This window comes from Noviherbaspirillum pedocola (assembly GCF_016632335.1).
GTDB lineage: Bacteria > Pseudomonadota > Gammaproteobacteria > Burkholderiales > Burkholderiaceae_D > Noviherbaspirillum_A > Noviherbaspirillum_A pedocola.
Map to the genome: position 1 here is coordinate 171,271 of NZ_JAEPBG010000002.1, position 113,695 is coordinate 284,965.

Consider the following 113,695-nt stretch of genomic DNA (forward strand, 5'->3'; position numbering starts at 1 on the left):
CGCCTTACCTATCTGATCGCCTATGACAAGGGCGAATACTTTATCGAACGCGACGGTTTGCTCAAGAAGGCCGTGCCGGATGCGATGGCAACCGGCATATCGCCCTCGGAAGCAACGCCGAAAATGATGCTCAGACTGGCCATCGGCGACATCGAATCGCTCAACGGGATGGACGAGTAAGCGTAGGTATCGGTATCGTGCGCGCGAAGCATAGGCGGGCGGCGCAACGCGCCATGACAGCATCCCGATACATCTGATACACGGCGATACAAAGCCGCAGCTTGCTGACATCTTTCCGATACATGGTTTGGGCATCATGTGCAGCATGTGCAGAGCCGGTCTGCACATCTCTCAACCACCGCAAGGAAGGAATCACAATGAACAAGCTCTATCAATCGCTGCTGACCACGCTGCTCGCCGCCGGCATCTCGGGCGCCGCCTTTGCCGCACCGCCGGCCGCCGGCGGTCCCGGGCCTGGTTCCGACCCGATGATGGCTGGCGAACATCATCAGGGAGGAGGGGACCGGCTCCAGCATTTCCAGCGTCGCCAGACCGAGCTGCACGACAAGCTCAAGCTCGACGCAAAGCAGGAAGCCGCATGGAAAACCTACATCGCCGCGATTCAGCCGAGCGCAACGCAGCAGCCGCCGCAACGTGAGGATATGCGCAAGCTGCCAGCGCCGGAGCGGGTGGAAAAGATGCTCACGGCGATGCGCGAACGCGAAGCCATGATGAGCAAGCATCTCGAGGCGATGAAAGTCTTCTACGCCACGCTGTCACCGCTGCAGAAGCAGATTTTTGATGACAATGTCGGCGGCGGCGCGATGATGCAGCATCACCGCCATCGCTGAAGCCATCTTCAGAAGTTCACACCGCCGCTACTGGCGCGGCGGTGTCACGCCAAGCTAAATCTCTCTTTCTAACGCAGCCACCATGCAATGCCGGCCGCCGCTGCCAGAAATGGCAGCGACCACGCATGGAAGCGCAACCAGATCCCCCGTTCCGGCGCCATGCGCAGCGCGATGATGTTGGCCAGCGAACCAATGATCAGGCCGAAGCCTCCGGCATCCACCGCAAAGGCAATCGTCTTCCAATCCTTGCTGTATTCAGCCAGAAGAATCGCAGCCGGCACGTTGCTGATCAGCTGCGAAGCGCCGACGCCGAGCAGGAAGAGCTGCGGGGTGTGTTCGGGATGCCAATGTGCGATCCATTCGCGCAGCGCTGGCAAATTGGCGACCTGCCGCAAGTCGATGAACATCAGGATGAATATCAGGATGAGCGCCCAATCCACCTGAGCAAGAACCCGGCGCCAGAGGATGAGAAAAGGCAGCGCCACCAGCAGCAAGGCTGCCAGCGGATGATGCAGGTCCGTCAGGATCAGAAACGGCGGGTACAGCAGCAAGGCCACCGTGAGCAGACGGCGGTCAGTGTCATGTGCCGTGCCATCGGCATCGAATTTCAACGGCTTTGAAGAAAATGCGAGCAACGTCAGGCAGGCCAGCGCCAGCATCAGCGCGGCAGCCAGCGGCAGCATGGCCAGCAGAAATTCGGAAAAGGGAGTGCCGGACAATTGCCAGAGAAACAGGTTTTGCGGATTGCCGATCGGCGTTGCCGTCGATCCGGCATTGGCGGCCATGGCTTCGAAGATGACCAGGCGACCGAGCGGCACCCCCGCGCGTGCCAGCGTCAGCGTCAGCGGCACCATCACGAACAGCGCGACATCGTTGGTCAGTACCGTGGACAGCAGTCCGGTCGTGGCGACCAGAAATAGCGCAAGCGCTCGCTCGTTCGGCATCATCCCGACCAGCTTGCGCGCTACGCGCGGCAGATAACCCGAAGTTTCAACGCCTTTCGTCAGCGTAAGCAATCCGCCCAGCGTGGCGATAGTCGGCCAGTCCACCATGCGTGGATAGTGAACGATCGCGGATGGCGTGACAAAAGCCAGCAGCACCAGGCCCAGCAAGAGAATCTGAAAGAGGCGATCACGGCGCAACGCCAGAAATAGCCCGTGTAACAGGCCGGCCTGCGGGGCCGCGTTTGCCTCAGCCATGAGCGAGTCGCCCAAAAGCCAGCCGCGAACGGGAAGCCTCTGCAGGCCCCACGAGATCAGAACAAGATGACGACATGACAGCTTTCGGCGGTGGAAGTCGGCGCATTATAGCCAAGCGGATTGGCGCCCACGCCGCAAAGCTGCATGGAATTGCGACAGTGCAAGTTATTCGATAAGAATCAAACGACTAGCGTCGTTGGAGAGGACTTGTCCACAGCATTGTCCACGAAAGCTGTGGGTAAATCGGGATTGCCGCTTCAGCGTATGCGCCGCGCTTCCAGCACCGCCTGTATCGCATAGTCGCGCGCTTTCTGCCGGGTTTCTGTCAGCACGTCATTGGCCCATTGGGTGTAGCCGAATAATTCATAGGTAGGGAGCAACATGCGCTGATAGTGGTCATCGCAGGCTGACAGCGCGGCCGAAGCGATGTCGGAAGGGAGGGCGTTCTGGCCGGCGGAAGATTCTGCGTATTTCTTTACACAGGCGAGGTACTGCTTGTACGCATCATCCTGACGGCTGCGGCTATCGCCAAAGAATTGGGCATGGGCACTGCAGGCAGTCAGAACGAGAAGAGCCATGGCAAGCTGCTTTTTCATACATTCTCCGGAAGGGATGAGAAATCTTGCCGGCTTAGTAACGAAAAACCGGGAATGTGCCAGTAACCCAATCTTTTCCCCCTTTTTTCGCCTCAACGGTAACAGAGAAATCTGCGAAAATGCCGTATGGAAACTTTTCTGAGTAAGGCTGTGCGTGGCCGGCGAGATATCCACAGCGGGACATTCAAGCGTCTGTCACAGCCCGCGGTCAGCGCAAGCGTATTCCTCGCTCTGTTATGCGCCGTGCTGCTCGCTGTGGGTGTTTGGGCGAGCTGGGAGTCGCGCGCAAGACAATTGCATGAAGGTGAAGTCGCGGCGACGAACCTGGCGCACGCCGTTGAGCAGCAGGTTGATGATGCTGTCACCTCGGCCGACATGATCCTCGTGGGCATCGTCCACCGCGCGCGTCACGACGCCGGAAAGGCTGATGCTCTCGAGGATTTGAACAGCATCCTGGCGACTCAGGCCGCAGCGCTGCCGCAACTGGCTGGTCTGTTCGTTTATGACGAGAACGGGCGGTGGATCGCCAATTCGCTACGCACGCTGCCAAGGAATGCAAACAATGCCGACCGCGAGTACTTCCAATATCACCGCGACCATGCGACACCCGGCCCGTTCATCGGCCCGCCAGTGCGCAGCCGGCTCACCGGCGACTGGATCCTGACCGTTTCGCGCCGCATCGACCATCCTGACGGCAGCTTCGCCGGCGTCGCGCTGGCCACCATTCCGCTGTCTTACTTTCAGAAGTACTACGCCCGTTTCAATCTTGGTGAGCGCGGCCTGATTGCGTTGCTACGCGACGATGGCACGCTGCTAGCCCGGTTGCCATTCGTCGAATCGGGCATCGGTAAGAATCTGTCCTCGATGGCGATTTTCCAGGATTACCTGAATCATCCCGGCAGCGGCTCGACGCATCGGCGATCGGAGTTGGACGGCGTTGCCCGGATCTATGCCTACCAGCATTCCGAGCGCTATCCGATTCTGGTCACTGCAGCACTGGCGCACGATGATGTGCTGCTGAACTGGAAGCGCGATGCCGCCAGCAATGCTGCCGCGCTGTTGTTGCTGACCACGGTAGTGGCACTCACCGGATGGCGCTTCATCCGGCAATTGCGGCTGCGTCAGCGTAGCGAGCGTGCGCTGGCCGAAAGCGAGCAAAAGATACGTTCGATCACGGACAATCTGCCGGTGCTGATTTCCTATGTCGATCGCAACCGTCGCTTCGGCTTCGTCAATGCGACGATGCAGCAGATTTTGCGCAAGCCGATGTCGGCCATTCTCGGGCAACCGATGGCCGATGTAATCGGCGAAGAACGCTATCGCGACCGCATCGACAACATTGATGCCGCGCTGGCCGGAAACCGGGTCGAATTCGAGCTTGAAGCCGCCACGCCTGATGGCACCCGCCATGTGCATACCGTGTATCTGCCCGACGTCGGCCAGGATGGTGAAGTCCATGGATTTCATGCGCTCAGCGCCGATATCACTGAACTGCGCGCCGCCGAAGCACGGATACGGGCGATTGCCGATAATCTGCCGGCGCTGATCGCCTACGTCGACAGTGATCAGTGTTTCCGCTTCAGCAACAACTACGCGCGCGAACTGCCCTTGGCGCGCTCCGGCAGCCTGACCGGCATGACCGTTGCCGAGGCTTTCGGCGAGGCGGCCTATCCGGCGCTGCTGCCGCATCTGCAGGCCGCGCTCGAGGGGGATCGCATGTCCTTCGAGCATGCCCTGGGCGTCGACGATGCGGCTCGCGTGCTGCATTGTGAATTCGTGCCCGATCGTGACAGGCATGGCAGGGTGCTCGGCTTCCATTGGCTGGCCACGGATATCAGTGCGCAGAAGCGGGTGGAGCGCCAGCTGCAGCGGCTGGCGCGCTTCGATGCCCTGACCGGCTTGCCCAACCGTTCGCTGCTTCAGGATCGGCTGGCCGAAGCGATTCTTCGCGCGCGGCGCGGCAATACCCGGCTGGCGCTGCTGTTTCTGGATGTCGACCGGTTCAAAACCATCAACGACAGCCTCGGTCATCACGGCGGCGACGAAGTGCTGGTGCAATTCGCGCAGCGTCTGAAAGCCAGCGTGCGCATCAGCGATACCGTCGCGCGGCTGGCCGGCGATGAATTCGTGATTCTTCTGGAAGGTTTGCCCAGCGCCGACGAAGCCACGCTGGTGGCGGACAAGATCCTGGGCGCGATGCAATCGCCGTTCTCGATTGCCGGCGCGCTGCGCGCGGTGTCGACCAGCATCGGCATTGCTGTCAGCGGCCCGGGCGAGCCGGGCACGCCGGAAAGCCTGTTGAAGACGGCGGATGAAGCGCTGTACGCGGCCAAACGCGCCGGCCGCAATGCCTGGGAAATGCTGGCCGCCTGAAGCAGAACTTACGCGCCTCGACCATGGCGCAAGCGCGCCTTCAGTAACGCCGTTTGCGGAAATCGTGCTTCGTCACGATGCGGCTGGTATCGATCAGCAGTGACAGGCCAAGGATCAATTGCGTCAGCAGATTGCCGGGCAATGCCCAAATCTGCCTGCCGGGCGCTTCCACCCCGGTGGCGGCGGTAATGACAGGCGTTGCCCATTCCGCTTCCGGCGTCACATCGAGCAGCACATCGCCTTCGCCGGTGGTGTGCATGTAGATGTCGCCGCCCGCGCTCAGGGTGAAGCAGATGCCCTGGCCGACCGGCTGCGAAAACGGTTTCGCAGTGCGCTCCAGTGTGCGCTGCAGGTCGCGGTTGTAGCTTTCGATCCAGCCTTCCACATCGCCGCTGGTGGCCAGGTGGATCCAGGGGCGCACCGGCGCCGGAGGCGGTTCATCGTCGTAGTCGTGCATGCTTGGCGTGTCGTGGGATGGGGGCGCCATGGTAAGTGCGGCAAACGAACTAGGGAAGGGGAGTCAGCTTTTCCTCGGTGACGCTGGTCCCATCCCGCAGTGTTAGCTCAGGCGATTGGCGCTGTCGCTTCGCGCTGACCGTACAACGCCGAGCTCGGCTGCGCCGCCTGCGCACGCAGGGCCGAGGCAATCGCATCGAAAATCCGGTCGACCTGCGCCGGTTCGATGATCAGCGGCGGCGACAGCGCAATGATGTCGCCGGTCGTACGCACCAGCACACCCTCGTCCCAGAAGCAACGCAGGAACACATCGATGGCGCGCGCCGTCGGCTTGCCGGGCAGCGACTCGAGTTCGATGCCGCACACCAGGCCGAGATTGCGGATGTCCTTGACGAAGGGCAGGCCGCGCAGACTGTGCGCCGCATCCTCGAAATACGGTGCGGTGGCCGCCGCGCGGGCGAACAAATCTTCCTCGCGGTAGACCTCCATGGTTGCCAGCATCGCCGCCGCGGCCAGCGGATGGCCGCTGTAGGTATAGCCGTGCGCCAGTTCGATCGCGCCCTGCGGTGCGGTCTCCATGAAGATGTCATGGATGTCACGTCGCACCATCACCGCGCCCATCGGCACGGCGGCATTCGTCAATCCCTTTGCGCAAGTGATCATGTCCGGCACCACGCCGAAATAATCGGCGGCGAAGGGTGCGCCCAGGCGGCCGAAACCGGTAATGACTTCGTCGAAGATCAGCAGGATGCCGTGCCGGTCGCAGATGTCGCGCAGGCGCTGCAGATAGCCCTTCGGCGGCAGGATCACGCCGGTCGATCCCTGCACTGGTTCGACGATCAGCGCCGCAACCGTGCTCGGGTCGTGCAACGCAAGCAGACGCGCTTCAAGTTCGTCGGCAAGTGCGGCGCCGTATTCAGGCAGGCCGCGGGAAAAGGCGTTGCGTTCGATATCCAGCGGGTGGCGCAGGTGGTCGGCATTGGCCAGCGTCGCGCCGAACTGTTTGCGATTACCGGCGATACCGCCGACGGCAATGCCGCCGAAGTTGACGCCGTGGTAGGCGCGCTCACGCCCGATGAGCCGTACCCGCTGCGCATCGCCGCGGGCACGGTGCCAGGCGAGGGCGATCTTCAACGCGGTGTCCACCGATTCGGATCCGTCATTGCAGAAAAACACCCGATCCAGGCCTTCCGGCGCGATCGCCGCCAATGCACTGGCCGATTGGAATGCCTTTGGATGTCCCATCTGGAACAGCGGCGCGAAATCCATTTCGCCGGCCTGGCGCCGTATCGCTTCGGTGATCTTCGGGTGGCAGTGGCCGGCGTTCACGCACCACAGGCCGGCGGTGCCGTCGAGAATCTGGCGGCCATCGTCGCTGGTGTAATACATGCCGGAGGCGGAAACCAGCATCCGCGGTCGCTCCTTGAATTCCCGATTGGCGGTGAAAGGCATCCACAAGTGTTCGGTATTGACGGCTTGTTCCATGGTGAGGTGTCGAAGGACGAGGGAGCGCACATGGTAGTCCTTTCGGCAACGGCATGGGCGGACAACGTCTCCAGGCTTTGCGCACTTCCCTGAAGCGGTTTCCATGTTCGATTGACGGAATTTCATCCGTGTAGCGAACGCACGACAGAAAGACATAAGAAAAATGCAAAAAAATCGCTATCGGCCCCTAAATTTTTCGTTAGCGCTGCCGATACACCTCCTGCAAGGCGCAGAAAATCGAGTCGAAAAAATTTTTCTTCCGACCCTAAATTTCTCGCCGAGCTTGCCGTAAATGCCATTGTAGGTCTTGCGCAAGCCAGAAAATCCGTCCGTTGCCGCCGATAATGCTACGTGTTTTCAATGACTTGCCGAATACTCCGCAGTTTTTCTCGCTCCGCTCCGTTGCCGATGTTCGGCCACGGAGAAGCAGGTATTTCCCTCTTGTAAGACAAAAGCCTACAAGTCCATAGGAAAATTTCTCACTAGAAATACAGAGAACGGCTTATTTCCGCACGGCATCATAAGCGGCACACTCTCTCCATCGGCAAAGCAACCGGGCAAACCGGCGACCAACGGACAGGAGAGAGAGCATGAACATGAACGACATGATGGCGGAGATCCGCGACGCGAATCTGAACTACCTGATGCTGGCTCAGCAGATGATCCGCGCCGACAAGACATGCGCCATCTATCGCCTTGGTATCAGCGCGGAAGTCGCCTCGCTCATCGAAGGTCTGTCGAATGCGCAGCTGCTCAAGCTGGCCAGCGCCAATCTGATGCTGGCGCGTTTCCGCTTCGATGACAGTGCCGTGCTCGGCATGCTCACGAGCCACACCAAGGAGCGCTCGCTCTCCCAGACCCATGCCGCCATCCTGATGGCTGGCCAGCCGGTCGAAGAAATCCACTGATACGCACGCTGCCTCAACCAAGTACCAGACACCAGAGACGAGAGACGAGAACATGGCCACCAAAAGCCTGGTATCCGAAGCGCGCGACATTCAACTGGCGATCGACCTGATCAAGCTCGGCGCCCGCCTGCAATTGCTTGAGATGGAAACCTCGCTGTCGCGCGAGCGGCTGCTGAAGCTGTACAAGGAATTGAAGGGCGTGTCGCCGCCGAAGGGCATGCTGCCGTTCTCGACCGACTGGTTCATCACCTGGCAGCCGAACATCCATTCGTCCCTGTTCATCAATATCTACCGTTACCTGGTCGACCATGCCGGCGCGACCGGCATCGAAGCGGTGATGAAGGCTTATCAGCTCTACCTGGAACAGATGCAGCCCGCGCCTGGCGAAGAGCCGGTGCTGTCCCTGACCCGCGCCTGGACCCTGGTGCGCTTCTTCGACAGCAAGATGCTGACGACGGCAAAATGCCGCGAATGCGGCGGCGACTTCGTCACCCACAGCTTCGAGCTCAGCCACGACTATGCCTGCGGCCTGTGCCACATGCCTTCGCGCGCCGGCAAGACCAAGAAAGCCCGCGGCGACAGCCTCGCTGCCTGACTCTCATGTCCGCTTCCCGTCCGGCGGCGCCGCAGGTTCGCGGCGCCCAGCGCGCTGTCCTGCGCATTCCGCCCGCAGTGGAAGCCTTGCTGATTCAATGCCTCGCCTGCCTGCTGCTGTTCGGCGGGCTGCATCTGCTGCGGCTGTTGCTGCCGTCGGCGCGGCTGCCGCTGTTCGCCGCAGCCTGCGTGCAGGGCATGCTGGCGGCCTGGATTTCGAGTCGTCGCCGCCAGGCGGCCTGGTGGCCGTGGATCCATCTCGTTTTCCTGCCGCTGCTGCTGGCCTCGCTCGAACTGCATCTGCCGCCGGCGCTTGCCCTGGCCGGCTTCGCACTGCTGGTGTCGCTGTACTGGTCCACCTTCCGCACCCAGGTGCCGCTGTACCTGTCAGGCGCGGCGGCACGCAAGGCCGTGGCGGCGGCGCTGCCGCAGGGGAGCCTGCGCTTCATCGATATCGGCAGCGGCCTGGGCGGCATGGTGCTCGACCTGGCTGCGCGCCGTCCCGAATCCCGCTTCGAAGGCATCGAACTGGCGCCGCTGCCCTGGCTCGCCAGCCGTCTGCGCCAGGCAATGACTGGCCGCGGCCACTTTCTGCGCGGCGATTATCACCGGCTCGACCTGGCGCAGTACGACGTGGTGTTCGCCTATCTGTCGCCGGCAGCGATGCCGCGGCTATGGGAAAAAGCCGCGGCCGAAATGCGTGCCGGTTCGCTGCTGCTGTCACATGAATTCACGATCCCGGGCGTCGCGCCCAGCTTCGCCGAACCCACTCATCCCGACGGAAAAATGCTGTACGGGTGGAAGTTGCCAGGCGCAGGAACCACCGCTGCAGCCGTCGCCGTGAAAAAACCCAGGAAATAATGTTGCCTCATCTCAAGTTTTCAATACCGCTGCCGTAATCCAGAAAGAGCGCCGTCGGGTGACGTGCGCCGGGAAATGAGCGAAGTGCGTATGTCAGTCAGCCAGAGCGGCGGACACAGCGGAGTGGGGCGAACGTGTTAGTCATAATCGGATATGTGGTAGTGCTGGGCGCCGTCTTCGGCGGCTTTGCGATGTCGGGCGGACATCTCGCGGCGCTGTGGCAGCCGCTGGAAGTGCTGATGATCGGCGGCGCAGCCATCGGCGCCTTTTTCGTCGGCAATGACATGAAATCGGTGAAGGCGACCTTCAAGGCGCTGCCTTCGGTGCTGAAGGGTTCGCGCTACACCAAGGACCTGTACCTGGAACTGATGTCGCTGCTTTCCGAGATCCTGAACAAGGTTCGGAAGGAAGGCCTGATGTCGATCGAAGGCGATGTCGACGATCCCGAGCAAAGCCCGCTTTTCTCCAAGTACCCCGGCATCATGGCCGACCATCACATCGTCGAATTCATGACCGACTATCTGCGTCTGATGGTGTCCGGGAACATGGATGCCTTCCAGATCGAAAACCTGATGGACAACGAAATCGAGACGCATCACCACGAAGGCGAAGTGCCGGCGCACTGCATCGCCAAGCTCGGCGACGGCTTGCCGGCCTTCGGCATCGTGGCCGCGGTGATGGGCGTGGTGCATACGATGGAATCGGTGGGCCTGCCGCCGGCCGAACTCGGCATCCTGATCGCGCATGCGCTGGTGGGCACCTTCCTCGGCATTCTGCTGGCCTACGGCTTCATCGGCCCGCTGTCCGGCCTGCTCGAGCAGAAGCTGCACGAGTCTTCCAAGATGTTCCAGTGCGTGAAGGTCACGCTGCTGGCAAGCCTGAACGGCTATGCGCCGGCGGTGGCGACCGAGTTCGGCCGCAAGGTGCTGTTCTCCACCGAGCGTCCGTCGTTCAAGGAACTCGAAGAACACATCAAGCAGGCCAAGGCCAAATAAAGACGAAGCGGAACCATCATGGCCGACGACAATCTGCGTCCCATCATCGTCAAGCGCATCAAGAAGGGTGGCGGTGGCCACCACGGCGGCGCGTGGAAGATCGCCTATGCCGACTTCGTGACCGCGATGATGGCCTTCTTCCTGCTGATGTGGCTTCTGGGCTCGACCGCCAAGGGCGATCTGCAGGGCATCGCCGAATACTTTTCCACGCCGCTGAAGGTGGCCATGTCGGGCGGCTCGGGCAGCGGCGACAGCTCCAGCGTGATCCAGGGCGGCGGCCGCGACCTGACCCGGCGCGAAGGCCAGGTCAAGAAGGGCACGCAGGAAGCGCCGAAGAAGACCTATGACCTCAAGGCAGCACAGGCCGATATCGAGCGCATGGAGGGCGAGCGGCTCAAGGCGCTGAAGAACCGCATCGAAGCGGTGATGGACGCCAACCCGAACCTGAAGCAGTTCAAGAAGCAGCTGCTGATCGATATCACAACCGAAGGCTTGCGCATCCAGATCGTCGACGAGCAGAACCGCCCGATGTTTGCCAGCGCCAAGGCCGAGGTGCAACCGTACACCCGCGACATCCTGCGAGAGATCGGCAAGGTCCTGAACGAAGTGCCGAACAAGGTCAGCCTGTCCGGCCACACCGATGCGCATGCGTATTCCACCGGCGACAAGGGTTACAGCAACTGGGAGTTGTCGGCCGACCGGGCCAACGCCTCACGGCGCGAACTGATCGCCGGCGGCCTGGGCGAAGGCAAGATCGTGCGCGTGGTCGGCCTTGCATCGGCGGTGCTGATGAACAAGGACGATCCGTATGACCCGACCAACCGCCGCATCAGCATCATCGTGATGAACAAGAAGGCCGAGGAGAACGCGACCCGCGATGGCGGCGCGGTCAATGTTTCCAGCGGCGCCGAGGCGGGGGCGCAGATCAATGGTCAGCCGGGGGCAACTGCGCCGGGACAGCCTGAGGCCGCGGCAAACCCCGCAGCTCCCACAGTTCCCGCTGTTCCCACCGCGCCGGCCGCATCCGCGCAACAGGGCGCAGCAGCACGCTCGAATGAAGCCGCCGCGGTGCAGCAGATTCTTGCGCCGCGCAACGCCGAATCGGTGGCTGCCGCCGCCGGCGAAGCGGCGCAGTCCGCGATCGGCAAGCCGAGATGAGCATGGACCATTCCCATGGAGACCAGAGTCAGATGAGCGCACATTCCGGTTCGGCGACCACCGAGCTCCAGCGCCTGCTTGATGGCGTGACCCAACATGGCGGCGCGCATCTGGATGAAATCGGCGCCGATCTGGCGCAGACCCGGCTGCTGCTTGCGGTGGCCATCGAGCGGCTTGGCGGCTGTTTCCAGGCCATCTGCGCGGACACGGCGCGTCAGCGTGAAGTGTTGATGGCGGCCGGCACGCAAGCACCCACGATGTCCGATGACGCGCGCGCAACGCTGCTCGATTGCCTGTCAGGCATCGAAAATCAGACGAAGGCCATGGTGACCGCGCTGCAGTTCGAAGACATGACAGGCCAGTTGCTTGCCCATGCCGAGCGTCGCCTTGCCGGCTTGCGCGACATGCTGGCCGGCCTCGGCGCCGGCGCCCAGACGCTGACCGACGGCGGCGAAGGAGAGATCGAGGCAATGCACGAGCTTCTGGCCGCGCGCAGCCGCGAGCTCTCGGGAGCGCTGTCCAAAAGCGTCGGACAGCGGCATCTCGACAGCGGCGACATGGAATTGTTCTGACTGAATTTTGAAGGCCCGGCAAGGGCGGTAACTACACAACAAGGGCACGACTGCACACTATGGCAAAGACAATACTGGCGGTGGACGATTCCGGATCCCTGCGACAAATGCTGGTATTTACCCTGAAGGCCGCGGGCTACCAGGTCACCGAAGCGACCGATGGCCGCGACGGTCTGGAAAAGGCGAAGCAGAAGGACTTCGATCTGGTGCTGACCGACCAGAACATGCCCGGCATGGATGGCTTGACGCTAATCCGCTCGCTGCGCGCGCTGCCTTCGTATGCCCGCACTCCCATCCTGATGCTGACCACCGAGTCCAGCGATGAAATGAAGAACAAGGGCCGCGCCGCGGGTGCCACCGGCTGGTTGGTCAAGCCTTTCGATCCGAACCGCCTGGCCGAGGTGGTACACAAGGTCATCGGCTGAGCGGCAGAGGGAATAGTCGGATGAGCGTCGATATCAGCCAGTTCTATCAGGTCTTCTTCGAGGAGGCCGAGGAGTTGCTCGCCGAGATGGAGCGGCTGCTGCTCGCGCTCGACCCCGATGCGACGGACATGGAGGAACTCGCGGCGATCTTCCGCACCGCGCATTCGCTCAAGGGCGGCGCCTCCACCTTCGGCATGGCCGACATGGCGGAATTCACCCATGGGCTGGAGTCGCTGCTGGACCGCATGCGCCGCGGCGAAATGGCGATTACTCCGACGCATGTTGAAGCCTTCCTCGGCGCCAAGGATGTGCTGCAGATGCAGCTCGATGGCCACAGGCATGACGAGGCGGTGGACGGGGCGCAGGTCGAGCGCATGCGCGCGCGTCTTGAAGCGCTGCTGGCGCAAAGCGATGCCGAGGCGTCGCATGGCGCGACAACGGCAAGAAGCGCGCAAGCCCATGTCCGCCGCTATGCGATTACGCTGCCCGGCATGGATGCGGATGCGCTGACAAGCCTGAAGGAAGAACTCGGCACGATGGGCAGCCTGGTCGATGCGCCGCGTGAAGATGGCCGTATCGGCCTGCAGGTTGAGACGACGCAGGACCGCAGCGCGATACTCGATCTCTGCGCCTTCATGTTCGATCCGGCTGAAGTCAGCGTGGAAGAAGAGGCTGTCGGCGGCGCCTATACCGCACCGGATGGCAGCTATGGTTTCTTCGAGCCCTTGCCCGAGACCAGCCCGGCGCAGTCCGACACAACGCAGATCAGCACACATGCCGAGCCGCTGGCCACGCGCGCGGCCGCTGCGGATAAGGCGGCCCATCTCGAATCGACATCGATACGCGTGAGCGTGGAAAAGGTCGATCAACTGGTCAACCTGATCGGCGAACTCGTCATCACCCAGGCTATGATCGCGCAGCGCAGCAGCGCGCTCGATGCGGTATTGCACGAGCGCCTGCTCTCCAGCGTGGCGCAGCTCTCGCGCAATACCCGTGATCTGCAGGAAGCGGTGATGTCGATCCGCATGATGCCGATGGACTATGTGTTCTCGCGCTTTCCGCGCATGGTGCGCGACCTCGCCACCAAGCTCGGCAAGCGCGTGGATTTCGTCACCCACGGCGCCGCCACCGAGCTGGACAAGGGCATGATCGAGCGCATCATCGATCCGCTCACGCACCTGGTGCGCAACAGCGTCGACCATGGCATAGAAACGCCCGAGGCGCGCATCGCTGCCGGCAAGCCCGAGACCGGGCGCTTGTCGTTGTCGGCCGCGCACCAGGGCGGGCATATCGTCATCGAAGTCAGCGACGATGGCGCCGGTTTGAACCGTGAACGCATCCTGCAAAAGGCACGCGACAACGGCTTGCCGGTATCCGACGACATGCCCGACGACGAAGTCTGGCAACTGATCTTCGCGCCAGGCTTTTCCACCGCCGAAGAAGTCACCGATGTCTCCGGCCGCGGCGTCGGCATGGACGTGGTCCAGCGCAACATCGGCGCCATGGGCGGCAACATCGACATCCGCTGCGCGCGCGGCTTCGGCACTACGATCTCGATCTCGGTGCCGCTCACGCTGGCCATCCTCGACGGCATGCTGGTGAAGGTTGGCGACGAGGTCTACATCCTGCCGCTGTCCTTCGTGGCCGAATCGCTGCAGCCCCTGCCTGACGATGTGAAGGAAGTCGCCGGCCGGGGCAGGGTGGTGAAGGTGCGCGGCGAGTATCTGCCCATCATTGCGCTGCACCGGGTCTTTGGTATCGAGACGCGCTGCACCGAGCCTTCGGACGGCATCCTGGTCATTCTCGAATCCGAGGGCATGAAGGCTGCGATGCTGCTCGATGAATTGCTGGGTCAGCAGCAGGTCGTGGTGAAGAACCTCGAATCGAACTACCGCAGGGTGCCGGGCATTTCCGGCGCCACCATCCTCGGCGACGGCGGCGTGTCGCTGATCCTCGATGTGGCCATGCTGGTGCGCTGCACGGCGGGCCGGGGCGCGATGTCGCTGGCTTGAACGCAGCGGCCTGCTGATCAGGTTGATGGGCGCACCAGCGATACGTGCGCAAATGCCTGCGAAAGCCATCAGGGAGCATGACTGTCATCGTGGAACGATGACGGCCTTCTTAATCGATAGGCGCTCAAAGACATTCAAAGGCGCTCAAAACGAGAAGCGTCTCCAAGCTTGGACAAAGCGCTCCCTCGTGTGGGGCGCGGTCTTCCCGCATGGCGGTTGCAGCCGGCTCGCAGCGCGGGACTCTGATGTCGCTGTCCTCCCGGTGTAATGGACAGCCTTGCCACGGCAGTTCAGGGCAGGAACTTCTCCCGGCGGTGTGATACCAAGGTGGCTTCCCATTCACTGATTGCGACAAGCGAGTCACCATGAGACCAACTTCGTCCCCTACCTCGTCCCCTCGTCCATCCAGCCCGGCTACCCTGAGTAACGCACCGGATGCTCTAGCAGCCAAGGCATCCACGCCCGAGTGGCAGCAGTTTTCCCAGGCTGTTGTCAACGATGGCTTGCGGCTTCGATCACCGCTCAGCGATGCGTCGCTGCAGCATCTTGCAGACTGGCTCGCAAGCTCGTCTGCCGAATTGAAAGCACTGTACGTGGACCAGGAAGCCCAGGTATCCGTCGGCGGCATGCAGGTCCTGTTCAAGGCATTGAAGGCCAATACGACATTGCAAACCCTTGAGGTCCTCTCTAACCCCATGGATCAGGCCAGCGCCGAAGCCCTGGCAGAGACGCTGAAAGGAAATGGAACACTCGATGAGCTGACGTTGCGCAGCTGCGGCATCGACGAGCCCATGTTGGCGCCGCTGTGCGAGGCGCTGAAAAGTAATTCCAGGCTGACCAGGCTAAACCTGCGCGAGAACGCTTTCGGCGATAAAGGACTCAGCGCATTGTCCGAAGCGCTGCTCGTCAACAAGATGCTCCTCAGCCTCGACGTCAACAAGTCCTTTCCCGGTGAGTGCGATCCCTGTTTTTTTGATGCCGGCATGGTTGCAGTGGTCAAGGCGCTCAGGAGCAACACAACACTTACTGAAATCAGGCTCGGCAGTGTCGAGATGGAAGTCGCTACCCGCTCCGGGTTGCTCTCTGCCGTGCGGGACAACAAGGTCGTGCAGGTGATCGGTTTTCACGACATGCATTTCCCGCAGCAGGATCTGCAGCTGTTGAAAAGCCTTCTGGCTGACAACGCAGCTTGCGCAGAGCTGGAAAAACGCAGGCCGGCGGCAATGAAAGGCTTGCGGGCAATGGCGCCCCAAGGCTACCCGGACGAACTGATGACTCGTATGCTCGATGCCCTCATCAGGATGCCTTCCATTCCCGAAGTCGACCGAATGACAGCGCTGCGCAGCCTGGACGATATCAATCAATCGCAAGCGGCGGTTGTGACGCACGACCATACGCGAGGTGTCGCGCCCGGCAGCTGATGCGATGGAGCGCGATGTCGATTCGGACGATATCGCGAACAAAGGCGCTCAGCCCCTGGGCAAAGGCGGCCCGTTTGCCTGCGCTTGGAACTCCGAGTGATTGTTTCCCACAAAAGCGGGTTCCTTTAACCTTGTCCACAGCCTATAGGGAGGCAAGCATGTTGCGCGATTCCAAGCATTCTTCGTACTCATCGTTCTCTACAACGTATCGCCCAAGGGAAACGCCATCCTCAACTGACAATCTTCACGATGGGCAGCACAAGCCCGAATGGCAAAACTTTGCCGGCTGGGTCAACAACAACGCAATCACGCTCGACACCTATCTGAAGCCAGAGGTATTCCTCGAGTTTTGTAAGTGGCTGGAGACTGCTCCGGCAGAGGTGCATGAACTGAACCTGTTGTCCGTTGCGCTCAATGATGACGCCGCCGCCGCGTTGGCGGCGATGCTGACACAGAATGCACGTCTCACGAGACTGCATTTGACGAATACCACCCTGAGTCAACGCGGCGTCGAGCTTCTAGCAGATGCCCTGGAGAAGAACACCGGACTGCGTGCACTCAATCTTTCGTGTAACGAGATCGGTGATGTCGGGGTGACCAAGCTGGTGCATGCCCTCGTATCGAACACCACGCTCGTCTCACTGACTCTCAACAAATGCTCCATCTCCAGTGCTGGCGCGAAGGACTTGGCCTTCCGGCTGATCGGGCACCCGACTCTGCGCATACTGGAGCTGTTCGGCAACAACATCGGGGACAGCGGCGCCCGCGCGATGGCCGATGCATTGAAGCGCAACGCGTCGTTTCGCGTTCTGGGTATGGGGAACAACGGCATCAGCGCGGAAGGAGCGGCTTTCCTTGCCGAGTCACTCGTTGCGGCTGCGAACTCCAACACGACGTTGCGTGTGCTCGATCTGGAAGCCAACCCCATCGGCGATGATGGTGCGGAATCTCTGTCCGTTGCGCTGAGAAACAACGCGACCCTCCTCGCGCTCAATATTTCTGGTATTGGGATGGGCGACAAAGGCATGGCCGCCATCTTCGCGGCACTTGGCAACAACGCTGCCCTGGTCGCGCTGCTGATCCGTGACAATCAGGTAGGCGCCGCTGGCGCTCGCGCGCTGGGCAGCATGCTGGCAAAGAACCAGCACCTCGCTGCGCTCGAGCTCCCGGCATGCAACATCAACGCGGAAGGGGTCGCCTTGCTGTGCGAAGGGATGGCAGCCAATACGCAGCTACGCTCGCTGAACCTCTGCGGGAACCGTTTTGGCGATGCCGGCATGGCGTCGCTATCGAAGGTCCTGATGCGCAAAGTCGGTCTTGGCGCTCTTGCTATCCAGGGCTGTGATATCGGCAGCGACGGCGCGCGAGCCCTTTCGCAGGTTCTGATGTCCAGCACGAGTCTGCGCAGCCTGGCGCTTTCCGGCAACCGGATTGGCGAAAGCGAGGCGAACGCCCTTGCCGTGGCACTGGGTGCGAGCTCGTGCGTCGCGGAAGACTATTTCTACTTGGGTGGGTTGGGGCGGGCCGCGGCGCAAGGCCTTGATATGGCAATGCAGCGCAAGTCCAATGCTGTGCATGCCTACGCCACCGGCGAAAACGCGCCGCCGCTATCCGTGCCGCTGCACGCGCACAAATGGATAGATTCCCTTACCAAACAATATCTGGCCGATCCAATGGCAGATACCTGCGCCGGCGATCTGCATGAACAGCGAAACATGCCGATTAGCAGTTCCACCGCGGCAAAGGACCTATAAGCCCGCGCTATCCCGCCTGAAGGTTGATGCGCACCTGCCCTGGCATCAGCCTTCATCCGCAAGGCCTCGTCAGGCCATGACAAGTTTCGCGCGCTGCATGCAAGGAGCGTCCATGCATGGGCATTGCGCATCCCAACGAGGATTTTTGATCGTTGATCGCTCGTACGACAGGCTTTACGCACTTGCACCGCGCTGCTACCATAGCAAAAACGAAACGAAGTTCTGCATTGCAGAACGTCAATGTATCCTCGAATAGCCAGCCGCTCTGCCTGATACCTCAGCCGCATCAAGGGTAAGCGCAACGAGGCCGGCGGCATGCGACAGGACGACAAGGAGACATGGCATGGGCGTCAAACAACTGTTCCAGCTCGACGGCAAGATCGCGCTGGTTACCGGAGGCTCGCGCGGCCTCGGCCTGCAGATGGCCGAAGCGCTGGGCGAGATGGGCTGCAAGCTGGCCATCACGGCGCGCAAGGCCGATGAATTGCAGGAAGCGAAGGCGCATCTCGAAGGCATGGGCTTTGAAGTGCTGACCGTCGTCAACGATCTGTCCAGGCCCGAAGGCATACCGGGCATGGTCGACGCCGTCGTGCAGCGCTTCGGCACCATCGATATCCTGGTCAACAATGCCGGCGCGACCTGGAATGCACCGGCCGAGGAATATCCGGACGAAGCTTGGCACAAGGTGCTGAATCTCAACGTCGACTCGGTGTTCTTCGTCGCGCGGGAAGTCGCCAAGCGCTGCATGATTCCGCAGCGCTCGGGCAAGATCATCAACATCGCCTCAGTCGCCGGCCTGCGCGGTAGCGCAACCAATGTCACGACCATCGCCTATCACACCTCCAAGGGCGCGGCGGTCAACTTCACCCGCGCGCTGGCCTCGGAATGGGGCAAGTACAACATCAACGTGAACGCGATCTGCCCGGGCTTCTTTCCATCGAAGATGTCGGCCGGCCTGCTCGAGAAGGTCGCCGACGCGGTGATTGCGCGTGCGCCGCTGCATCGCATCGGCGGCGAGGAAGACCTGAAGGGCGCCGTAGTTTTCCTGGCCAGCGAAGCTTCGCGCCATATCACTGGCCAGGCGCTGGCGGTTGATGGCGGCGTGTCGGCGGTGTAAGCCGCATTCCCAATTTTCCTTGCAAACGATATGAGTGCAGATCCGCAAGAACGCTTCAGCGGCACCCGGCCGGTCGCGCCGCAGCATGCCTTCGATGTCGAACGCCTGGCCGCCTGGATGCGCCAGCATGTCGATGATTTCCGTGGCGAGCTGACGGTCGAACAATTCAAGGGCGGCCAGTCCAATCCCACTTTCCTGCTCGAAGCCGGCGGCAAGCGCTACGTGATGCGGCGCAAGCCGCCCGGCAAGTTGCTGCCGTCGGCGCACGCGGTGGACCGCGAGTACCGCATCATCCGCGCGCTGGCAGACACCGATGTGCCGGTAGCGAAAGCCCATGCGCTGTGCGAAGACCTCGACGTGATCGGCACGGCTTTCTATGTAATGGACCATGTCGATGGCCGCATCCTGTGGAATTCGGCCTTGCCCGATTACGCGCCGCATGAGCGCACCGCGATGTTCGACGAGATGAACCGCGTCATCGCCGCGCTGCACAGTGTGGATTACGCAACGATCGGCCTGGCCGATTACGGCAAGCCGGGCAATTACTTCGAGCGCCAGGTCGGGCGCTGGACCAAGCAGTATCGGGCTTCGGAAACCGAGCGCATCGAAGCGATGGACAGTCTCATCGACTGGCTGCCGCAGCATATCCCGAGTGGCGATGAAACCAGCATCGTTCATGGCGACTACCGCATCGACAACGTCATCTTCCATCCGACCGAGCCGCGCATCCTGGCCGTGCTGGATTGGGAGCTATCGACGCTCGGCCATCCGCTGGCCGACTTCGCGTATCACTGCATGACCTGGCGCATGGCTCCCGGCGCTTCGCGCGGCCTGGCCGGCCTGGACCTGAAGGCGCTCGGCATACCGAGCGAAGAGGAGTACGTGGCCGCCTATTGCCGCCGCACCGGCCGAAGCAGGATACCGCGCGAGCAGTGGGAATACGCGATCGTATTCAACATGTTCCGCCTGGCCGGCATCCTGCAGGGCGTGATGGCGCGCGCGCTGCAGGGCAATGCCTCCAGCGCCGAGGCGCTCGCCGCGGGCAAGCGCACGCGGCCGCTGGCCGAGCTGGCCTGGCAACTGGTGGAGCGCCTGGACTGAGGCGCTCCCGTAACGTCAACGAAAATTCAACGACATCGATGTCCGACCTGCACCTTGCCTTCTGGCCCAAGAATCAGCCGCGCCATCTGACGCTGCCGCGCACCCACCTGTTCTTCAATGCGCAGGTGTCTGCCACGCGCTATCCTGACAAGCCATACATCCTGTTCTACGACACGCCGATCAGCTTCGCGCGCTTTCATGACGAAGCCGAGCGCATCGCCGGCTTCCTGCAGCGCGAATGCGGCGTGGCGCGCGGCGACCGGGTGCTGCTCTACATGCAGAACAGCCCGCAGTTCGTGCTTGCGTATTACGGCATCCTGCGCGCGGACGCGGTGGTGGTGCCGGTCAATCCGATGAACATGACCGACGAGCTGCGCCATTACGTGAAGGACACCGGCGCGAAGGTCGCCTTCGCCGCGCAGGACCTGCATGCGCAGATCGCGCCGCTGATGGGCGCGGGCAGCGAAGAGGGCGGGGGACTGGAGCACCTGATCGTCGCGACCTATTCCGACTACCTCGAGCGCGAGCATGACTATGCCGCGCCGCCATTCGTGACCGCGCCGCGCATGGCCATCGAAGGACCGGGCGTCACGCCCTGGCACGGGATGCTCGCGCGTGCGCTGCGCCCGGGGACTATGGAAAATGGCCCCGACGATCTCGCGGTCATGCCCTATACCTCGGGCACCACCGGCTTTCCGAAAGGCTGCATGCATACGCATCGCAGCGTGATGTACAACGCTGTTGCCGGCGTCAACTGGGTCGGCACCCAGGCCGACACGGTGCTGCTGTCGGTGCTGCCCTTCTTCCACGTGACCGGCATGCAGGGCAGCATGAACAGCCCGCTGCTTGCCGGCGCGACCATGGTGCTGCTGCCGCGCTGGGACCGCGACGTGGCCGCGCGCATGATCGAGCGCCATCGCGTCAACGGCGTGCAACTGATCTCGACCATGGTGGTCGATCTGCTGTCGAATCCGCGGATCGCCGATTACGACCTTTCCAGCCTGAGCCGCATCAGCGGCGGCGGCGCAGCCATGCCCGAGGCGATCGCGCAGAAGATGAAGGACATGCTCGGCATCCCGTACCTCGAAGGCTATGGCATGTCCGAGACCATGGCCGCCACGCACATCAATCCCGCCGACCGGCCGAAGAAGCAATGCCTGGGCATGCCGCTGTACGACGTCGATTCGCGCATCCTCGACACCGAAACGATGAGCCTGCTGCCGCAGGGCGGCGTGGGCGAGATTATCGTGTCGGCGCCGCAGGTGATGCAGGGCTACTGGAACAATCCGGCTGCGAGCGCGGATGCCTTCATCGAGTTCGACGGCAAGCGTTTCCTGCGCACCGGCGACATTGCGATGGTGGACGAGGATGGCTACTTCTTCATGGTCGATCGCTTGAAGCGCATGATCAATGCCTCCGGCTTCAAGGTCTGGCCGGCCGAGGTCGAGGCGCTGCTCTACCATCATCCGGCGATACAGGAAGCCTGCATCATCGCCGCGCCCGACGCCAAGCGCGGCGAAACGGTGAAGGCGGTGGTGGTATTGAAGGAAGCCTTCCGGGACAAGGTCAGCGCGGAAGACATCATCGCCTGGTCGCATGAGCACATGGCGGCATACAAGATTCCGCGCATCGTCGAGTTCCGCGAAACGCTGCCGAAATCGGCCTCTGGCAAGCTGCTGTGGCGCGAGATGCAGCAGCAGGCGATGGCACAGAAGGCTTGAGCAGGAATCGATAACGATCGATAACGATCGATAACGCAAGGAGGAGACGAAATGCGATTTGCGGACAAGGTGGCCATCGTCACCGGCGCGGCCAGCGGCATCGGCCGCGCGACAGCACAGCGGCTGTACCAGGAGGGCGCCGCGCTGGCGCTGGTCGACAGCAACGAAGCGGCATTGCGGGAAATGGCTGAAGCGCTGGGCGACGCGTCGCGGGTGATGTTCCGCGCGCTCGACATCAGCGTCGAAGACGAGGTGGCGGGTTTCGTCGCCGATGTGGCGGGCCGCTACGGCCGCGTCGATGCGCTGTGCAACAACGCCGGCATTTCCGGCGGCGATTATTCCGCCATCAGCGAAACCGACACCGCCATCTGGCAGCGCGTCATTGCGGTGAACCTGATGGGCGCGGTGCACTTCACCAAATATGTGTCGCGCATCATGCGCGAGCAGCGTTACGGCGCCATCGTCAACACCGCGTCGGTGGCGGGCATACGCTCCGGCGCCGGTGGTAATGCGTACAGCGCGTCGAAGGCGGCGGTGATCAACCTGACGATGACCTCATGCTGCGATCTCGGCGAATTCGGTGTGCGTGTCAACGCGGTATGCCCGGGCCTGATCGAGACCGGCATGACCGCGCCCGTGTTCGAGCGCGCCCGCGCCGCGGACAAGGAGCACAAGCTCGGCTCGCGCTGCGAACTGCGCCGCTATGGCCGGCCGCAGGAAGTCGCGGCCGCGATCGCCTTTCTCGCCAGCGATGACGCCAGCTATGTGACCGGACAGGCGCTGCCCGTGGATGGCGGCAATACCGCTTCGCTGAATCTGCCGGGGATGAAGGTGTAGCAATGGCCGGTGTCCTATTTCAAGCGCATCGACAGCGTTGCAGGTCATGATCCCGGGCAAACGCCAAGCGGCAGGAATTTTCATCTAGAGGTTGATGTGGGCAAGGGCATAAAGCATCGGCTCTGCCGAAACCTTGAGCAGGCCGTCAAACGGCTCATTCAGCTCCAGTACGAGAAACAAGGCGCTGCTGATAGAGAGCGCGCAAACGAATTGGACCGCGACGACCGTCGTGTTTTTCGGGGCAAACAATCCAATGCTCGTGAACGTGATCGTAAGCCAGAACAGGAGAATCACGAGAAACGGCAGCGGTATCGATTGATTCGCTTGCGCCACAACCATCCACCTAACCTTCAGCAGCGTTTCGCAGAGTTCCAGCGCACGCGACTGAATCGCCTGTTGGGAAGCGTTATACGGCGTCAGAGCGCGGATCTGCTCCAGCAGCGCCTCAGGGGCAGACAATGACGCGCTTGGGTCCACTTGGGCGCGAGGGGAGGACGCTTGTGGCCAGATCGCGTCGACCCGCTGCTCGATGGAGCGTTTCAGGGTCACGCGAATTGCGCCGGTTTCAGGCCCATATCGGGCAAGCAGGCGGTCGAGAGTGAGAATTTCGGTGGCCGTGGTGCGCACCTCCGTTTCTACCGTATCGTAAGAACTCTTGGCAGAGGCGGTGATGAGCCCGAGAACGAGTGCTGTCATCGTGGCGATCAGACCAATGCCAACCCTGATCGAGTCTTTCGACTGATCGTCGAGATGGTGTTTCGGCAGAGCGGCGCTCAGCCACATTCCGAACTGCGCACCAAGGAACGTGCAGACGAATACGATCGCTCCAACGAAAAGAGGCTTCATGGCGCTGTCTCAGGCTCTTCCCCGGCGCGCAACCAAGCGGTGGTGCGGCCAGGCCGCAATGACGCCATCATGGTTTGGGGACGACCTTGTAGTAGACGCCGTTCGCGCCATAGGCAGGCTGGAACCAGACGTTGTTGCTGGCATAGTAGGTCATGCCATTCTTGGTGACCGCAGTCACGCCGCTTGGCAGCGCGGCATAGCTCATGCCGATGACATACGATCCCGACGCCGGTGCCTTGGCCATCGCGGCTCCGGTCGCAACTCCGGCGCTGTAGGCCGACGACGTCGCTGCTGCGGTGTTGGCCGACGCCACGGCCGCACCAGCTGCCACGCCGACGACCGCGCCGGCTGCGGCGGCGCAACCGGAACAGCTTGAGGACGTGGACGATACGACCACCGGCGGATGGTAAGCCGTGTAGGTTGGATATGCCGGGGAGCCGGCGGGGTGATACGCGGTGGCGCCCGACGGATACGTGTGATACGCGCCCTCGCCGTAGCGGCCATAGGTGCTGCCACCGTAGGCGTTGGTATGCTCCGTGCCGCCACCATAGGCGTGCGCGGTCTGGCCGCCGTAAACGTTGGTGTGGCTCGCCCCCTGGCCCGCCACATAGGTCGAACTGCCGCCCCACCTGTTCTCGTGAGCGGTCGCGCCGGCGGTGTGGGCTGTTTCTCCGCCGACGCGATTCGCGCTTGCCCATGCGAGCGCATCCCCGGCCCACATGCCCGCAGTGAGCAGCGTGAGGAATCTCGGCACAATCGGTTTCATCGCATCTCCTTTGCTTCATCCGGCTATTGACCGGATTTCGGCTGCGGCAGGTTTGGCGCCATGCCACTGACGATAGGTTTGACGCCATGCGGCGGCGGCGCCGGCGAGACGAACGGCATTCGGCCAGCCGCCTGTGCCTTCTGCGAGACGAAGATGCCGGGCGGTACCGAGGGATCGAGCTTCCAATCCGAAAGCTGCATGTCGTGCCGCAGCCGCAGTGGATCCGCCTGGAACACTGCCCGTATCCGGCGCGGCAGCCTGTCTTCAGTACCGATCCACGCCTGCAGGAACACATCGTTGTTGGCCCATGCCACCATGTCCGTCTTTGTTCCGCCGACTTCGGCGGAAGAGCCGATGCGGAAAGCGAGAATGGCACCGCCAGATAGCGCGGCATAGGGATCGGCGACAAGCAGATCGGTGAACGGGTAGTAGATCGCGGCATCCCGGTACGCAGCCTTCAACGCTGCTTCAATCGTTGGCGGCGCATCGGAGACCGCAGCCAGATTCTCGGCTGGCGCGTATGCGGTCATCGCCTTGCCATCGTAGTAGAACTCCGAGGCCGGGCCATCTCCGGGAACGACGATCCGCAACTTGTCTGGCCGCTGCATGGTCACGTCATATCGCATCGTATAAACAATCGGCGGACCGAGCTTGCTCGGATATTCATAGCTGACGGTGGCGGTGAACGACATCGTCTTCGCACTCGCAAGTTTGTCGCTGGCCGCTTTCAGCAAGTCCATTGCCTGTGGTTCGACGACAAATTTGAAATCCGGCTCAGGCGACTTCCTTGTCGACTTGCCGCCATTTGCCGGAGGTTTTTTCTGCGTGATTGGAGCGTCTGGCGCCGGTTGGGCATCGACCGATGCGGTGATCGCAGATGCCGTGAACAGCGCCAGAACTCGTGCCAGTCGGATCAACAGCGCCATTGCATTTTCTCCTGTGAGTAAATGATCAAGAGTCATCAGCATTGCAGCCAGGCTTGTCGGTGCCTGATTCGGTTTTTCATCTCGCTTGTCAGGGCAAACCCCGCAGGAGAAACCGCCCTCGTGGCACAAGGAGGATTCTCCAAAATTGGCGCAGCTTCACAATTAGGCCAAGGCCCAACTCATCTCCATGGCGGGGCCAAGGCCGAATCCTGCCGGATAGCATGCAGACGCCGAGATTTCCACATTCCGTGCTGGTCTTTGGTCCAATCGACTGGCTGCGGACGACACCAGAAGATGCCAGCGGACCTGCGGTCTTCAAAACATCCCTGATGACGTGGAGAACAACATGGATGATTCCCGGCGCATGGCGCTCAAGTCGGGCTTCGGATCGGCCCTTTATCTGCTCGGCCGCTTCGCGTTCGCGGAGGAGGGTTATCTCTCGAAGCAGGTCGAAGGCTTCGAGGACTTCCGGGTGGCGTCCGATGCCTACATCTATGGCTACCCGCTCGTCACCAGTGAGATGACCCGCCGCGTGATGACTAATGTGGATGCGCCGCAGGGTAGCCATGCACCGATGGGGCAGATCATCAGGTTGCGCCAGTATCCCGATGCTTCCTTCACCGATGTGACGGCGCCCAACGCGGATACGCTCTACACGACGGCATGGTTCGACGTCGGCGATGAGCCCTGGGTGTTAAGCCTGCCTGATCTCGACGGCCGCTATGCGCTCTTTCCCTTGCTCGACGGATGGACGAATGTTTTCGAGGTCCCAGGCAAGCGGACCACCGGAACCGGCGCCCAGGCTTATGTGATCACCGGCCCCGGATGGCGCGGTACGCTGCCGCCGGGCGTAAAGGAGTACAAGTCGCCGACGAGCATTGTCTGGCTGCTCGGCAGGATCTATTGCACCGGAACGCCGGAAGACTATGCCGCCGTCCACGCGCTACAGGATCAATGCAAGCTCGTTCCGCTGAGTGCGTATGGCAAGCCCTATACTCCTCCTCGCGTGAGGCCCGAACCCGGCGTCGATATGAAAACGGCGGTGCGCGATCAGGTGATCCGGATGGACGCCGTAAGCTACTTCACGCTTCTCGCCGAACTGATGAAGCGCAATCCTCCCGCTGCAGAGGACGCCGCCGCAGTTGCCCATTTCGCCAGAATCGGCCTGGTCCCGGGCAGGAGCTTCGACGAGAGCAAATTCCATCCGGAACTCGCCAGACGTGTCCCGCAGCTCAGCTTCGACCGCATCCTGTTCCAGATCAGGGAAAACAGCGCCGTCAGGAACGTGAATGGCTGGATGTTCGACACGCAGACCGGCATATACGGCACCAATTATTTGAACCGGGCACTGGTGACCGCCATCGGACTCGGCGCGAATCGAATCGAGGATGCGGTCTATCCTACCTCGCTGAAGGACGCGCATGGAGACGCGTACAGTGGGAGGCACCGGTATGTCATGCGCTTCCCCGAGGGACAGCTGCCGCCGGCAAACGGGTTCTGGTCGGTCACGATGTACAGCGCAGACTATTTCTTCGTCCGCAACCCGATCAATCGCTACTCGATCAGCGCTCGACAGAACCTCAAAGCCAATGCAGATGGATCGGTGGATCTGTACATCCAGCACGACAGCCCGGGCAAGGACAAGGAATCGAACTGGCTGCCTGCCCCCGAAGGGAAGTTCGTGCTCATGATGCGGATGTATTGGCCGAGCGAGCGCACGCCATCGATCATCAACGGCACCTGGGCGCCGCCGGCCGTGGCACGAGTGGGCTGACGCTGTTGCGTCTCCGATAGCCTGGGTGGACAAATTTTGCAGGCTATCCAACGACTGCCCATGGCCGATTGTGTTGAAAAAGTCGGCTTGAAATGCCGTTTGACTGGTTGCAGGGTGCGCAGAACGAGAGTCCGGGCCAGGCGCCGATCATGAGGGGACGTCAGGTTGCAGAGCGAGACCGGTATGGGCTGATTCATTTGGAAGAGTCCGTGCCGCAGGACCAGCAGTTGCGCGCCTTGGCCCGCGGTCGCCCAGAAACACAGCTGCGACTTCCGGCGCCGCGCGCCAGAACGCCCGGTGCGTATAGGCGCATAACAGCACTACGGCTGGCGGGATCACCGCCCAGAACATTTCATAGGGCAGCGATGCGCCATAGCGCTGAAAGGTAATCCATGCCGCCAGCAGCAACGGGCCGTGCGCGAGAAAGGTGAAGAAGCTTGCGCTGGAATGACGATGCAGCAGTTCACCGAGACGCGTCGGAGCAATGAGCGACATGCACGGCCACACCACGAAGGGCGATACCAGCGCAAACCATTCGCGGTTCTGGATATGGAACAGCACGATGGCGACCGCCATGGCCAGCAGCGCCGCGAGCAATAGCGGCGCATACCGATCCAGCGCACGCAAGTCCCATTTGCGTACCGCGGCCAGGCCGCCGACATAGAAACTGAGCAGCATGGAGTTGCGCAGCAGCAGATCACCGTCGAGGTCATACCAGTACACGACGAAGACGATGACCAGGCCGATATATGGCGCGCGCCGCAGCAGCATGCCCAGCAGCGGCGCGATCAGGGCCAGTGCAAAGAGATTGCGCAGGAAGTGCGTCGGATAATTCAGCGGCGTATGAAACAGCCCGGTCGCCGCATCCATCCAGTTCTGCCAGTGCGCCGGATACAGATCCACTTCGAACTGATGCGCGATAAGACCATTCTTCTGTATCCAGTAAAGCAGGGGCAGCATCGGCAGATTCCACAACACCAGCGGCACCAGCAGCGTGCGGGTCTTCTTTTGCATCAGCCTGAGATATTGCCGATCGAGATCGGCGGAAAACAGCAGGAATGCGGAGACGGCGGTCAGCAAGGGCACCGTGGCACGGAATACACCGAAGGTCAGCATGCCGCGAAACAAATCGAAAGGATCGAGATGGTAGGCAGATAGCGGCTTGAAGGGCGGCATGTGCAGCACGACGATGCCCAGGATCATGAAGTACCTGGTGATGGCAATGCGTCTTGCGATGTCTCCGGCGATTTTCATGATCTCAGCTTCTTCGTATGTGAGCGGTCAGCAAGGTCAACCTCGATGGCGCGCGGCCACATGGTTGGATGCGCGCCAACTTTGTTCTGTTTTCTGTATCAATCTCGACGCACTCCGAGCTCAGTGCCAAGGGCAGGTGCGCAAACAATGCATCAGTTGGTTCAATTGCAAGAGTTATGCCTATTGCAAAACCTCAATAAAAACAGTGCTATGCAGAAATTTCGATTTCCATTTGTAAAGATTTCCGACATGCATGGAACGGGAACGCGATGTTGAGCGCGCCGCGTGCGATGCCTGGGCAGAGAAACAAGAGGGCAAAAAGGTGGCTTGTGCCGGGCGAAGACGATGCGGTATCGTCGTGACCCGCTTTCGTCGTGAAGACAACCATGCCCGCTCACATTCGTCCTTACCGCGATGCCGACCGCGATGCCGTGATCGCTGCGTTCCGCTCCAACGTACCCGAGCACTTCCCGGCTTCCGAGGAACCCTGGCTGGTCTCGGCGCTGGAAGAGCCTGATGGTCCTTTTTTCGTGATCGAAGATGAGGGCGAGATCGTTGGCTGCGGCGGCTATGAGCTGTCCGACTTTTACAACCTCGGCACCCTGGTGTTCGGCCTGCTGCGCGCCGACCGGCACCGCACCGGACTCGGACGCATGCTGCTGCTGCACCGGCTGTTGGCGATGGCGGAAGACCCGATGCGTCCGCGTTATGTGACCATCGACACCCATCCGCATGTGGCCGGCTTCTATCTGCGCCACGGCTTTCATGAAATGGCGCGCTGGAGCGGCGGCTATCGTTCCGGGCGTGACCGCGTCGATTTGCGCATAGAGCTCACCGATGCTGAAGTAGAGCGCTTGAAGGCCATGCGTGATGCCGGATAATCGGCATGCCTGCGCAAGCGCGCAGTCATTTTCGGGGAGACAAGAATGAACTGGATCAGCCTGGTGAGCCTGCTCGCCATTGCGCAATACCTCTGCTTTGCCTTCTGCGTTGCCATGGCCCGTGGGCGCTATGGCGTGAAGGCGCCGGCCACCGTTGGCGATGAGCGCTTCGAGCGCTATTACCGGGTGCAGATGAATACGCTGGAATTGCTGGCTGCCTTCTTGCCCACGCTGTGGATCGCAGCGCAGTACTGGAACGCCGTCGCGATCGCCGCCATCGGCGCGGTCTATCTGGTCGGCCGGCTGCTGTACTTCCGCGCTTATGTGCGCGACCCCGGCAGCCGTGAGATCGGGTTCGTGCTGAGCCTGACGCCGATCGCGCTGCTGCTGGTGGCAGGCCTTATCGGTATCGCGATGGTATGGATGCGGTAGCGCAATGGTTAGGGCCTGCACCGCGATGCGGGTTGGTGCAGGCCCTGCGGGACCATGCGCTTACACCGTCGCCACTGGCGTCACCGGCGATCCAACCGCTCCGGGCAGGCGCAGCGGCGGCGCAGTGAGCATGAAGCGGTTGCGGCCATGTTCATGCAGCCAGGCGGCAAGATCCTTCAGATACCAGAGTTCGCCCAGCGGTATGCCGAGCTTGAACAGGCAGTGATGATGCAAGGGCAGCACCGATTTGCGCCCGGCCACATCCGGCGCCGGATAGGCTTCGACAGCATAGTTGTCGGCGCACAGCGCGGCGATGCCGCTGTCGGTGATCCATTGCAGCAGCCGCTGGTCTCGACCGTTGAGCACCGAGCAGCTGTGGTGCAGCACCTGCGGATCCGGCTTGCCGCCCATTTCCACCACGGCTTCGGCGAAACCGGTGCGCAGCACCAGGAAGTCGCCGCGCTCCACCGTGACGCCGTCGCTTTCCATGATGCGAGCGAGATCGTCATAACCAATCAGCCGACGCTCGCGGCCGAAATGGCGGCACAGGTCAACGAGCACGCCGCGACCCTGCATGCCGTGTTCGGCCATGTGCTCGATGCCCAGCGCATCCGCATGCGACAGGTGGCCGCCATCGCAGCCGCAGCCGCTTTCGGCCATTTCCTGCGGTCCGCGCACATGCTCGGCGGCGCGGAAGCCGTTGTAATACACCATTTCCTCGGCGCCATCGCCATCGGCATCGAAGCGGGCGCCGACGTGCGCCAAGGAATCCCACTGTGTCGAATACTGCAGGCAGATCAGCACCTGGTCGTCTGACACGACGTCGATGCTGTCCGGCACCAGGCCATCCATGCCGTAATTCAGCACCGGCGTGTCGCCGCGCCACGTCGGCTGCAACCGTGGTGGATTGCGACGCGCATTGAGCGCATTGCCACCCGGCAGGTCGAGCGGCAGGGCCAGGCAGAAGCTGCGTCCGGCATGAACTTCGGCAGCGCCTTTTCTGACCTGCTCGGGGCCGATCAGGTTGACTCTGCCAAGCTGATCGTCGCTGCCGAATTCTCCCCAGTTTGACCCCTCGGGTCGCTGCTTCCAGCGTTGCTGTTCCATGCTGTCTCCATGTTTTCTGCGCGAGGACATTAAGCTTGCCGATTATCGGTTCACTTTGCCCGGCGCTTGTGATTTTGCTAGCATCCAGCACAACCTATCACTGGGTGCTGTTGTAGTCAATTTTGCGGAACGATGGACCGCTATGCAAAACACCCTCGTCTTATTTCCTTTCTTCGCCCGCTCCGAATTCCGCCTGCTTCCTCCCTCTTGTCAGACGTCTGAGAATCGTTTTCCGAGAAAGCAGATGTTGGAGCCATCACGGTCACACGGTCTCGCATCATGGCGAAAAGCAATAGCAAGGGATTTTTTTGTTCTGCACTGCAAAATATTGGCTCATTTTTATTGACCCCTGTTTGCGGGTGATGATACGGTTCCACTGCGCCTGAAAAAAATCGGACGTTCGTATTTTTTTAATACGTAAACGGACCAAGGGAAGCCCGAAGCGGGCGGGCGCAGGTGGATATCAAGGAGACGACATTGGAGTTGATACTGCAGCAAGTCCTCAATGGACTGACGCTGGGAGGGGTGTACAGCCTCGTGGCCCTGGGCCTAACCCTGGTGTACGGCATCATGCATGTGCCGAATTTCGCGCACGGCGCGTTCTACATGGCGGGCGCCTATGCCGCCTTCTTCCTGATGAGCAGCCTCGGGCTGAATTACTGGATCGCGATGATCGGCGCTGGCGCCGCGGTGGCAATCCTGGCCGTGATCGCCGAGCGCCTCGTGTTCCATCCGCTGCGCAAGTCCGAGGGCCTGCACCAGATGATCGCCGCCATCGGCATCCTGTTGTTCCTCGAAGCCGGTGCGCAGGCTATTTGGGGCGCTGATTTCCGTCGCATGGCAACGCCGTATAACGGCATGGTGGCGCTGGGCTCGATTGCCATGCCGTCGCAGCGCCTGTTGATCATCGTCGGCGCCTTCGCCCTGATGATGGCGCTGCATCTGTTCCTGAGAAAGACCGTCACTGGCGCGACCATCATCGCGATGGCGCAGAACCGCGATGGCGCGGCGCTGGTGGGCATCGATGCCAATCGCGTGGCGATGATGACCTTCGCGATCTCCGGCGTGCTGGCCGCAGTGGCCGCCGCGTTGTATGCGCCGATCAACCTGGTGTATCCGTCGATGGGCAACCTGGTCATCACCAAGGCTTTCGTGATCATCGTGCTGGGCGGCATGGGCAGCGTGCCCGGCGCCATCCTCGGCGGCCTGATCATCGGCTTCGCCGAAGCGCTCGGCGGCTTCTATATATCGACCGACTACAAGGACATCATCGCCTTCGTGCTCCTGGTCGTGATCCTGTCCATCCGCCCTCAGGGCCTGTTCGCCACCGGAGCGCGCTGACATGACATCCACATCCAACAAGGCGAGCACGATCGGCTGGCTGCTGCTGCTGGTTGCGGCGATTGCCTTCCCATTCGTCTCCGACAACGATTACTACCTCACCGTGATGGCAACCGCCTATGTGTTCGCCATCGCCACGCTGGGCCTGAACCTGATCACCGGCTACACCGGGCAGTTCAACCTGGCGCACAGCGGCTTCATGGCCGTGGGCGCCTATACCGTCGGCATACTCACGGTGGACCATGCGGTGCCGTTCTGGATTGCCTTCGTGCTGTCCGGCTGCATCGCCGCGCTGCTCGGCTTCTTCGTCGGCATCCTGTCGCTGCGCCTGAAGGGCCATTTCTTCTCGATCTTCACGCTGTGCGTGGGCTACATCATGTACCTGATCATCGAGAAGTGGGACGACCTGACCCACGGCACGGTCGGCATCATGGGCATCCCGGCGCCGACGCCGATCGCCGGCGTCGAATTCGAGACGCCGCGCGCGCAGTATTTCCTGGTGCTGTTCTTCCTGGTGCTGGCGGTCTTCGTGATGCGCCGGATCGCGCATTCGCTGCTGGGCCGCACTTTCATGGCGATCCGCAATGGCGACGACCTGGCCGAAGCGCTGGGCATCAACCTGATGAGGAACAAGGTGCTGGCCTTCATGCTGTCGGTGTTCTACGCCGGTCTTGCGGGCGGCCTGTATGCGGGCTTCGTGCGCTTCCTCGGCCCCGGCATCGCCAGCGTCGAACATACCTTCGACATGACGATGTACATGCTCATCGGCGGCCTCGGCACCCTGTTCGGTCCGCTGCTCGGCGCCATCGCCGTGCCCTGGCTCACGCAGTCGCTGCAATTCCTGCAGGACTATCGTTTCATCGTCTTCGGCCCATTGCTGATCGCGCTGGTGATCTTCCTGCCCAATGGCGTGGTCGGCACCTGGCTGGGATGGCGCGCGCGCAGTGCTTCGCGGCTGGCCGAAAAACAAGCCAAGGATGGCGTATCGGTGGCGGGTCGCCGCGAGGAGAAGTCTCATGCTTGAAATCCAATCCCTGACCAAGCGCTTCGGCGGCCTGACGGCGGTGCATGACGTCAGCATCTCCTTCGAGAAGGGCAAGATCAACGCCATCATCGGTCCCAACGGCGCCGGCAAGACCACGTTCTTCAACCTGATCTCGGGCGCGATCCGTCCGACCTCGGGCAAGATCCTGTTCGACGGCAATGACGTGACCGGCCTGCGCGCCGACCAGGTCGCGCAGCTCGGCGTATCGCGCACCTTTCAGACCACGACGCTGTTCGACCGCGCCACGGTGCTGGACAACCTGATCGTCGGCCATCGACTGCGCACCCGCTCGGGCCTGATGGATGTGATCCTCGGCAGCCGGCGCCTGAAGGAAGAAGAAAGACTGTGCCGCGAAAAGGCGGCCGAGGCATTGGACTTCGTGGGCCTGTCTCATGTCACCGATCGCATCGCTGCCGACATCTCGCAGGAGGAGCGCAAGCGCGTCGCCTTCGCGATGGCCTTGTGCACCGAGCCCAAGCTGCTGCTGCTGGACGAGCCGGCCGGCGGCGTCAACCCGGAAGAGACCGTGGGTCTGGCGCAGCTGATCCAGAAGATCGTGGCCACCGGCCTGACGGTCTGCCTGATCGAACACAAGATGGACATGATCATGAGCCTGGCCGACAAGATCATGGTGCTGAACTACGGCGAAAAGATCGCAGAGGGAACGCCGGCGCAGATCCGCGCCAACCCGGTCGTCATCGAAGCTTATCTCGGGAGTGAGAGCGAACATGCTGAAGCTTGAAAACATATCGCTGAACTATGGCAGCTTCCGCGCGCTCAATGGCATCAACATCCATGCCGAAGAGGGCGAACTCGTGGTGCTGCTCGGCGCCAACGGCGCCGGCAAGAGCTCGATCTTTCTGACCACCAGCGGCCTGCATCGCGCCGCTACGGGCAGCATCCGCTTCGGCAGCCGCGAGCTGGTCGGCATGAAGCCTTCGCATATCGTGGAGCAGGGCGTGGTGCAATGTCCGGAAGGGCGCAAGCTGTTTCCGGCAATGTCGGTGGCCAAGAACCTGATGCTGGGCGGCTATGTGCACCGGCGCGACCGCAAGGGCGTGAACAAGACGCTGGATGAAGTCTACGAGATGTTCCCGATCCTGCACGAAAAGCGCGAAGCGATGGCGGGCTCGCTGTCGGGCGGCCAGCAGCAGATGGTGGCGATCGGCCGCGCGTTGATGTCGCGCCCGAAGGCGCTGCTGCTGGATGAGCCTTCGCTGGGCCTGGCGCCGCTGGTGGTCAAGCAGATGTTCGAGACCATCGCCAAGATCAACAAGGCCGGCACCACGGTGCTGCTGGCCGAGCAGAATGCCTATGCGGCCCTGCGCATTGCGAACCGCGCTTACGTGATCGAAGGCGGGCGCATCGTGATGGAAGGCAGCCGCGATGAACTGCTCAACAACGAAGCGGTGCGCAAGGCTTATATCGGCGCATAGCTTCATGAGAGCAACACGCAGTCAACGCCATTAGCAACACCCATTAACCAGAGGAGACGAGAAATGCGTATCAAAATGAAGCCGGCAGGCTTGTCGATGGCAGTCGCACTGGCCCTGGCTTTCGGCGGCAGCGCCTATGCCCAGGAAGTGGTGAAGATTGGTTATTCCGGACCGCTGTCCGGCGGCGCAGCGCTGTACGGCAAGAACTGCCTGATGGGCATGGAGATGGCCGTCAATGAAATCAACGCCAAGGGCCTGGAAGTCGGCGGCAAGAAGTACAAGCTGGAAATCGTGTCGCTGGACGACAAGTACAACCCGAGCGAAACCGCGATCAACACCCAGCGCCTGATCCAGCAGTACAAGACGCCGGCAGTGCTGGTGCCGCATTCGGGCGGCATCTCGGCGGTGCAGGCCTTCAACGAGCGCACCAACACGCTGCTGCTTGGTTACACCAGCCTGCCGCAGATTACCGAGCGCGGCAACAAGATGACGATCCGCATTCCGCCGGACTTCAGCATCTACGTGAAGCCGTTCACCAAGATCGAGATGGACAAGTTCGGCAAGAACGGCGCGGTTGCCGGCGGCGATCACGACTATGCCAAGGCATGGACCGCGCTGTTCAAGCAGACCTGGGAAGCCTCGGGCGGCAAGGTGGTCGCGGACAATCCGATGTCCTATAACAAGTCCACCGACTTCTACAGCGGCGTGTCCAAGGTGCTGCAGGCCAAGCCGGACGTGATGTTCATCGGCGGCGCTTCCGAGCCGACCGCGCTCGTTGCCAAGCAGGCGCGCGATCTCGGCTTCAAGGGCGGCTTCATGATCATGGACCAGGCCAAGATGGATGAGATGGCCAAGGTGCTCGGCGGCCTGGCGCCGCTGGAAGGCTCGGTCGGCGTGCTGCCGCTGGTGGCCGATCCGCGTCCGAATGCGAAGCTGTTCGTCACCAACTTCCACAAGGCCAACCCGGACCGCGATCCGAGCTCGGAAATCGCGCTGAACTACACCGCGGTGCATGCGACCGCGATCGCGATGAAGCTGGCCGGCAGCGTCACTGACGGCAAGGCGATCCGCGCGCAGATGGACAAGGCCTTCAAGACCCTGCCGCCGGAAAACAATCCGCAGGAAATCGAGGGCCTCGATGCCAAGGGCGGCACCGAAGCCAACGTGCTCATGGGCGTGGTCGAGAACGGCAAGATCAAGGACGTCAGCCTGCGCGACACCAACGCCGGCAAGTAATCCTCCGGTTTTGTTCGTTGCTGAGAAGCCGCCGCGCGCAAGCAGGCGGCTTTTTTCTTGCTGTCCAGCGCGCACACGCGGGGGTGGCCAATCAGCCGGTTGCAATTGCACCGCTGCAGCTCAGGCTTCATGTTCGCGTTTCATGATTGCCTTCGCAGCGCATGCCGTTTTCCATGCCCGGAATGGAAAACAGGGCAGGCGGCGTTGTGCGTTGAGCGGTCGAAAAACAAGTGATGCGGTTGGCGTGTCACGCTAGAATCCCGGCAGCCGATCATGGAAGCGGAGGCTCGCGCAGTCGTCCGCATCCGGCGTCGGCACGGCCGGCACCGGAAGGTTGCCGTTTTCCTCTTTCCGGACAGCGGCCCGGAGCAGGACCACATCGCAAGCGATCCGCACACCATGCGTAAACTGATTTCCTCCCGGTTCGCTCCCTATCTGATCGCGCTCGCCGCGGTCCTGCTGGCCACATCCTTGCGCGCGTTGCTGGATCCGATTCTCGGCAATCGTCTTCCGTATATTCCGTACACCATTCTTTCCATCGCGGTCTGCTGGCGCTTCGGGCTGGGGCCGGGCGCGCTGACCCTGGCGCTGGGCAGCGTGCTGGGACGGTATCTGTTCGTGCCACCGCGCTTGACCCTGATGGTCTCCTCGGGGGCGGAACTCGCGGCGCTCGGGGTGTACCTGCTTGTCGGCGCGCTGGTGCTGGGCATTATCGAAGCGATGCGCCGCGGCCAGCAAAGCATCGCCTTGCGCGAGAACCTGTTGCAAACCACGCTGGCCAGTATCGGCGATGCGGTGATCAGCACCGATCTGCGCGGGAATGTGGCCTTTTTCAACCGCTCAGCCGAGGCGCTTACTGGCTGGCGCGCCGCCGAAGCATTGGGACGTCCGCTTGCCGAAGTGTTCCAGATCCAGTCTGAGGATGTCGCATTCCCATCCGGTGAGGCGGCGCCCGGTCTGGCCAGGCAACCGCATGCGGCCGTGCTGATTTCGCGCGATGGCATCCGGCGCGACATCGACGAAAGTGCCGCCAGCATCACCGATGCGCTTGGCAAGGTATCCGGCATGGTGATCGTGTTTCGCGACATATCCGGCCCGCGTCTGGCCGAGCGCGAGCGACGCGAAGCGCAGGAGCAGGTCATCGCCATACTCGAAAGTATCCCGGATGCATTCATGCGCATCGATGCTGCGGGTCGCATCGCTCAGGTCAACAGCATGTTCGAGCAATGCTTCGGCCTGCCGCAGGCGACGCTGCTGGGCAGGCATTTCCGCGAATTCAATGCCGACCTGTGTCGTGGCGGACTGGAAGCGCGCATTCTGGAAGCGCTTGCCAGGCGCGAGGCCGGCGAACTGGAATGCCATGACGCCGTGCGCGGCCGCTGGCTTGCCTTCAAGCTCTGCCCGACCCGCACCTCGCAACTCAGCGTCTTCATCCAGGACATTACCGCCCGCAAGCATGCCGAAAGCGAACTGCTCGACAGCCAGCGCCGGGAGAGGGAAAGGGCGGGCGAGCTGGAAGCGGTGCTGCGTGCCACGCCTGCCGCGATATTCATTGCGGACGATCCGTATTGCCACAGCATCACCGGCAACCCGGCTTCCTACCGCATACTCGGCATGCCGGAAAAGGCGAACGTGTCGGCAAGCGCTCCCGAGCGCCTGCCGGAAGCGCGCGGTTTTCGCGAGTTCCGCGACGGCGTGCCGTTGCAGCCCGAGGAGCTGCCCTTGCAGGTGGCCGCGGCTACCGGCCGCGACGTCGAAAGTGCCGAGCTGACGATGGCTTTCACGGATGGCAGGGTTTGCACAATCTATGGCAATGCCGCGCCATTATTCGGTCCGGAAGGCGAAAGACGCGGCGCGATTGCCGCCTTCGTCGATATCACCGCCCTCAAGCAGGCGCAGCAGCAATTGCAGGAAGCGGACCGTCGCAAGGATGAATTCCTGGCCACGCTGGCGCATGAGTTGCGCAATCCGCTCGCGCCGATCAGCAATGCCGCGCAGTTCCTGAAGCTGCGCGGGCCTGCCGATGCTTCGCTGGGCTGGGGCATCGATGTCATCAGCCGCCAAGTGCAGACCATGGCCAGGCTGCTCGACGACTTGCTCGATGTGTCACGCATCTCGCGCAACAAGCTGATCCTGCAGCGCCAGCGTATCGACCTGGCCTCGGTCGTGGCCAGGTCGGTGGAAACCAGCCGTCCCCTTATCGATGCCGCGGGACATGAATTCACCGTGAGCCTGCCCGCCGAGCCGGTGCTGCTCGACGCCGATCCGATGCGTCTTGCCCAGGTGCTGTCGAACCTGCTCAACAATGCGGCGAAATACACCGATAGCAGCGGCCACATCCGGCTCATGGCAGGAAGAGAAGGCGAGGAAGTCGAGATCTCGGTGGAAGACGATGGCGTAGGCATCGCGCCGGACATGCTGCCGCGGCTGTTTCAGATCTTCTCCCAGGCGGAACCGGCGCTGGAGCGTGCGCGCGGCGGACTGGGCATCGGCCTGTCGCTGGTTCGCGGGCTGGTGGAAATGCATGGCGGGACGATCACGGCCCACAGCGCCGGCCTGGGCCGTGGCAGTCGTTTCACGCTGCGCCTGCCGGTGCAAAAGCCACAGGCCGAACGTCTGCCGACCGCGCCAGTGCGCGATGCGGTGCCGACGCCAGCCTACATCGGCGTTCTGGTCGCAGACGACAACCACGATAGCGCCGACACCATGGCGCTGATGCTGGAGGCAGTCGGCTACCAGGTTTTTGTCGCCTACGACGGGGCGCAGGCGATCAGGCTGGCGGAGGAACATCGGCCTGCGGCAGCGGTGCTGGACATCGGCATGCCACGCCGCAATGGCTATGAAGTCTGCCAGCATCTGCGCGCCCAGTCCTGGGGAGCGGACATGTACCTGATTGCGCAGACCGGCTGGGGCCAGGAAGTCGACCGCCGCCGCGCCACCGCCGCAGGCTTTGACCAGCATCTGGTCAAGCCGGTGGAGCCGGGCGCCATCCTCAGTTTGCTGGCGAGCCTGCATGGCGGTGACAGGGGCGCTGGCGGCGAGGAGGGCACGCTGCAGGAGACGGGTCTGGAATAAGCCTGGTCCGACTGCTACCTCAGGCAGTTGACCGCATCTCCCTGCTCCAGCTGCGACAGAATCCGAGCAGGCTTTCCAGCGCCGGCGACAGGGTTTTCTTGCGGCTGGTGATCAGATACATGTCGCGCGACAGCGGCGGTAGCGTCGTGGCGACTTCAACCAATTTACCCAGGGCGATCAGGTCAGCCACCACGGCACGCGACAGACAGGCCAGGCCAAGCCCTGCGGCGCAGGCATGCTTGATCGCTTCCGAGCTGCTGAACTGGCCGCCTTCCTCGAGGTAATGCAGGTACGGAATCAGCGCGCTTTCCGCGGCTTCGCGCGTGCCCGATCCGGGTTCGCGCAGCAGCCAGCGCGCCTCGGCCAGTTGCTCGGGCGTTGCCGGAGCGGCGCGCGAGCGCAGCGCCTCTTCATTGCCGGGCGCGGCCACGATCACCAGTTCATCGCGGATCCAGGGCTCCACCCGCAGGCCGGGCACATGGCAGGGGCCTTCGATGAAGCCGATCTCGACGTCGAAGTTCGCCACCGCGGCGGCGACATCGGCGGTATTGGCAATCGACACGCGGGCGATGCGGTCGCCATGCAGCGCGTTGTAGGCTGCCAGCAATTCGGGCAGCAGGTAAGCGCCGATCGTGGTGGAGGCGCCGATGCGGAACTGCCTTTGTCCGTCGCGCTTGCCGCTGAAGGCGTTTTCGATGTCTTCAACGATATCGAGCGCCTGGCGCGCATGTTCCAGCAGCATGCGGCCGCTGTCATTGAGCAGCAACGCCTTGCCGACCCGGTCGAACAGTTGCGCGGCAAGCAAGTCTTCCAGTTCGTTGAGCGCGGAACTGGTAGCCGACTGCGACAGCGCCAGGCTTTCGGCTGCGGCCGTGGTGCTGCCGTGCTCGGCGACGGCGGAGAAGATCTGCAGTTGTCTTAAAGTAATTCGCAAGGTCTTTATTCATTTTTCCGTTAGGTTTTATAAGAATAACCTGTTTGTTCGATATAAGCGGTACCGGTATACTCAGCCCTTTTTGGACAACGCCCGCCCACCGCCGTGGTTTGCAGCGGGTCATCGTAAAAGGGTAAAGATGAGCAACATCATGGAAGCCAAGGTCCTGTCGGTGCACCACTGGACGGACAAACTGTTTTCCTTCACCACCACCAGGGATCCTTCCTTCCGTTATCAAAGCGGTCAATTTGCGATGATCGGCCTGATGGTCGACGGCAAACCGCTGATGCGTGCGTACAGTATGGTCAGCCCGCACTACGAGGAATTCCTCGAATTTCTCAGCATTAAGGTGCAGGAAGGTCCTCTTACCTCGCGCCTTCAGCACATCCAGGTTGGCGACACCATCCTGGTCGGCCGCAAGGCTTCCGGCACGCTGCTCACGCAGAACCTGCTGCCCGGCCGGCGCCTGTACCTGATGGGCACCGGCACCGGTCTCGCGCCGTTCATGAGCATCGTCCAGGATCCCGAAGTCTATGAGCAGTATGAAAAGATCATCCTGGTGCACGGCTGCCGCGAAGTGAAGGAACTGGCTTACCAGCAGCGCATCGGCGTGGAGCTGCCGGCCAATGAATTCTTCGGCGACGTCGTCACCGACAAGCTGGTGTACTACCCGACCGTCACTCGCGAGGATTTCCGCAACCAGGGCCGAATTACCGACCTGATCCGTTCCAATGAATTGTTCGAGCGGCTGCACCTGCCGCCGCTGAACATGGAGGAAGACCGGGTGATGCTGTGCGGCAGCCCGGCGATGCTGAAGGAAACCCAGGGCTTGCTGGAAGAGCGTGGCCTGACTGAAGGCAACATGAGCCGTCCGGGTCATTATGTGATCGAGCGCGCCTTCGTCGAAAAATAGGACGGCGCCACGCCATGCGCCGGCGCTCCTGTCGCCGGCGTTTGTTTTTCCGCCTTTCTGCCGGCGGCGCAGTCCTTGCGCCATCCCAAGTCGGTCCGAACGCGTCAACGCTTCTGCAGAAAACGCCGTGCATTCGCGCGGGCACAGTTTGTGGATGGAAACCAAGCGCGCCTGTCCACATCGAACTGCCATTGGTTCCAATCATCCACTGGCATGCACACCGATTCCCGATTTACTCAGCCCAGCCATCAAGAAGCCGGCCTGCTGCAACCCGGCCGCAATTGCTGGCGGATCGAACGCGCGCGCCGCTTCAGTCTGCTCATCGATGCCGATGCCTATTTCCGCGCGTTGCGCGCGGCGATCCGCGCAGCCAGGCGCAGCGTCTACATCCTGGGCTGGGATATCGACAGCCGCATCCGCCTGGTGCCGGGCGGCGCGCAGGACGGCTATCCGGAACCGCTGGCGGATTTTCTGCACGCTGTCGTGCGCGACCGGCCGGAGCTGCGCATCCATGTGCTGAACTGGGACTTTGCGATGCTCTATGCGCTCGAACGCGAGTTGCTGCCGTCCTACCAGCCGGGCTGGCGCCGGCATCGTCGGCTGGCCTTCTGCATGGACGGGCGGCATCCGGTCGGCGCATCGCATCACCAGAAAATCGTGGTCGTCGACGACAGGCTCGCGTTCGTCGGCGGGCTCGATCTGACCCGCTCGCGCTGGGACACGCCCGAACATGCGCCGCAGCAGCCGTTGCGGCGCGACCCGGACGGCAAACCGTATGCGCCGTTTCATGACGTGCAGGCAATGGTCGACGGCGACGTCGCTGCGACGCTGGGCGCGCTGGCCCGGGAACGGTGGCGCCGTGCCACCGGTAAACCCGCCCGGGAGCCGCGCGCTGACAGGCAAGCCAGACGGCAGAAAGCCGCCTCCGCGCAGCCCGTGGATCCATGGCCAGCGCACATCGAGCCGGACCTGACCGATGTCGATGTCGCGATTTCCCGCACCGCGCCGGCGTACGATGGCGAGAGCGGCATTTACGAAGTGCGCCAGCTTTATCTCGACGCCATCGATGCTGCGCGCGAGACCCTGTTTTTCGAGAACCAGTACTTCACCTCGGACGCGCTGTGCAATGCGCTGTCGGCGCGCCTGGCCCGGCCGGACGCGCCGGAAACCCTGGTGGTGTCGCCGCACAGCCAGAGCGGCTGGCTCGAACAGGAAACCATGGGGGCGCTGCGTGCGCGCATCCATCAGCGGCTGCGCAATGCCGACCATGGCGCCCGCTACCGCATGGTGTGCCCACATCTGCCCGGCTTGTCGGAGGGCTGCCTGAATGTGCACAGCAAGGTGTTCAGCGTGGACGATCGCCTGTTCAGCGTCGGCTCGGCCAACATGAGCAACCGTTCAATGGCCTATGACACCGAGTGCAATCTCAGCATCGAAGCCCGTGGCGAGCGCTCGGAAGACTTGCGCGGCGCGATTGCGCGCATGCGTAACCGCCTGCTGGCCGAGCATCTCGATGTCACGCCCGAGCAGGTGGCCGCCTCGATGACCGCATGCGGCAGCCTGCACCGTACGCTCGATGCGCTGCGCCGTGAGCGCACGCTGGCGCCGCTGGAGCCGGCATTCACGCCGGAAATGGAAAGCATGATGCTCGACAGCGCGGTGTTCGACCCCGAGCAACCGATCAAGCCGGATGAGCTGATCGCGCAGATGGTGCCCGAGGATGCGCACAAGCCGGTGCCGCGACGTCTGGTCGGACTTGGCGGCCTGGCGATTGCGCTGGCGCTTCTGGCAGTGGTCTGGCGTTTCACGCCGCTGCGGGAATGGGTGAATCTCGCGTCGCTGATCACCTTCGCGCGCAGCCTGCAGGACATGCCGTTCACGCCGCTGGCCGCCATCGGATGCTATGCACTGGCCGGAGTGCTGATGGTGCCTGTGACGCTGCTCATCGCGGTGACCGGCATCGTTTTCGGGCCCTTCGAGGGCGCGGCCTACGCAGTGTGCGGTTCGATGCTCAGCGCGTTCCTGACCTACTGGATCGGGCGCTGGTGCGGCAGGGATGCCCTGCGCGGGCTGCTCGGTGCGCGCATCAACCGGCTGTCGCATCGCCTGGCGCAGCGCGGCATCCTGGCCATGGTGGTCATCCGCATCCTGCCGGTGGCGCCATTCAGCGTGATCAATGTCGTCGCCGGCGCATTTCATATCCGACTGCGCGATTACCTGGTGGGCACGCTCTTGGGCATGACGCCCGGCATCGTGCTGACCGTGACCTTCGTGCACAACCTGGCCGAAGCCATCCGCCATCCCAGCTTCGGCACGGTGCTGATGCTGAGCCTGGTAGCGGTGCTGCTGATCGCCTCGGCGGTCGGGTTGCAGCGGCTCTTTGGCATGAGGGAGCGCGCATGGAAGAGCTGAGCCTGGCGGGCGCCGACAACGGCGTGGCGGTAGGCGAAGCTGGCGCCTGCCCGTGGCCGTTGACCGCCGTCACCTACAACATCCATGACGCCATCGGCACCGACGGCCGCTATGCGCCGGAGCGCATCGCCGGAGTGCTGGCCGAGATCGGCGCCGATGTGATCGCGCTGCAGGAAGTGCCGCTGGGCGGCGGCGGCAGAGCCAGCGTGCTCGACCTGCTGCGCGAGGCGACCGGCTTTCATGCCGCCGAAGGCCCGACCCTGGATACGCCGACACGGCGCTTCGGCAATGCGGTGCTGTCGCGTTATCCGGTGGTGGGCATACGCAGCATCGATCTTTCCTTCGGCTCGCGCGAGCCGCGCGGCGCGCTGGATGCGGATATCAGCTGCCATGGTCATCCGCTGCGGGTGATCGCCACGCATCTCGGTCTGCGGCCGGCCGAGCGCCGGCATCAGATCCGACTGCTGCTGCAGGAATTCGATACCGATCGCATGCCGGTGATCCTGATGGGCGATCTGAATGAATGGTTCGTCTGGGGGCGGCCGCTGCGCTGGCTGCGCGCGCATTTCGACGCCGTGCCGGCGCCGCGGACCTTTCCTTCACGCCTGCCGGTGTTTGCCCTGGATCGGCTCTGGATCAGTCCACGCCATCATCTGGTGCAGGTGCGCGTGCATGCGACGCCGCTGGCGCGGATCGCTTCGGACCATCTGCCGCTGGTTGCGCATATCTCCCGCTGAGACCACGATCGGGGAGTCGTGTCAGTGGTCGATCTGGGCAAAGGCTTGCGCGATTGCTTCGGCACTCGTCGGCCGCACCAGTCGTGCTACCTCCTTGCCGTTGTCCAGGAAGATCAGGCTGGGCCAGAGCTTGATGCCGAAACTGCGGCCGAGTCGCCGTCCGCGGCCATCTTCGACCTTGATATGGCGTACGCCTTCATGGCTGGCAAAGGCGGAAGACAGTAGGGGCTGCGCAGCCATGCAGTAGCCGCACCACGGCGCGCCGAACTCCAGCAGTGTTGGGCCGGACAGGTCATCGATTTCCTCGCGCGCGGGTTCGGTGCTGGCATAGTCGGAAGTCATGGTCATGATGTCGAGTTCCTTGTCATGGTGCGCACGGTCCATCGCCGGCGCCTTCAGCATAGACAGGCGCCGGCGGGCGAGGTTGCCCGCGGTTTCCCGACTGATACTGCTGCGGGTGAAACTGCGTGCTGCAACCAACGCGGGAACGCAGCGTTCGACTATGCGGGAACCTCAGCAGTAGACCGGGCGGCGATCGCCCATCATTGCGCGCAAGTCGCGGATACTGAGATTGGTGATTTCATGCATGCGGATCAGCAAAGCTGGTCCGACGACCATTTTTCGATGGCGTATCTTGCTGATGATCGGCGGGGCGACCGCAAGCGCACGCGACAATGCCGCATCATTCTTGACATTCAGGTACTCGATCATTCCATCGAGCAATTGATTGGGGTCGTAAGTCGACAGTGAAGCCAATTCCGGTTGTTTCATGGTTTTACGTAAGTTGACGAAGCGGGCATGGTGAAGCGCGCCGCGAATTGCACCATACGTTATTTATAAACAAAATGTTCCCGTGCAGCAACTATTTCCGAAAATAAATTGTTTCGAAAAGAACAAATCTAGGTCGAGTTTGTGTCAAATCAATGCTTGGTCGGGGAGGGACAGCGGCGGACATCGCCTGCAGGCGAAGAAAACATGGTCAGACGGCGTCGTCACGCAGCCTTGTATCGGGCCAGGAACCGTTCGCCACCAGATCGCGGACTTCCTGCCGCACGGCATTGACGACCGGCCAGAGGTCGGCATTGAAGGTGCGATTTCTTGGCGTGGCGAGCGCAACGTCACGCCATACCTCGGGTCCGACGAGCGCGGCGGTACCCAATCTTCCCAGCGCGGCTTCCTCCGCCACGGCGGCGAGCGGCAGCAGGCTATAGCCGCAGCCGGTTTCCACGAGCCGCTTGATGACGCTGATCGACGCATCGCATTCCATGACGACGTGGAGCGCGATACCAGCGCGACTGGCCAGAGATTCGGCGAGCAGGCGCATGCCATGCGGAGCGCTGGGAAGAATGAGCGGAATATTGCCGAGCTCGCGTACGGCGAATTCCGGCCCAATGCCGGTTTCTCCCGCGGGAGTGATCAGGCGTACGCGCTCCTGAAGCAGAATGTCAGCCTTCAGACCACCGGCATGCGCCGGCAGATACAGCAGGGCGAGGTCGACCGTTCCAGATGTCAGCCAAGGCAAGACTTGGCCGGCGAGACCCTCGACGAAACGCAAGCGGGTATGTGGAAAACGTTCATGCAGGACTGTGGCGAGCGGGCCGAATAGCGTGCGTGCGATGGTTGGCTGGGCGCCGATCGACAATTCCGCTGGCCCGGCCTCGGAAAGTGCATGGATCGCATGGCGCGCTTCTTCAATCGTGCGGGTAACGCGCTTGGCATGCTCCAGCAGCGTTCTTCCTGCATCGGTCAGAACCACGCCGCGGCCATTGCGGTGGAAGAGGCGGGATTTCACCGTGGCTTCCAGCCGCAAAAGTTGACGGCTGACCTTCGACTGATCGCTACCGAGTTCCATCGCCGCACGGGAAATGCTGCCGCAGTGGGCAACACGCGCAAAGCATTCCAAGTCGTCAGAGTTCATGGTTTGTCATTCCCGCCAGGCTCGTGGTCTTCGAAACGAGCGGGCCGGGCTCGTCAGTGCATGCAGCAAATCTATGGACTTCCTCGGACACGACCTTGATATCGCATTAGTTCAGTGCCGATAGCGCTTTGATATTTCTTAGTGCGCTACTAAAATTTTCGTTCGCTAGTTGCTCACAGGATGCTGCGTATTGATGGTTTTCGGTGTTTGTGCGTCTGCACATCGATTTGGCGGCTCCGTTGCATTATTATCATTTTTGCTTTTGTGGCAAGGCCAAAAACTCTTGTTTAGGGAAGAACAAGCATGATGTCTACCAAGCAAAATGAAGAAGCGTGGGATTTTCCTGCAGCCAGCCCGACGCGTCCGGACTGGCATACCGCGCGATTCGTCAGGCAAGGCATCAGAATGCAGCAGACACACGGCACTGGTTATGCCGCTGCGTTCCTGAAAAACCGACGCATCGATATTGATATCGCGTTACGCGTTCTGCTCCAACCATCCCGCCGACGCAACTACGACTCACGCTGAGCCTTGCGGTTCAGATGACATCGGGTTCCAGCGCAAATTTCTTCAGTGTGTCGAGATCAAGTATCGTCAGTGCATGCAGACTGGTGCTTTCGAGCACAACCCGCGGCGCGCAGCCTGCCAACATGGCTTCCTGCCAGCGCATTGCGCACAGACACCATTGGTCTTTGGGCATCAGGCCTGGAAATCCCCATTCCGGTCGCGGCGTGGAAAGATCGTTGCCGCGACTCCTGCTGAACTCCAGGAATTCCGCGCTCATTACTGCGCATACCAGATGGCGCCCCGGATCCTCATCGCTGGACCGGCAGCAACCGTCGCGAAAAAACCCGGTGCGTGGCTGAAACGAGCAGGGGACAAGCGGCTCGTTGAAAACATTCCTTTCCATGAGGTCTCCTTTGGTAATGATGGCGTGAACGCATGCGCGTACGGGTATGCGTTTATCGCCGTGCGTCGCCGGGCTAGTTGCCCAATTTTTATCAGTGAGTTAAGTTAGCAGCGCATGTCGGTGAATGACATTTGTTTCATGGACCGCACTGTACCCGAGGGGGAAGCGCATGTATCGAAAAATCCTTGTTGCCTACAATGGATCGCCTGAAAGCCGGTACGCCTTGCATGAATGCATCCGTCTTGCTCCCGGGGGCTCCGCCGAAGTCCATCTCGTCGTCGTTGTGACTCCACCCCCTTATCTGCTGGTAGGCGAATATGCCGCAGCCGCAGTGTTGAGCGTCGAAGAAGGCCTGGTGGCGGAAAAGGAAAAGATGCAAGCCGAAATCGCTGCCGGTCACGCACTGCTGGCCGAAGCGGGTTTAACGGTAATCGACCATCTGGAAGTCGGCGAACCGGCGGACATCATCGAAGAATTGTCAGATCGACTGGGCGTGGAACTGGTCATCGTCGGCCATGCGCGGCAAAAGCCCTTTGCATTGCGCTGGTGGCGTGGATCGATGGATGCGGTGCTGCTCGAGCGCATTCGTTGCAGCCTGCTTGTCGCCGCTGGACCGCGCGCGGGAGCGGTATCCGCTGCCCCTTAGGACCGCGATAGTAGACGCATGAATTGCCAGTGAGCGAGGTCATGACATGCCCATCAGGCTCAAGCGCATAGACGCTAATAAACATTCTCATTAATCCAATGCAGTGGCTGGAGCACGAATCGAGCCATCATTAATTCCGCAAGCGTACCGGCATCCTTGCCGCTTCCAACACTTAGCCTCGTAGATCAGAGAAATCTCAAGCCATTTGACTGCGCGCATGACAAACGTTATCAAACAGGTAAGACATGAACTCATGCGCGATACTTCACGCATCCAACTGCAGAACCAGGAGGAAGACATGATCGAAGGACGTTCTACAAGTGATCTCCAAGCGCCGCCCAGCGCGGCAAAAGCCGTCGGTTGCCAAATGGAGCGCTTGAATCGGCTGCAGCCCAAGGGAAGCTGCTGGTATTGCGATCAACCTGTAGACAGCGTACGGCGCTTTTGCAGTAGCGCATGTCGTGCCGATTATCTCGAAGAAGAAGAAGAGTTCGGTGGAGATGCTTGATTTTCGTGCGTATAAGTGACGTCGGTGATTGCTGATCAGATGCTTGTGATACATCAATATCGCATGCGGTAACGTAGACAAAATGCAATCACCTACAACTCTACTAGCGAGACGGAAATGAGCACGCAACACGAAGCTGCAACAGTCGCCTACAACCCTGACAATTTGCTGGCCTCGATTATCGGCAAGCTCAACCTGAAGAATGATGCTGCGTTATCGCGCGCTCTTGAGGTGGCTCCTCCGGTAATCAGCAAAATCAGACATCGTCGTTTGCCGGTAGGCGCTTCTCTGCTGATCCGCATGCATGAGGTGACCGACCTGAGCATTGCCGAGCTGCGCAGTCTGATGGGCGACCGGCGCAACAAATTCCGCATCAGCGACAAGCAATTCAAACCGCGCTGATGCGATTTGCATCGCAGTTCAACGAGGCTTGCTCGGATGGAGAAACACCGAGCAGCCTGTTCTGATCTCCTCCCCTGTTCCAGGCTATCCATCTCCTGTTCAGCCATGCTGGCAACTTTGCATTGGCGTGACGACACACTGTAATCGCTCAACTCAGCAAGCCACCCCACTGCATGTGAAAACCGCTGTAATGGCATCTTCCTTTCTCCGCAGGCGGGTCAAAAATGCGATGGATTTCATCTGAATTCGTCAGCGATTGTCGCCGCGCAAAGCAGCAGTACGACGACAGCGTAACCTGAACACGTGATCTTCCTGTGATGTTTTGCAGGCAGCGATTTGCCCGCGGCTCTTCCAGTCGCGGGCTTTTTTATTGTGCGTTGGTTGGATACATAAAGCGATTTGTTGCAACAAAGGCATATTTCCCAGGAGATTGCCATGTCGCAAAGAATCGCAGCAATGGTGTTCGCGCTTGCCTGTGGCGCGTGTTCAACCATGAGTCCAGAGCAATGCCGCAATGCCGATTGGCGCCAAGTCGGCTATGCGGACGGTGTCGAAGGCTATCCAGGAAGCCGCATTCAGGACCATGCAAGCGCATGCGCGGCCAGTAATGTAACGCCGGACCTGACTGCTTACCTCGCCGGGCGCGCGGATGGATTGCGCATCTACTGCCAGCCTGAAAAGGGTTTCGATGTCGGGCGAAAAGGGCGCCCGGACAATGCCGGCGACTGTCCGGAACCGATGCGCTCTGCCTTTCTTGAGCAATATCAGCGCGGCAGACAGATCAACGCTATCGAATCCGAGATCAGCAGTTTGAGCAGCAGCCTCGAAAACGAGCGACGCATGCAAAGACGCAACGATGATCGCATCGATGAGATTCGCAAAGAACTTGGCAGGCAAAACCTGGATCCGGCCCGGCGTAATACCTTGCTCGAGGAAATGAATCGCATCGTGGAACGCAAGGAAGACAACGGGCGCCGCAGGCTGCGCCTGCAACGCGACATCGATGATGCGCAGCGACGTCTCGATGATCGCTTGCGCGGGTTTGGACGATGAAGCGAGATCGATCAGCGAACCGTCATTAGACTTCACTCGGAAGAGCCGGTAGACTCACCGGTTTTTCGCAATTCCGAGATCATGTCCTCCATACCCGATGATCTGCCCGCCGGTGAAGCCGGCGCGGCGCCGCGCGCGGCGAATGCCGAACTGATCGCCAGTGAAGTCGCCCGGCGCCGGACTTTCGGCATCATTTCCCACCCCGACGCCGGTAAAACTACGCTGACCGAAAAGCTGCTGCTATTCTCCGGCGCGATCCAGCTTGCCGGCACCGTGAAGGCGCGCAAGAGCGGCCGCCATGCGACTTCCGACTGGATGGAAATCGAGAAGCAGCGTGGCATTTCGGTAGCCAGCTCGGTCATGCAGTTCGAATACCGTGATCATGTGATCAACCTGCTCGATACACCGGGTCACCAGGACTTTTCCGAAGATACCTACCGGGTATTGACGGCAGTCGACTCGGCGCTGATGGTCATCGATGCCGCCAAGGGCGTGGAAGCGCAGACGATCAAGCTGCTCAATGTCTGCCGCATGCGCAACACGCCCATCGTCACCTTCATGAACAAGATGGATCGCGAAACCCGCGATCCGCTGGAATTGCTCGACGAAGTCGAGTCGGTGCTCGACATCCAGTGTGCGCCTATCACCTGGCCGATCGGCATGGGCAAGAGCTTCCGCGGCGTGTACCACCTGCTGCGCGATGAAATCATGCTGTTCACCCCGGGCAGTGAGCGCGCGGACCAGACCTTTGAAGTCATCCAGGGGCTGGACAATCCCCGGCTGGTAGAAATGTTCCCGCAGGAAATCGACCAATTGAAAATGGAAGTCGAGCTGGTACACGGCGCTTCCCATCCTTTCGATCTGGATGCCTTCCTCGCTGGCAGGCAGACTCCGGTGTTTTTTGGCTCGGCCATTAATAACTTCGGTGTGCGAGAAATCCTGAACGCCTTGCTCGACTGGGCGCAGCCGCCGCGCGAACGCGATGCGACCGTACGCTCGGTGCAGCCCACCGAACTGCCGTTCTCCGGCTTCGTGTTCAAGATCCAGGCAAACATGGACCCGGCGCACCGGGACCGTATCGCGTTTCTGCGCGTGTGCTCGGGTCGTTTTGAGCGCGGCATGAAAATCAAGCACTTGCGCCTGAACCGCGATATCAAGGTATCGAGCGTGGTGACCTTCATGGCCTCGTCGCGCGAGCAGGTCGAACAAGCGTACGCCGGGGACATCATCGGCTTGCCCAACCACGGCAACATGCAGATCGGCGACAGCTTTTCCGAGGGCGAAATGCTGCAGTTCACCGGCATCCCGTACTTCGCGCCGGATTTCTTCCGCTCGGTGCGTATCAAGAACCCGCTGAAGATCAAGCAATTGCACAAGGGCTTGCAGCAGTTGGGCGAAGAGGGCGCGGTGCAGGTGTTCAAGCCGGTCAACAGCAGTGACCTGATCCTGGGGGCGGTTGGCGTGCTGCAGTTTGAAGTCGTGGCGAGCCGCCTGATGAATGAATACGGCGTGGATGCCGTCTTCGAAGGCACCAGCATTTCCAGCGCGCGCTGGGTGTCATGCGAGGACAAGAAGATGCTGGCGGATTTCGAAAAGTCCTCGGCCGGGCATCATCTGGCGCACGATGCGGCCGGCAACCTGGCCTATCTGGCGACTTCAGGTGTGAACTTGAAGCTGACGCAGGAAAGGTGGCCGAAGATTACCTTCCATGCGACGCGCGAACATTCAGTCAAGGTTGGCTGACATCGCCATCGCCGCCCACGGGGCGGCGATTTTTCTTCAGGCGCCCTGCCACGGCAGGCCGGCCTTGCACCAGCCGCCGACATTCTTGCGATGACCTTCGGCATCCTTGTCGCCCTCGAAACCTTCCAGGATGTCAAAGGCATGGCCATAGCCATGCTCGGTCGCCATTTTCGCCGCGTGGCGCGAACGCACGCCGGATCGGCACAGGAATAGCACTACATCGTTCTTCTGTGCCTGTTGCGCCAGTTCGTCGAGAAAATGCGGATTCGGCGTGCCGCCGGGGTAAACATTCCATTGCACCGCACCGTGCTGCGGTTCGGGAATCGCTACACGACCAACCCAGTCTCTTTCAGCGTTCGTCCGAACATCAATCAGCTTTACCGAGGGGTCGGATTGCAACAGCGCATAAGCCTCTTGTGGAGTGACCGCGCCGGCATAAGGAAACTGGGCTTCGACAGCGCGCTGGCGAGCAGTAGCCAGGATTTCGTTGGCAGGCTTCATGATGTCCTCAGAATGTTCGAACGCTGGATTATAGTGCCGCTAAACGTCCAAGCGTTCAGCTCAAAAATGGTGCATTGGTTGGGATCGTGTAGATGAATGTGTTTTATTTTGGTGCATACAACCGCGGAATTTCGCACCAACATAGTGCGTTATGTTTGCGTGCCAAAATCCACGACATGTTGATTCGAAGTTCTTTCTTGGAAACGCGGGCAGAATGAGTAACCAAAATGCCGGCCTCAGTTCGTCAAGTTGGTGGCATGGAATCTGCTATCATTCCGGCCTAGTTTGGCGGCGAGAGTACGATCGTCGATGCGACGGATGCGTTTCATTGCTTTGCCAGGCATCAACCCTTTTTCAAATCTAGGAGATTCGCATGGCAATGACGGCCGCAGACGTCTTGAAGATGGTGAAAGAAAACGAAGTTAAATTCGTCGACTTCCGCTTCGCCGACACCCGGGGCAAGGAGCAGCACGTTACCGTTCCCGTTTCGCATTTCGACATGGACAAGTTCGAATCTGGCCATGCATTCGACGGTTCCTCCATCGCCGGCTGGAAAGGCATCGAAGCTTCGGACATGATCCTGATGCCGGACCCGTCCACCGCCAACATCGACCCGTTCATGGAAGAGACGACGCTGTTCATGCAGTGCGACGTCATCGAACCGTCCGACGGCAAGGGCTACGAGCGCGATCCGCGTTCCATCGCCAAGCGCGCTGAAGCCTACCTGAAGTCCTCCGGCCTGGGCGACACCGCTTACTTCGGTCCGGAACCCGAATTCTTCATCTTCGACAGCGTGCGCTGGAAAGTCGACATGTCCGGCTGCTTCGTGAAGGTCGATTCCGAAGAAGCGTCCTGGTCCACCGACGAGAAGTACGAAGGCGGCAACACCGGCCATCGTCCGGCAGTCAAGGGCGGCTACTTCCCGGTTCCTCCGGTTGACAGCTTCCAGGACATGCGCTCGGAAATGTGCCAGATCCTCGAAGCGATGGGCATTCCCGTTGAAGTGCATCACCACGAAGTCGCCGGCGCCGGCCAGAACGAAATCGGCACCCGCTTCTCGACCCTGGTCGAGCGCGCCGACTGGACCCAGAACCTGAAATATGTGGTCTGGAACGTCGCCCACACCTACGGCAAGACCGCGACCTTCATGCCCAAGCCCATCGTTGGCGACAACGGTTCCGGCATGCACGTGCACCAGTCGGTCTGGAAAGATGGCAAGAACCTGTTTGCAGGCGACGGCTATGCCGGCCTGTCCGAGTTCGCGCTGTACTACATCGGCGGCATCATCAAGCATGCCAAGGCGCTGAATGCGATCACCAACCCGGGCACCAACTCGTACAAGCGCCTGGTGCCGGGCTTCGAAGCACCGGTGAAACTGGCTTACTCGGCCCGCAACCGTTCCGCGTCGATCCGCATTCCGCACGTGTCGAACCCGAAAGCGCGCCGCATCGAGACCCGCTTCCCGGATCCTTCGGCCAATCCGTACCTGTGCTTCGCCGCGCTGCTGATGGCCGGCCTGGACGGCGTGCAGAACAAGATCCACCCGGGCGAAGCCGCGACCAAGGACCTGTACCACCTGCCGCCGGAAGAAGATCGCGAGATCCCGACCGTGTGCTCCTCGCTCGACCAGGCGCTGGAAGCTCTCGACAAGGATCGCGAATTCCTGACCCGCGGCGGCGTGTTCAGCGACACCATGATCGATGCCTACATCGAACTGAAGATGCAGGAAGTCCAGCGCTTCCGCATGACCACGCATCCGGTCGAGTTCGACATGTACTACTCGCTGTAATCGGGAAGTAAACTCCTGAGCAGTCATCACGGGGAAGGCCGCAAGGCTTTCCCCGTATTCAATTAAAGGATCGACAAGCTGTTGTTCGAACGTCGGCGCTGACCTAACAAAGTTTGTCTCGCGAAGTCGTCCTGTTTTACACTAGCTTCTTTTCTTTATTTCCTGGAAGAAAGTTATGAAAAAGCAACTTTCCTCGCTGGTCCCGCTGCTTCTTTTCGCGGCTGTCTGCGGGTATGCGCATGCGGAGGGCGATGTGTGGGTATGCACCAATGCTGACGGCACCAGGGAGTACAAGAACACGGGCGAGACCAAGGGCTGCAAGCGCGTCGATCTGCAAGGTATCTCCATGATTCCTTCGCCTTACAAGAAGGCCACGGCTTCAGGCAGCGCGAGCAAGCCGGCGACCACCGCGGCGAATACCGTGTCTGCAGGTCCGGCGGATTTCCCAAAGGTGGACGGCACCACGCAAAAGGCGCGCGACAATGACCGCATGCAAATCCTCAGCGAAGAGCTGAAGACGGAAGAAAAGAAGCTGGCATCGCTGAAGACGGACTACAACAATGGCGAGCCCGAGCGTCGTGGCGACGAACGCAACTACGCGAAATACCAGGAGCGTGTCGCGGCAATGAAGGATGACATCAGCCGCACCGAGAAAAACATCGAAGCATTGAAGCGCGAAATCGGCAACCTCAAATAAGACGTGGCCGTTCGCATGAACACCGGGCCGCATATGCGGCCCTTTTTATTGGAGTTGAATCGAGCATGACTCCCGCCTCATCAATGACTCCTGCCTCATTGGCCGGCCTTGACCTGCTGGCCTCGGCTGTTCTGGTGCTGGATGCGGACGGCTGCATCATTTACGCCAATCCGGCCGCAGAGAACCTGCTGGAAAGTTCGGCGAAGCTGTTGCAGCACCAGCGCCTGACCTCGCTGTTTCTGAATGGCGAAAAGCTGCAGCAGATGTTCGACCAGGCCGCCGCCCATCTCTTCGACGACAAGCGCCAGGACCTGGCGCTGGAGCGTATGGGGCGCGAGCCGCTGCAGGTGAATGTGATCGTCACCGCTTTGGATCAACCGGAAACGCCGGTGCTGATCGAGCTGCGGGAAAACGTCCAGCTGCTCAAGCTGCATCGCGAAGAACGCCTGCTCGACCAGAGCGAAGCGAACAAGGAATTGATCCGCAACCTCGCGCATGAAATCAAGAATCCGCTCGGCGGCATCCGCGGTGCGGCGCAACTGCTGGAAATGGAGTTGCCGGAACGGGCGCTGGCGCCGCTGCGCGAGTACACCCAGGTCATCATCAAGGAAGCCGATCGGTTGCAGACTCTGGTCGATCGCCTGCTCGCGCCGCACCGCCGGCCGCATATCGTTGGTGATGTGAACATCCATGAAGTGTTCGAACGGGTGCGCAGCCTGATCCTGGCGGAATTCCCGAATGGCCTGACGATCAAGCGCGACTACGATTTGTCGGTTCCTGAATTCCGCGGCGACAAGGAGCAGCTGATCCAGGCTGTGCTGAATATCGCCCACAACGCCGCGCAAGCGCTGGCCGAACGCATTGCGAATGGCGATGCCATGATCACTTTCCAGACCCGGGTTGCGCGCCAGGTGACTCTGGCCAAGGTACGTTATCGCCTGGCATTGGACTTGCATATCGTCGACAACGGGCCAGGTATCCCACCTGACATCCAGCACCGGATTTTTTATCCGCTGGTCTCGGGCCGCGAGGGAGGAAGCGGTTTGGGACTGACGCTGACGCAGACTTTCATCCAGCAGCACATGGGCGTGATCGAATGCGAAAGCCGGCCGGGATGCACGGATTTCAGAATACTGATACCTCTGCCCTGATGCGGGACGTCGCCAACGCCGGGACGGACCTGATGAACATGCAACGCGGGATGGCAAAACTATGAAACCGATCTGGATTGTTGACGACGACGAATCGATACGCTGGGTGCTGGAAAAGGCACTGGCGCGCGAGAACCTTCCCACCCGCAGTTTTTCGAATGCCCGCGAGGCGATGGATGCCTTGCAAACCACGGCGCCCCAGGTGCTGGTTTCCGATATCCGCATGCCGGGCGAGTCCGGCCTGGCCTTGCTGCAGGCGGCAAAGGAGCGCTATCCGGGCATGCCGGTCATCATCATGACCGCGTTCTCCGATCTCGATTCCGCCGTCGCCGCTTTCCAGGGCGGCGCTTTCGAATATCTGGCCAAGCCCTTCGACCTGGACAAGGCAGTCGAACTGATCCGTCGCGCGCTGGAAGAAAGCCTGCGCGAAACCAACCAGGAGCAGGTGTCCTCGGAAACGCCGGAAATACTCGGCCAGGCGCCGGCGATGCAGGATGTATTCCGCGCGATCGGGCGGCTGTCGCAATCGAACGTGACGGTGCTGATCACCGGCGAATCCGGCACCGGCAAGGAACTGGTCGCGCGCGCCTTGCACAAGCACAGTCCGCGCTCGTCGCAGCCGTTCATCGCGCTCAACACCGCGGCGATACCGAAAGACCTGCTGGAATCCGAGCTGTTTGGCCACGAGCGCGGCGCCTTCACCGGCGCGCAGGCGATGCGACGCGGTCGCTTCGAGCAAGCCGAAGGCGGCACGCTGTTCCTGGATGAAATCGGCGACATGCCATTCGATCTGCAGACGCGCCTGTTGCGGGTGCTGTCGGACGGCCATTTCTACCGCGTCGGCGGCCATCAGCCGCTGAAGGCGAATGTGCGTGTAATCGCCGCGACTCATCAGAACCTGGAAGCTCGGGTCAAGGAAGGCCTGTTCCGCGAAGACTTGTATCACCGCCTGAACGTGATCCGACTGCGCCTGCCGAGCCTGCGTGAGCGGCGCGAAGACATTCCAATCCTGACGCGCCACTTCCTGGCGCAGAGCGCGCGCGAACTCGGCGTGGAAGCCAAGCGCATGTCCGACGGCGCGATGCGATTCCTCGCCAGCCTGGAATTGCCCGGCAATGTGCGCCAACTGGAAAACCTGTGCAACTGGATCACGGTGATGGCGCCGGGTCAGACGGTGGAGATCAAGGACCTGCCGCCGGAAATGATCGAAAGCCGGCCATCCGGCGTGGCGCCGATCACGATGCCGTCCGTGGCGCCGGCCTTTATGTCCTCCGGTGCGCCAGCGCCGTCCAATGGTGTGGAGGCCGCGCCGGCATCGTATGGCGACGATGGCTACGCCGGCGGCAGCGCGGCGACGGGCACCGCCACAGGCGCAAACGGTATGTCGACCGCTGGCGCGACTCCCGTCTTTGGTGCGAATGGCGCAAGCGGCCCGCTCGGCGCTTACGGCGCGGGCAGCGACATGGCGACACGCGCGCCGGTTGCACCGAAGCCGAGCTGGATTGCGCTGCTGGAAAGCGAAGCGGCGCAGATGCTCGCGTCCGGTCGTCCCGAAGTGATGGACGCGCTCGGCCGGCAGTTCGAATCGGCGCTGATCAAGACCGCGTTGCGCCATACCCATGGTCGCAAGAATGACGCCGCGGTCCGGCTGGGTATCGGACGCAATACGATCACCCGGAAGATCCAGGAACTGGGGATCGACGGCGCCAAGGAAGAATAGCGGAACCGCCTCCGTCATAGCCGCGCCAAGCGAGCTTTTGACGGGGGAGGCGCCATGCAGGCGTCCAATGTGCATCCAAGGTCTCGTGGAAGGCTACCCGCCGCCTTCCTCGCGCAAGCGCCGCCACAGCGTGGTGCGGGAAATGCCCAGTCGTTTCGCCGCCTCGGCACGGTTGCCGCCGCAGTGGCGCAAGATCTCTGCAAGGCTTTCCGGGGCGGCTCGTGGCATTTCGGGCGCTATCGTCACGTCGGCGTCGTTAGCGCCGGCAACACCGACCAGTTCCGGCGCATGTCGCAGCAGAAATCCCGGCGTCAGCGCCTGCAAGGGCTCAGCCGACAGGAACAGCGCCAGACGCTGCATCAGGTTGCGCAACTCGCGCACATTGCCGGGCCAAGCATGACCGCACAGCAGCGGTGCGCAACCAGTCACTTCGGCATGCAGATTCGCATGCGGCCGCACGTTCATCGCTGCCAGCGCATGTTTCAGCAACCACTCGGCCAGCGCCGGCACATCATCCAGCCGTTCGCGCAGCGCCGGCAGCCGCAGCCGCAGCACCGACAGCCGGTAATACAGGTCGGCGCGGAAACGTCCCTGCGCCACCAGCGCGGCGAGGTCACAGTGCGTGGCGCTGATGATGCGCACATCGACAGGAATAGGCCGCGTGCCGCCAACGCGCGTGACTTCCCGTTCTTCCAGCACCCGCAGCAATCGCGTCTGCAGCGCCAGCGGCATCTCACCGATTTCATCCAGGAACAGCGTGCCGCGATGTGCCGCTTCGAACAGCCCGGCACGTCCGCCGCGGCGCGAGCCGGTGAAGGCGCCTTCGTCGTAGCCGAACAATTCAGACTCCAGCAAGGACTCGGCAATGGCGCCGCAATTGACCGCAATGAAAGGTTTGCGCGCCGGATGCGCCAGCGCGCCTTCATGGTGGATCGCCTGCGCCGCCAGTTCCTTGCCGGTGCCGGTTTCACCTTCGATCAGCACTGTCGCCGGCGAGCGGGCATACAGCATCACCGTCTGCCGCACTTGCGCCATTGCAGCCGAGTCGCCGCGCAAATCCTTCAGGCCATGCCGCGCGCGCAAGGCGCCGGCTTCGGGCAGTGGCCTGCCGCGGCCGGCTTCCAGGCGCGTCTGGCGAGCCAGCTCGAGCGCATCCTCGAAAGCCTGGCGTATCGATGCCGCCGAGTACACGAATACCCCGGACAAGCCGGCTTCCTCGGTAAGGTCGGTAATCAGCCCGGCGCCGACGATGGCCTGCACGCCGGCCGCCTTCAATTCGCTGATCTGCACGCGCGCCTCCTCGGCGGTCGCATACGAGCGCTGGGCGATGTTCAGGCCGAATGTGGACGCGAAATCGGCAAGCTGCGCCGGCGTTTCCTGGTAGGTGACGATGCCGAGCCGTTGCGAGATGCGCCGGGCCTTGGCCAGCGCCTGCATCATGTCGTAGCCGCTGGCGCGCGCGGTTACCACCGGCACCGGCAGCCGGCTGCGCAGATAGGCGGCATTCGAGCCGGCGGCGATCACCGCATCACAGCGCTCCATTTCCAGGCGCTCGCGGATATGCTGCACCGCTTCCTCGAAGCCAAGCGAAATCGGCACGATGACGGCACGGTCGTCGTATTCGGGCGTGATGTCGCGGAAGAGATGGAACAGTCGGGAAATCGATACGGTCCAGAAAACCGGCTTATCTGGTGCATCGTTGGTCGGCGGGCTTGCAACACTCATGTTTCAGATCTGTTTCAATGTTTCAGTCAAGGGTGCATTGAAACACACTTCACCGCTTTTCAAAACAACGTTCGATGATTGGCTAATCGCTTCCGAAAGAGATAAGTCATTGAATAGATGAGAAGTCGGGGCGCAATCTCGCGCGAGCATCGTTTTCTGGCACGGCGATTGCCATATCACTCACATCGTCAAACCGCTGAAACGCAAAGGAAGACCCATGCCCATCCAATCCGCCGGCGCCGCATTCCGCCAGGCCGTCAAGGAAGAAAGCCCGCTGCAAGTCATCGGCGCCATCAATGCCAACCATGCACTCTTGGCCAAGCGTGCCGGTTTCCGTGCGATCTACCTGTCCGGCGGCGGTGTCGCGGCCGGCTCGCTCGGATTGCCTGATCTCGGCATTTCCAACCTTGACGATGTGCTGACCGATGTGCGCCGCATCACCGATGTCTGCGACCTGCCGCTGCTGGTCGACGTGGACACCGGCTTCGGTTCATCGGCCTTCAATGTCGCGCGCACCGTGAAGTCGATGATCAAGTTCGGCGCCGCCGCCATGCATATCGAAGACCAGGTCGGCGCCAAGCGCTGCGGTCATCGTCCGAACAAGGAAATCGTCAGCAAGACCGAGATGGTGGACCGCATCAAGGCCGCCGTCGACGCCCGCACCGATGAGAACTTCGTCATCATGGCGCGCACCGACGCACTCGCCGTCGAAGGCCTGGAGGCAGCGATCGAGCGCGCGCAAGCCTGCGTCGAAGCCGGCGCCGACATGATCTTCCCGGAAGCCATCACCGAACTCTCGATGTACAAGCAGTTTGCGAATGCGGTGAAGGTGCCGATCCTGGCCAACATCACCGAGTTTGGCGCAACGCCCTTGTACACCGTGGATGAGCTGCGCGGCGCCGATGTCGGCATCGTGCTGTATCCGCTGTCGGCTTTCCGCGCAATGAACAAGGCCGCGGAAAACGTCTACAACACCATCCGCCGCGAAGGCACGCAGAAGAACGTGGTCGACACGATGCAGACCCGCGCCGAGCTGTACGACCGCATCAACTATCACGACTTCGAGCAGAAGCTGGATGCGCTGTTTGCGCAGCAGAAGGCGCGCTGAACCGATACAACGACAGGGCAGCGCATCAGTGCTGCCGAACAGACAGACGAAGAGGAGAACACCATGAGCGAGCAGGCAACTTTCAAACCGAAGAAATCCGTGGCGCTGTCCGGCGTAGCCGCCGGCAATACCGCGCTGTGCACCGTGGGCAAGACCGGCAACGATCTGCACTACCGCGGCTATGACATTCTCGATATCGCCAATACGTCCGAGTTTGAAGAAATCGCTTACCTGCTGGTGCACGGCAAGCTGCCGACCGAAGCCGAGCTGCGCGGCTACAAGGCCAAGCTGAAATCGCTGCGCGGCATCCCGGCGCAATTGAAGACTGTGCTGGAAGCCTTGCCGGCGTCCTCGCATCCGATGGACGTGATGCGCACCGCGGTCTCGGTGCTGGGCTGCGTGCTGCCGGAAAAGGATGACCACAACACGCCGGGCGCGCGCGACATCGCCGATCGCCTGATGGCGTCGCTGGGCTCGGCGCTGCTGTACTGGTATCACTACAGCCACAATGGCCGCCGCATCGAAGTCGAAACCGATGACGAATCCATCGGCGGCCACTTCCTGCATCTGCTGCATGGCGTCACGCCGCGCGAATCCTGGGTCAAGGCCATGCATGTGTCGCTGATCCTGTATGCCGAGCATGAGTTCAATGCGTCCACCTTCGCCAGCCGCGTCGTCGCCGGCACCGGCTCGGACATGTATTCCGCAGTTGCCGGCGCGATCGGCGCGCTGCGCGGGCCCAAGCATGGCGGCGCCAACGAAGTCGCCTTCGAAGTGCAGAAACGCTACGACAATCCGGACGAAGCCGAGGCCGACATCCGCCGCCGCGTCGAGAACAAGGAAGTCGTGATCGGCTTCGGCCACCCGGTCTACACCATCGCCGATCCGCGCAATGTGGTGATCAAGGAAGTGGCGCGCAAGCTGTCCGAGGAAGTCGGCTCGATGAAGATGTTCGACATCGCCGACCGCCTGGAAACCGTGATGTGGGACATCAAGAAAATGTTCCCGAACCTTGACTGGTTCTCGGCCGTGTCCTATCACATGATGGGCGTGCCGACCGCGATGTTCACCCCGCTGTTTGTCATTGCCCGCACCTCCGGCTGGGCCGCGCACATCATCGAGCAGCGCATCGACAACAAGATCATCCGCCCGAGCGCGAACTATGTCGGCCCGGAAGATCTGCAATTCGTCCCGATCCGGGACCGGAAATAATCGCCATGAGCAACATGAACATAGCCAGCCGCAAGCGGCTGCCCGGAACCCAGGTGGATTACTTCGATGCGCGCAGTGCGGTCGATGCGATCCAGCCCGGCGCCTGGGATCGCCTGCCCTATACCTCGCGCGTGCTCGCCGAAAACCTGGTGCGCCGCTGCGATCCGACCATCCTCACCGATTCGCTGAAGCAGCTCATCGAGCGCAAGCGCGAGCGCGACTTCCCGTGGTTCCCGGCGCGGGTGGTCTGCCACGACATCCTGGGCCAGACCGCGCTGGTGGACCTCGCCGGCCTGCGCGACGCGATCGCGCAGCAGGGCGGCGATCCGGCGCTGGTGAACCCGGTGGTGCCCACGCAACTCGTGGTCGACCATTCGCTGGCGGTGGAATGCGGCGGTTTCGATCCGGATGCCTTCACCAAAAACCGCGCCATCGAAGACCGTCGCAATGAAGACCGCTTCGACTTCATCAACTGGACCAAGAAGGCCTTCCGCAATGTCGACGTGATCCCGCCGGGCAACGGCATCCTGCACCAGATCAACCTGGAGCGCATGTCGCCGGTGATCCAGGTGCAGGACGGCGTGGCCTATCCGGATACGCTGGTGGGCACCGACAGCCATACGCCGATGGTGGATGCGCTGGGCGTGATCGCCGTTGGCGTCGGCGGCCTTGAAGCTGAAAGCGTGATGCTGGGCCGCGCCTCGTGGATGCGTCTGCCGGACATCGTCGGCGTGGAGCTGTCGGGCAGGCCGCAGCCGGGCATCACCGCCACCGATATCGTGCTGGCGCTGACCGAGTTCCTGCGCAAGGAAAAGGTGGTGTCGACCTATCTCGAGTTCTACGGCGAGGGCGCGGCCAACCTGACGCTGGGCGACCGTGCGACGATTTCCAACATGGCGCCCGAGTTCGGTGCGACCGCGGCGATGTTCTACATCGACGAGCAGACCATCAAGTACCTGAAGCTCACCGGCCGCGAGGATGCGCTGGTGGCGCTGGTGGAGACGTATGCGAAAGAGGCGGGACTCTGGGCCGATACGTTGAAGCATGCCGAATACGAGCGCGTGCTGCGCTTTGATCTGTCGACCGTGGTGCGCAACATCGCCGGCCCATCGAATCCGCACAAGCGCGTGCCGACCTCCGAGCTGGCCGCGCGCGGTATTGCCGGTCATGTCGAGAACGAACCGGGCCTGATGCCGGATGGCGCAGTCATCATCGCCGCCATCACCAGCTGCACCAACACCAACAACCCGCGCAACATGATCGCGGCGGGCCTGCTGGCGCGCAATGCGAACCGGCGCGGCCTGCTGCGCAAGCCCTGGGTGAAGAGTTCGCTGGCGCCGGGATCGAAGGCAGTGGCGCTGTATCTCGAGGAAGCCAACCTGATGCCGGAGCTGGAGAAGCTCGGTTTCGGCGTCGTGGCCTTTGCCTGCACTACCTGCAACGGCATGTCCGGCGCGCTCGATCCGGCGATACAAAAGGAAATCATCGATCGCGACCTGTATGCCACCGCGGTGCTGTCGGGCAACCGCAATTTCGACGGCCGCATCCATCCGTATGCGAAGCAGGCCTTCCTGGCTTCGCCGCCGCTGGTCGTGGCGTATGCGATCGCCGGCACGATTCGGTTCGACATCGAGAAGGATGTGCTCGGTACAGACGCCGACGGCAAGCCGGTGACCTTGAAGGACATCTGGCCTTCGGACGAAGAGATCGATGCCGTCGTCGCCTCCAGCGTGAAGCCGGATCATTTCCGCAAGGTCTATGTGCCGATGTTTGCCCGCACCGAAAGCGCAGCGGAAGCAGTGGATCCGCTGTACGACTGGCGGCCGATGAGCACCTATATCCGGCGTCCACCGTACTGGGAAGGCGCGCTCGCCGGCGAACGGAGCTTACGCGGCATGCGGCCTTTGGCTCTGCTCGGCGACAACATCACCACCGACCACCTGTCGCCGTCGAACGCCATCATGGCGGACAGCGCCGCCGGCGAATACCTGGCGAAGATGGGCTTGCCGGAAGAGGACTTCAATTCCTATGCAACCCATCGCGGCGACCACCTCACCGCACAGCGCGCCACCTTCGCCAATCCAACGCTGAAGAACGAGATGGTGCGCGATGGCGACGGCAAGGTGCGCGCCGGCTCGCTGGCGCGGGTCGAGCCGGAAGGCGAAGTCAAGCGCATGTGGGAAGCCATCGAGACCTACATGGCGCGCAAGCAGCCGCTGATCGTGATCGCTGGCGCGGACTATGGCCAGGGATCGTCGCGCGACTGGGCGGCGAAGGGCGTGCGCCTGGCCGGTGTCGAAGCGATCGTGGCCGAAGGCTTCGAGCGCATCCACCGCACCAACCTGGTCGGCATGGGCGTGCTGCCGCTGGAGTTCGAGCCGGGCACGAACCGCCTGACGCTAAACCTCGACGGCACCGAGACCTATGACGTGATCGGCGAGCGCAAGCCGCGCGCGATGCTCACGCTCGTCATCCATCGCCAGACCGGCGAAACGCAGGAAGTGCCGGTGCTGTGCCGGCTCGACACCGCAGAGGAAGTCTCGATCTATGAAGCGGGCGGCGTGCTGCAGCGTTTCGCACAGGACTTCCTGGAGCAGACGGCGAAGGCGGCGTAGGTTGGGCTGCAAAGCCCAACGAAACGTCGAACACCCGCGGGCCTCATCAAGGGCGTAGGTTGGGCTGCAAAGCCCAACAAAACTCTGTATCCCGCGGGCCTCATCGTTGGGCTTCCTTCGTCAGCCCAACCTACGGATATCGAACGAAAGCCGGACAGAAAAGGTTCAAAACAAAGGTGGAGCAATCCGCCCACGCATCACAGGAAACCACCATGCCCCACGTACCCCAGATCAAGATCCCCGCAACCTACATGCGCGGCGGCACCAGCAAGGGCGTGTTCTTCCGCCTGCAGGACTTGCCCGAGCGCGCGCAGACACCTAGCGCAGCGCGCGATGCCTTGCTCATGCGCGTCATCGGCAGTCCCGACCCCTATGCCAAGCAGATCGACGGCATGGGCGGCGCGACTTCGAGCACCAGCAAGACCGTGATCGTGGCGAAGAGCAGCCGGCCCGATCACGATGTCGATTACCTGTTCGGCCAAGTGTCGATCGACAAGCCTTTCGTCGACTGGAGCGGCAACTGCGGCAACCTGTCGGCCGCGGTCGGCCCGTTCGCGATAGCCAGCGGCTTCATCGATGCCGCGCGCATCCCCGAGAACGGCACGGTGACGATACGCATTTGGCAAGCCAACATCGGCAAGACCATCATCGCCCATGTGCCGATCACGAACGGCCAGGTGCAGGAAACCGGCGACTTCGAGCTTGACGGCGTGACCTTCCCGGCCGCCGAAGTGCAGCTCGAATTCCTTGACCCGGCCGCCGAGGAAGAAGGCGCGGGCGGCGCGATGTTCCCGACCGGGAAGCTCGTCGACGACCTGGAGGTGCCCGGCATCGGCACGTTGAAAGCGACGATGATCAATGCCGGCATCCCGACCATCTTCGTCAATGCCGAAGACATCGGCTATACCGGCACCGAACTGCAGGAAGCGATCAACAGCGATGCCGAAGCGCTGGCGAAATTCGAGACCATCCGCGCTTTTGGCGCGCTGCGCATGGGGCTGATCAAGAATGTCGATGAAGCGGCGCGGCGTCAACACACGCCGAAGGTCGCTTATGTCGCCAAGCCCGCCGGCTATGTCGCGTCCAGCGGCAAGGAAGTCAATGCGCAGGATGTGGACTTGCTGGTGCGGGCAATGTCGATGGGCAAGCTGCATCACGCGATGATGGGCACCGCTGCAGTGGCCATCGGCACCGCGGCCGCGATTCCCGGCACGCTGGTCAACACGGCTGCCGGCGGCAGCGAACGCAGCGCGGTGCGCTTCGGTCATCCTTCCGGCACGCTGCGCGTTGGTGCCGAAGCAAAGCAGGTCGATGGCGAATGGGTGGTAACCAAGGCCATCATGAGCCGCAGCGCGCGCATCCTGATGGAAGGCTGGGTGCGCGTGCCCGGCGACGCTTTCTAAGGTCAGGGCGGGCATAGCGGCAGTCCAATAAAAACGACAAATACGAGAGAACCGGGGCCCGGCCATACACGGGCTCGCAGCAGCTGAGCTGGATTGGGATCGCGTTCGCAGCGCGTGAGCGCCGCAAACGCCTTGTGCAACGTGGAGGAGGCAGCGATGAGTTACACCGAGTTCTATCAGCAGTCCGTGAATGATCCGCAGGCGTTCTGGGGACGCGAAGCCGAGCGCATAGATTGGCAGACGCCGTTTTCCCAGGTGCTGGACGACAGCCGCTCGCCGTTCAACCGCTGGTTCGTCGGCGGCACCACCAACCTGTGTCACAACGCAGTGGACCGCTGGGCCGCGGTGCAGGGCGATGCGGCGGCGTTGATCGCGGTGACCACCGAGACGCCGGATGCCGAGCCGCGCGAGCGCGTCTACAGCTATCGCGAGCTGCTGCGCGAAGTCGAAACCACGGCCGCGATACTGCAGTCCCTGGGCGTAAGCAGGGGCGACCGGGTGTTGCTGTACATGCCGATGATCCCTGAGGCGGTGTTCGCGATGCTGGCCTGCGCGCGCATCGGCGCGATTCACTCGGTGGTGTTCGGCGGCTTCGCCTCCAACAGCCTGGCCAGCCGCATTGATGACGCCAAGCCGAAGCTGATTGTCTCCACCGATGCCGGCTCGCGCGGCGGTAAGGCAGTGCCCTACAAGCCGCTGCTCGATGAAGCGATACGCATCGCCGAGCACAAGCCCGAGCATGTGCTGCTGGTGAACCGCGGCCTGGCTGCGATGGACACCGTCGGTGGGCGCGATGTCGATTACGCGCAGCTGCGCGAGCAGCATCGCGAGGCCAGCGTGCCGGTGACACCGCTCGAATCGAACGAGATCTCCTACATCCTCTATACCTCGGGCACCACCGGCAAGCCCAAGGGCGTGCAGCGCGACGTCGGCGGCTATGCGGTGGCGCTGGCCTCGTCGATGGAAACCATCTTCTGCGGCAAGCGCGGCGAGACCTTCTTCTGCACTTCCGATATCGGCTGGGTGGTCGGGCATTCCTACATCGTCTATGGCCCGCTGATCGCCGGTATGGCAACCATCCTGTATGAAGGCATGCCGACGCGCCCGGATGGCGGCATCTGGTGGCGGCTGGTGGAAAAGTACCGCGTCACGCGCATGTTCTCGTCGCCGACCGCCATCCGCGTGCTGAAGAAGCAACCGTCGGAGTTGATGCGCCAATACGACCTGTCCTCGCTGAAGAGTTTGTTCCTGGCCGGCGAGCCGCTGGACGAGCCAACCTCGGCATGGATCGCGGGCGAACTGAATGTGCCCATCATCGACAACTACTGGCAGACCGAAACCGGCTGGCCGATCCTGTCAATTGCCCGCGGCCTGGATGACCGTCCGACGCGCCTGGGCAGCCCTGGCGTGCCGATGCCTGGCTATCGGGTGAAGGTGATCAGCGAAGCCACCGGTGAGGAATGCGCGCCGAACGAGAAGGGCGTGCTGGCAATCGAAGCGCCGCTGCCGCCGGGCTGCATGCAGACGGTGTATGGCGATGATGAGCGCTTCGTGAAGACTTACTGGTCAACCTTCAAGCGGCCGCTGTATTCCACCTTCGACTGGGGCATACGCGATGCCGATGGCTATCACTTCATCCTTGGCCGCACCGATGACGTCATCAACGTCGCGGGACACCGGCTCGGCACGCGCGAGATCGAGGAAAGCATCTGCAGCCATCCGAATGTATCCGAGGTCGCAGTGGTCGGCGTGGAAGACAAGCTGAAAGGGCAGGTGGCCGTGGCCTTCGTGGTGCCCAAGCGCGCCGATGCATTGACCACGGCGGAGTCGCGCGCGGCGCTGCAGGCCGAGATCATGGGCACCGTGGACAAGCAGCTCGGCGCCGTGGCGCGCCCGGCGCAGGTGCACCTGGTGAACCTGCTGCCGAAGACGCGCTCGGGCAAGCTGCTGCGACGCGCGATACAGGCGGTATGCGAAGGCCGGGATCCGGGCGATCTGACGACGATCGAAGATCCGGCGTCGCTGGAGCAGATACGGGGAGCGGTGCAGGGCGCATGACGCATGACGCATCACGCTTTGCGTAGGGTGGGCGCAGCCCACGCGGTGATTGAACATCCGCGGTGATCGAACATCCGCGGTGATCGAATATCCGCGTGGGCTGCGCCCACCCTACAAAAGCTGCAAGCAATACCGACCATCCATCGCCCGCAATTCCTGTTCGATACGCCGGCACAGCATGCAATCCGCTGACGCACTGATCCGCTTCATCCCCTTCCTCAGTGAATCGACTTATCATCCAGACTTCCCCAGCTCCGGAGTCACCAGCATGCGATCCACCAAGGCCAGCGCGGCGCTCGAGCGTCTGAAGCGCCGCAGCGGCAACCAGGATTATTCGATGGCGCGCAGCGCCGATGGCTTGTTCTATCTGATCGAGTATGCCGACGATGGCGAAGCGAAACGCTTGTCGCCATCGATGGAGCAGGAGGATTTCGTTGTCTACATCAACGGTCTCGGCCCGCAGCCCGAGCCGAAGAAACTCGGCAAGAACGACGCGGCATTCGAGAAGCAGCTCGACAGGATGAAGGGCAAGGGCTGAGCCTTAGTGCTGCCACCAAGGCTCCCGGACTCAGGACAGCGTTGCCACCACCGGCGTATGGTCCGACGGCTGTTCCCACTTGCGCGGCACCCGGTCGATGACGCAGGCGGTGCAGCGCGCGGCCAAGGGCGGGGACAGCAGGATGTGATCGATGCGCAAGCCCATGTTGCGGCGGAAAGCCATCTGCCGGTAATCCCACCAGCTGTAGGTCTTCTCGGGCTGCTCGAACAGGCGGAATGCATCTTTCAATTCCAGTGCGCACAGCTGGCGGAAGGCTTCGCGCTCGGGCTCGGATACCAGCACCGAACCGGCCCATGCCGCCGGGTCGTGCACATCGGCGTCGGCAGGCGCAATGTTGTAGTCGCCGAGCAGTGCCAGGCCCGGATGTTGCGCCAGTTCCTGCGCCAGCCATTCGCGCAGCGCGGCCAGCCACTTCAGCTTGTACTCGTACTTGTCCGACCCCACCGATTGCCCGTTCGGCACATAGGCGCAGACCACGCGCACATCCTGGATGGTGGCGGCAATGATGCGCTGCTGCTCATCCGGGAACAGAGGATTGTTGCGCACGACCTCCGTCATCGGATGGCGCGACAGGATGGCCACGCCGTTGTAGGTCTTCTGTCCGGTATAGGCGACCTGGTATCCCGCGGCTTCAATCTCGGCCACGGGAAACTTGTCGTCAGTGAGTTTGGTTTCCTGCAGGCAGAGCACATCGATGGGATTGTCGGCCAGCCATTGCAGCACATGCGGCAGCCTGACCTTCAGCGAGTTGACGTTCCAGGTCGCGAGTTTCATGGGGCATTCTCGGATAAGAAAAGCGCCGGCACGGGCCGGCGCATCAAGCATCAATGGGGAAGTCGACTTAGCTTGCCGGACCGTTCTTGGCGCGGCGGATCAGATACGTCGTCAGCAAAGGCACCGGCCTGCCGGTCGCGCCCTTGGCCGCGCCGCTCTTCCACGCGGTGCCGGCGATGTCCATGTGCGCCCAGGTGTAGTTGCGGGTGTAGCGTTCGAGGAAGCAGGCGGCGGTGATGCTGCCGGCCGGCGGTCCGCCGATGTTGGCCATATCGGCAAAGTTCGACTTGAGCTGCTCCTGGTAGCTGTCTTCGATCGGCATGCGCCAGGCAGTGTCGTCGCTCGCCTTGCCTGCAGCCATCAGCGCATCGGCCAGCGCATCGTGCGCGGCGTCATGGCGGGTGAACAGGCCGGAGTTGTGATGACCGAGCGCGGTGATGCAGGCGCCGGTCAGCGTGGCGATGTCGATCACGGCTTCGGGCTTGAAGCGCTCGGCATAGGTCAGCGCGTCGCACAGGATCAGGCGACCCTCGGCATCGGTGTTGAGGATCTCGATGGTCTGACCCGACATCGAGGTCACGATGTCGCCAGGGCGGGTGGCGCTGCCGGAAGGCATGTTCTCGGTGGACGGGATGATGCCGATCACGTTGAGCTTCAGGTTCATCTCGCCGATGGCGCGGAAGGTGCCGAGCACCGAGGCCGCGCCGCACATGTCGTACTTCATTTCATCCATCGCCGCGCCCGGCTTGATCGAAATGCCGCCGGAGTCGAAGGTGATGCCCTTGCCGACCAGCACCGTCGGCGCTTCCTTGGCGCGGCCGCCCATGTGCTTGATGACGATGAACTTCGGTGGCTCGATAGTGCCGTTGGTGACCGACAGGAAGCTGCCCATCTTCAGCGCTTCCATCTGCTTGCGGTCCAGCACTTCGACGCCGAAGCCGAAGTCCTTGCCCAGCTTCTTGGCAGTGTTGGCGAGGTAGGTCGGGGTGCAGATGTTGGGCGGCAGGTTGCCGAGGTCCTTGGTGAGATCCATGCCGTTGGCCAGCGCCACCGACTGGGCCAGCGTTTCGCGTGCGGCCGATGAAGCAGCGCTGTCGACCACGATGGCTACCTTCTTTACACCGTTCGGCGCCGGATCCTTCTTGCTCTTCATCGCATCGAAGCGATAGGCCACATCGCGCATGGCCAGCACCAGGGTGCGCAGCGCCCATTCGCTGTCACGGTCGCGCACGCTCTCCAGCGGCAGCGCGATGAAGCAATCGTTCGCGCCGAGACTGGGCAGCATGCGCGCAAGGGTTTGCGCGGCAGTGGTGAAATCCTTGGGGACGATGGGCTGTTCCTTGCCCAGGCCCAGCAGCAGCACGCGCTCGGCATTGATCCCGTCAGCGCGCCGCAGCAGCAGGCTGGAGCCAGCCTTGCCGCTGATGTCGCCGGACTTCAGCGCCGCGCTGATCGCGCCCTGGGCGTCCAGTTCGGTTGCGGCAGGCGACATGCCGCGGTTCTCAAATACGCCGACAATCATCAAGCCCGTCTTGGCTTGCGTCGGGGTGGTCCTGGCATCGAAAGTTTTTATGCTAAAGTCCATGGATGCTCCTTTTTTGGTCCACGCAATTATAGTCTTCGAATGATCTTCCAGCGCGCTCTACGACGCGAACTCCTCAACTCCGCCGGCGCAGTCTTCACCGTCCTGTTCTCGATCACCATCACCGTCATGCTCATACGCATCCTGGGTCAGGCTGCAGGCGGTCAGATCGCGTCACAGGACGTCGTTGCGCTGCTCGGCTTCACGGCATTGAACTACATGCCGGTGCTGCTCATTCTTACCGGCTTCATCTCGGTGCTGCTCGTCGTCACGCGCATGTACCAGGACTCCGAGATGGTGGTCTGGTTCGCGTCAGGCCTCTCGCTCACCGCATGGATACGGCCGGTGCTCGCCTTCGGATTGCCGCTGGTGGGACTGATCACCATCCTCAGCATGGCCGTCACGCCCTGGGCCAACCGCCAGAGCTCGGAATTCCGCCAGCGTTTCGCGCAGCGTGAAGACGTAGCCCGCGTATCGCCGGGACGCTTCCAGGAGTCGTCGGCATCCAATCGCGTGTTTTTCGTTGAAGGCGTTTCCAACGATGCGTCGAATGTGCGCAATGTGTTTATCCGCAGCACCGGCAGCAATGGCAGGCCGAGCGTGATCGTGGCGCGCGAGGGCAGGGTCGAGGTTGACCATAACGGCGACAAGTTCGCAGTGCTTCTCAATGGCAGGCGCTACGATGGCGAGCCTTCCCAAAAGGACTTCCAGTTGATGGAGTTCGAGCGCTATGGCTTGCTGGTGGCGAGCCAGGCGGAAGGCAACGCCGGTGAAACCGCGGCGCGCGCCTTGCCGCTCGGCGCGCTGCTGGCAGCGCCGACCAATCAGAACCTCGGCGAACTGCTGTGGCGCATTGCGCTGCCGTTCATGGGCCTGCTGCTGATCCTGCTTGCGATACCGCTGGGCTTTGTCAATCCGCGCGGCGGGCGCTCGGCCAATCTGCTGCTGGCCCTGTTCCTGTTCGTTGCCTACAGCAACCTGGTCAGCGTGCTGCAGGCGATGGTGGTGCAGGGTCGACTGGCCGTGTCGGTCGGCTGGTGGCCATTGCATGTGCTGGCCGCACTGCTCGTGGCTTTCCTGTTTTCGTGGCGCATCCTGATGAACAACCCGCATCATCCGCTGGTCTACTGGAGCGCATTGAAGCGCGCGCTGTTTCACCGGCGGCCCAAGGCATGAGAATACTGACCCGCTACTTCGCATCCGAGATCATCCGCGCCACGCTCTTTGTGCTGCTGGCTTTTCTCGCGCTGTTCGCCTTCTTCGATCTGATCGGCGAGCTGCAGGCAGTCGGCACGCGCGGCTACCGTCTCGAGCATGCGTTCATCTATGTGCTGTTCAACGTGCCCGGCTATGCGTATGAGCTGATGCCGACGGCCACGCTGATCGGCACCATTTATGTGCTGGCGATGTTTGCCGCGCGCTCCGAGTTCACGATCATGCGCGCCTCGGGCCTGTCGAACCGGCAGGCTGCCGGGCTGCTGCTGCGCATCGGCGTGCTGTTCGCACTGCTGACCTTCGTCATCGGCGAGTACCTGTCGCCGGCAGCGAGCGAATTTGCCGAGAAGCTCAAGCTCTCGGCCAAGGGCGCCTCGCTGTCGCAGGAATTTCGCTCCGGGCTATGGGCCAAGGATGTGATCCGGGCCAATGGCGTGACTGGCGATATCGTTGGCAGTCGCTTTCTGAACGCGCGTGAAATCAAGCCGAACGGCGAGCTCATCGGCTTGCGCATCTATGAATTCGACCGCGCCTTCCACATGACCGCCGACATCGTTGCCGAGCGCGCCACATGGGGCGGCGACCATGCGTGGAAGCTGCAGAACGTCACCGAGAGCCGTTTCCCGCCAGATGCCAAGCGCGGCAATACCGGGCTGCTCGATATCACCGCGGCGGTAGTGACGACGAAGATGGCCGAGCGGCCGCTGGTGTCGGAAATCACGCCAGGCATACTGGCGGTGCTGTTTGCCGACCCGGACCGCATGTCGGCCTCGGGACTGGCGGCTTACACTCGCCATCTCGCGGAAAACAATCAAAGCACCGAGCGCTATGAGATCGCTTACTGGCGCAAGCTGATTTATCCCTTCGCGGTTTTCGTGATGATGGCGGTGGCGCTGCCTTTCGCCTATCTGCATGTGCGTTCGGGTGGCATCAGCGCGAAGATCTTTGTCGGCATCATGATCGGCGTGAGCTTTCAGCTGGTGAACAGCCTGTTTGCGCATATCGGTCTGCTGAAGTCCTGGCCGCCGTTCGCTACCGCTGTGGCGCCGAGCGTGCTGTTCCTGCTTGCCGCGGTATTCGCATTGCAATGGGTGGAGAAGCGATAGATGAAAGCATTGATCCTGTTTGCTCACGGCGCGCGCGATCCGCGCTGGGCTGCGCCGTTCGAGCGGTTGCGCGAGCTGTTGCGTGCGCAGATGCCGGAGAGCCCGGTCGAGCTCGCTTTTCTTGAATTGATGTCGCCGCGCTTGCCCGAGACCGTGGCGCGTCTGGCCGAGGGGGCTTGCGAGCGCATCGATGTGGTGCCGGTGTTCTTTGGCCAGGGCGGCCATGTGCTGCGTGATCTTCCGCCGATGGTCGACGAACTGCGCGCCACGTATCCCGGCATCGATATCAGGGTGGCCCAGGCCGTCGGAGAAAGCCCGGAAGTGCTCGCCGCAATCGCTCGCTATTGCATCGCCAACAGCGAAGCGCCATAAAAAACGCCACCCGTTGGGTGGCGTTGCATTGGTCCGGCGCGGCGTCGGCAGGCGATGAACTTATGGTCCAGGGACGCCGAGCCCGCCGGTTTGAAGGCAATTAGCGGCTGGCTTGAGCCGGCTTGACGACCGGTGCGGCGGCCTGGCGGGTCTGGATGGCGCGGCCGGCATACAGCTGCTCTTCCTGGCCGTCATGCTGACGCTGCACGATGTCGCCGCTGTTGTAGGCGGCAACCAGTTCCTGGCGCACTTCAGCGCGCGTCTTTGCCGAATGGAAGTTGGCGTCCGGAGCGACGAATTCGGTTTGCTGGGCAAAGGCGGAAGCGGAGGCGAGGACAGCGAAAGCGGCGATCAGGTTCTTGGTTTTCATGGTGTTTCTCCGGTGTGAAGGACAGGTGCAGGCGACGGTGTCGCGTTGCTTGTCGAAGCGGCTTGCTGCTGCTCGATCAATGTGGGGCAGTGTACCGATCAACTCTTTCCGGAAAAACAGGGATTGCCGCAATACATCATTTCGGTTTTGGCAATGATGCGCTGCAGCGTCGCACCGAAGTCGATGCGACGCGCATGCCATCGTTACGCTTACCAGCCCGCTGCCGCGCCGTCGCTGCGCGGATCGTTCCCGCCTTCGAGCGTGCCGTCGTTATAGCGCACGATGGCGCCGGCATGGCCCATGGTTTCGTCCCATGCGCCAAGCAGCTCGACTTCATGTCCGAGCGCTTGCAGCGCCGCGACGGTTTCCGGCGCAAAGCGCGACTCCAGCTTCAAGGAGTCGCTGACCTGGCCCCAGGTGCGGCCGAGGAGCCAGCGCGGCGCGCTGATCGCCGCCTGCGGATTCATGCCGAAACTCGCGATGCGCGAGAACACCGCGCTTTGCGACTGCGGTTGTCCATCGCCGCCCATATTGCCGTAGACCATGGTGCGACCGTCGTCGAAGCGGGCCAGCGCCGGGTTCAGCGTATGGAAGGGCTTGCGACCCGGCGTGAGCGGATTGCGCGACTGCGGATCGAGGCTGAAGCTGCAGCCGCGGTTCTGCCAGTTGATGCCCGATTCCGGCAGCACGATGCCGCTGCCGAACTCGTGATAGATGCTCTGGATGAAGCTGACCGCCACGCCATCCTTGTCGATGACGCCCATCCAGATGGTATCCGCCGGGCCGAGGCCCTTGCCCCAGGGCGCAGCGCGCTTCGGATCGAACTTGCTCGCCATCTCATCGAGTTGCGCAGCGTCGAGCAACGACTGCGGATCGATGCTCATGTAAGCGGGGTCGGTAATTTCACGGTCGCGGATGGCGAAGGCGCGCTTGGTGGCTTCCACCGCCGCATGCACGAATTCCGCGCCCATCGGGTCCATGCCTGCGCGCACCAGGCGGTCGAGCTGGCCCAGGATCAGCAGCGACACGACACCTTGCGTCGGCGGCGGCATGTTGTACACGGTGCCCAGGCTGTGACGCAGCGCCAGTGGCGTCTTCCACACCGCGCGGTGGGACTGCAGGTCCGATAGCGCGACCGGACTGCCGGCTTGCGCCAGATCGCGGGCGATGCCTTCGGCCAGTTTGCCGCGGTAGAAATCGTCAAGGCCGGCCTGCGTCAGCCATTCCAGCGTATTTGCCAGACGCGGTTGACGGAACACGCTGCCGACCGTCGGTGCCGTGCCATTTGGGAGGAAGGTTTCTGCGAAGCCCGGGATCGGCGTCAGTTCAGCAAGCTTGCCGGCGCTGCATGCGGCCTGGCTCTTCGTGACCGGGATGCCGTTGCGTGCATAGTCGATCGCATCGCCCAGCAACCGTGACAGCGGCAGCTTGCCGCCCAGTGCTTCACGCGAATAGGAGTAGGCGAGATCCCAGCCGGAAATCGTGCCGGCCACGGTATTGGCCGCGATGCCGCCGCGAAAGGGCAGGCTGGACAGTCCCATTGCGCGGCAGGCGTCGATGCTGACCGACGCAGCCGCGGCGCCGCAACCCTCGATGCCGCGCGGCGCCTCGCCGGGCTTGGCGATCAGCCAGAAACCGTCGCCGCCGATGCTGTTCATGTGCGGATAGACGACGGCAATCGCAGCGGCTGCCGAAATCATCGCCTCGACCGCGTTGCCGCCTTCGCGCAGCACGGCCAGCGCGCTCTGCGCCGCCAGCGCATTCGGCGCGGTAGCCATGCCATGGCGGCCGCGGGCGGGATTCGGTTGTTCGGGGAAACTCATCTGGGGACTCCTTGCTGTGTTGACGGGTTTGACGACGCCTTCATCGTGGCGCGCATGGCGCCATGTCGGTGCCACGTCTGCCATTCGGTTGAATTTTCGGAATGTGCATCAGTTGGAAAGCGGTCGCACCCGAGGTGCTGCACGCGAATGGCAGCCCGGCCTTCGAAATTTCACCGCTCGGCTCATGTCCGGATGGGAGATGGACGACGCAATCTCGTACTTCTCGCGCAAGCACCCTACGCCCGATAAGGAGAAAGGCGCTGGCGAATTGTCGAGGAATGGAATGGAAGCCGAGGCATGTCATGTTCGACCGGGACAAACATTGCTTCTGATGCAAAACTGAAAACGCCGAATGATACCTGAGGGCTGAAAATGGCGATGCCCTCGCATCTTTCAGAAATCGCACCGGCATTTGATTCAACACAACAATAGCGGTTTGTCAACGATATTAAAATGCCAATAAAACTGCTGAGGTCGTAAGGGGAGAGCAACATGCGCATTGCCAGCCTTGCCACTGCCGTCATCCTGGCCTTTTCCGCGAATGTCTATGCAAGTTACATGGATAGCATACGCGCCCGCTGTGAAGCCTATGGAAGCACGCCGGGCACGCGCGATTTCTATCAATGTCTCCATGATTTGACGGCGCAGGAAGGACAGTTAAAAGCCCATCGAAAGCTCGAGCCGTTGCTCGCAGGCTGCAATTCTCTCCAAGCAGGGGTAATGATCGGTCACAGCGCCGATGAAGAGCGTTGGGATTCGAATTCCATGGTCACGCAGCTTTCACCAGTTTCATTTCCCGGGTGTTCGCCCCACATCCAATAGCCTTTGGCGCTTGGCTCACTTATGCCAAAACTCTTTCGCTTGCCATGATTGTTCTGTGTTGTTCTATCGCATCCGCATAAAGTTATTTTGCTGTCGGCAAACTTTACAGTGGTTGTAACAAGGAAAAATTTACGTCGTGCAAGTGTCTGATTCGCAACTAATTATTATTTTGGCATGTTTATTGCTCTGTACACTGGTGCTACATCACACAACCAGGGGGCTAACATCATGTTCAAAAAAATATTGGTTTCGACAATTGCAGCAAGCGCAATGGCTTTGGGCTTTTCCACGGCTCAAGCTACGCCCTTAATGGACTTTGAGGTTTCGGATGGGGGAACGCCTTTCACGGCCGACAAGATTGTTGGTGGTTACCAGGAAATAATTACCCTGAACACCAATGGAACTTTCAACGTTGCGCTCAAGTGGACTGCCGATGGTTTTTACGCTAATGACGGCGCTACGCCGGTAACGAGCAATCTGAAGCAGACCTATAACCTCTACGCTCTGTACACGGCGAGCGGTGTCTATTCCAACAACGGCTTTGGATACAGCTTCGATTTCTCGCCGAATACCGGTAGCCTGGTCATTTATAAAGATCCGACCAAGGACACAGGTTTCACGGCTCCTGCCACGGGAAGCGGAAGTTTCACTACATCCAATTCCAGCGACGATGTGAAACTCGCCGACGGCGTGCCCGTCAGCGGTAGTGGCCTGTTGATCAACCTGGGTAACTCCAATGCGGGTAGCTTCGGCGCCACTCAGGAATTGTCCTTGACGCCTGACGGTGCAAGCTACTTCACGAAGCCAGTTCCGTTCTACGGCCTGACCTTGCAATCCGGACAGTTCAACAGCAACTTCGCTCCTGGTCAAACTGTAGCGGTCAATGGATCGCTCGACGTCACTTTCGATGTGCCTGAACCCGGCATGGTCGGCTTGCTCGGCCTCGGCATGCTGGCCGCCGCAGTCAGCCGTCGCAAGGGCGTCAAGCGCACGTTCGCCTGATCTATCCCATGCTCCAACAAAGCCCGCGATGCCGCGGGCTTTTTTATTGCCTGCGTCTTGCGAGGTCTTTGCTTGCATCGGTTTTGCTTGAGCAGTGTCGCGAAAGACGTGCCCGCCCATCGGCATAATCCTGGAAGTCCAGGCGCGGTTGGATGACGTGACCTTCGAAGAACGTAATCACGGATTCAGGAGCAAGAGCATGCACATCCCTTTCGCATCGCACGAGGAATTCAACAACAAGGCGCAGCGGCTCGCCAAAGGCTTGGGCGTCGATACCGAAAGCGCTGCGGCGCTGATGGCAAAGCTGGCGGGTTATGAATCGGCGGACGAGATACCTGCCAGCGGCAACACTCCCGATGGCCGCCACATCTTCTCCCGCGAGGAGCTCATGGCGCGCCTGCAATCCGAGCGGCCCGACGTGGACAACGAGCGCGCCGGGCGCATCATCGACAGCCTGGCGCTGCCGACACGCGATACCAATCTCGAAGACATACCCGCATCCCCGGACGCCGCGCCGAACATGGGCGGCTGAAATGGGACAGCCCGGGCTTGCCGGGCTGTTTTTGCTGAAACCGATCGGGTTCACCCCGGTCGGGCATTTTCAGTACGCGAAGTAGGGCCCGGTGCCGCCCGACGTGCTTGCTCCCTCGATCGCCGTGAACACATTGCGTCCGAAGAAGAAGGGCAGGCCCCAGTCAAACATGGTGCTTGCCAGTCCCGAGCCGCCGAGTGAGTCGAACGCGGTATTGTTGGTCGAGAACAGGCTTTGCGCATTTGCTACGGTGAAATTGACCGTGCCGCTGGCATTGTTCAAGCCGGTGTTCGTGGCAGTCAGCGTCTGTGACGAAGGCGGACAGTAGAAACCGGAACTGCAGGCCGGAATCGTCGTGTCATTGAAGAAATAACCATTCGACCCGCTGTCGATGAAGGCGCTCCGGAATGTCCGTCCCTTGTAGACAGTGGTAAAGGTGCCGGTGCTTGCGCTGATGGTATAGACGGTGGCATTGCCCAAGCCATTGTTGCCCGCCGTGCCGATGCCGAATACCAGCGTGCCGATTGCCGTGCCGACGGTGCCGCCAGGCAGGCTCGGCATCTTCAGCAGCACGCCGTTGTTGTTGACCGCGAATTTCGCTACCGGGTTGCTGACCTGCTGCGCCGCAGGCACGGCGACACCCTGGCAGGTACTGGAACTGCAGGCATAGTAGACGCCGATGTTCGCGCTCTGCGCGCAGGAACTACCGCAATCCTCGCGCTGCGGGCCGATGCCGATAATGCCGTTGCCGCCGAAGGATTGGACGGTTGCGGCCACAACGCCGGTGCTGGAGCATGCCGACGGAATGTTGGCAAAGTTCGGGTCGGACATGGTTTGCACCGGGAGTGAAGCTGCGGTCTCGCCACCGATGCGAACATCGGCCAGACGCACAGGTCCCCACACCGAGCTGTCAGCGAACTGGGTGCATTCGCCCAAGGCGCCCGCGCTTGTCGATTGCTGTGGCAGCCCAAGCGAAGGGTCGAGCAGCGAGGAGAACACACGGATGCCTGACGAACCCGTGTCGACAATCATGTGATCGATGGTTTGACAGCGGTTCGTGCCCGGCGCGCAAATCGTCACGCTGGTGTACGGCACATTGACCGTATTGCCTGCAGGTCCGGCATCCACGACAACGGACACCGCATTCGCAGCCAAGGCTGTGCCATCTTGCGCGGTGCTGCCACTCGTACCCGAGCCGCTGGTCGGCGTGGTACTGCGCGGGGCCGAGTTCTGAGCAGCGTCGGAGCTGCCGCCGGAACTGCTGCCGGAGTCATTGCCGCCGCCGCCGCAGGCAGCAAGTACGAAAAGCAAGCCAAGACTGGCCGCGGCCAGAGAACGGCGCAAGGCGTTGCCGCCACAGGAAACGCTATTCGAGGTCTTCAATGTTCACTCCTGCTGGTACTGCCTGCGGCAAATAGGCCTTGCCTGCCAGCGCACGCATCCGCCCTTCGGAAAGAATCACAACATTGGGCTTGTTCACTTTCAGCTGACGGCGGCCGATGCGTCCGGAAGCCGCTTCCTGTTGAAAATCACTGAAGTATTGCCCGAGAAGCTGACCGAGGTCAGGCTTGACCGGTCCTTGCCAGGTAACGGCGAAAACCTTGCCGGCATTGTCTGCATATTCGCGCACCGTCGTTCCGGCTTCGGTTTGCATTTCATGGACGGTATAGCTGCCCATACTGCTGCTGCCGCTGGCCTTGGCGCGCATCTGCGTTCGGTCGCTCTGTACGCTGCTGACATCGCCGCCAAGCGCCGCGAAGGACAGGGCCGGTATGCCGAAGAGGAGTAAGGCGAAATATTTGGAGTTCATCCTGTTTCCCTTGAAGCTATGCCTGCCCAAAGAACGTTTTGTCCGTCGAGCAACATTGAGCGAGTCGCGCATTATAGTCACATGATAAGGCGCGTTGAAGTACGTGCGGTTGGAGAGCTGTTCTTTCGTTGATCGTAGTCTTTGCGCCGAAGGGCATGCGGCTTAGTGCAATAGATAGTCCGTTCCAAGATGATTGGCCTTTTGTCCATCGGTTCGGGCCACGCGAGTAGCGAGCAACGCGCTTTGACCAGCGCGATGTGAGAGCCCGTCCGGGATGTTTAAGTTCTGCCAATTTGATCGCTGCGTTAGACGCATTAACACAAGTAGGAAGGACGTACTCGACCGCAGATCGGCCTCGTACGCATGCCGCGCCGAGGGCTGGAACACTGAGGAAGGTTCGAGGCTTGCCTGAGATGGGCAAGCTGATTCAGATGATGTTCGACGGAAGGGGTAGGGCGGTTGAGAGTATATGCATCCACGGTCCACCGTTGCTGTTAGCCCTTCGATACCATAGAACACTGCTGCTTATCGCACTTCTACGTTTTGTTCTGGTTCGGGCTGCCGTGGACGCTGCCTACGTCGTTGAGGCCTTCCAATTTCAGTAAACAACTGCTTCCTTGGTCAACCCCATCAGTGCTAGTTGGTCAGGTAAGGTCATTTGATGACGGAGACATTGTTGTGCGTCGTCTCATATTTCCGGATACGACTTCTTGCAGAAATTGGCCTTAGCACTACAGGTTTTCGCTTTGAGGAATAAAACGGCCGTTCGTCAGCTAGCAATGTCTGGCTTGTATTGCACAAGCGCGGATGCTCATCTGATTTTTTTATCAATTCACTTGCTTGATTAAACAGTATTTCCTGCGTTTAAGCGGTGGCTGGCTTTAACCTCAAGATAGCTTCTTGAAGCATAAGGAGGGCATTCTGGTGACCACGTCTCTTAGACGGCATGGCGTCGTGCATCATCCTGATGAGTAGCCATGTCTGATCACTCAAAACGGCGCCGATGAAACGAATAGCGCTTTCCTGAGAAATCAACTCTTCCAGTTCTAGCATGCGCTTGACTTGAATTTGCTGGCGCAATGTAATAAGGAGCATTTCTTGCCCGTTATGGCGAGGAACCACAATTGCCGGTTTATACCCTCCGGCATTCTTCAATTTTCACCAGATCAGCGGTCATTGAATACTGGCGCAAATTACGCATATCGATCTTATTATTGTTAGGTTGATTTTCGTGCCAAAAAATAGCTAAAGATTGCAGGTCCATGCAATGTCCCTATATTTTCACGGTTTTTCAAAGACGCCGAGAACGGAAGTTCCCCAAGGAAACTTAAAATATTGGCCCATCGGAGACTCGGCAGAAAATATCTTTGAAAGGAGAAAGTTTACCCAGCGACTGGGAGCGGCATGCTCCTTTTGAACTGCATTCTCTACTTCTTCTTTTGAAAGATTCTTGGGCTTCGTTTTGCGGGATAACCAATACAGTGGACTTAAGAAAAACATGAAATATCGGGCATCGATAAGGTTGAATCCAGTGAGCTTTGCTAACCTGCCATAATCCGATATGTTATATCGCCTTAGGTGGTTGGAATAATCGTCATTGTAAGACCAGAAATACATTAGAGCCGGTGTCGTAACGATCAATAAGCCGCCAGGCTTAAGGCTTTCATATGCTTGTTTGAGTATGGAAATATCGTCAGGGCAATGTTCTATCACATCAAGCAAAAATATGACATCCCATTTCTCTTTCCAGTTTGTCGCCATTAAATCAACTTGATATAAGCTTGCTTCTTTCGGAAGAATTTTGCGTGCTCCAATAAGAGCTACTTCAGAGGAATCCCCTAAAGCAATTTCTTCAAAATTATGTGGAAATTTCTCGGAAAGATATTTTACCCAACCGCCGACCCCGCCACCTAAATCGATTGCGGTTTTGTGTGATTCTTTCAGATGCTTTTTTAAGGAGCCGAGTAAGAATTTATGCCGTCCAACATACCAAAAATGTTTGGATTGCATATTAAGTAGCGTCGTAAAACCTGACTCTTGATATTCTTCGTTCCTATGTGCTACAGGGGTTTCTGGCCGGTATATTCCGTCTTTGTCGAGAGTGTAGCTCATTCTTTTCTATGGATAAAATTGCCAAATGGTGAGCCGAGAATAATGCCAGACCATCGGTGAGAGTGCAATATGGAGTTTTTTTGCAAGTTCGAGATTTTATGGGCCTTCTTACACGACTTCATAAACTCATACTTTAACGTAGACAAATTTCGATGCCTTGGTCGCAATTCCTTATGTGATTTTCGACTTGCCGATCATTTATGCAAAAGAATCGTTCGGACCGGTGTGGTCCAGGTCTCGAGCATTTCCATCTTGCAATGAAATGCCCGCGCTTCCATTAACTGCCTCTGCTTTTCAGATAAATCGCTTCGCAAGCGCGGAACTTCGGTCGCGCCCCTTTCAGCTACATGCGCCAGAGCTGCCTCATGCACTTTACGCGGGAATGGCATCCACTCTGCAGCCCAATCACGAGACGTCGAGTGAAACTCATGGACTGTAAAACCGTACCCTACAGGTTGCAACAGAGCGGTGAACGTCATGTCTCTGTATGCCGCCTGTTTATCATTTGCAATGATGAGTTCAAACCCGTTGCCGCACTGAGCTTACAGAATTCGGAGGGTATGAGAAGAGAGTGGAATTCCGTGTTTCAGTTGGTGCTATCGCTCCACACAGCTATCAGGAAAAGGCTGCTTGGCAGATCTGTCGAAGAAGGTTCATGACGGTGACTTCCCCGGAAGACGATAGACGTAGGCTCAGAAGCGACGGCAAGCGAAAGCCAGCCGGCGCTGAAAGCCATGAAATCCATCAACCGGCCTGACCACTCCCGAAGGCAACACCAAGATATCCTCCACCGCGTGCCGGGTTGGCGAGCCCGAAAGCTTGATAAGGCAATCAAAGAGCCGAACCGAAAATTTCACGAGTAGCACGATTCGAGATTGTTTTAATGATCAGAAGGACAGCCTTACGCTAATCGGACGGAGATTGCCCCACACCGCCTGCACCGCGTTCTTATTCGGGGGTCAATCTGTGAGCAGGAAAGAAAAGCGGCCCGAAAGCCGCGTGTTCGTTGGAATGTTGGCGGAAGCGGTGAGATTCGAACTCACGAACGGGTCACCCCGTCGCCAGTTTTCAAGACTGGTGCCTTCAACCACTCGGCCACGCTTCCCTTGGGGAACGGCGATTATGCCATCGAGAAGCATCCTGCGCAAAGCGCCGGCTGGTGCGGCGACGGGAACCATCGCCGGTGAAAACCATCCATTCTATTTTTACAACTGAAAAAGGATGGCCATGAAAAAGATCGGTTTATTGGCATTACCCCTGTTTTTCAGCGCCGCTGCTGCGTTTGCACAGAACGCGCCGACCAGCGGCATCAGCGAGAGCACGGATCCGTCCAAGGTCACTGAGGTAGAGCGCCGTGCGCAAGAGCTCCAGAGCAGTCAGAGCGGTACCAGCGGAGCGTCGGCAAGCGGAAAATCGATGTCGGGAACCGAGCACCGGGCACGTCATGGTGCGCATCACAAGCCTCATCACATGCATCACGGCGCTGATCAGAGTGGCGGCGCAATGCAGGGGCAGGGCGGATCGGGATCTTCGCAGAAATAAACCAATCGCCAGGCCGAAACCTGGCGATGAACACTGCCGTTGCGGCAGCGACCTCGCGCCTTCATGCGCGCGGGTTGTCGGAACGCTCGCGCTGCCCGTCCTTTTGCTGATGCGTTTCGCTTACCTTGTCGCCGATCTGCTCAATCATCTTCTGCGTTTCCTGCTCCGCAGGCCCTTTCTCGCCGCTTCCGATATCAGCTTCGGTCGGCAAATGCGTTTCTTTCTGCTGCATGAAGTGCTCCTGTTCGTCAACCGTACTCAATTTCAGATGGGTGCCGGAAGGCTTTAGTTCTGTGATCGCGCGAAAAATTGAATGGCATGTCACTTCCCGCGCAACGATGGCGCTCTTCGTGCCGATGTGCCCGCCGGTAGCGGGCGAGCAGCATGTAATTGCTGTTCTGCAATGTATTCGCCACGTACCCTGCGCTGCTGAGGTATGATCCGCGTGCTAAAAAATTGCCAAGTAAGGAGAATGCGATGAGAGGAGCAAACGATTTCGGCAAGCTGGTGTTGCGCGCCTGCCTGGCGATCCTGATACTTTTTCACGGCGTCTCGAAGCTCATCAATGGCGTCGATCCGGTCCTTGGCATGCTGGCCAAGGCGGGCTTGCCGGGGGCATTGGCTTACCTGGTGTATATCGGAGAGATCCTGGCGCCGCTGTGCGTGTTGTTTGGTATCTGGACGCGGCTGGCAGCGGGCATCATCGTGATCAATATGCTGACTGCACTGTGGCTGGCGCATACCAGCCAATTCTTCGCTATCGGAAAAACCGGTGGTTGGGCGCTCGAACTGCAGGGGTTTTATTTATTTACCGCGCTTGCGCTGATCTTTCTTGGCGCCGGCCGATACAGTGTCGGCGGCGCCAGCGGTCGGTGGAATTGAGGGCCTTGGCTCGCCAAGATTTCAGTTCAGTGAATTGAAGGCGGTGGAAATGCCTTGCGAGCCGATCGTGGAGCCATAGCCGTCACGGTGAGCGTCGCCGAGAAGATGGCTGACGCTCGTGCGGACCTCGCGCAGTTGTTCCGCCTTTGCCAGTCTTACCAGCGCCAGCAAAGACTGCCGATACAGGTGCGCCTCACGCATGCTCAAATCGCCGGCGGCAGCAACGAGTTGACTGATGGCCTGCTCGGTGTCGCGTATCGTTTCCATATCGGTTCCGTCTGGGAAGGGGCTGAGGTAGAGGCTCGATTCTTGGGCAAATCCGGCGAAAAATGCTTGAGCGAAATCAACCGAAATTTATCCACAGGAAAAATGCTGAAAAATAGCATCATTTTCTTGTCGAAAACAAAACCATTCCTTGCGTCTAAGCTAGCCGGTGCGGTGGCACGCGGTTTGCTAAACGCTTAACATGTCCGTCTACGCTTCTGGAGAAAGCCATGAATCAAACGCTGCGCGAGCTCGTCTGCGCAATGCCGAAAGCCGAATTGCACATGCATATCGAAGGCTCGCTGGAACCCGAGCTGATGTTCGAGATGGCGGAACGCAACGGCATACGGCTGCCCTATGCGTCGGTCGATGAGCTGCGGCGTGCCTATGCCTTCACCGATCTGCAATCCTTCCTCGATATTTATTACGCCGGCGCCAGTGTGCTGCAAACCGAGCGCGACTTCTATGACATGACACGCGCTTATCTCGAACGTGCGCATGCCGACAATGTGCGCCACACCGAGATCTTCTTCGATCCGCAAACCCACACCGCGCGCGGCATCCCGATGGGCGTCGTCATCGATGGCATACACCGCGCGCTGCAGGATGCGCAGCGCGAATGGGGCATGACCGCCGCCTTGATCCTGTGCTTTCTGCGCCATCTGTCCGAGGAGGAGGCTTTCGCCACTCTGGAGCAGGCGCTGCCGTTCCGCGATCGTTTCATCGGCGTTGGCCTCGACTCTTCCGAGCGCGGCCATCCGCCGGAGAAATTTGCGCGGGTATTCGCCCGCTGCCGCGAACTCGGGCTGCACCTGGTGGCGCATGCCGGCGAGGAAGGCCCGCCAGAGTACATCCGCACCGCGCTCGATGTGCTGCATGTCGAACGCATCGATCATGGCGTGCGCTGCCTCGAGGATGCCGAGCTGACGCGTCGCGTCGCGAAAGAGGGAATTGCGTTGACGGTATGCCCGCTGTCGAACGTGAAGCTGCGCGTATTCGACCAGATCCATGACCACAACATGCTGGAGTTGCTCGATGCCGGCCTCGCGGCCACGGTGAACTCGGACGACCCGGCCTATTTCGGCGGCTATGTGAATGACAACTTCGTCGCGCTGTTCGATTCACTGCCGCTGACCCGCGAGCATGCGCAGCGCCTGGCTCGCAACAGCTTCGCCGCGTCTTTCCTTGACGAAGCCACGCGCGAACGCTATCTGAAGGAGGTCGACACCTTCTTTGCGTCGGCCTGAGCGTCTTGCGGCCACTCGCGGGCCGCGAGAGGCGCGACAGGCATGTTTTGATACGGATCGATCATGGTTGATACCTTGTCCACCGCCGCGCTTGCCGGCGGACTTTCCTGGGCCAGCGGCCTGCGCCTGTACATGAGCGTGTTCCTGGCGGGTTGCCTGGCGCGTTTCGGCTGGCTCGATCTGCCGCCCGGCCTGCAGGTGCTGGAGACGCCGTGGGTGCTCGGGGTTTCCGGCGCGCTGATGGTGATCGAATTCCTGGCCGACAAGGTGCCCGGCTTCGATTCGGCCTGGGATGCGGTGCATACCTTCATTCGCATTCCCGCCGGCGCCATCCTTTCGGTGGCTGCGCTCGGCAAGATGGATCCTTCCTGGACCACGGTCGCTGCGCTGCTCGGCGGCAGCCTGGCGGCCAGCGCGCATTTCACCAAGGCCGGCAGCCGTGCGCTGATCAATACCTCGCCGGAACCCTTCAGCAACTGGGCCGCGTCGTTTTCCGAGGAAGCCGCCGTTGCCGGCGGACTCTGGGCCGCTTTCTTCCATCCCTGGCTGTGGTTCGTGCTGCTGGGTGTTTTCCTCATCTTCGCGCTGTGGCTGCTGCCCAAGCTGTGGCGCGGCATGCGCTGGCTGGTGCGCAAGTTCGTCACATGATCCTCGCGCAAGCCTTGCGCATGACCCGGCGCGACTGGCGCGCCGGCGAGCTGCGTTTTCTCCTGGTAGCGCTGACCGTGGCGGTAGCGGCGCTGTGCTCGGTCGGCTTCTTCGTCGACCGGATGAAGAGCGGCATGGCACGCGATGCGAATGCGCTGCTTGCCGCCGACCTGGTGCTGCGCGCCGATGGGCCGCTCGACGCTTCCTGGCGGGAAAAGGCCGAGGCGCTGCGCCTGGCCACGGCCGACACCGCGGTCTTTCCCAGCATGGCCAGCAGCGGCGGCGCAGGCAGTGTGCCAGCGACTACCGGACTGGTGTCGATGAAGGCGGTGTCGCCGAGCTACCCGCTGCGCGGCCAGATGAAGCTGTTTCGCGGCGATGATGCCGTGCCGTCCAAGGGCACGCCGGCGCCGGGCACGGTGTGGGTCGATGCCAATCTGCTGGCGGCGCGCAGCCTGACGGTTGGCGATGCGATCAAGCTCGGCGAGCGCAGTTTTCGCATTGCCGCGGCGATCGCCATCGAGCCGGACCGCGGCGCCGCCTTCATGAATTTCGCGCCGCGGGTCATGCTGGCCGCATCCGATCTGCCTTCGACCGGGCTGGTGCAATTCGGCTCGCGCATCACCTACCGGCTGCTGTTGTCCGGACCGCCTGAAGCGATCACTTCTTACCAGCACTGGGCGGAAGAGCGCATCGCCGCGCAAAAGCTGCGCGGCATTCAGCTCGAATCGCTCGAATCAGGACGCCCGGAGATGCGCGCGACCCTGGAACGCGGCGAGCGCTTCCTGTCCCTGGTGGGCTTGCTGTCGGCGATGCTGGCTGCGGTGGCGATCGCGATCGCGGCGCGACGCTATCTGCTGCGCCATCTCGATGCCTGCGCGATGATGCGCTGCCTGGGCCTGACCCAGTCCGAATTGACGCGCATGGTGCTGATCGAATTCCTGCTGGTCGGCGTGGCCGGTAGTCTGGCCGGCGTGCTGGTCGGTTTCGGCGCGCATTACCTGCTGCTGGTCTGGCTCGGGCAGCTGGTGTCGGCCGATCTGCCGGCGCCCGGCTTCGCGCCGGCGCTGCAGGGTCTGGCTTTCGGCCTGCTGCTGCTGACCGGTTTCGCGTTGCCGCCGGTGCTGCAATTGCGCGGGGTGCCGCACAACCGTGTGATCCGGCGCGAAACGCCGCCGCCGCGTCCCGCCACGCTGGCGACTTACGGTCTCGGGCTGGCGGTGTTCGTGTTGCTGTTGCTGTGGCAGGCGCGCGATCTGCGCCTGGGACTGTTGACCGCCGGCGGCTTTCTCGGCGCGCTGGTGCTGTTTGCCCTGGTCGCCTGGCTCGGCCTGCGCGCGCTGCGGCTGCTGCGGGAAGCGTCCAGTCATACCGCATGGCGATTTGCGCTGGCGGCGCTGCAGCGGCGTCCCGGCGCGACCATCCTGCAGGTGGTGGCGCTGTCGCTCGGCCTGATGGCCTTGCTGCTGCTGACCGTGGTGCGCGGCCAGCTGATCGACGCCTGGCGCGCGGCGACGCCGCCGGATGCGCCGAATCAGTTCGTGCTGAACATCCAGACTGACCAGAAACCGGCTTTTGCCGCGCTGCTGGCCCGCGCCGGAGTGACGGACGCGCCGCTGTATCCGATGGTGCGCGGCCGCCTGACGCGCATCAATGACGCCGATATCACCGGCGAAAGCTTCATCGAGGACCGCGCCAAGCGGCTGGTGGAGCGAGAATTCAATCTGTCCGCGGTCGCCGCGCTGCCGCCGAGCAATGAAGTCGTCGCCGGCAAATGGCTGGACGACAGCAAGCCGCAGGCTTCGGTGGAAATCGGCCTGGCGAAGACGCTCAACATCCGCGTCGGTGACCGCCTGCGTTTCGATGTGGCGGGGGAAACCGTCGATGCCGAGGTGACCAGCCTGCGCAAGCTGGAATGGGGTTCGTTCCGCGTGAATTTCTTTGTGCTGCTGAACCCGGCGCTGTTGACCGATCTGCCGCAGACCTGGATCACCGCTTTCCGCCTGCCGCCGGGCAAGGAAGCGCTGATCGGCGAGATGGTGCGGGATTTCCCGAATCTGACCGTCGTCGATGTTGGCGCGGTGCTGCGGCAAATTCAAGGCGTGGTCGACCAGGTAGTGCGGGCAGTGGAATTCCTGTTCCTGTTCACGCTGGCTTCAGGCGTGCTGGTGCTGTACGCGGCGCTGGCCGGCACCCATGACGAACGCATCCGCGAAGCCGGACTGCTGCGTGCGCTCGGCGCCACGCGGCGTCAGTTGTCGCGCGCGCAGTGGCTTGAGTTCGCGCTGGTCGGCAGCCTTTCCGGCTTTCTTGCCGCGACCGGGGCGGCGGCGACCGGTTGGGCGCTGGCGCAGTATGTGTTCGACTTTCCATGGCATTTCAGCCCGCTGGTCTGGCTGGCCGGCATGGCGGTTGGTGCTGCCTGCGCGCTCATCGGCGGCTGGGCCGGGCTGCGCAATGTGCTGCGCCAGCCGCCGTTGCAGACGCTGCGTAATGCGTAGGTTGGGCTGAAAAGCCCAACATTCAGCGCCTGCGGGCCGCGAGCATGTTGGGCTTTCTTCGTCAGCCCGACCTACGGGAAGCGCAGCAGGCCCTATGCAAAACTCCCCTTGTCCAAACGTCCTCAAAGTCCGATTCCCGCCCACGCCTGCGCTATCATTGCGCCCCATGACTGACGAACACACCCCCACGCTTTTCGACATCATCGGCGGCGAAGCCCGCCTGCGCGAATTGGTCGACCGCTTCTACGACCTGATGGAACTCGAACCCGAATTCGCCGAGCTGCGCGCGATGCATCCGCCAACCACCGAAGGCTCGCGCGACAAGCTGTTCTGGTTCCTGTGCGGCTGGAGCGGCGGCCCGGACCACTACATTTCCCGCTTCGGCCATCCTCGGCTGCGCGCACGCCATCTGCCGTTTTCCATCGCTACCCGGGAGCGCGACCAGTGGCTGCGCTGCATGGCCATGGCCATGCACGAGATCGGCCTGGACCGCAGCCTGCAGGAGCGATTGCTCCATTCCTTCTTCCAGACCGCCGACTGGATGCGCAACACCCACGGCTGACACCATGACGACCTTTCAGCTCACCCTGCTGCTCGCGGCAGCAGCGGCGATCATCGGCCTGCAGGTCTTGCTACTGCTGCAGGGCCGACGCGACCAGGACAACAGCATCGATGCGATGATCGCCATCCTGGAAAAAACCAGCGAGCGCACCGAGCGCCAGTTGCGCGCCGAAGTGCAGTCCAGCGCCCAGGGCAATCGCCAGGAACTGACTGGCGCGCTCTCCGAATTTCAGCGCAACATCGGCGCGCAGCTGACCGGCGTGGCTACGCTGCAGAACGGCCAGATCGACGGCTTCGCGCAGCAGCTGGCGAAGTTGTCCGAATTGAATGCGCAGCAGCTCGAAGCGATGCGCAATGCGATCACGCTGCAGGCCAAGGCCGGGCGCGAGGAGCAGGCGTCGGCGCTCAAGCGCTTCGCCGACACGCTGAATCAGACCGTGGCCACGCTCACCGAATCGAATGCGCAGCGCATGGGCGAAATCCGCGAAACCCTGGAAGCCAAGATCCGCGACCTGCAGACCGACAATGGCACCCGGCTGGAAGAGATGCGCCGCACCGTGGACGAGAAGCTGCATTCGACGCTGGAAAATCGACTCTCCGAATCCTTCCGGCTGGTGTCGGATCGCCTCGACAAGGTGCACCAGGGCCTGGGCGAAATGCAGCAGCTCGCCGTCGGCGTCGGCGACCTGAAGCGGGTGCTGACCAATGTGAAGACGCGCGGCACCTGGGGCGAGGTGCAGCTCGAGATGCTGCTGGAGCAAATGCTCACCGCCGACCAGTTCGCGCGCAACGTCGAAACCATCCCCGGCACCGGCGAACGGGTGGAATTCGCAATCCGGCTGCCCGGCGCTTCCGATGACGGCCCGCCGGTATGGATGCCGATCGATGCGAAATTTCCGAAGGAGCAGTACGAGCGCATGCTCGACTGCGCCGAACGCGCCGACGCCGACGGTCACGATGCCGCCTGCCGCGAGCTCGAGCGCGCGCTGCGCAACGAGGCCAAGACCATCGCCGAGAAGTACCTGTCGCCGCCGCTGACCACCGATTTCGCGATCCTGTTCCTGCCCACTGAAGGCCTGTACGCCGAAGCGATGCGCCGCCCCGGCCTGGCCGACGAGCTGCAGCGTCGCTGCCGGGTGACGATCGCCGGACCGTCGACGCTGTCGGCGCTGCTGAACAGCCTGCAAATGGGCTTTCGCACGCTGGCCCTGGAAAAACGGTCGTCCGAGGTCTGGCAGGTGCTGGGTGCGGTCAAGACCGAGTTCGGCAAGTTCGGCGATGTGCTGGCCGCGACCAAGCAAACCCTGGAACGCGCGGCCCGCAATATCGAGCAGGCCGAAACCCGCAGCCGGCAAATGTCGCGCAAGCTGAAGTCGGTGGAAGCGCTGCCGGCGGACATGGCCCGGCATCTACTGGGCGCGGAGCCGGGCGAGCCGAGCTGATTTAAGCGGCGCGCAAACCGGTTCCGGGCTTGTCGGATGCATAATCTGCAAAAAACCGATACGGAGACCCGCGCCATGTCCCAGCCCAGCGTTCCCGCCGCCGCACTCGACCAGCGCGCCGCCGCCTCGCGCGCTGCCCACCGCAGCAAGATCGTTTCCGCCGCCGAGGCAGTGCGCCTGATTCATGACGGCGACACCATCGCCACCGGCGGCTTCGTCGGCATCGGCTTCCCGGAAAACATTGCGATTGCGCTGGAGCGGCGCTTTCTCGGCCAGGGCGATGCCGAGGCCCGCGATGCCGGCGCGCCGCGCGACCTGACGCTGGTCTACGCCGCCGGCCAGGGCGACGGCCGCGACCGCGGACTGAATCACCTCGGCCATGAAGGCCTGGTCAAGCGCGTCATCGGCGGCCACTGGGGCCTGGTGCCGAAGCTGCAGCGGCTGGCGATGGACAACCGCATCGAAGCCTACAACCTGCCGCAGGGCGTGATTTCCCACCTGTTTCGCGACATTGCGGCCGGCAAGCCGGGCGTGCTGACGCATGTCGGCCTGGGCACCTTCGTCGATCCGCGCCATGGCGGCGGCAAGATCAATGCGCGCACCGTAGAAGACCTGGTCGAGCTGATGACGATAGGCGGCAGGGAATACCTGTTCTACAAGGCCTTGCCGATCAACGTCGGCATCATCCGCGGCACCACGGCGGATGCGAACGGCAATGTGACGATGGAGCGCGAAGCGCTGACGCTGGAAGCGCTGGCCATTGCGATGGCGGCGCACAATTCCGGCGGCATCGTCATCGTGCAGGTCGAGCGCATCGCCGAAGCCGGCACGCTCAATCCGCGGCAAGTGAAGATTCCCGGCGTGCTCATCGATTGCGTGGTCGTGGCCGAGCGGCCTGAATACCACATGCAGACCTTCATCGAGCCCTACAGCGCGGCTTTTGCCGGCGAACTGCGGGTGCCCGTGTCAACGCTGGCGCCGATGACCCTGTCCGAGCGCAAGATCATCGCGCGCCGTGCAGTGCTCGAGCTGCAGCCCAATAGCGTGGTGAACCTCGGCATCGGCATGCCGGAAGGCGTGGCCGCGGTGGCCGCCCAGGAAAGGATACTGGACCTCGTGACCTTGACCGCCGAGCCCGGTGTGGTCGGCGGCATACCGGCCGGCGGTCTGAACTTCGGCGCGGCGACGAATGCGGATGCGATCATCGACCAGCCATCGCAATTCGATTTTTACGATGGCGGCGGGCTCGATGCCGCGTTTCTCGGCCTGGCGCAGGCCGACCGCTGCGGCAACCTGAACGTCAGCAAGTTCGGCCCGCGCCTGGCCGGCGCCGGCGGCTTCATCAACATCAGCCAGAACGCGAAGAAAGTGGTGTTCGTCGGCACCTTCACCGCCGGCGATTTACAGATCGCGGTCGAGCATGGGCAGTTGCGCATCCTGAAGGAGGGTGGCAATTGCAAGTTCATCGAGGAAGTTGAACACCGCACCTTCAGCGGCGAACAAGCCATCGCGCGCGGTCAGACTGTGCTGTACATCACCGAACGCTGCGTGTTCCGGCTCACCGCTGGCGGTTTGGAGGTCATCGAGATTGCGCCGGGCATCGATCTCGAGCGCGATGTGCTGGCGCAGATGCGTTTCGCGCCGGCGGTAAGTCCGCAGCTGAAGTTGATGGATGCGCGCATCTTCCGTCCGGCGCTGATGGGATTGCGTGAGGACATCCTGTTCCTGCCGCTGGACCAGCGCATGCAATACGATGCCAGGCGCGGCGTGTTCTACATCAACTTCGAAGGCTACGAGGTCAGGCATCGTGCGGACGTCGAGGACATACGTGATGCGGTAGCGCGGCACCTGGAACCGCTGGGGAAACGGGTACCGACCATCGTCAATTACGACAACTTTTCGATTGCGCCCGAGCTGATGGACGACTACATCGCCATGGTGCGCGATCTGACGCAGCGCTTTTACAGCCGCGTGACCCGCTATACGGCCAGCACCTTCATGCGCAGCTACTTCGGCCAGGCGCTGCGCACGCAGATCACCGATCCGGCGCTGTATGCCACTTCGGAAGAAGCCTTGTCGGAACTGCTGAATGCGCGGGGTCTGGATGAGTCCTGAATCGAAGCTGGCTTCCTGCATGTTTTGCGACATGCGCGGACGCACTTATCCCTCTTTCTTCGAGCGGGCATGTTTGCCCATAAGCATGTGTTGTTGCGCCACAGTCTTCGTTGGATTGATGGAAATCATCCTCTAGTTTCGATCTTCGAAATGCGTGACCGCTCTTCGAAATGCGCGGCATAGAATCTGGGAAAACAATAACAGCCAGCATTCATCCATGTCCCCGAGGAGAGAGACCATGCATTTCCCTGCAAGCCCGAACGCCATGCGCGCGTTCCGTTACACCCTGAGCGCTTCCGCGGTTGCCATGCTGCTCGCCGGTTGCGGCGGCGGCGATGACAACACGCCGGCATCCAGTCAGCAAGCCGCACAGACGGTGACCTGCGCCGACATGAGCGGCAAGACGGTGCCGGCCGCGTCCATTGGTCTGGCCACCGGCGGTGCCAGCGTCACGTCGGCAACCGTGGTCAAGGCAACCGACGCCGGCAACAGCAACGGCGAATACTGCAAAGTCATCGGCAAGATCACGCCGGCCGCCAGCGCCGCAGCCGGCACCCCGGACATCAATTTCGAGCTCAATCTGCCGACCGCATGGAACGGCAAGGCGGTGCAGATGGGTGGCGGCGGCTACAACGGCACCGTGGTGACCGGCACCACCGCCGTGTCCTTCGCGCCGGGCAGCGTGCCGCTGGCGCAGGGCTATGCCACCTTCGGCTCGGATTCCGGCCATACCGGCAACAGCGCGACCGCGGATTTCGCGCTGAATGAAGCTGCGATCAACAACTTCGGTTTCGAGCACCTGAAGAAGACGCATGACACAGCCTTCGCGCTGATCAAGCAGTTCTATGCCAAGTCGCCGGACAAGTCGTACTTCGCGGGCGCCTCCACCGGCGGCCGGGAAGGCATGACCGTGGTCGAGCGCTTTGCTTCGGATTACGACGGCGTGATCGCGAATGCGCCGGCGCTGAACTTCTCCGGTGTGCGATTGCAGGGCGTGAAGATCGGCCAGGCGGCTTACGGCACGCCGGGCGGCTACATCAATACGGCCAAGCAGAAGCTGATTCTGAAGACCGTGCTCGACAACTGCGACGCGGACGACGGCGCGACGGATGGCATCGTCAGCAATGTGGCGGCCTGCCGCGCCAAAGCGTCGACCATCACCGCCGCGTTGCGCTGCCCGAGCGGCGCCGACACCGGCGATTCCTGCCTGTCCGATGCGCAGCTGGGCACCGTGGCCGCGATCCAGGACGACCTGGTGCTGCCTTACCAGCTCGCCTACGGCGTGAACCGGCACCAGGGCTACAACATTCTGCAGGGTGCGGATTTCTCCGGCGGACTTGGCCTCGGCACCTCGGCTACGCTGCTGTCGCCGCCGACGGTAGCGGCCAACGGCTATCTGTACGCCCAAGGCGATGGCTACCTGAAGTACTTCGTGACCAAGAATCCGTCGCTCGACAGCTTGCACTTCGACCTGAACAACCCCGGCCAGTATCAGCAGCGGCTGGTGGATTTGTCGGCCACGGTGGGCGCGATGAATCCGGACATCTCGGCCTACCGATCGCGCGGCGGCAAGCTGATCATCCTGCATGGCCTGGCCGACGAGGTGATCAGCCCGAACGTGACCATCGCCTACTACAACGCCCAGGTCGCGAAGGATGGACAGTCGGCGGTGGATTCCTACATCCGCTTCTACAACGTGCCCGGCATGGGCCATGGCGACGGCACCTTCGTGCCGGCCTGGGATGCGATGACGGCGCTGGACAAATGGGTGACGCAGGGTACGGCGCCGGATGTGCTGGTCGGCACCGACACCGTCACCGCCACCAGCGGTCGCTCGCGTCCGCTGTGCCGGTATCCGACTTATCCGCGCTACAAGGGCAGCGGCAGCATCAATGTGGCGGACAGCTATGCCTGTACCGCGCCGTGATGGGGGAGGTAAGACTCCGGCATGGCTGAACGCCGGAGACTGAAAAGAAACAGGGGACGGTTTGCGTCCCCTGTTTGCTTTCGATTTGGTTACGCCGCCTGCTGGCCCGTAGGGCCTGCTCCGCCCACGCGGTTGTTCGATCAACGCGTGGGCGGAGCAGGCCCTACGGGCCGCTAGGCACGCTTCAAATCAAGCCTTCAAACGGCAGCACATCGACCATGTCGCCAGCCTGCACATTGCCCAGCTCGTGGCCCAGCACCACCATGCAATTGGCCTGCGACATCGAGCGCAGGATGCCCGAACCCTGCGAGCCCGTGATACGTACCTGCCGGCTGCCATCCGTAGCCCGGTACAGGATGCCGCGCTGGTACTCGGTGCGGCCCGGTTTCTTGCGTATCGCGCCTTCCGAGCGCGCCTGCAGCAGCGGTAGTGGCTCGCTGTCGGCGCCCATCATGTGCAGCAGCGCTTCGCGCGCGAAGAAGTAGAAAGTGACCATCACCGCGACCGGATTACCGGGCAGCCCGAACAGATAGGCGCTCCTGCCGGCCGAATGGATCTTGCCGAAGGCCATTGGCCGACCCGGGCGCATGCCGATCTTCCAGAAAGTGACGTCGCCGAGCTTGGCCATCATGTCGCGGGTGTAGTCGGCCGCGCCGACCGAGACGCCGCCGGAAGTGATGATGGCGTCGGCATTCTCGCAGGCGCTGCGAAAGGCCGCCTCCAGCGCCGCCGGATCGTCCTTCACCACGCCCATGTCGATGAAGTCGCAGCCCAGGCGCGAGAGCATGCCGTACAGCGTGTAGCGGTTGCTGTCGTAGACGCAGCCTTCGTCCAGCGGCTCGCCGATCGAGCGCAATTCGTCGCCGGTGGAAAAGAAAGCCACGCGCAGGCGGCGTTGCACCGGCACTTCCGCAATGCCCAGCGAAGCCAGCAGGCCCAGGTCCGCCGGGCGGATGATGCGACCCTTTTGCAGCGCCGGTTGTCCAGCCGCGAGATCCTCGCCTTTCAGGCGCCGATTGTCGCCGGCGCGCACCACGCCGCCTGGCAGCGAAATGGCCTGTGCGCCGGTCTGTTCGATGAATTCCTGCGGCACCACGGTGTCGCAACCGGCGGGCATGACTGCGCCGGTCATGATCTGCACGCATTCGCCCGCCTTGAGTTCGCCTTCCCAAGCGCGGCCGGCAAAGGCGGCGCCGACCACGCGCAGTTCGCGCGTGGCATCTGCGGCGGGCAGGTCGCTGCTGGCGAAGGCATAGCCATCCATCGCGGAATTGTCATGCGCCGGTACGTTGATGCCCGAGATGATGTCGGCTGCAAGTACCCGGTCCAGCGCGCTGCGGATGGCGACCTTTTCGATCGCATGCAGCGGTGTGACGAAGCTCTTGATGATTTGCTGTGCCTGCGCGACCGGCAGCGCATTCGGGTCGTAGCCGGACAGGCAGCTGACGACGTCCTGCAAGGTGGGGTGGCTCATGGTTTTCTTATCCGCCTATGTATGACATTTCAACTTTCTTGCCTGCGGTACGCGAGGGGTCGGGAACGCCGGCCGCACGCAATTCCGAATAGCGATCGCCGCGATCACGCCAGATGCCGGCCACGACGCTGGCAATTTCGGCGTCGCTGCGACCCGTGCGCAGCAGCGCGCGCAGATCGTGACCGCCGGTGGCGAACAGACAGGTGTAGAGCTTGCCTTCGGTGGACAGGCGAGCGCGGCTGCAGTCGCTGCAGAAGGCCTGGGTGACGCTGGAAATGACGCCAATCTCGCCGCCGCCGTCGCGGTAGCGCCAGCGCTCGGCGGTTTCGCCGGTATAGTTCGGCTCGATTTCTTCGAGAGGGAGTTCGGCGTCGATGCGGCGCACGACTTCGGCTGAAGGAATCACTTCATCCATCTTCCAGCCGTTGCTGTCGCCCACATCCATATATTCGATGAAGCGCAGGATGGTCGGCGTGTCCTTGAAGCGGCGCGCCATCGGCAGGATTTCGCCATCGTTGACGCCGCCCTTGACCACCATGTTGACCTTCACCGGTCCGAGTCCCGCGGCCTGTGCCGCCTCGATGCCGTGCAACACATCATCGACCGGAAAATCGACATCGTTCATGCGTTTGAAGATGGCATCGTTCAGCGAGTCGAGCGAGACCGTGACCCGGTTCAGGCCGGCGTCCTTCAGCGCGCGCGCCTTCTTCGCCAGCAGCGAGCCGTTGGTGGTGAGCGTGAGATCGAGCTCGCGGCCGTCCGGGGTCCTGATCTCGCGCAGCATGCCGATCAGCCGCTCGATGTGCTTGCGCAGCAGCGGCTCGCCGCCGGTCAGCCGGATCTTCTCCACGCCGTGCGCGACGAACACGCGCGCCACGCGGGTGATTTCCTCGAAGGAGAGCAGGGCGCTCTGCGGCAGGAACGCATAGTTCTTGTCGAAGACATCCTTGGGCATGCAATACACGCAGCGGAAATTGCAGCGGTCGGTGACCGAAATGCGCAGGTCGCGCAAGGGGCGCGCGAGCGCATCGGTCAGCAAGCCGTTCGGTGCCTCGAGGCGTTCCGGGACGGCCAGTGACGTGGCGCGTTGACGGTGATCCAGGACTGGGATGACTCGGTGATTCATGTGAGGAGTGTTGTAGTGACTGCGGGCGATACGCGAACTGCTAACGATACCACGGGCGCTGCGGTAACACAGACGTCGCACGGTGCAGGCCGCATGCGCATATGCGCGTATTGCCGCGCCAGACAGGAGAAAGGGAGCGCGAAGCTCCCTTTTGCTGTCATCCCGCGCCTCCCGATCACGGAAGGCGCTTCGATTTTCCAATCAATACCGGTTGGTTTCGATCTGGATCAGCGGCTCGTTGGACACCGGCGGCAGCGGCTTGCGTTCGCGCGGCACGCGTGGCGCCGGTTGGATACGGGCCGCGGCTTCCTGCGCGGCGCGCAGTTTTTCCGGGTCCGTCGTGGCCAGCGTCAGACCGGCGGCGGAGAGCATCGATTGCAGCTCTTCGACCGGCATCGTTGCCTGCGGTGCGGCAGCGATCGGTGCGGCCGGCGCTGGCGCCGCGCTGGTTTGAACGACCGCTACAGGCGCGACCTGGCTCGATTCGGCGGCTTGCGCAGCCGGCGCTTCCATGCCTTCCTGCTCGGCGCCGCTCTGTGCGGCAAAGGCTTCCACCGGGTCCGCTGCCGTTTCCGGTGCAGCAGCTTCGGCTGGTGCCTGTGCAGTCGCTTCCACGTTGACGACTGCGGCGGATTCCGTCGCCCTTTCCGTAGCGACCGCCGGGGCGGTTTCAGCGACGGATTCAACTGCAGCTTCCATGGCGGCAGTCGCCGGAGCGGCTTCCGCTACCGTTTCTTCCATCGTCGCCGGCTCGCTGGCAATCTGCGTCGCCGGCTGCTCGGTGACGATGACGGCACTGGTCACTTGCACCGATTCCGTTACCACGACTTCGGTGATGACGGCGCTGACGGCGTCAGCCGATGCGGCTTCGGGTTGCGCATCCGACGTCGCAATTGATTCGAGCTCCTCGCCCGATTCAATTGCTTCGCCATTCTCGCGCTCGCGGCGGTTGCGGTTGCGGCCACCGCGGCGACGGCGACGACGACGTTGCTCGTCGCCTTCCTCGGTGCCCTCGGCAGCCATGGTTTCCACGCCTTCCTGCTCGGCGCCGGTCTGGGCAGCAATGGTTTCGACCAAGGCCGGGCCCGCTTCAGGCATCGATGCGGCTTCCGGCGCGGCCTCGGCCACGTTGTTCAGCAATTCCTCGGCCATGGGCGCGGGATTGGCTGCCGTCTTGCGATCTTCGCGCGGTGCACGCGGTGCGCGTTCGCGTCGCGTGTTTTCGCGGGTTTCGCCGTTTTCACGCGGCTCGCGTGCCTCGCGCGGTTCACGCGGCTCGCGTTGCTGACGCGGTTCGGCGTTATCGCGCGGCTGGCGCGCTTCGCCATTCTCGCGCGGCTCGCGGCTATCACGATTTTCACGGCTTTCACGACCTTCGCGCGGTGCACGCGGACCGCGCGGTTGCGGCGCGGTGGCGGGTTTCGCGCCTTCCTCGCGCAGTTCGGGCTTGCCGGCTTCGCGTTCCTCACGCGGGCCGCGTCCGCCGCGGTTGCGGTTGCGCTGACTGCTGTTGCGGCCATTGCGCTCGGTGCGTTCCCGTGCGCTCTCCGGTTTCGCGGCGGCCACCGGAGCGGGCGCGGCAACCGGTTCGACCGGCTTCTTGCGGAACAGGCCGAACAGGCGGCTGAAGAAGCCGGTTTCTGCTGGAGCGGCGACAGGCGCGATTGGGGTCGGGACGCTTACCGGTTCCGGCTGGCGACGCTCGACGATCGGCGCCGGCTGGTCCGGCGTAATGCTCTTGACCATGGCTTCCTGGCGCGGCTTGGCTTCTTCCTTCTGACGCTTGCCGTAGCTGATGTCAGTTTCTGCGTTCTCGGCCATGTCGTAGCTTGCCTGCAGATCTTCCAGGCGCGGATCGTCGTGCTTCAGACGCTCCAGCTTGTAATGCGGGGTTTCCAGATGCTTGTTCGGGATCAGGATCACGCTGACCCGGTGGCGGGTTTCGATCTTCAGGATCTCGCCACGCTTTTCATTGAGCAGGAAGGCGGCAACATCGACCGGCGCCTGCACATGGATCGCGGCCGAATTTTCCTTCATCGCCTCTTCCTGGATGATGCGCAATACCTGCAGCGCGGAGGATTCGGTGTCGCGGATGTGGCCGGTGCCGTTGCAGCGCGGGCAGGTCACATGGCTGCCTTCGGACAGCGACGGACGCAGGCGCTGGCGCGACAATTCCATCAGGCCGAAGCGGGAAATCTTGCCCATCTGCACACGGGCACGGTCGAAGTGCAGCGCATCCTTGAGCCGGGTCTCGACTTCGCGCTGATTCTTCGAATTCTCCATGTCGATGAAGTCGATCACGATCAGGCCGCCCAGGTCGCGCAGTCGCAACTGGCGCGCCACTTCATCGGCGGCTTCCAGGTTGGTGTTGAGCGCGGTGGTCTCGATGTCGCTGCCGCGGGTCGCGCGGGCAGAGTTGACGTCAACCGACACCAGCGCTTCGGTGTGATCGATCACGATGGCGCCGCCGGAAGGCAGCGGCACGGTGCGGGAATAGGCGGTTTCGATCTGGTGTTCGATCTGGAACCGGGAGAACAGCGGCACATCGTCGCGATAGCGCTTGACCCGGTGCACCATGTCCGGCATCACGTGGCTCATGAACTGCTGGGCCTGGTCGTAGATGTCGTCGGTGTCGATCAGGATTTCACCGATGTCCGGCTGGAAGTAATCACGAATCGCACGGATCACCAGCGAGGATTCCTGGTAGATCAGGAAAGCGCCCGATGCTGACTGGCTGGCGCCTTCGATCGCGCGCCACAGTTGCATCAGGTAGTTCAGGTCCCACTGCAGTTCATCGACATTGCGGCCGATGCCGGCAGTGCGGGCAATTACGGACATGCCGGAGGGCAGGTCGAGCTTGTCCATGGTTTCGCGCAATTCCTGCCGGTCTTCGCCCTCGACGCGGCGGGAAACACCGCCTCCGCGCGGATTGTTCGGCATCAGCACCAGGTAGCGGCCTGCCAGCGAAATGAAGGACGTCAGCGCCGCGCCCTTGTTGCCGCGTTCCTCCTTCTCGACCTGGACCATGATTTCCTGGCCTTCGCGCAGCGCTTCGCGAATCGTCGCGTTGCGCACGTCGACGCCTTCACGGAAATAACTGCGGGCAACTTCTTTAAAGGGGAGGAATCCGTGGCGCTCTTCGCCGTAATTGACGAAACAGGCTTCAAGGGAGGGTTCGATGCGGGTAATGACGCCTTTGTAGATATTGGACTTGCGCTGCTCGCGTCCGGCGGTCTCGATATCGATGTCGATCAGCTTCTGGCCATCGACAATTGCCACGCGCAACTCTTCCTGCTGCGTGGCATTGAACAACATCCTTTTCATATTTTTCTCACTCCGTGGCCTTGGAAGGCCATCTTCAGTGCCGTCGGCGCTTTCGGACGCGAACGGCGGCTGCTATTTAGGGATGTATGCGAGGGCGGAGTGTCGGGCAGGGGAATTGCCATGCGGCGGGTCGCCAATGAATAGGGCGACGCCGTGCCGGGCGCGGATGGGCCTTCGTTTGGCGGCGCATGCCGGCCGCTTGCGTGTCGGCGCCGCGCGGTCGAGGCGCGGGACTATGCAAGGCGCGGCAGCATGCGCGCGTTTTGCCGAGTTCGGCATGCCGGTCCGGCAGCTTCGGCGAACAAACAGTTTCAGACCACATCAACCAGGCAGCCCGCGCTGTTGCGGGCTGCCTGAAATAATCCTTAGCGACAATCGATCCAACATTTTCGCGCGCTGCCCGATCACAACAACGGGTGCGACTCTGGGTCGCGCAGAAATGCTGCATACACATCTTTTCCATCGTATTTGCAAATTTGGCGGGGCCGATGGAGACGCCCCTTGTGTAGAATGTGCTTTTTATTCTTACACCTACGGCGGCCGCTCGCCACCGTCGGGCGATTATATATTCAAAATGAAGGACTTAGCGAGCTTTTCCGGGAAAAGTGCAAGAATCCCGGCCGCAGGTCAGCAATCTCCTGTTTCCGCGCAAGTCCAGTTGATCACGATTTCCGAAGAAGAATCCGGTCAACGCATCGACAACTATCTGCTCCGGGTTTTCAAGGGCGTTCCCAAAAGTCATGTGTACAGGGTGCTGCGCTCGGGCGAGGTTCGCGTCAACAAGGGGCGGGTGGACCAGACGTATCGACTGAAACAGGGCGATTTGCTGCGCCTGCCACCGGTGCGCATGAGCGAAAAACCTGCCACGTCGGTTGCCCCCGGAGCGGAATTTCGAATCCTGCTGGAAGACAGTCATCTGCTGGTCATCGACAAGCCGGCTGGCGTGGCGGTGCATGGCGGTTCGGGCGTCAGCTATGGCGTTATTGAACAGTTGCGCGCATCCCGCCCTGAAGCGAAGTTTCTGGAACTGGTGCATCGGCTGGATCGGGATACGTCGGGCATATTGCTTCTGGCGAAAAAACGATCCGCGCTCACCTCATTGCATGAACAGATACGCGAGGGGCAGCTCGACAAGCGTTACCTGACGCTGGTGAAGGGCGACTGGAGCAATCAGCGTCAGCATGTGCGCTTGCCACTGTTCAAGTACAGCACGCCGGATGGCGAGCGGCGGGTAAGGGTGCAATCCGACGGGTTGCCTTCGCACACTGTGTTCAATTTGTTGCGAAAATACGGGCCCTTTGTGTTGCTGGAAGCGGAGTTGAAGACTGGACGCACCCATCAGATCCGGGTGCACCTCGCTTCCAGCGGATTCCCGATCGTCGGCGACGACAAGTACGGCGACTTCAGCCTGAACCGGGAATTGCAGCGCGCCGAGGGCGAGCGGCCGGCATTCCGTCGCATGTTCCTGCACGCGCACAAGCTCACCTTCAGCCATCCGGAAAGCGGTCGGCCGGTGACATTGAGCGCCGCGCTGCCGGAAGACTGCGTTGCATTCCTGAAGGGCTTGGAAAGGATCGAAACCTGAGCGACCTGTCAGGCTCGGCCGAAATAATCGAATTTGAAAATAGGAGCGGGCGGCATCGTCCGAAGCCATGCCGAAAAAACAATTTGACTTGATCGTTTTCGACTGGGACGGCACGTTAATGGATAGCACCGCCGCCATCGTTCGCAGCATACAGGCCGCCGCGCGTGACCTCGGTTTGCCAGTGCCTGATACGCGCGCGGCATCGTTCGTCATCGGGCTTGGTTTGCAGGAAGCAATGCAAACCGTGCTGCCGGGTCTGGAAGCCAAGTACTATCCGCGCATGGTGGAGCGTTACCGTTTTCACTACCTGAGCCGTGACCATGAGCTGGTGCTGTTTGATGGCGTGCGGGAAATGCTGGCTGATCTGTCTCAGCAAGGCTACTTCCTTGCGGTGGCGACCGGAAAAAGTCGTGTCGGGCTGAATCGGGCGCTGGATAATGCCGGGCTGCTTTCGGTCTTTGATGCCACGCGCTGCGCCGATGAAACGTTTTCGAAGCCGCATCCGGCGATGCTGCTGGAAATCACGCGTGAGCTGGGACAGGAAATGAGTCGTACCGTCATGATTGGCGACACCAGTCACGATCTGCAGATGGCTGCGAATGCCGGCGCCAGTGGCATCGGTGTGCATTACGGCGCGCATACGCCGGACGAGCTGCTTGCCTGCAATCCTGTGTTCAGCGCCGAGTCGGTGCCGCAATTGCATTCCTGGCTCATTGAAAACGCCTGATGACAACCGAAGAAATTTACCTCTGTGAAGCATTGGCGCTCGCGGAAGGCGGCAGCGGCGTGCGCTTTCCGGTCACGGCGGGCGGCGAAGATGGCACCGGATTTGCCGTGCGCTACGATGGGCGCGTGCATGCCTATCTGAACCGCTGCGCCCATGTGCCGATTGAACTCGATTGGAATGAAGGGCAGTTTTTCGATTCGAGCGGTTTGTATCTGATGTGTTCCACACACGGTGCGATTTACGATCCGGAAACCGGGCGCTGTGCTGGCGGCCCATGCCGGGGCGGACGCTTGCGTGCTATCTCAGCGATTGAACATGACGGCAAGGTGTTCTGGGTGCCGGATGACTATGTAAAACCAGCCCGCGCCTAGCGCCGCGGCATACGGGAAAGAGCCAGGAAGAAGAGCCAAGACAATGAGCAGCGAGAACAACAAGGAAAACACGTACACACCGCCTGCGCGCGACGCTGCCTGGGAGCGCGAAGTCCTGGAGAAGCTGGCCTTCGCCACGCTCGCCGAACAGAAGAGCCGACGGCGCTGGAGCATCTTCTTTCGTTTTGCGTTCCTTGCCGTGATTCTCTTCGGCCTTGCGCTGGCCTTTGACCTGACTGACACGGAGATGGAATCGGTCGGTACGCATACCGCCATGGTGGAAATCGACGGCTCGATCGAGGCCGGCGGCGGTTCCGGCTCTGCAGAAACCGTGATTCCGGCATTGAACCAGGCGTTTTCCGACGCCGGCGCGGTCGGCGTGGTGCTGCGCATCAACAGTCCGGGTGGAAGTCCCGTTCAAGCCGGCATGATCAACGACGAGATCATGCGACTGCGGCAGCTGTATCCACAGAAACCCATCTACGCGGTTGTCGATGAAATGTGCGCATCGGGCGGTTATTACATTGCCGCCGCGGCGGATCGTATCTATGTCAACAAGGCAAGCATTGTCGGATCGATAGGCGTGCTGATGGATGGTTTCGGGTTTTCCGGTCTGATGAACAAGGTCGGTGTCGAGCGGCGATTGCTCACTGCGGGCGAGAACAAGGGGTTCATGGATCCGTTCAGTCCGATGTCGCCGAAGCAGGTCGAATATGCGCAATCGATGCTCAATGAGATTCATCAACAATTCATCGAGGCGGTGCGCAAGGGGCGTGGCAAGCGTCTGAAGGAAACGCCGGAGCTGTTCTCCGGGCTGTTCTGGACCGGTAGCAAGGCCGTGGAACTGGGTCTGGCCGATGGCTTCGGCACGGTCAACAGCGTAGCGCGCACCGAATTCAAAACCGAGGATGTGGTGGATTACACGAAGCGGGAAGCTTTGCCGGAACGCGTGCTGAAAAAGTTTGGCGCGGCGATTGGCGGCGGTGCGACAAGCTCGGTCCTCGGAAACGTCAAGCCCATGCTGCGCTGAGCCCCGGACCCGCGCGGCAGCCTTACTACGCCAGCATCGAGAACACGGTGGGCTTCTTGTGGAACGCGGGCATGCGCCCCGCTTGCAGTTCGCTCTTCCATGCGCTGACGGTGCGCGTCTGTATGCTTTCGTCTGGCAAGCTGAGGTCGGTTGCCACCGAGATGAGAGTGCCGGGTTGGCATGAGGCTGTCAGCGCTTCGAGCAGGGCCGCATTGCGGTAAGGCGTCTCAATAAACAACTGTGTCTGGCTTTCCTTGCGTGAACGCTCCTCCAGTTCGCGAATGCGACGCTGGCGCTGTGCGGCGTCGATCGGCAGATAGCCGTGGAAAGCGAAGCTTTGTCCATTCAGTCCACCGGCCATGATGGCAAGTAGCAATGACGAGGGACCAATCAGCGGCTTGACCCGAATACCGTGCACGTGCGCCAAGCGAACCAAGTTCGCGCCAGGATCTGCGACCGCAGGTACACCCGCTTCAGAAATCAGGCCCGTGTCGGTGCCTTGTAGTAGCGGCTCCAGCAAGCTTGGCAATGCGCCAGCTTCGGTATTGACATTCAGCTCGGCAATCTGGATTTCTTGCAAGGGACGGGCAAGCGCAACTCGGCGCGAGACCAGCTTAAGATAAGCGCGCGTGGTTTTCGCGTTTTCCGCGATGAAATGCGACAGCTTTGCAGTCTCTGCAATGACTGTCTCGGGGATGCTGGCCGCCAGCAGGCCCTCGTCGGCGGCGGCTGGCGCGCCGAGGAGATTGGGAATCAGATAAAGCGTGCCTGGCACGGGGTCACTCCTGGAAAAATTGCACACCGGCGTGGCGCAGCATGCTGGTCAGTGCAATAAGAGGCATGCCGGTCAGTGCGGTTGGGTCGCTGCTGTCGATGCGCTCGATCAGCGCAATGCCCAAACCTTCGTTTTTTGCGCTGCCTGCGCAGTCATACGGCTGCTCGATGCGCAGGTACGCATCGAGCTCCTCGTCCGGAAGATCGCGAAAGCGAACGAAGGCCTGCACATTGTCGAGTTGCAATGGCAGGACGGCATCCGTTCTGGTATCCAGCAGGCAAAGCGCAGTGTGGAAGATGACTTCCCGGCCACGCATCAGGCGAAGCTGTGCCAGCGCATTTTCATGGTTCCCAGGCTTGCCGATCTGCCTTCCATCGAGTGTGGCTACCTGGTCGCAACCGATGATCAGGGCGTCCGGCGCATTGGCGGCGATGGCTTGCGCCTTTGCTTGGGCCAGTCGCAGTGCGGTCGCTTCGGGGCTCTCGCCAGGCATCGGCGTCTCGTCGATGTCGGGCGATACGCTGGAAAACGGCAATCGCAGGCGCGATAACAGTTCGTTGCGATAACGGGAGCTCGATCCGAGGATAAGGCGCGGCATGGACGGGGAGTGTGGCATCGTATTTCGGCGAGATTCGGTAAGGCGTCAAAATCTTTGCTAACGCTTTGACGAATAAAGAAAAAGCCTGTTATTATCGCAGGTTTTCCGGGCCTGTCGAATCCTATGAACGCTTTCATCATTGACGCTTTTGAATTTTGCCGTCAGCGGGAAGAGCGCTCCGGTGAGCTTCCATTGGCCGACTTGCCTCGCCTTGCGGCCGAATTGACGGATGCAAATGGCTTGCTGTCGTATTCGCTTGCCGGTGGCGCTGACAAGGAAGGGCATCCGCAGATGGTGTTGCGGGTTTCCGGTGCGGTGCAATTGCGGTGCCAGCGTTGCCTGAATCCCTTTCAGTTCGACATCGATTCAAACTCGGTGCTGGTGCTGGCCAGGGAAGAAGCTGCGGCCGATGCGCTGGAAGCGAAGCTGGAAGATGAAGAGGTGGATGTGATCGTCGGATCCAAGACGATGGACATCCTGGCCTTGATCGAGGACGAGGCGTTACTGGCTTTGCCGGTGTCTCCGCGTCACCAAGTCTGTCCGGATCAGTCGGTGCTCGACAAGCTCAAGGAAGACAAGCCCGAATCGCCGTTCGCGGTTCTCAAGAATTTGACGTAAGGTCCGGTGCGAGCCGGTGCATGCTGCTTCAAATACGCGGTCTCTGATTGAAGGCTCTTTCGGCTTCAATGCTTTTGCCCGAGCTGGCGGACCGGATGTGTTAAAATTTTAAATCTTTGGTTCAGGAGTTATCATGGCTGTTCAACAAAACAAGAAATCCCCGTCCAAGCGCGGCATGCATCGTGCTCACGACTTTCTGGTTACCCCTCCGCTGGCTGTGGAAGCGACCACCGGCGAAACCCATCGTCGTCACCACATCAGCCCGAACGGCTTCTACCGTGGCCGCAAGGTTCTGAAGACCAAGAACGACGAATAAATCATCTTGCACCGGACCATGCGCGGCGTAACGAGTTTGGTGACTTGGCGCCGCTTTTTCAATGCGCAAGCAGTTTCCTCCGTCATTTTGACTCATGCCGATTCCGGTCTCTGATGCGGCCCGGGCCGGGTGCTGAAGACAACAATGACAATTACCATTTCCATAGACTGCATGGGTGGAGACCATGGTCCCTCCGTCACTGTCCCCGCAGCAGTTTCCTTTCTGAAGAGCGTATCCAACGCGGAATTGATTCTGGTTGGTCGTTCCGAAATCATCCAGGCTGAATTGCACAAGCTGAAGGCGGAATCGCTTTCAGGGATTTCCATTGTCAACGCGACCGAGGTCGTCACGATGGATGATCCAATTGAAGTCGCCCTGCGCCGTAAGAAGGATTCTTCGATGCGCGTGGCCATCAATATGGTCAAGGAAGGACGGGCGCAGGCTTGCGTATCTGCCGGCAATACCGGGGCGCTGATGGCGGTGTCCCGGTATCTCCTCAAAACGCTGCCGGGTGTGGACCGTCCCGCAATCTGTACCATCCTGCCGAATCAGAAGGACGGTCCGACCTACATGCTGGATCTTGGCGCGAATGTCGACTGCGAGCCGCAGCATCTGCATCAGTTCGCCCTGATGGGTTCGGCGCTGGTCTCGGCGGTTGAAGGCAAGCCGCGGCCCACCGTTGGTCTGCTCAATATCGGCGAGGAAGACATCAAGGGCAACGACCTGGTCAAGCGTACCGCCGAGCTGCTGCGCGCGGATCATCAGCGCGGTGTGCTCAATTTCTATGGCAACGTCGAAGGTAACGATATCTTCGAAGGCACTACCGACATCGTGGTATGCGATGGCTTCGTCGGCAATGTCGTGCTGAAGGCATCCGAAGGCGTCGGCCGTTTCGTCAAGAATGCGCTGACCGCTGAATTCAAGCGTAATCCGGTCAACATGCTTGGCGCATTGATTGCAAGAGGCGCGATCCGCGCTTTTTCGCGCCGAATGAATCCGTCCCGTTACAATGGCGCCAGCCTGCTTGGCTTGCGCGGGCTGGTCTTCAAGAGCCATGGCGGCGAAAATGCTTTCGGCTTCGAATGGGCAATACGACGCGCCTACGATGCCGCTCATCATGATGTGTTATCCCGTATCTCCAGATCGATCGCGGAACTGATGCCCGCATCCGAGTCAACGCCCCATGTCGCCGTCCCGGCCCAGGGAATTCCTTCTGAACATAAAACCGCATGACTCTTTACAGCAAAATCATCGGGACAGGCAGCTGCCTGCCGCCGCGGCGGATTACCAACGAAGAGCTGGCCCGGCAGCTCGCTGAAAAAGGCATCGAAACTTCCGACGAATGGATCGTCTCGCGTAGCGGCATCTCGGCGCGGCATTATGCCGATCCGGGCGTGCAATCCAGCGATCTCGGCGTGGAAGCAGCGCGCAATGCCTTGCAGATGGCAGGCATGGATGTCTCGCAGATCGACCTGATCATCGTGGCGACTTCCACGCCTGATCACTTCGGCGGTTTTCCCAGCACGGCGTGCGTCGTACAAAACAAGCTCGGCATTGCGAACGGCTGCGCTGCCTTCGATGTGCAGGCGGTGTGCAGCGGCTTCATCTATGCCATGGCGATCGCCGACAGCTTCATCAAGACGGGTATGCATCGCAGGGCGCTGATCATCGGCACTGAAGTGTTTTCGCGCATTCTCGACTTCCAGGATCGCACCACCTGCGTATTGTTCGGCGACGGCGCCGGCGCTGTCGTGATGGCCGCTTCGGAAGAGCCGGGCATGCTCGCCACGAAGCTGCATGCCGACGGCAGCCATGCCGACATTCTTTGTGTGCCGGGCAACGTGAATGCGGGCGTGGTAGCCGGCAGCGGTTTCCTGCACATGGACGGTCAGGCAGTGTTCAAGCTTGCGGTATCGGTCCTGGAAAAAGTTGCGCATGAAACCCTGGATGCCGCGGGCATGCAGTCAGCGCAGCTGGATTGGCTGATTCCGCACCAGGCCAACATACGCATCATGCAGGGCACGGCCAAGAAGCTTGGTCTGCCACGGGAAAAGATGGTCGTCACGGTCGATCAGCACGGTAATACATCGGCTGCATCGATCCCGCTTGCCTTGGACCAGGCCGTACGCGACGGTCGCGTCAAGCCGGGCCATCATGTGCTGATGGAAGGCGTCGGCGGCGGCTTCACCTGGGGCGCTGCCCTAGTGCGCATGTAATCACTCGATAACACCAAGAATCATGACGAAATTCGCATTCGTATTCCCGGGCCAGGGTTCGCAAGCCGTGGGCATGCTCAACGGCTTTGCCGGGAACCAGGTTGTGCAGCAAACGCTGGCCGAAGCATCCGACGCCATCGGATTCGATCTCGCCAAGCTGATTGCCGAAGGGCCGAAGGAAGAGCTGGATCTGACCACAAATACCCAGCCGGTGATGTTGACCGCAGCTGTCGCGATGTGGCGCGCCTGGCTTGCCGCTGGCGGTCCGGCACCGGCTCTCGTCGCCGGACATAGCTTGGGTGAATATTCTGCGCTGGTCGCCGCAGGCGTGATCCGTTTTGCCGACGCCGTGCCGCTGGTACGCTTCCGCGCCCAGGCCATGCAGGAGGCCGTGCCGGTCGGTCAGGGCGGCATGGCTGCCATTCTCGGTTTGTCCGATGAGGATGTGCGCGCCGCATGTGAAGAATCGGCGCAAGGTGAAGTCGTCGAGCCGGTCAATTTCAATGCGCCGGCTCAGGTCGTCATCGCTGGCAACAAGGCTGCAGTGGAGCGCGCATGCGAAGCTGCGAAAGCACGCGGCGCCAAGCGCGCGCTGGTGCTTCCTGTGTCGGCGCCGTTTCACTCTTCGCTGCTGCAGCCGGCTTCGCTGCGTCTGAAGCAATACATGGAAGGCCTTGAATTCTCGGCGCCTTCGATCCCGCTGATCAACAACGTCGATGTCGCCATTGTCAATGATCCAGCCGCAATCAAGGACGCTCTGGTGCGCCAGGCTGCACGCCCGGTGCGTTGGGTCGAGACGGTGAAGCTCATGGCTGAACAGGGCGTGACCCACCTGGTCGAATGCGGCCCGGGCAAGGTGCTTGCCGGATTGACCAAGCGCATAGATGGCGCGCTTGTCGGCGAAGCGATCGTCGATGCCGCTTCTCTTGAAAAAATTCTGGAGCTCGTGAAGTGACTGCAAGCATTACCCATCTCGAAGGCCAGGTCGCACTGGTGACCGGCGCATCCCGCGGCATCGGCCGCGCCATCGCGCTCGAACTGGCGCGACAGGGCGCAACGGTCGTTGGCACGGCGACTTCCCAGGCTGGAGCCGACGCGATTTCTGCTTACCTCGCGGAAGTTCGGCCCGGTGCCGGGCGCGGCATGGTGCTCGACGTCAACGATGCGCAGCGCTGCCTTGATGCCGTCAACGACGTGCAGAAGGAATTCGGCACACTCTCCATTCTTGTCAACAATGCCGGCATCACCCAGGACCAACTGGCCATGCGCATGAAGGACGAAGAGTGGGATGCGGTCATCGCCACCAATCTGACGTCGGTGGCACGCCTGTCGCGCGCAGTGCTGCGCGGCATGATGAAGGCCCGTCATGGACGCATCATCAATATCACTTCCGTGGTCGGCGCCGCCGGCAATCCAGGGCAGATGAACTATGCGGCGGCCAAGGCCGGCGTGGCCGGTATGACCCGTGCGCTCGCACGCGAAATCGGCAGCCGGAACATTACCGTGAATTGCGTTGCTCCCGGCTTCATCGACACCGATATGACCCGGTCGCTCGATCAGGATCAGGTGTCCGCGCTGCTGCAGCAAATTCCGCTGGCGCGGCTCGGCCAACCCGAAGACATCGCCGCTGCCGTCGCTTTCCTCGCATCGCCGCAAGCCGGATACATCACCGGCAGCACCCTGCATGTCAACGGCGGCATGTACATGAACTGAGGGTCGGCGCTTGTGAAGATGAGGGCGCGCGCCCGCATTTTTCACTCTGTGGCGCCCCTATGAAATCCCGGCTGAAAGCCAATTTGTTTGCGCACAAACCTGCTAAAATGCGCGCACTTTCTGTAACCCCACCCTTTGGAGGCACAACATGTCCGATATCGAAACCCGCGTCAAGAAGATCGTTGCCGAGCAGCTCGGCGTAGCCGAAGCCGACATCAAGAACGAATCCTCGTTCGTCGACGATCTGGGCGCAGACTCTCTCGATACCGTTGAGCTCGTCATGGCGCTCGAAGATGAATTCGAAATGGAAATCCCTGACGAGCAAGCTGAAAAAATCACCACCGTCCAGCAAGCCATCGATTACGCCAAGGCACACGTCAAGGCCTAATTCCGCACTGAAGATCCCCAGGAGATCCGCTTGAGCCGCTCTCAACAGCGTCGCGTCGTCATTACTGGACTGGGATGCATTTCGCCTGTCGGCAACACGATCGCCGACGCGTGGGATGCCCTGGTCAAAGGCACGTCCGGCATCGCAACCATTACCAAGTTTGACGCCTCAAACCTCAGCACGCGATTCGCGGGCGAGGTCAAAGGCTTCCAGGTCGAGGACTACATTCCCGGCAAGGAAGCTCGCCATATGGACACGTTCATCCACTATGGCATGGCGGCCGGCATGCAGGCAATGCAGGACAGCGGACTTGAAGTGACTGAAGAAAACGCCGAGCGCATCGGCGTGATGGTCGGCTCCGGCATTGGCGGTCTGCCGATGATCGAGCAAACCGTTGAAGAGATGCTGAAGCGCGGTCCGCGCCGTATCAGCCCGTTCTTCGTTCCGGCGTCGATCATCAACATGATCTCCGGACATCTGTCGATCAAATACGGATTGAAGGGCCCGAACTTGGCTATTGTGACGGCTTGCACTACCGGTTTGCATTGCATCGGCGCTGCTGCCCGCATGATTGAATACGGCGACGTCGACGCAATGATTGCCGGTGGCGCGGAATCGACGGTGTCGCCTATGGGCATAGGCGGATTCGCGTCGGCGCGCGCGCTTTCGGCGCGAAACGACGATCCCGCTACCGCATCGCGCCCCTGGGACAAGGACCGAGACGGCTTCGTGCTCGGCGAGGGCTCAGGCGTGATGATGCTGGAAGAATATGAGCACGCGAAAGCGCGCGGCGCGAAGATTTATGCCGAGGTTCTTGGCTTTGGCATGAGCGCAGACGCTTATCACATGACTGCGCCGCTGGAAGATGGCGATGGCGCACGCCGCTGCATGGTTGCCGCCATGAAGAATGCCGGCATCAACGCTGATGAAGTCGACTATGTGAATGCGCACGGTACTTCCACGCCCTTGGGCGACGTTGCGGAAACGATAGCGATCAAGCGGGCTCTTGGCGATCATGCCAAGAAAGCGGTGGTCAATTCGACGAAGTCGATGACTGGCCACCTTCTCGGCGGCGCTGGTGGACTTGAAGCGGTCTTTACCGTTCTGGCATTGCACCGCCAGATCTCCCCGCCGACGATCAACATCTTTAATCAGGATCCTGCCTGCGATCTTGACTACTGTGCTAACACCGCGCGTGAGATGCCGATTCGAATTGCAGTAAAAAATTCTTTCGGCTTCGGTGGTACCAACGGCACCCTCGTGTTCGGCAAAATCTAACTTCCCTTCCGCGCCGCTTGCTTTTGCAAGCGGCATGAACCTTTCCAGATATGACGATTGCAGCGTCTGTCGTGGTTCATTCTTCCCCTTCATTGCGGCTTGCGTTTGCCGGGATGTCATGTGCTGCTGGTGTCGCAGCCGCATTGGTCCTGATCGACGAATTTTCCGACAGTGTCCACTTGCCGTGCCTCGTCATTGGCCTCATCTGCGCTTTACTTGCCTGCATTGGCACTTTGCAGGTCTTTCGCTCAACAAAAACGTTCCATATTGATATTTCCGGCATCGGTCAGATGCGGTTGACGCAATATAGCGGGGTGTCCGCTTTTGCCCGCGCAAGTCATCGGCCCTTAGACGCAAAGGGTGCCGATCTGGTTCAACTGCTGAGTGATTCGACATTGTGGCCGCATATCTTGGTCCTCCGCCTGAAGCTGGAGGATGGAGCAGTCGTCGCGATTCCGGTATTGCCCGACAGTGTGCACGGACAAGGCTTTCACGAGTTATCGGTAGCGTGCCGCTGGATTGCCGCGCGCGCTTAAGCGCGTGTTGTATCCGGCAAACAATAGTGCCGCGTTGCAATCTTATTTTTATCAAGTCAACAAGCGACCGGGCGTATGTTGCATAATAGCAAGGGATTGGGGTTTGACGACAGAACGCGATATTGATCAGCTGTTGGTCGAACGCGTCCAGCGTGGCGACAAGAGGGCATTCGAGCTTCTGGTGTCCAAATATCAGAGAAAGCTCATGCGACTTGTGTCACGCTTGGTTCGTGATCAGGCTGAAGCGGAAGACGTGGTGCAGGAAGCATTTATCAAGGCCTATCGGGCGCTTCCTCAATTCCGCGGAGATTCCGCTTTTTATACTTGGCTGTATCGCATCGGCATCAATACGGCGAAAAACTATCTCGTCACTCAGGGACGTCGCGCTCCGACTTCGACGGAAGCTGATGCGGAAGAAGCAGAAACTTTTGACGACGGCGAGCACCTAAGAGACATTAATACGCCGGAATCGATGCTTGCGACGAAGCAAATTGCGGAAACAGTTAATGTCGCGATGGACGCGCTACCCGAGGAGCTCAGGATGGCAATCACGCTGCGTGAGATTGAAGGCCTGAGCTACGACGAGATAGCCGAGGCCATGGGTTGTCCGATCGGAACCGTTCGGAGCCGCATATTCCGGGCTCGCGAAGCAATTGCCGAAAAGTTGCGGCCCTTGTTGGGCACGGCGCTCGACAAGCGGTGGTAGAACAAAAGAACAATAACGGTAGCAAAAAAGGGATTGGTGTTGTTTTTGGCGAGGTTGACAATGACTTTGGAAAACACTTCACGGCAGCGCGTTTCGGACGCGATGGATGGGGAGCTATCCCCTGAACAATTGGACGCGGTGCTCGCAGCCATGCATGACGACGAGTCGCGTGCGTCCTGGTCGGTCTATCATCAGATCGGCGATGCACTCCGATCGGATGAGCTGAGTGTCAGATTGAGCGAAGATTTCGCCGCGCGGATGTCGGCCCGCCTGGCAGCTGAACCGGCGATTTTGGCGCCGGCGACGCATGGGGAACGCCCGCGCCAGATGCGCGTGCGTAGATTGATCCTTCCTGGTGCGCTAGCCGCTGCTGCTGCCACGGTTGCTTTCATTGCCACACCACAGTTGATGATGGCAATGAAGGGAGATACCGAAGCCGCCAGAATCGCGGCGACGCCGGTTGCTGCAGAGGTGTCGCGCACTGCCACGGTCGCCAGTTCTGGTCGCAGCGAAACGGCAATGCGGTCGCAAGACATCGATGAATATCTGATCGCTCACCAGCGCTTTTCGCCATCGGTATACAGCTCTACGCAGTACGCAAGGCCAGCCGCATTCTCAAGCGGCGCAACGAACAAGTAGGATTTATGCGGCGAACACTGGGTCTGTTTAAATACATCCTTCTTTTCTCCAGTTTCATCGCCTTCAGCGCCCATGCCGAGAGTCCCGTGCGTTCCGCCGACACGCGGGACGCTCAATCCTGGCTGCGCAAGATGCAGGCGGCTGCGCAAAAGCTGAGTTATTCCGGCACGTTCATTTACCAGCAGGGCAACGACATGCGCACCTCGCGGATCACGCATGTCGCCGACGAGACCGGCGAACTCGAACGGCTGGAGCTTTTGGACGGCAAGCCAAAGGAATACTTCCGCAGCAACGACGAGATCGTCTGCTACCTTCCCGAGTCAAAAACCGTGCTGGTGGAAAAGCGTATTACTCAGG

Annotated in this window: 108 protein-coding genes, 1 tRNA gene and 1 pseudogene (2 of these 110 running past the window's edge); 76 read left to right on the forward strand and 34 right to left on the reverse strand. The window is 61.3% G+C overall.

The genetic code is table 11. The annotated features are described in order from the left end of the window. Together JJB74_RS05955 and JJB74_RS05960 are read left to right on the forward strand one after the other, a co-directional pair. Positions 1 to 180, forward strand: partial view of a hypothetical protein gene (locus tag JJB74_RS05955; RefSeq protein ID WP_200590918.1) — the final stretch only. Its footprint begins 192 nt before the window's first position; the window shows 180 of its 372 coding nt (coding positions 193-372); its start codon lies beyond the left edge, outside the window; its stop codon occupies positions 178 to 180. A gap of 197 nt (positions 181 to 377) precedes the next feature. Beyond that, complete coding sequence (locus JJB74_RS05960; protein ID WP_200590919.1) at positions 378 to 851, forward strand: Spy/CpxP family protein refolding chaperone; 474 nt, start codon at positions 378 to 380, stop codon at positions 849 to 851. Between the two features lie 68 nt (positions 852 to 919). Here the strand turns inward: JJB74_RS05960 and JJB74_RS05965 are convergent, their stop codons facing one another. Both JJB74_RS05965 and JJB74_RS05970 read right to left on the reverse strand, forming a co-directional pair. Next, on the reverse strand, positions 920 to 2,050 hold the full coding sequence (locus JJB74_RS05965; protein WP_200590920.1) for an SLC13 family permease: 1,131 nt from the start codon (positions 2,048 to 2,050) through the stop codon (positions 920 to 922). Positions 2,051 to 2,307: 257 nt separating this feature from the next. Continuing rightward, entirely contained in the window at positions 2,308 to 2,646 is a 339-nt protein-coding gene (locus JJB74_RS05970; RefSeq protein WP_200590921.1) for a hypothetical protein, read from the reverse strand. A gap of 294 nt (positions 2,647 to 2,940) precedes the next feature. Between JJB74_RS05970 and JJB74_RS05975 the strand changes: the two genes are divergently transcribed. Then, positions 2,941 to 5,019 (forward strand): bifunctional diguanylate cyclase/phosphodiesterase, encoded by a 2,079-nt coding sequence (locus JJB74_RS05975; RefSeq protein WP_200590922.1) that lies wholly within the window; start codon positions 2,941 to 2,943, stop codon positions 5,017 to 5,019. 40 nt (positions 5,020 to 5,059) lie between these two features. Here the strand turns inward: JJB74_RS05975 and JJB74_RS05980 are convergent, their stop codons facing one another. Both JJB74_RS05980 and JJB74_RS05985 read right to left on the reverse strand, forming a co-directional pair. Continuing rightward, the gene (locus JJB74_RS05980; protein ID WP_234484004.1) at positions 5,060 to 5,506 is read right to left on the reverse strand and encodes a hypothetical protein; all 447 of its coding nucleotides are present in this window, start codon (positions 5,504 to 5,506) and stop codon (positions 5,060 to 5,062) included. A 77-nt stretch (positions 5,507 to 5,583) separates the two neighbouring features. Then, the gene (locus JJB74_RS05985; RefSeq protein WP_200590923.1) at positions 5,584 to 6,960 is read right to left on the reverse strand and encodes an aspartate aminotransferase family protein; all 1,377 of its coding nucleotides are present in this window, start codon (positions 6,958 to 6,960) and stop codon (positions 5,584 to 5,586) included. A gap of 590 nt (positions 6,961 to 7,550) precedes the next feature. Here JJB74_RS05985 and flhD point away from each other — a divergent pair. The 14 genes and pseudogenes from flhD (at position 7,551) to JJB74_RS06055 (ending at position 22,436) form a co-directional block, all read left to right on the forward strand. Continuing rightward, positions 7,551 to 7,868 (forward strand): flagellar transcriptional regulator FlhD, encoded by a 318-nt coding sequence (gene flhD, locus JJB74_RS05990; RefSeq protein ID WP_200590924.1) that lies wholly within the window; start codon positions 7,551 to 7,553, stop codon positions 7,866 to 7,868. Positions 7,869 to 7,920: 52 nt separating this feature from the next. Next, positions 7,921 to 8,463: a flagellar transcriptional regulator FlhC gene (flhC, locus tag JJB74_RS05995; RefSeq protein WP_200590925.1), complete on the forward strand. Its 543-nt coding sequence runs from the start codon at positions 7,921 to 7,923 to the stop codon at positions 8,461 to 8,463. Positions 8,464 to 8,468: 5 nt separating this feature from the next. Then, positions 8,469 to 9,323 (forward strand): class I SAM-dependent methyltransferase, encoded by an 855-nt coding sequence (locus JJB74_RS06000; protein ID WP_200590926.1) that lies wholly within the window; start codon positions 8,469 to 8,471, stop codon positions 9,321 to 9,323. A gap of 134 nt (positions 9,324 to 9,457) precedes the next feature. After that, positions 9,458 to 10,318 (forward strand): flagellar motor stator protein MotA, encoded by an 861-nt coding sequence (gene motA / locus JJB74_RS06005; RefSeq protein ID WP_200590927.1) that lies wholly within the window; start codon positions 9,458 to 9,460, stop codon positions 10,316 to 10,318. An 18-nt stretch (positions 10,319 to 10,336) separates the two neighbouring features. Continuing rightward, positions 10,337 to 11,230: pseudogene (gene motB / locus JJB74_RS06010) on the forward strand (flagellar motor protein MotB); the annotation flags it as partial. 278 nt (positions 11,231 to 11,508) lie between these two features. After that, positions 11,509 to 12,048 (forward strand): chemotaxis protein, encoded by a 540-nt coding sequence (locus JJB74_RS06015; protein ID WP_200590929.1) that lies wholly within the window; start codon positions 11,509 to 11,511, stop codon positions 12,046 to 12,048. Between the two features lie 59 nt (positions 12,049 to 12,107). Further along, entirely contained in the window at positions 12,108 to 12,473 is a 366-nt protein-coding gene (locus tag JJB74_RS06020; protein WP_200590930.1) for a response regulator, read from the forward strand. 20 nt (positions 12,474 to 12,493) lie between these two features. Then, a complete protein-coding gene (gene cheA / locus JJB74_RS06025; protein WP_200590931.1) occupies positions 12,494 to 14,485 on the forward strand; it encodes a chemotaxis protein CheA in 1,992 nt (663 codons plus the stop codon). Positions 14,486 to 14,850: 365 nt separating this feature from the next. Next, positions 14,851 to 15,906, forward strand: coding sequence for a leucine-rich repeat domain-containing protein (locus JJB74_RS06030; protein ID WP_200590932.1), 1,056 nt, complete (start codon positions 14,851 to 14,853; stop codon positions 15,904 to 15,906). 158 nt (positions 15,907 to 16,064) lie between these two features. Further along, positions 16,065 to 17,660, forward strand: a complete 1,596-nt coding sequence (locus JJB74_RS06035) for a leucine-rich repeat domain-containing protein (protein WP_200590933.1) — start codon at positions 16,065 to 16,067, stop codon at positions 17,658 to 17,660. A 343-nt stretch (positions 17,661 to 18,003) separates the two neighbouring features. Continuing rightward, a complete protein-coding gene (locus JJB74_RS06040; protein WP_200590934.1) occupies positions 18,004 to 18,777 on the forward strand; it encodes an SDR family oxidoreductase in 774 nt (257 codons plus the stop codon). A gap of 30 nt (positions 18,778 to 18,807) precedes the next feature. Further along, on the forward strand, positions 18,808 to 19,878 hold the full coding sequence (locus JJB74_RS06045; RefSeq protein ID WP_200590935.1) for a phosphotransferase: 1,071 nt from the start codon (positions 18,808 to 18,810) through the stop codon (positions 19,876 to 19,878). Between the two features lie 38 nt (positions 19,879 to 19,916). Next, entirely contained in the window at positions 19,917 to 21,599 is a 1,683-nt protein-coding gene (locus JJB74_RS06050) for a long-chain fatty acid--CoA ligase (RefSeq protein ID WP_200590936.1), read from the forward strand. 51 nt (positions 21,600 to 21,650) lie between these two features. Then, on the forward strand, positions 21,651 to 22,436 hold the full coding sequence (locus tag JJB74_RS06055) for an SDR family NAD(P)-dependent oxidoreductase (protein WP_200590937.1): 786 nt from the start codon (positions 21,651 to 21,653) through the stop codon (positions 22,434 to 22,436). An 84-nt stretch (positions 22,437 to 22,520) separates the two neighbouring features. Here JJB74_RS06055 and JJB74_RS06060 read toward each other — a convergent pair whose 3' ends face one another. The 3 genes from JJB74_RS06060 to JJB74_RS06070 form a co-directional block, all read right to left on the reverse strand. Further along, positions 22,521 to 23,282, reverse strand: coding sequence for a bestrophin-like domain (locus JJB74_RS06060; protein WP_200590938.1), 762 nt, complete (start codon positions 23,280 to 23,282; stop codon positions 22,521 to 22,523). 67 nt (positions 23,283 to 23,349) lie between these two features. Further along, on the reverse strand, positions 23,350 to 24,036 hold the full coding sequence (locus JJB74_RS06065; protein ID WP_325170097.1) for a hypothetical protein: 687 nt from the start codon (positions 24,034 to 24,036) through the stop codon (positions 23,350 to 23,352). A gap of 35 nt (positions 24,037 to 24,071) precedes the next feature. Next, on the reverse strand, positions 24,072 to 24,974 hold the full coding sequence (locus JJB74_RS06070) for a DUF2092 domain-containing protein (protein ID WP_200590940.1): 903 nt from the start codon (positions 24,972 to 24,974) through the stop codon (positions 24,072 to 24,074). Between the two features lie 346 nt (positions 24,975 to 25,320). Between JJB74_RS06070 and JJB74_RS06075 the strand changes: the two genes are divergently transcribed. Next, positions 25,321 to 26,748, forward strand: coding sequence for a DUF1254 domain-containing protein (locus tag JJB74_RS06075; RefSeq protein WP_200590941.1), 1,428 nt, complete (start codon positions 25,321 to 25,323; stop codon positions 26,746 to 26,748). Positions 26,749 to 26,895: 147 nt separating this feature from the next. On the opposite strand, the gene JJB74_RS06080 is transcribed toward JJB74_RS06075, so the two are convergent. After that, positions 26,896 to 28,002: an acyltransferase family protein gene (locus tag JJB74_RS06080; protein ID WP_200590942.1), complete on the reverse strand. Its 1,107-nt coding sequence runs from the start codon at positions 28,000 to 28,002 to the stop codon at positions 26,896 to 26,898. A 386-nt stretch (positions 28,003 to 28,388) separates the two neighbouring features. On the opposite strand from JJB74_RS06080, the gene JJB74_RS06085 reads away from it, so the two are divergent. Continuing rightward, a complete protein-coding gene (locus JJB74_RS06085) occupies positions 28,389 to 28,883 on the forward strand; it encodes a GNAT family N-acetyltransferase (RefSeq protein ID WP_200590943.1) in 495 nt (164 codons plus the stop codon). Positions 28,884 to 28,928: 45 nt separating this feature from the next. Further along, on the forward strand, positions 28,929 to 29,315 hold the full coding sequence (locus JJB74_RS06090; protein ID WP_200590944.1) for an MAPEG family protein: 387 nt from the start codon (positions 28,929 to 28,931) through the stop codon (positions 29,313 to 29,315). A gap of 60 nt (positions 29,316 to 29,375) precedes the next feature. Here JJB74_RS06090 and JJB74_RS06095 read toward each other — a convergent pair whose 3' ends face one another. Next, on the reverse strand, positions 29,376 to 30,422 hold the full coding sequence (locus JJB74_RS06095) for a cyclase family protein (RefSeq protein WP_200590945.1): 1,047 nt from the start codon (positions 30,420 to 30,422) through the stop codon (positions 29,376 to 29,378). Positions 30,423 to 30,899: 477 nt separating this feature from the next. On the opposite strand from JJB74_RS06095, the gene JJB74_RS06100 reads away from it, so the two are divergent. From JJB74_RS06100 to JJB74_RS06125, 6 genes are all read left to right on the forward strand, one after another. Beyond that, entirely contained in the window at positions 30,900 to 31,763 is an 864-nt protein-coding gene (locus JJB74_RS06100) for a branched-chain amino acid ABC transporter permease (RefSeq protein WP_200590946.1), read from the forward strand. Position 31,764: 1 nt separating this feature from the next. Further along, complete coding sequence (locus JJB74_RS06105) at positions 31,765 to 32,787, forward strand: branched-chain amino acid ABC transporter permease (RefSeq protein ID WP_200590947.1); 1,023 nt, start codon at positions 31,765 to 31,767, stop codon at positions 32,785 to 32,787. Beyond that, a complete protein-coding gene (locus JJB74_RS06110; RefSeq protein WP_200590948.1) occupies positions 32,780 to 33,550 on the forward strand; it encodes an ABC transporter ATP-binding protein in 771 nt (256 codons plus the stop codon). The genes JJB74_RS06105 and JJB74_RS06110 overlap by 8 nt, the downstream gene beginning before the upstream one ends. Then, on the forward strand, positions 33,537 to 34,244 hold the full coding sequence (locus JJB74_RS06115) for an ABC transporter ATP-binding protein (protein WP_200590949.1): 708 nt from the start codon (positions 33,537 to 33,539) through the stop codon (positions 34,242 to 34,244). Before JJB74_RS06110 ends, JJB74_RS06115 begins: the two co-directional genes overlap by 14 nt. A 63-nt stretch (positions 34,245 to 34,307) precedes the next feature. Then, a complete protein-coding gene (locus JJB74_RS06120; RefSeq protein ID WP_200590950.1) occupies positions 34,308 to 35,480 on the forward strand; it encodes an ABC transporter substrate-binding protein in 1,173 nt (390 codons plus the stop codon). Positions 35,481 to 35,753: 273 nt separating this feature from the next. Next, a complete protein-coding gene (locus JJB74_RS06125; protein ID WP_200590951.1) occupies positions 35,754 to 38,555 on the forward strand; it encodes a hybrid sensor histidine kinase/response regulator in 2,802 nt (933 codons plus the stop codon). A 19-nt stretch (positions 38,556 to 38,574) separates the two neighbouring features. On the opposite strand, the gene JJB74_RS06130 is transcribed toward JJB74_RS06125, so the two are convergent. Further along, positions 38,575 to 39,489, reverse strand: coding sequence for a LysR family transcriptional regulator (locus tag JJB74_RS06130; protein WP_200590952.1), 915 nt, complete (start codon positions 39,487 to 39,489; stop codon positions 38,575 to 38,577). Positions 39,490 to 39,628: 139 nt separating this feature from the next. On the opposite strand from JJB74_RS06130, the gene JJB74_RS06135 reads away from it, so the two are divergent. The 3 genes from JJB74_RS06135 (at position 39,629) to JJB74_RS06145 (ending at position 43,551) form a co-directional block, all read left to right on the forward strand. Then, positions 39,629 to 40,402 carry a ferredoxin--NADP reductase gene (locus tag JJB74_RS06135; protein ID WP_200590953.1) on the forward strand — a complete coding sequence of 258 codons (774 nt, stop codon included), beginning with the start codon at positions 39,629 to 39,631 and terminating at the stop codon, positions 40,400 to 40,402. A gap of 213 nt (positions 40,403 to 40,615) precedes the next feature. Then, positions 40,616 to 42,814, forward strand: a complete 2,199-nt coding sequence (locus JJB74_RS06140; RefSeq protein ID WP_200590954.1) for a VTT domain-containing protein — start codon at positions 40,616 to 40,618, stop codon at positions 42,812 to 42,814. Then, entirely contained in the window at positions 42,802 to 43,551 is a 750-nt protein-coding gene (locus JJB74_RS06145; protein ID WP_200590955.1) for an endonuclease/exonuclease/phosphatase family protein, read from the forward strand. The genes JJB74_RS06140 and JJB74_RS06145 overlap by 13 nt, the downstream gene beginning before the upstream one ends. Before the next feature lie 21 nt (positions 43,552 to 43,572). On the opposite strand, the gene JJB74_RS06150 is transcribed toward JJB74_RS06145, so the two are convergent. From JJB74_RS06150 to JJB74_RS06160, 3 genes are all read right to left on the reverse strand, one after another. Next, a complete protein-coding gene (locus JJB74_RS06150) occupies positions 43,573 to 43,899 on the reverse strand; it encodes a thioredoxin family protein (protein WP_200591368.1) in 327 nt (108 codons plus the stop codon). A 165-nt stretch (positions 43,900 to 44,064) separates the two neighbouring features. After that, positions 44,065 to 44,322, reverse strand: a complete 258-nt coding sequence (locus tag JJB74_RS06155) for a hypothetical protein (protein ID WP_200590956.1) — start codon at positions 44,320 to 44,322, stop codon at positions 44,065 to 44,067. Positions 44,323 to 44,530: 208 nt separating this feature from the next. Continuing rightward, complete coding sequence (locus JJB74_RS06160) at positions 44,531 to 45,469, reverse strand: LysR family transcriptional regulator (protein WP_200590957.1); 939 nt, start codon at positions 45,467 to 45,469, stop codon at positions 44,531 to 44,533. A 303-nt stretch (positions 45,470 to 45,772) separates the two neighbouring features. Here JJB74_RS06160 and JJB74_RS06165 point away from each other — a divergent pair, with 303 nt between their 5' ends. Further along, positions 45,773 to 45,997, forward strand: a complete 225-nt coding sequence (locus JJB74_RS06165) for a hypothetical protein (protein WP_200590958.1) — start codon at positions 45,773 to 45,775, stop codon at positions 45,995 to 45,997. Positions 45,998 to 46,007: 10 nt separating this feature from the next. Here JJB74_RS06165 and JJB74_RS06170 read toward each other — a convergent pair whose 3' ends face one another. After that, positions 46,008 to 46,379: a DUF2237 family protein gene (locus JJB74_RS06170; protein WP_200590959.1), complete on the reverse strand. Its 372-nt coding sequence runs from the start codon at positions 46,377 to 46,379 to the stop codon at positions 46,008 to 46,010. Between the two features lie 169 nt (positions 46,380 to 46,548). On the opposite strand from JJB74_RS06170, the gene JJB74_RS06175 reads away from it, so the two are divergent. The 5 genes from JJB74_RS06175 to JJB74_RS06195 all read left to right on the forward strand — a co-directional run bounded on the left by JJB74_RS06175 (position 46,549) and on the right by JJB74_RS06195 (position 50,731). Continuing rightward, the gene (locus JJB74_RS06175; protein ID WP_200590960.1) at positions 46,549 to 47,025 is read left to right on the forward strand and encodes a universal stress protein; all 477 of its coding nucleotides are present in this window, start codon (positions 46,549 to 46,551) and stop codon (positions 47,023 to 47,025) included. A gap of 217 nt (positions 47,026 to 47,242) precedes the next feature. Then, positions 47,243 to 47,533 carry a hypothetical protein gene (locus JJB74_RS06180; protein ID WP_200590961.1) on the forward strand — a complete coding sequence of 97 codons (291 nt, stop codon included), beginning with the start codon at positions 47,243 to 47,245 and terminating at the stop codon, positions 47,531 to 47,533. Between the two features lie 117 nt (positions 47,534 to 47,650). Further along, positions 47,651 to 47,935: a hypothetical protein gene (locus JJB74_RS06185; RefSeq protein ID WP_200590962.1), complete on the forward strand. Its 285-nt coding sequence runs from the start codon at positions 47,651 to 47,653 to the stop codon at positions 47,933 to 47,935. Between the two features lie 435 nt (positions 47,936 to 48,370). After that, the gene (locus JJB74_RS06190) at positions 48,371 to 48,988 is read left to right on the forward strand and encodes a DUF2799 domain-containing protein (RefSeq protein ID WP_200590963.1); all 618 of its coding nucleotides are present in this window, start codon (positions 48,371 to 48,373) and stop codon (positions 48,986 to 48,988) included. An 81-nt stretch (positions 48,989 to 49,069) separates the two neighbouring features. Then, positions 49,070 to 50,731: a peptide chain release factor 3 gene (locus tag JJB74_RS06195; protein WP_200590964.1), complete on the forward strand. Its 1,662-nt coding sequence runs from the start codon at positions 49,070 to 49,072 to the stop codon at positions 50,729 to 50,731. Between the two features lie 36 nt (positions 50,732 to 50,767). On the opposite strand, the gene JJB74_RS06200 is transcribed toward JJB74_RS06195, so the two are convergent. Further along, positions 50,768 to 51,232: a rhodanese-like domain-containing protein gene (locus JJB74_RS06200; RefSeq protein ID WP_200590965.1), complete on the reverse strand. Its 465-nt coding sequence runs from the start codon at positions 51,230 to 51,232 to the stop codon at positions 50,768 to 50,770. 373 nt (positions 51,233 to 51,605) lie between these two features. On the opposite strand from JJB74_RS06200, the gene glnA reads away from it, so the two are divergent. The 4 genes from glnA to ntrC all read left to right on the forward strand — a co-directional run bounded on the left by glnA (position 51,606) and on the right by ntrC (position 56,589). Further along, positions 51,606 to 53,021, forward strand: coding sequence for a glutamate--ammonia ligase (gene glnA / locus JJB74_RS06205; RefSeq protein ID WP_200590966.1), 1,416 nt, complete (start codon positions 51,606 to 51,608; stop codon positions 53,019 to 53,021). A gap of 175 nt (positions 53,022 to 53,196) precedes the next feature. Further along, positions 53,197 to 53,718, forward strand: coding sequence for a DUF4124 domain-containing protein (locus JJB74_RS06210; RefSeq protein ID WP_200590967.1), 522 nt, complete (start codon positions 53,197 to 53,199; stop codon positions 53,716 to 53,718). Positions 53,719 to 53,783: 65 nt separating this feature from the next. Further along, positions 53,784 to 54,869, forward strand: coding sequence for a nitrogen regulation protein NR(II) (glnL, locus tag JJB74_RS06215; protein WP_234484005.1), 1,086 nt, complete (start codon positions 53,784 to 53,786; stop codon positions 54,867 to 54,869). 61 nt (positions 54,870 to 54,930) lie between these two features. Continuing rightward, positions 54,931 to 56,589: a nitrogen regulation protein NR(I) gene (gene ntrC, locus JJB74_RS06220; protein WP_234484006.1), complete on the forward strand. Its 1,659-nt coding sequence runs from the start codon at positions 54,931 to 54,933 to the stop codon at positions 56,587 to 56,589. Positions 56,590 to 56,682: 93 nt separating this feature from the next. Here ntrC and prpR read toward each other — a convergent pair whose 3' ends face one another. Next, positions 56,683 to 58,314, reverse strand: a complete 1,632-nt coding sequence (gene prpR, locus JJB74_RS06230) for a propionate catabolism operon regulatory protein PrpR (protein WP_200590968.1) — start codon at positions 58,312 to 58,314, stop codon at positions 56,683 to 56,685. Positions 58,315 to 58,531: 217 nt separating this feature from the next. On the opposite strand from prpR, the gene prpB reads away from it, so the two are divergent. The 6 genes from prpB (at position 58,532) to JJB74_RS06260 (ending at position 67,248) form a co-directional block, all read left to right on the forward strand. Then, positions 58,532 to 59,422 (forward strand): methylisocitrate lyase, encoded by an 891-nt coding sequence (prpB, locus tag JJB74_RS06235; protein ID WP_200590969.1) that lies wholly within the window; start codon positions 58,532 to 58,534, stop codon positions 59,420 to 59,422. A gap of 63 nt (positions 59,423 to 59,485) precedes the next feature. Then, a complete protein-coding gene (prpC, locus tag JJB74_RS06240) occupies positions 59,486 to 60,634 on the forward strand; it encodes a bifunctional 2-methylcitrate synthase/citrate synthase (RefSeq protein ID WP_200590970.1) in 1,149 nt (382 codons plus the stop codon). A gap of 14 nt (positions 60,635 to 60,648) precedes the next feature. Beyond that, positions 60,649 to 63,249, forward strand: a complete 2,601-nt coding sequence (gene acnD / locus JJB74_RS06245) for a Fe/S-dependent 2-methylisocitrate dehydratase AcnD (RefSeq protein ID WP_200591370.1) — start codon at positions 60,649 to 60,651, stop codon at positions 63,247 to 63,249. Positions 63,250 to 63,461: 212 nt separating this feature from the next. Further along, positions 63,462 to 64,652: a 2-methylaconitate cis-trans isomerase PrpF gene (prpF, locus tag JJB74_RS06250; RefSeq protein WP_200590971.1), complete on the forward strand. Its 1,191-nt coding sequence runs from the start codon at positions 63,462 to 63,464 to the stop codon at positions 64,650 to 64,652. A gap of 156 nt (positions 64,653 to 64,808) precedes the next feature. Further along, on the forward strand, positions 64,809 to 66,710 hold the full coding sequence (locus JJB74_RS06255) for a propionate--CoA ligase (RefSeq protein ID WP_200590972.1): 1,902 nt from the start codon (positions 64,809 to 64,811) through the stop codon (positions 66,708 to 66,710). A 268-nt stretch (positions 66,711 to 66,978) separates the two neighbouring features. Beyond that, the gene (locus JJB74_RS06260) at positions 66,979 to 67,248 is read left to right on the forward strand and encodes a hypothetical protein (protein ID WP_200590973.1); all 270 of its coding nucleotides are present in this window, start codon (positions 66,979 to 66,981) and stop codon (positions 67,246 to 67,248) included. Positions 67,249 to 67,278: 30 nt separating this feature from the next. Here JJB74_RS06260 and xth read toward each other — a convergent pair whose 3' ends face one another. Both xth and JJB74_RS06270 read right to left on the reverse strand, forming a co-directional pair. Further along, positions 67,279 to 68,043, reverse strand: coding sequence for an exodeoxyribonuclease III (gene xth, locus JJB74_RS06265; protein ID WP_200590974.1), 765 nt, complete (start codon positions 68,041 to 68,043; stop codon positions 67,279 to 67,281). 67 nt (positions 68,044 to 68,110) lie between these two features. Next, positions 68,111 to 69,628 carry a leucyl aminopeptidase gene (locus tag JJB74_RS06270; RefSeq protein ID WP_200590975.1) on the reverse strand — a complete coding sequence of 506 codons (1,518 nt, stop codon included), beginning with the start codon at positions 69,626 to 69,628 and terminating at the stop codon, positions 68,111 to 68,113. A gap of 39 nt (positions 69,629 to 69,667) precedes the next feature. Between JJB74_RS06270 and lptF the strand changes: the two genes are divergently transcribed. From lptF to JJB74_RS06285, 3 genes are read left to right on the forward strand one after another with little or no spacing between them, the layout of a single operon-like run. After that, positions 69,668 to 70,801 (forward strand): LPS export ABC transporter permease LptF, encoded by a 1,134-nt coding sequence (lptF, locus tag JJB74_RS06275; RefSeq protein WP_200590976.1) that lies wholly within the window; start codon positions 69,668 to 69,670, stop codon positions 70,799 to 70,801. Beyond that, positions 70,798 to 71,946 carry an LPS export ABC transporter permease LptG gene (gene lptG / locus JJB74_RS06280; protein ID WP_200590977.1) on the forward strand — a complete coding sequence of 383 codons (1,149 nt, stop codon included), beginning with the start codon at positions 70,798 to 70,800 and terminating at the stop codon, positions 71,944 to 71,946. The genes lptF and lptG overlap by 4 nt, the downstream gene beginning before the upstream one ends. Next, positions 71,947 to 72,318 (forward strand): sirohydrochlorin chelatase, encoded by a 372-nt coding sequence (locus JJB74_RS06285; RefSeq protein WP_200590978.1) that lies wholly within the window; start codon positions 71,947 to 71,949, stop codon positions 72,316 to 72,318. A gap of 100 nt (positions 72,319 to 72,418) precedes the next feature. On the opposite strand, the gene JJB74_RS06290 is transcribed toward JJB74_RS06285, so the two are convergent. From JJB74_RS06290 to JJB74_RS06300, 3 genes are all read right to left on the reverse strand, one after another. After that, positions 72,419 to 72,688, reverse strand: a complete 270-nt coding sequence (locus JJB74_RS06290; RefSeq protein WP_200590979.1) for a DUF4148 domain-containing protein — start codon at positions 72,686 to 72,688, stop codon at positions 72,419 to 72,421. 209 nt (positions 72,689 to 72,897) lie between these two features. Continuing rightward, entirely contained in the window at positions 72,898 to 74,511 is a 1,614-nt protein-coding gene (locus JJB74_RS06295; protein WP_234484007.1) for a gamma-glutamyltransferase family protein, read from the reverse strand. 236 nt (positions 74,512 to 74,747) lie between these two features. Beyond that, positions 74,748 to 75,005 carry a hypothetical protein gene (locus tag JJB74_RS06300; RefSeq protein ID WP_200590980.1) on the reverse strand — a complete coding sequence of 86 codons (258 nt, stop codon included), beginning with the start codon at positions 75,003 to 75,005 and terminating at the stop codon, positions 74,748 to 74,750. Between JJB74_RS06300 and JJB74_RS06305 the strand changes: the two genes are divergently transcribed. The 3 genes from JJB74_RS06305 to JJB74_RS06315 all read left to right on the forward strand — a co-directional run bounded on the left by JJB74_RS06305 (position 75,004) and on the right by JJB74_RS06315 (position 76,867). Further along, the gene (locus JJB74_RS06305; RefSeq protein WP_200590981.1) at positions 75,004 to 75,333 is read left to right on the forward strand and encodes a hypothetical protein; all 330 of its coding nucleotides are present in this window, start codon (positions 75,004 to 75,006) and stop codon (positions 75,331 to 75,333) included. The genes JJB74_RS06300 and JJB74_RS06305 overlap by 2 nt on opposite strands. Positions 75,334 to 75,561: 228 nt before the next feature. After that, positions 75,562 to 76,335, forward strand: a complete 774-nt coding sequence (gene pepA, locus JJB74_RS06310) for a flocculation-associated PEP-CTERM protein PepA (protein WP_200590982.1) — start codon at positions 75,562 to 75,564, stop codon at positions 76,333 to 76,335. Between the two features lie 199 nt (positions 76,336 to 76,534). Further along, entirely contained in the window at positions 76,535 to 76,867 is a 333-nt protein-coding gene (locus tag JJB74_RS06315) for a hypothetical protein (protein ID WP_200590983.1), read from the forward strand. A 69-nt stretch (positions 76,868 to 76,936) separates the two neighbouring features. Here the strand turns inward: JJB74_RS06315 and JJB74_RS06320 are convergent, their stop codons facing one another. From JJB74_RS06320 to JJB74_RS06345, 6 genes are all read right to left on the reverse strand, one after another. Further along, positions 76,937 to 78,250: a DUF3443 domain-containing protein gene (locus tag JJB74_RS06320; RefSeq protein ID WP_200590984.1), complete on the reverse strand. Its 1,314-nt coding sequence runs from the start codon at positions 78,248 to 78,250 to the stop codon at positions 76,937 to 76,939. Next, complete coding sequence (locus tag JJB74_RS06325) at positions 78,234 to 78,749, reverse strand: DUF2844 domain-containing protein (protein ID WP_200590985.1); 516 nt, start codon at positions 78,747 to 78,749, stop codon at positions 78,234 to 78,236. The genes JJB74_RS06320 and JJB74_RS06325 overlap by 17 nt, the downstream gene beginning before the upstream one ends. 792 nt (positions 78,750 to 79,541) lie before the next feature. Next, the gene (locus tag JJB74_RS06330) at positions 79,542 to 79,832 is read right to left on the reverse strand and encodes a hypothetical protein (protein ID WP_200590986.1); all 291 of its coding nucleotides are present in this window, start codon (positions 79,830 to 79,832) and stop codon (positions 79,542 to 79,544) included. A 126-nt stretch (positions 79,833 to 79,958) separates the two neighbouring features. Beyond that, complete coding sequence (locus JJB74_RS06335) at positions 79,959 to 80,789, reverse strand: class I SAM-dependent methyltransferase (protein ID WP_200590987.1); 831 nt, start codon at positions 80,787 to 80,789, stop codon at positions 79,959 to 79,961. Positions 80,790 to 80,983: 194 nt separating this feature from the next. Further along, complete coding sequence (locus tag JJB74_RS06340) at positions 80,984 to 81,268, reverse strand: integrase (protein WP_200590988.1); 285 nt, start codon at positions 81,266 to 81,268, stop codon at positions 80,984 to 80,986. Between the two features lie 536 nt (positions 81,269 to 81,804). Beyond that, positions 81,805 to 81,894, reverse strand: a tRNA-Ser gene (locus tag JJB74_RS06345). A gap of 122 nt (positions 81,895 to 82,016) precedes the next feature. Here JJB74_RS06345 and JJB74_RS06350 point away from each other — a divergent pair. Continuing rightward, positions 82,017 to 82,331 carry a hypothetical protein gene (locus JJB74_RS06350; protein ID WP_200590989.1) on the forward strand — a complete coding sequence of 105 codons (315 nt, stop codon included), beginning with the start codon at positions 82,017 to 82,019 and terminating at the stop codon, positions 82,329 to 82,331. A gap of 61 nt (positions 82,332 to 82,392) precedes the next feature. Here the strand turns inward: JJB74_RS06350 and JJB74_RS06355 are convergent, their stop codons facing one another. After that, positions 82,393 to 82,563, reverse strand: a complete 171-nt coding sequence (locus JJB74_RS06355) for a hypothetical protein (protein WP_200590990.1) — start codon at positions 82,561 to 82,563, stop codon at positions 82,393 to 82,395. A 245-nt stretch (positions 82,564 to 82,808) separates the two neighbouring features. Here JJB74_RS06355 and JJB74_RS06360 point away from each other — a divergent pair, with 245 nt between their 5' ends. Further along, complete coding sequence (locus tag JJB74_RS06360) at positions 82,809 to 83,213, forward strand: DoxX family protein (RefSeq protein ID WP_200591372.1); 405 nt, start codon at positions 82,809 to 82,811, stop codon at positions 83,211 to 83,213. A gap of 21 nt (positions 83,214 to 83,234) precedes the next feature. On the opposite strand, the gene JJB74_RS06365 is transcribed toward JJB74_RS06360, so the two are convergent. Next, entirely contained in the window at positions 83,235 to 83,480 is a 246-nt protein-coding gene (locus JJB74_RS06365; protein ID WP_200590991.1) for a hypothetical protein, read from the reverse strand. A 227-nt stretch (positions 83,481 to 83,707) separates the two neighbouring features. Here JJB74_RS06365 and JJB74_RS06370 point away from each other — a divergent pair, with 227 nt between their 5' ends. The 7 genes from JJB74_RS06370 (at position 83,708) to JJB74_RS06400 (ending at position 93,918) form a co-directional block, all read left to right on the forward strand. Beyond that, positions 83,708 to 84,724 carry an adenosine deaminase gene (locus JJB74_RS06370; RefSeq protein ID WP_200590992.1) on the forward strand — a complete coding sequence of 339 codons (1,017 nt, stop codon included), beginning with the start codon at positions 83,708 to 83,710 and terminating at the stop codon, positions 84,722 to 84,724. A 63-nt stretch (positions 84,725 to 84,787) separates the two neighbouring features. Continuing rightward, on the forward strand, positions 84,788 to 85,372 hold the full coding sequence (locus tag JJB74_RS06375; protein ID WP_200590993.1) for a DUF4126 domain-containing protein: 585 nt from the start codon (positions 84,788 to 84,790) through the stop codon (positions 85,370 to 85,372). After that, on the forward strand, positions 85,372 to 87,873 hold the full coding sequence (locus JJB74_RS06380; protein WP_325170109.1) for an ABC transporter permease: 2,502 nt from the start codon (positions 85,372 to 85,374) through the stop codon (positions 87,871 to 87,873). Before JJB74_RS06375 ends, JJB74_RS06380 begins: the two co-directional genes overlap by 1 nt. A 166-nt stretch (positions 87,874 to 88,039) precedes the next feature. Then, positions 88,040 to 88,435, forward strand: coding sequence for a group II truncated hemoglobin (locus JJB74_RS06385; RefSeq protein ID WP_407672279.1), 396 nt, complete (start codon positions 88,040 to 88,042; stop codon positions 88,433 to 88,435). A gap of 115 nt (positions 88,436 to 88,550) precedes the next feature. Then, the gene (locus tag JJB74_RS06390; RefSeq protein ID WP_407672292.1) at positions 88,551 to 89,876 is read left to right on the forward strand and encodes a DNA recombination protein RmuC; all 1,326 of its coding nucleotides are present in this window, start codon (positions 88,551 to 88,553) and stop codon (positions 89,874 to 89,876) included. A 75-nt stretch (positions 89,877 to 89,951) separates the two neighbouring features. Next, on the forward strand, positions 89,952 to 91,991 hold the full coding sequence (locus JJB74_RS06395; protein WP_200590996.1) for an acyl CoA:acetate/3-ketoacid CoA transferase: 2,040 nt from the start codon (positions 89,952 to 89,954) through the stop codon (positions 91,989 to 91,991). A gap of 238 nt (positions 91,992 to 92,229) precedes the next feature. Beyond that, positions 92,230 to 93,918 (forward strand): tannase/feruloyl esterase family alpha/beta hydrolase, encoded by a 1,689-nt coding sequence (locus JJB74_RS06400; protein WP_234484009.1) that lies wholly within the window; start codon positions 92,230 to 92,232, stop codon positions 93,916 to 93,918. Positions 93,919 to 94,102: 184 nt separating this feature from the next. Here JJB74_RS06400 and moeA read toward each other — a convergent pair whose 3' ends face one another. The 3 genes from moeA to JJB74_RS06415 all read right to left on the reverse strand — a co-directional run bounded on the left by moeA (position 94,103) and on the right by JJB74_RS06415 (position 99,842). Next, positions 94,103 to 95,392, reverse strand: coding sequence for a molybdopterin molybdotransferase MoeA (moeA, locus tag JJB74_RS06405; protein ID WP_200590997.1), 1,290 nt, complete (start codon positions 95,390 to 95,392; stop codon positions 94,103 to 94,105). Positions 95,393 to 95,399: 7 nt separating this feature from the next. Beyond that, the gene (gene moaA / locus JJB74_RS06410) at positions 95,400 to 96,518 is read right to left on the reverse strand and encodes a GTP 3',8-cyclase MoaA (protein WP_200590998.1); all 1,119 of its coding nucleotides are present in this window, start codon (positions 96,516 to 96,518) and stop codon (positions 95,400 to 95,402) included. Positions 96,519 to 96,719: 201 nt separating this feature from the next. After that, positions 96,720 to 99,842 carry an Rne/Rng family ribonuclease gene (locus JJB74_RS06415; protein WP_200590999.1) on the reverse strand — a complete coding sequence of 1,041 codons (3,123 nt, stop codon included), beginning with the start codon at positions 99,840 to 99,842 and terminating at the stop codon, positions 96,720 to 96,722. Positions 99,843 to 100,416: 574 nt separating this feature from the next. Here JJB74_RS06415 and JJB74_RS06420 point away from each other — a divergent pair. From JJB74_RS06420 to JJB74_RS06435, 4 genes are all read left to right on the forward strand, one after another. Then, on the forward strand, positions 100,417 to 101,427 hold the full coding sequence (locus JJB74_RS06420) for an RluA family pseudouridine synthase (protein WP_200591375.1): 1,011 nt from the start codon (positions 100,417 to 100,419) through the stop codon (positions 101,425 to 101,427). Between the two features lie 67 nt (positions 101,428 to 101,494). Beyond that, on the forward strand, positions 101,495 to 102,154 hold the full coding sequence (locus tag JJB74_RS06425) for an HAD-IIIA family hydrolase (RefSeq protein WP_200591000.1): 660 nt from the start codon (positions 101,495 to 101,497) through the stop codon (positions 102,152 to 102,154). Continuing rightward, on the forward strand, positions 102,154 to 102,525 hold the full coding sequence (locus JJB74_RS06430) for a Rieske (2Fe-2S) protein (RefSeq protein ID WP_200591001.1): 372 nt from the start codon (positions 102,154 to 102,156) through the stop codon (positions 102,523 to 102,525). Before JJB74_RS06425 ends, JJB74_RS06430 begins: the two co-directional genes overlap by 1 nt. Positions 102,526 to 102,568: 43 nt before the next feature. Continuing rightward, positions 102,569 to 103,555: a S49 family peptidase gene (locus tag JJB74_RS06435; RefSeq protein WP_200591002.1), complete on the forward strand. Its 987-nt coding sequence runs from the start codon at positions 102,569 to 102,571 to the stop codon at positions 103,553 to 103,555. Positions 103,556 to 103,580: 25 nt separating this feature from the next. Here the strand turns inward: JJB74_RS06435 and JJB74_RS06440 are convergent, their stop codons facing one another. Together JJB74_RS06440 and JJB74_RS06445 are read right to left on the reverse strand one after the other, a co-directional pair. Next, the gene (locus JJB74_RS06440; protein ID WP_200591003.1) at positions 103,581 to 104,330 is read right to left on the reverse strand and encodes an SAM-dependent methyltransferase; all 750 of its coding nucleotides are present in this window, start codon (positions 104,328 to 104,330) and stop codon (positions 103,581 to 103,583) included. A gap of 4 nt (positions 104,331 to 104,334) precedes the next feature. Next, positions 104,335 to 104,946 (reverse strand): Maf-like protein, encoded by a 612-nt coding sequence (locus JJB74_RS06445; protein WP_234484010.1) that lies wholly within the window; start codon positions 104,944 to 104,946, stop codon positions 104,335 to 104,337. A 105-nt stretch (positions 104,947 to 105,051) separates the two neighbouring features. Between JJB74_RS06445 and JJB74_RS06450 the strand changes: the two genes are divergently transcribed. The 12 genes from JJB74_RS06450 to JJB74_RS06505 form a co-directional block, all read left to right on the forward strand. Further along, positions 105,052 to 105,546, forward strand: a complete 495-nt coding sequence (locus tag JJB74_RS06450) for a YceD family protein (RefSeq protein WP_200591004.1) — start codon at positions 105,052 to 105,054, stop codon at positions 105,544 to 105,546. A 133-nt stretch (positions 105,547 to 105,679) separates the two neighbouring features. After that, complete coding sequence (gene rpmF, locus JJB74_RS06455) at positions 105,680 to 105,862, forward strand: 50S ribosomal protein L32 (protein ID WP_200591005.1); 183 nt, start codon at positions 105,680 to 105,682, stop codon at positions 105,860 to 105,862. Positions 105,863 to 106,006: 144 nt separating this feature from the next. Next, a complete protein-coding gene (plsX, locus tag JJB74_RS06460; protein ID WP_200591006.1) occupies positions 106,007 to 107,095 on the forward strand; it encodes a phosphate acyltransferase PlsX in 1,089 nt (362 codons plus the stop codon). After that, complete coding sequence (locus tag JJB74_RS06465; protein ID WP_200591007.1) at positions 107,092 to 108,078, forward strand: beta-ketoacyl-ACP synthase III; 987 nt, start codon at positions 107,092 to 107,094, stop codon at positions 108,076 to 108,078. The genes plsX and JJB74_RS06465 overlap by 4 nt, the downstream gene beginning before the upstream one ends. A 22-nt stretch (positions 108,079 to 108,100) precedes the next feature. Further along, positions 108,101 to 109,033 (forward strand): ACP S-malonyltransferase, encoded by a 933-nt coding sequence (gene fabD, locus JJB74_RS06470; RefSeq protein ID WP_200591008.1) that lies wholly within the window; start codon positions 108,101 to 108,103, stop codon positions 109,031 to 109,033. Then, entirely contained in the window at positions 109,030 to 109,791 is a 762-nt protein-coding gene (fabG, locus tag JJB74_RS06475; RefSeq protein ID WP_325170098.1) for a 3-oxoacyl-ACP reductase FabG, read from the forward strand. Before fabD ends, fabG begins: the two co-directional genes overlap by 4 nt. 148 nt (positions 109,792 to 109,939) lie before the next feature. Continuing rightward, positions 109,940 to 110,179, forward strand: coding sequence for an acyl carrier protein (gene acpP / locus JJB74_RS06480; protein ID WP_200591009.1), 240 nt, complete (start codon positions 109,940 to 109,942; stop codon positions 110,177 to 110,179). Between the two features lie 30 nt (positions 110,180 to 110,209). Further along, positions 110,210 to 111,457, forward strand: coding sequence for a beta-ketoacyl-ACP synthase II (gene fabF / locus JJB74_RS06485; RefSeq protein ID WP_200591010.1), 1,248 nt, complete (start codon positions 110,210 to 110,212; stop codon positions 111,455 to 111,457). Positions 111,458 to 111,507: 50 nt separating this feature from the next. Then, positions 111,508 to 111,993 (forward strand): hypothetical protein, encoded by a 486-nt coding sequence (locus tag JJB74_RS06490; protein ID WP_200591011.1) that lies wholly within the window; start codon positions 111,508 to 111,510, stop codon positions 111,991 to 111,993. A gap of 103 nt (positions 111,994 to 112,096) precedes the next feature. Continuing rightward, a complete protein-coding gene (gene rpoE / locus JJB74_RS06495; protein ID WP_194713749.1) occupies positions 112,097 to 112,699 on the forward strand; it encodes an RNA polymerase sigma factor RpoE in 603 nt (200 codons plus the stop codon). Between the two features lie 60 nt (positions 112,700 to 112,759). Beyond that, positions 112,760 to 113,338, forward strand: coding sequence for a sigma-E factor negative regulatory protein (locus JJB74_RS06500; protein ID WP_200591012.1), 579 nt, complete (start codon positions 112,760 to 112,762; stop codon positions 113,336 to 113,338). A gap of 5 nt (positions 113,339 to 113,343) precedes the next feature. After that, on the forward strand, positions 113,344 to 113,695 hold the 5' end (the start) of the coding sequence (locus JJB74_RS06505) for a MucB/RseB C-terminal domain-containing protein (RefSeq protein WP_200591013.1). Its footprint extends 656 nt past the window's final position; 352 of the gene's 1,008 nt are visible here — the first part of the coding sequence; the start codon lies at positions 113,344 to 113,346; the stop codon falls past the right edge of the window.

Coding starts and splice junctions, on each gene's coding strand:
- JJB74_RS05960 (WP_200590919.1), top strand. CDS start 378: ATGAACAAGCTCTATCAATCGCTGCTGACCACGCTGCTCGCCGCCGGC.
- JJB74_RS05965 (WP_200590920.1), bottom strand. CDS start 2,050: ATGGCTGAGGCAAACGCGGCCCCGCAGGCCGGCCTGTTACACGGGCTA.
- JJB74_RS05970 (WP_200590921.1), bottom strand. CDS start 2,646: ATGAAAAAGCAGCTTGCCATGGCTCTTCTCGTTCTGACTGCCTGCAGT.
- JJB74_RS05980 (WP_234484004.1), bottom strand. CDS start 5,506: ATGGCGCCCCCATCCCACGACACGCCAAGCATGCACGACTACGACGAT.
- JJB74_RS05985 (WP_200590923.1), bottom strand. CDS start 6,960: ATGGAACAAGCCGTCAATACCGAACACTTGTGGATGCCTTTCACCGCC.
- flhD (WP_200590924.1), top strand. CDS start 7,551: ATGAACATGAACGACATGATGGCGGAGATCCGCGACGCGAATCTGAAC.
- flhC (WP_200590925.1), top strand. CDS start 7,921: ATGGCCACCAAAAGCCTGGTATCCGAAGCGCGCGACATTCAACTGGCG.
- JJB74_RS06000 (WP_200590926.1), top strand. CDS start 8,469: ATGTCCGCTTCCCGTCCGGCGGCGCCGCAGGTTCGCGGCGCCCAGCGC.
- JJB74_RS06015 (WP_200590929.1), top strand. CDS start 11,509: ATGAGCGCACATTCCGGTTCGGCGACCACCGAGCTCCAGCGCCTGCTT.
- JJB74_RS06020 (WP_200590930.1), top strand. CDS start 12,108: ATGGCAAAGACAATACTGGCGGTGGACGATTCCGGATCCCTGCGACAA.
- cheA (WP_200590931.1), top strand. CDS start 12,494: ATGAGCGTCGATATCAGCCAGTTCTATCAGGTCTTCTTCGAGGAGGCC.
- JJB74_RS06030 (WP_200590932.1), top strand. CDS start 14,851: ATGAGACCAACTTCGTCCCCTACCTCGTCCCCTCGTCCATCCAGCCCG.
- JJB74_RS06035 (WP_200590933.1), top strand. CDS start 16,065: ATGTTGCGCGATTCCAAGCATTCTTCGTACTCATCGTTCTCTACAACG.
- JJB74_RS06040 (WP_200590934.1), top strand. CDS start 18,004: ATGGGCGTCAAACAACTGTTCCAGCTCGACGGCAAGATCGCGCTGGTT.
- JJB74_RS06045 (WP_200590935.1), top strand. CDS start 18,808: ATGAGTGCAGATCCGCAAGAACGCTTCAGCGGCACCCGGCCGGTCGCG.
- JJB74_RS06050 (WP_200590936.1), top strand. CDS start 19,917: ATGTCCGACCTGCACCTTGCCTTCTGGCCCAAGAATCAGCCGCGCCAT.
- JJB74_RS06055 (WP_200590937.1), top strand. CDS start 21,651: ATGCGATTTGCGGACAAGGTGGCCATCGTCACCGGCGCGGCCAGCGGC.
- JJB74_RS06060 (WP_200590938.1), bottom strand. CDS start 23,282: ATGAAGCCTCTTTTCGTTGGAGCGATCGTATTCGTCTGCACGTTCCTT.
- JJB74_RS06070 (WP_200590940.1), bottom strand. CDS start 24,974: ATGGCGCTGTTGATCCGACTGGCACGAGTTCTGGCGCTGTTCACGGCA.
- JJB74_RS06075 (WP_200590941.1), top strand. CDS start 25,321: ATGGATGATTCCCGGCGCATGGCGCTCAAGTCGGGCTTCGGATCGGCC.
- JJB74_RS06080 (WP_200590942.1), bottom strand. CDS start 28,002: ATGAAAATCGCCGGAGACATCGCAAGACGCATTGCCATCACCAGGTAC.
- JJB74_RS06085 (WP_200590943.1), top strand. CDS start 28,389: ATGCCCGCTCACATTCGTCCTTACCGCGATGCCGACCGCGATGCCGTG.
- JJB74_RS06090 (WP_200590944.1), top strand. CDS start 28,929: ATGAACTGGATCAGCCTGGTGAGCCTGCTCGCCATTGCGCAATACCTC.
- JJB74_RS06095 (WP_200590945.1), bottom strand. CDS start 30,422: ATGGAACAGCAACGCTGGAAGCAGCGACCCGAGGGGTCAAACTGGGGA.
- JJB74_RS06105 (WP_200590947.1), top strand. CDS start 31,765: ATGACATCCACATCCAACAAGGCGAGCACGATCGGCTGGCTGCTGCTG.
- JJB74_RS06110 (WP_200590948.1), top strand. CDS start 32,780: ATGCTTGAAATCCAATCCCTGACCAAGCGCTTCGGCGGCCTGACGGCG.
- JJB74_RS06115 (WP_200590949.1), top strand. CDS start 33,537: ATGCTGAAGCTTGAAAACATATCGCTGAACTATGGCAGCTTCCGCGCG.
- JJB74_RS06120 (WP_200590950.1), top strand. CDS start 34,308: ATGCGTATCAAAATGAAGCCGGCAGGCTTGTCGATGGCAGTCGCACTG.
- JJB74_RS06125 (WP_200590951.1), top strand. CDS start 35,754: ATGGAAGCGGAGGCTCGCGCAGTCGTCCGCATCCGGCGTCGGCACGGC.
- JJB74_RS06135 (WP_200590953.1), top strand. CDS start 39,629: ATGAGCAACATCATGGAAGCCAAGGTCCTGTCGGTGCACCACTGGACG.
- JJB74_RS06140 (WP_200590954.1), top strand. CDS start 40,616: ATGCACACCGATTCCCGATTTACTCAGCCCAGCCATCAAGAAGCCGGC.
- JJB74_RS06145 (WP_200590955.1), top strand. CDS start 42,802: ATGGAAGAGCTGAGCCTGGCGGGCGCCGACAACGGCGTGGCGGTAGGC.
- JJB74_RS06150 (WP_200591368.1), bottom strand. CDS start 43,899: ATGACCATGACTTCCGACTATGCCAGCACCGAACCCGCGCGCGAGGAA.
- JJB74_RS06155 (WP_200590956.1), bottom strand. CDS start 44,322: ATGAAACAACCGGAATTGGCTTCACTGTCGACTTACGACCCCAATCAA.
- JJB74_RS06160 (WP_200590957.1), bottom strand. CDS start 45,469: ATGAACTCTGACGACTTGGAATGCTTTGCGCGTGTTGCCCACTGCGGC.
- JJB74_RS06165 (WP_200590958.1), top strand. CDS start 45,773: ATGATGTCTACCAAGCAAAATGAAGAAGCGTGGGATTTTCCTGCAGCC.
- JJB74_RS06170 (WP_200590959.1), bottom strand. CDS start 46,379: ATGGAAAGGAATGTTTTCAACGAGCCGCTTGTCCCCTGCTCGTTTCAG.
- JJB74_RS06175 (WP_200590960.1), top strand. CDS start 46,549: ATGTATCGAAAAATCCTTGTTGCCTACAATGGATCGCCTGAAAGCCGG.
- JJB74_RS06180 (WP_200590961.1), top strand. CDS start 47,243: ATGACAAACGTTATCAAACAGGTAAGACATGAACTCATGCGCGATACT.
- JJB74_RS06185 (WP_200590962.1), top strand. CDS start 47,651: ATGAGCACGCAACACGAAGCTGCAACAGTCGCCTACAACCCTGACAAT.
- JJB74_RS06190 (WP_200590963.1), top strand. CDS start 48,371: ATGTCGCAAAGAATCGCAGCAATGGTGTTCGCGCTTGCCTGTGGCGCG.
- JJB74_RS06195 (WP_200590964.1), top strand. CDS start 49,070: ATGTCCTCCATACCCGATGATCTGCCCGCCGGTGAAGCCGGCGCGGCG.
- JJB74_RS06200 (WP_200590965.1), bottom strand. CDS start 51,232: ATGAAGCCTGCCAACGAAATCCTGGCTACTGCTCGCCAGCGCGCTGTC.
- glnA (WP_200590966.1), top strand. CDS start 51,606: ATGGCAATGACGGCCGCAGACGTCTTGAAGATGGTGAAAGAAAACGAA.
- JJB74_RS06210 (WP_200590967.1), top strand. CDS start 53,197: ATGAAAAAGCAACTTTCCTCGCTGGTCCCGCTGCTTCTTTTCGCGGCT.
- glnL (WP_234484005.1), top strand. CDS start 53,784: ATGACTCCCGCCTCATCAATGACTCCTGCCTCATTGGCCGGCCTTGAC.
- ntrC (WP_234484006.1), top strand. CDS start 54,931: ATGAAACCGATCTGGATTGTTGACGACGACGAATCGATACGCTGGGTG.
- prpR (WP_200590968.1), bottom strand. CDS start 58,314: ATGAGTGTTGCAAGCCCGCCGACCAACGATGCACCAGATAAGCCGGTT.
- prpB (WP_200590969.1), top strand. CDS start 58,532: ATGCCCATCCAATCCGCCGGCGCCGCATTCCGCCAGGCCGTCAAGGAA.
- prpC (WP_200590970.1), top strand. CDS start 59,486: ATGAGCGAGCAGGCAACTTTCAAACCGAAGAAATCCGTGGCGCTGTCC.
- acnD (WP_200591370.1), top strand. CDS start 60,649: ATGAACATAGCCAGCCGCAAGCGGCTGCCCGGAACCCAGGTGGATTAC.
- prpF (WP_200590971.1), top strand. CDS start 63,462: ATGCCCCACGTACCCCAGATCAAGATCCCCGCAACCTACATGCGCGGC.
- JJB74_RS06255 (WP_200590972.1), top strand. CDS start 64,809: ATGAGTTACACCGAGTTCTATCAGCAGTCCGTGAATGATCCGCAGGCG.
- JJB74_RS06260 (WP_200590973.1), top strand. CDS start 66,979: ATGCGATCCACCAAGGCCAGCGCGGCGCTCGAGCGTCTGAAGCGCCGC.
- xth (WP_200590974.1), bottom strand. CDS start 68,043: ATGAAACTCGCGACCTGGAACGTCAACTCGCTGAAGGTCAGGCTGCCG.
- JJB74_RS06270 (WP_200590975.1), bottom strand. CDS start 69,628: ATGGACTTTAGCATAAAAACTTTCGATGCCAGGACCACCCCGACGCAA.
- lptF (WP_200590976.1), top strand. CDS start 69,668: ATGATCTTCCAGCGCGCTCTACGACGCGAACTCCTCAACTCCGCCGGC.
- lptG (WP_200590977.1), top strand. CDS start 70,798: ATGAGAATACTGACCCGCTACTTCGCATCCGAGATCATCCGCGCCACG.
- JJB74_RS06285 (WP_200590978.1), top strand. CDS start 71,947: ATGAAAGCATTGATCCTGTTTGCTCACGGCGCGCGCGATCCGCGCTGG.
- JJB74_RS06290 (WP_200590979.1), bottom strand. CDS start 72,688: ATGAAAACCAAGAACCTGATCGCCGCTTTCGCTGTCCTCGCCTCCGCT.
- JJB74_RS06295 (WP_234484007.1), bottom strand. CDS start 74,511: ATGAGTTTCCCCGAACAACCGAATCCCGCCCGCGGCCGCCATGGCATG.
- JJB74_RS06305 (WP_200590981.1), top strand. CDS start 75,004: ATGCGCATTGCCAGCCTTGCCACTGCCGTCATCCTGGCCTTTTCCGCG.
- JJB74_RS06300 (WP_200590980.1), bottom strand. CDS start 75,005: ATGTTGCTCTCCCCTTACGACCTCAGCAGTTTTATTGGCATTTTAATA.
- pepA (WP_200590982.1), top strand. CDS start 75,562: ATGTTCAAAAAAATATTGGTTTCGACAATTGCAGCAAGCGCAATGGCT.
- JJB74_RS06315 (WP_200590983.1), top strand. CDS start 76,535: ATGCACATCCCTTTCGCATCGCACGAGGAATTCAACAACAAGGCGCAG.
- JJB74_RS06325 (WP_200590985.1), bottom strand. CDS start 78,749: ATGCGCGACTCGCTCAATGTTGCTCGACGGACAAAACGTTCTTTGGGC.
- JJB74_RS06335 (WP_200590987.1), bottom strand. CDS start 80,789: ATGAGCTACACTCTCGACAAAGACGGAATATACCGGCCAGAAACCCCT.
- JJB74_RS06340 (WP_200590988.1), bottom strand. CDS start 81,268: ATGACGTTCACCGCTCTGTTGCAACCTGTAGGGTACGGTTTTACAGTC.
- JJB74_RS06350 (WP_200590989.1), top strand. CDS start 82,017: ATGAAAAAGATCGGTTTATTGGCATTACCCCTGTTTTTCAGCGCCGCT.
- JJB74_RS06355 (WP_200590990.1), bottom strand. CDS start 82,563: ATGCAGCAGAAAGAAACGCATTTGCCGACCGAAGCTGATATCGGAAGC.
- JJB74_RS06360 (WP_200591372.1), top strand. CDS start 82,809: ATGAGAGGAGCAAACGATTTCGGCAAGCTGGTGTTGCGCGCCTGCCTG.
- JJB74_RS06365 (WP_200590991.1), bottom strand. CDS start 83,480: ATGGAAACGATACGCGACACCGAGCAGGCCATCAGTCAACTCGTTGCT.
- JJB74_RS06370 (WP_200590992.1), top strand. CDS start 83,708: ATGAATCAAACGCTGCGCGAGCTCGTCTGCGCAATGCCGAAAGCCGAA.
- JJB74_RS06375 (WP_200590993.1), top strand. CDS start 84,788: ATGGTTGATACCTTGTCCACCGCCGCGCTTGCCGGCGGACTTTCCTGG.
- JJB74_RS06385 (WP_407672279.1), top strand. CDS start 88,040: ATGACTGACGAACACACCCCCACGCTTTTCGACATCATCGGCGGCGAA.
- JJB74_RS06390 (WP_407672292.1), top strand. CDS start 88,551: ATGATCGCCATCCTGGAAAAAACCAGCGAGCGCACCGAGCGCCAGTTG.
- JJB74_RS06395 (WP_200590996.1), top strand. CDS start 89,952: ATGTCCCAGCCCAGCGTTCCCGCCGCCGCACTCGACCAGCGCGCCGCC.
- JJB74_RS06400 (WP_234484009.1), top strand. CDS start 92,230: ATGCATTTCCCTGCAAGCCCGAACGCCATGCGCGCGTTCCGTTACACC.
- moeA (WP_200590997.1), bottom strand. CDS start 95,392: ATGAGCCACCCCACCTTGCAGGACGTCGTCAGCTGCCTGTCCGGCTAC.
- moaA (WP_200590998.1), bottom strand. CDS start 96,518: ATGAATCACCGAGTCATCCCAGTCCTGGATCACCGTCAACGCGCCACG.
- JJB74_RS06415 (WP_200590999.1), bottom strand. CDS start 99,842: ATGAAAAGGATGTTGTTCAATGCCACGCAGCAGGAAGAGTTGCGCGTG.
- JJB74_RS06420 (WP_200591375.1), top strand. CDS start 100,417: ATGAAGGACTTAGCGAGCTTTTCCGGGAAAAGTGCAAGAATCCCGGCC.
- JJB74_RS06425 (WP_200591000.1), top strand. CDS start 101,495: ATGCCGAAAAAACAATTTGACTTGATCGTTTTCGACTGGGACGGCACG.
- JJB74_RS06430 (WP_200591001.1), top strand. CDS start 102,154: ATGACAACCGAAGAAATTTACCTCTGTGAAGCATTGGCGCTCGCGGAA.
- JJB74_RS06435 (WP_200591002.1), top strand. CDS start 102,569: ATGAGCAGCGAGAACAACAAGGAAAACACGTACACACCGCCTGCGCGC.
- JJB74_RS06445 (WP_234484010.1), bottom strand. CDS start 104,946: ATGCCACACTCCCCGTCCATGCCGCGCCTTATCCTCGGATCGAGCTCC.
- JJB74_RS06450 (WP_200591004.1), top strand. CDS start 105,052: ATGAACGCTTTCATCATTGACGCTTTTGAATTTTGCCGTCAGCGGGAA.
- rpmF (WP_200591005.1), top strand. CDS start 105,680: ATGGCTGTTCAACAAAACAAGAAATCCCCGTCCAAGCGCGGCATGCAT.
- plsX (WP_200591006.1), top strand. CDS start 106,007: ATGACAATTACCATTTCCATAGACTGCATGGGTGGAGACCATGGTCCC.
- JJB74_RS06465 (WP_200591007.1), top strand. CDS start 107,092: ATGACTCTTTACAGCAAAATCATCGGGACAGGCAGCTGCCTGCCGCCG.
- fabD (WP_200591008.1), top strand. CDS start 108,101: ATGACGAAATTCGCATTCGTATTCCCGGGCCAGGGTTCGCAAGCCGTG.
- acpP (WP_200591009.1), top strand. CDS start 109,940: ATGTCCGATATCGAAACCCGCGTCAAGAAGATCGTTGCCGAGCAGCTC.
- JJB74_RS06490 (WP_200591011.1), top strand. CDS start 111,508: ATGACGATTGCAGCGTCTGTCGTGGTTCATTCTTCCCCTTCATTGCGG.
- JJB74_RS06500 (WP_200591012.1), top strand. CDS start 112,760: ATGACTTTGGAAAACACTTCACGGCAGCGCGTTTCGGACGCGATGGAT.